Genomic DNA, 115,343 nt, shown 5'->3' with positions numbered 1-115,343 from the left:
GGTGCGCGGGCAGCAGCGAGGGGGAGCATGTCCAAGGCCGAAGTCACTGTGCCGGCTCAGCCGGAGGCGCCGGACGCAGGCGGGTCCGATGAGCTCGCACCGGATGCCTCGGTCGCGGCGCCGGCGCGGGAGCCGGGCGCCCGGCTCTACGCACTGGATGCGCTGCGCGTCGTGGCGGCGCTCTCCGTACTGCTGTTCCACTTCACCGGCGTGGACGCGGCGACGAAGGCGAACTGGGACGCCAACCCCAAGGACTTGTTCCCCTGGCTCTTTCCCGTCACCTCGTACGGCTCGTACGGTGTTCAGCTCTTCTTCATCATCAGCGGCTTCGTCATCTGTCTGTCCGCCTGGGACCGGACGCCTGGCCAGTTCGTACGGGCTCGCTTCCTGCGGCTGTTCCCCGCCTACTGGTTCTCGGTCGTCGTAGCCGTACTCGTCTGGCGAGGGCTGCCCGACGACGCACGCAAGGCCCCGAGCATCAGCGATTCGCTGACCAACCTCACGATGTTCCAGGTACCGCTCTCCGCCCGCCACCTCGTCGGCGCCTACTGGACGTTGTGGGTGGAACTCACCTTCTACCTCATCTTCCTGGTCGTGCTCTGGAAGGGGCTGGACTACACCCGGGTCTCCGTCTTCTGCTGGCTGTGGCTGCTCGCGAGCATCCTGGTGCAGCAGGACGACGTGCCACTGCTCGGGATCTTCGCCCAGCCGCTGAACACCGCGCTGTTCGTCTCCGGCATAGCCATGTATCTGATGTACCGGTTCGGCCCGGGTCTCCAGCTCTGGGGCCTGCTGGGCGCGAGCTGGCTGGTGATGCAGAGCGACCTGGTGCAGCATGCCGACCATCTGCGGCACGACAAGGGCATGGATCGTGACCCCTACATCGCGCTCGCCCTGGTCACCGTCTTCTATCTGCTGGTCCTCGCGGTCGCCCTGCACAAACTCGACCGCATCGGCTGGAAGTGGCTGGCCACGGCCGGCGCTCTGGTCTACCCGCTCTACCTCCTCCATGAGGAACTGGGCTGGGCGGTGATCCGCACGCTGTACGGGCATCTGGGTGCGTGGGCGACGCTGGGCATCACCACGGTGCTGCTGCTCGTGCTGTCGTGGCTCGTCCACCGATTCGTGGAGAAGCCGTCCCAGCGATGGCTGCGCGCCGCCCTGGAGAGGGAGTCCCTCAAGCGGGAGGCGATTGCCCGAGGCTGACGCCCGCCCGTACCGAAAGGGCCCGTCCGGTGTCGGACGGGCCCTCCTGCGCGCGGTGGTCAGCCGCCGATGACGACCCTGCGCACGCCCTTCCAGGCCTCCGGGTCCGTCGTACGGCGGCCGTCGACCAGGACCGTGACGTCCGGGAGGTCGGCCGGGGTCAGCTCGCGGTACTCGGCGTGGTCGGCCTGGAGGATCGCCGCGGTGACCGTCTCGCCGGCGTGCGGGGTGAGACCGAGCGCCGTCAGCTCCTCGGCCGTGTACATCGGGTCCGAGACGAAGGGGACGGCACCGCGCGCCTTGAGCGCCTCGACCGTCGGGAAGACACCCGAGAACGCAGTCTCCTTCACGCCGCCGCGGTAGGCCGCGCCCAGCACGAGGACGTTCACACCGGTCAGTTCGCCGTACGCGGCCGCCAGCAGGTCCACCGCGTACTGCGGCATCGCGGCGTTCGCCTCGCGGGCTGAGCGCACGACGGTGGCGGCCGGGTCGTTCCACAGGTACATCCGCGGGTAGATCGGGATGCAGTGGCCGCCGACGGCGATGCCCGGCTGGTGGATGTGGCTGTAGGGCTGCGAGTTGCAGGCCTCGATGACCTTCTTGACGTCGATGCCGTTGCTGTCGGCGAAGCGTGCGAACTGGTTGGCCAGGCCGATGTTGACGTCCCGATAGGTGGTCTCGGCGAGCTTGGCGAGCTCCGAGGCCTCGGCGGTTCCCAGGTCCCAGACGCCGTTCGCCTGTGGCAGGTCCGCGCGCTCGTCGAAGTCGAGGACCTGCTCGTAGAACTCCACACCGCGGGCCGTCGACGCCTCGTCGATGCCGCCGACCAGCTTCGGGTAGCGGCGCAGGTCGGCGAAGACACGGCCCGTGAGGACCCGCTCCGGCGAGAAGACCACGTGGAAGTCCTCACCCGGGGTCAGACCCGAGCCCTCGGCCAGCATCGGCGCCCAGCGGGTACGCGTCGTGCCGACCGGCAGCGTGGTCTCGTAGGAGACGAGCGTGCCGGGCTTGAGGCCCTGGGCGATCGCCTTCGTGGCCGCGTCCATCCAGCCGAAGTCCGGCACACCTTCGGCGTCCACGAACAACGGCACGACCACGACGACGGCCTCGGACTCGGCGACCGCGGACGCGGTGTCCGTGGTCGCGCTCAGCAGCCCGGCGTCGACCGCCTGCTTGAGCTTGACGTCCAGGTCGTGCTCACCGGGGAACGGCTCGGTGCCGGCGTTGACCAGCTCGACGACCTTCTCGTTGACGTCCGCGCCGATGACCCGGTGGCCCTTGGAGGCGAACTGCACCGCCAGCGGAAGCCCGATCTTGCCGAGCGCTACTACACAGATGTTCATGGACGGTGGCTACTTCCTTTTGGAACCGTTCGGCTGCTTCGCACCATTCGGCTTCGAGCCGACGGAGCGGGACTTCAGGCGACGGGCGAGGGCCGCCTTCGCCCGGGAGGCCAATGACTGCTTCGGCGGGAACATCCGAGCCGTGGAGATCACCACGCGCCCCTTGTCGTTCACCAGGGCCGCCGCCCGGTAGGGGTCGTCCGCGTGGCCCCACCGGCGGGACAGCGGCATGGGCTTGTCCTTGCCGCGCACGGGGATCTCGTATGTCGAACCGGCGACGTCCAGATACACGCGGACGCCCAGTTTGCCGGTGCGTCTCTCCAGCGGGAGCCGGGCGTGCAGCACGGTGGCGCCACCGTCCTCGGCCGGTTCGGTCGTGCACCGGCCCGTGGCCTCCGGCAGGCTGTGGTCGGCCGGCAGCTTCCTGGCCCCGGGCTTGTCCGCCGACTTGGGCATGGCGCCCTGGGCGAGCCGCAGGGAGGCGCCGTCGACGTCACCGAGGACGGGCACCCTGACGGAGGCCGTGTAGGTCAGTCCTTCGCCCTGCTGCTCCCATACCGAGGCGAGCAGTTCCGTGCCCTTGGCGAGCCGTCCCGGAACCGCCTCGCCCACGAGTTCGTAGACCCGGTCGGGCACGCCGATCAGCGGGTTGCGGAACCCGGGGTAGCGAGCGTATGCGCGGTCGCCCTCGACAACGAACGGAGGTGCGCCGTCCTCCTTCTCGGAGGTGATCGCCTCGCACAGCTCGTCCACCGCCCCGGCCCGGGCCAGCGCGATGCGCACGCGGCGCTTGACGTCCATGGCGTCGCGGATCCCGGCGGTGAAGTAGGTGTCGGCGAGCTTCCCGATGCCCGCGCAGATGTCCTTCTGCAGGGCGCGGTCCAGCGCCGGGAAGTCGTCCTGGACGAGCTTGGCCAGCTCCCAGGTGAAGTGCCGGCGCAGGACGGCGTCCCGTTGCGGACCTTCCTCGATCAGCCCGGCCGTGAAGTCCATGATCTCGGCGGTGCAGCGCAGCCGGGCCATGTGGTCAGCCCGGTAGGTGATGTTGCTGGCGTCGCCCCGCTTGACCGCGTAGTAGCAGGTGTAGTCGGCCACCACCGAGATCTTCCGGGCGCGCACGCACGCCTCGATGGTGAACGGCTGGTCGCTGCCCACGGGCAGGTTCTCGGGGAAGCGCAGCTTGTGCGCCTCGACCAGCTCCCGCCGGAACAGTTTGGTGTTGGCGAGGGTCCAGGGCAGCGCGGAGTCGGTGAGCCCGATGTCCGGGTTGTTCTCCTTGTAGAGCGCCTGGTGGACGTAACGCCCGTTGGTGCCCACCATCTTGCCGACCACCACGTCCGAGCCGTGCTCGTCGGCGCACGCCACCATGCGCTCCAGCGCCTCCTCGCCGAGGTGGTCGTCGGAGCCGATGAAGTAGACGTAGCGGCCCGTGGCGATGTCCAGCGCCCGGTTGCTGGGGGCCGCGGGGCCCCCGGAGTTGGCCTGGTGGAGCACCTTCACGGTGTCCGGGTACTCGGCCGCGAAGCGATCGAGTTCGGCGCCGCTGTCGTCCGTGGAGCCGTCGTCGACGGCGACGATCTCCAGCCGGTCCCGGCCGATGCTCTGCCCGATCAGGGAATTCAGGCACTCCGTCAGGTACGGCATCGTGTTGTAGACGGCGACAACGACGCTGACGTCAGGAGACACACTCATGATCTCTCCTTCGGGGTGCCCAGGACCAGACGGGTGTAGAGCGTGTCAAGGACCCCGGCCTGCGCCTCCCAGGTCCAGGTGTCGAGCAGCCCAGGCTTGTCGTAGGCAGCCTGGTACTTCTTCGGATCGGCCAGCACCGCCTTGACGGCCCGTACCAGGTCGTCTACGTCCTCGGCCCGGCAGACCTCGCCCTGGCCCGTGGAACGGGTCATCTCGGACATGGTCTTGACATCGCTGACGACCAACGGCAGTCGAGCATGCGAGTACTCGAAGAACTTCGTGATCAGCGCTATCTCGTGGTTCGGCCAGTGGTGGATCGGGATGCAACCGACATCCGCCGACGACAGGAACCGCACCACCTGCCAGTGCTGGACATAGGGAACAGCGTGCAGCCGGTCGCCGACGCCGAGCTCCTGCGCACGACGAAGCAGACCCTGGATGTAGGCGGCCGACGGGGACGGGACAACGAAAGCCATGTGGACGCCGTCCAGTTCGGGCAGTGCCTCCACCATGTCGCCGAGACCGCGCTGCGGGCCGGGCGAGCCACTGTAGACAACCAGCGGCACGTCCGAATCGATCCCGCACAGCTCACGCAGGTCCGGCTCCGGCTCGGCGTCTTCGATCGCCGGGTCCAGCTCCACGGGACGGTCGGGCGCGTTGAGGACGACAGTCGGCTGTTCCTTGAGCCCGTGCCGCTCCCGAAGCAGGTCGCCCAGCCCCTCGGAAACGGTCACTACGGCGTCGGCGTACGGGGCGTACTCGCTCTCGTGCGCAGTGTTGCCCGGGATCCAGTGCGCGTTGTCCTCCCACGGCCGTACACCGGGCAGGAACTCGTGAGCGTCCCACACCAGTTTGACCGACCGGCCCGCGGCACGCGCACGGACGGTCGCGCGGGCGCCCACCCCGAGCATCCGAAAGTCGTTGGCGTGGATGAGGTCGGGCTTGAGAGCGTCGATCTCCTTGCCGTACGTGAGCTCGTAGTCCCACAGCACGGGTTCGAGGCGGCGCCAGGCCCTCTTGCCCTTCACGCCCTTCCATACGGCGGTGAAGGCACGGTCGATCGGACCGCGCAGGGCGCGGCCGGCCTGCTGCGCCTGGCTGGTCTGGCGGGCACGGAATTCGACCCACTTCTGCATGAACCTGGAGACCGGACCGGCCACCGTCAGGCGGAGCTTCTCGGCCTTCCGGAACAGCGCAGTGCCGACCGCCGCGGGGGCGACCCTGAGTGCCGCCCGTCGCGTGGCCAGATCGGCCCGCCATGCCTTGATCCACTGTCGGCGGTAGGCGGCCATCGGACCCGGTGGATAGGCGAAGGGGCGGCGCAGCGGCGACCGGTGCCGCTCGGCGTGCCGCTTGGACAGCGGGGTCTTCAGCGGTAGCAGCCTGACCTCGGCGTCCCCGAGCTTCCACGTGCGCCCGCGGCCGGATCGGACAAGACCGAGCAGCGTTACGTCCCAGCCGGCTGCCGCCGCGGACTCGGCGGCCTTTTGCACCCGCGAGTCGCCGTCGACCTTGTTGTCGACGAGCATGACGACACGGCCCTTGGACGGGCGGGACGCGTCGGCGCTCTGCGCTTCCATAAAAAGCCTCTCTGAACCGGTCACTTCAGGAACTCGCTCAGGACCTGTACGGTCCAGCTTCCGTCGTGGTACGTGTGGGCGAACTCGACGGACCGCCGACCGATCCGTGCCGTTCCCTCCCGGTCGTCGACCAGCGATCGAATGACCTCTCGGAGGGTGTCCGGGGTGGCGTTGACGATGGGCAGGGCCCCATCAGTCACGGCCCGCACTCCTTCGCTGATGTAGCCGACGACGGGCTTGCCCGCGGCCATGGCCTCTACCGCGAACGTGCCGTAACTTCCGGTCGTGAACTGGTCGAGCACCAGGTCACAGCCCTGCACCAGCTGACGCATCTCGGCCCACGGGATTCCTTCGGCGAGCCTGAACTCGATGAGGCCCTCGTCGTGGAGTTCGGTGAGTACCGGCATGATCCGGTCCGTGCCCTTGGTCCACCGCTTCGACGGAGCGTGCAGTACCAGCGGGCGCTCGCGCTCCATGACCGGACGGTCGGTGGCCCAGCCGGCGACATCCACGACCAGCGGCGCCCAGGTGGCGGTCGGCAGGTCTTCGAGGAGGTCCGGAGTGGTGACGTACAGCGGCAGCCCCGCCTCCGTCGCGATCCGCCTGTTCAGCTCGGCCTTCACCTGGAGCTTCTCCGCGATGCCCTCGGGAGCGTCGTGGAACAGCGAGAACTCGTGGCGCTCCATGTGCCGGGCCGGGTGTCGGATGTCGCTCCCGTGGGCAAGCAGAGCCACCTTGATCCGGGCCTGTCTGAGCGCATCGAGATCGCCGCTCACCGACTTGCCGTTGAGATGGCCGAAGACAGGCATGAAGGCGTCGACCAGGAGATGGGTGTATCGGCCGACGATGCGCTCCACCTGCTGGAGCTGAACGCCCAACTCACCCAAGCGGGTGGCGTCCACGTACACGTCGGCGGGGTAGTCGAAGGACTCGGGCCGCTTGTTCATCACGACCTCGACGGACACGTCCGGGTCGAGGCGGCTGATCGCCTGGGCGTACGCGGCCCCCTGGCCCGCATAGTTCGCCGGGCCGAGACCCAGCCTGACGCGGGTGTCCCCGAGCCTTCGCCACGTCGGCTGCCCGTCGGTGCCGACAGGCTCCACGGTACGCACGGCGTCTGGTGTCTCGTGAACAGTCCAGGAGACCTCCGGGCGAGGACCCGGTGGGGTCTTCTTCGACAGCTCGCGGTACAGCTGGAGCAACCTGCCGCTCTGCGATTCCCAGGACAGCTCGGTACGGACGTCCTCCGTGATGGCCTCCGCGAGCTTGTCGCGGTTGTCCATCGCCCGTGCAGCGGCCCCGGCGAAGGTCTTCGGGTCGTCCCAGGTCCACACCTCGCCCAGACCGTGCTCCTCGACGTACGCCTTGATGACCTTCACGTCGCTCGTCACCAGCGGCAGCCCCGCCTGGAGGTACTCGGAAACCTTCGTGGGCAGCGACACCTCGCAGTTGGGAACACGCTTGAAGGGCGTGAGACCGAGGTCCGCGGACGAGAGGTAGTCGGCGACCTCGTGCTGCGGCACGTAGGGCACGAGGTGAACACGGTCGCGCACACCGAGGGCCTCGGCCTGCGTGAGCAGTTCTTCGAGAAGCGGCGTCGTCCGGCCGACGACCAGGGCGAGATGGAAGCCGGGGAGCTCGGGCAGACCGTCGATGACGGCGTCCACCCCGCGTTCACGGCCGATCCAGCCCGAGTAGACCATCAACGGCGTCTCGCGGTCGAGACCACAGGCCTCACGGACCGATGCGCTGGACCGGCCCGCACCGATCACCTCGCGGACCGGTGAGTTGCCCACGACCAGCGGCAGCTCGGTCAGCTTGTGGTCGTCCCTCAGGAGTTCCGCCATCTGTGTGGAGACGGTGACCACGGCGTCGGCGCGGCCGATGAACTCGGCCTCCAGGGCAGGCAGCGCGTGGGCCTGGCGTGCGTTGGGCCACTCAACGCCCTTGACGTACTCGTGCGCGTCGTACAGCCACGCGCACTTGTGGCCCCGGGCTCGCAGCCTGGCCACGCTCAGCGCCGCCGTGGCGATCATCGTCACGTCGTTGGCGTGGATGACGTCCGGCTCGATCTCCTCGATCACCGGGCCGAACGCGAGATCGAGATCAACCACCTGCGGCCAGTCGCGGCGCCAGTCACCCACCGGAGCCGGGTCCTTGGGCCTGCGCCGCTGCTCCCATTTGAACGCGCGGACCCGCATCCGGTGTGTGGACCGGCGGGCGCGCAGCAGCGCCTTGAGGGACATACGCCGCGGGGGACCCGCCCAGTTGCTCTCGGCGGACTTCTGGCGGACCCAGGCTCGGTAGGCCGCCGTATAGCGGTTCAGCGCCGCCTGATCCTGGAGATTGAACTGTGTTGCGGCCGCCCGCAAGGGCCTTGCCCTGCGGGCGTTCACTCCGCGCAAATAGTCCGCGCCGACCGGCACGCGGACCACGTCGATGGGGCCCATCTTCGACCGCTGGACACGCTTGGTGTCGCTGCGGCCGATCAGGGTCACGTCCCAGCCGTCTCGCGCCGCCGCGACCGCCGTCTTCTGGACACGGGAGTCGCCCGTGATGCCGTTGGCGACGATGACCGCGAGCCTCGGCCTGCGGGCAGGGGATTCCATTGCTTGCTTCCTCCGGGTGGGACAGGAATTCCGCCCCTGCACGCATAAGGGCCGGGGCCCGTCGGCGACGTACGTCGGGACGCTCAGACAGCTCCGCAACTGTCACGATCGAGAGCGATGGTGCTACCGTCCAACGCCGACTCCAGTACCGCCGCCGCCACTTCCACCGTCCGCGTCCCCTGCCGGAGCGTGCAGATGTCGGCGGGCCTGCCGAGTACGGCGTCGCGGAAGAGCTCGTGCTCGACGAGGAGCGGTTCGCGCTTCTGGATGGCGTAGCGGATCATGTCACCCTCGGAGACCCCGCGGAAGGCCTGGAGCGCCTCCCACTCGGTCGCCATCGCGGCGTTGGAGTGGAACGTCAGGTCCGCGGTCAGGGTGTCGGCGATGAAGCATCCGCGCTCGCCGGTGACCGAGGTGAAGCGCTCCTTGAGCGGGCTCAGCCAGTTGACCAGGTGGTTGACCATGGTGCCGTCGTCGAGACGGCCGACCGCGGAGACCATGTCCTCGTGCTCGCGACCGCTCTTGGAGACGGTGTGCGCGGCGATGGACACGTACTCGCGTCCCGTCACCCAGCCGGTGAGGTCGATGTCGTGCGTGGCGAGGTCCTTGACCACGCCGACGTCCGCAATGCGGTGCGGGAAGGGGCCCTGACGCCGGGTGACGACCTGGTAGACGTCGCCGAGTTCGCCGGCCTCCAGGCGGGCCCGCAGTGAGCGCAGCGCGGGGTTGAACCGCTCGATGTGTCCGACACCGGCCACCAGGCCGCGCGATTCGAAGGCCTCGACGAGGCGGCGCGCCCCCTCCACGGTGGCGGCGACCGGCTTCTCGATCAGCGCGCAGACGCCGGCCTCCGCGAGTTGCAGACCGACCTCCTCGTGCATGGCCGTGGGGCAGGCCACGACGGCGTAGTCGACGCCGAGGGCGATGAGTTCCTGGACGGTGTCGAGGATCGGCGCGCCCTGGGCGGCGCCGAACTTGTCGCCCATCGGATCGACGACGCCGACGAAGTCGACGCCCTCCAGACCTGACAGGACGCGGGCGTGATGACGCCCCATGGAACCGAGGCCGACGAGTCCGGCCCGCAGGGTTCTGGCGGCGGTCACAGCTCCTCCCCCAGGGTGTTCACCGCGGACACGATGCGCTCCAGGTCCTGCGCGGACAGGGCGGGGTGCACGGGCAGCGACACGACCTCGGCGGCGGCGCGCTCGGTCTCGGGCAGATCCCAGACGCGGCCGGCCTTCTGGTCCGGCTCCCAGTACGGCTTCAGCCGGTGGATCGGGGTGGGGTAGTACACGGCGTTGCCGACGCCGGCCTCGGCGAGGCGCTGCATGGCGGCGTCGCGGTCGCCCCGTACTCGCACGGTGTACTGGTGGTAGACGTGCCGGGCGCCCTCGGCGACCCGCGGCGTGACCACGTTCGGCGCGGTGATGTGCTCGCTCAGGTAGGCGGCGTTGGCGATGCGCTGCTCGGTCCAGCCCTCGAGCTTGGCGCGCTGGACCCGGCCGATCGCGGCCGAGACGTCCGTCATGCGCATGTTGGCGCCGACGATCTCGTTGGCGTAGCGCTGCTCCATGCCCTGGTTGCGCAGCAGGCGCAAGGTGCGGGCGATCTCCGTGTCGGCGGTGGTGACCATGCCACCCTCGAGGCTGTGCATGTTCTTCGTCGGGTAGAAGCTGAACGTTCCGGCAGTGCCGAAGGCCCCGACCGGCGTTCCGTGCAGTGCGGCGGCGTGCGCCTGGCAGGCGTCCTCGACCACGGCCAGACCGTGCTGTTCGGCGATGGCCATGATCCGGTCCATCGCCGCGGGGTGGCCGTACAGATGGACCGGCATGATCGCGGCGGTGCGCGGCGTGATGGCGGCCTCGACCGCCGCCGGGTCCAGGCAGAAGCTGTCGGGCTCGATGTCGGCGAAGACCACGTCGGCGCCGACGAGCCGCACTGCGTTGGCGGACGCGGCGAACGAGAACGACGGCACGATGACCTCGTCGCCCGGCCCGAGGCCGAGGGCGAGCAGCGTCAAGTGCAGCGCCGAGGTGCCGGAGTTGACCGCGACGCAGTGCCGCATGTCCACCAGTTCCGCGAACTCCGCCTCGAAGGCGGCCACCTCGGGGCCCTGTACCACCCTGCCGCTGCGCAGGACGCGTACCGCGGCCTCGATCTCCTCGTCGCCGATCACGGGTCTGGCGGCAGGTATCGGCTCATGAATGTCGGACACGACATCCCCCTCCTCTTCGGCGTCCTCGAGGGGCGCACCACGTTGCGCATGCGTCGGGGAGGGACGGCGTTTGTGCGCGCGTGTCCGCATCCCTGACAGTTCGCCCGTGTCTGGTGACGGCGAACGGATTTCGCGGAGGGCCTCCCCCCAAAGAAGGCCCGTGCGAGACGACAGCCGCTGTGCCGGGCGACAAGGAGCGTGCGGGCACGTCGGCTGTGGCCCGGCGTGCACATCGTCAACGCAAGGTGACGCCAAGGCCGAAGTCACATTACCAGCAAAGGAACAGAGTTTTTCCCCAGGGTTACAGGAGAGATACCTCGGTTTGACTCGCCTTCGCCGAGGCCCGTTCGCAAAGTGATCACCTTGTATGAAAAGCCAGAGCGCGGCCGCACACAAAAGAAGCGCGGAACACCGGCAATTCACCGGTGTTCCGCGCTTCTTCGCCCCTGGGGTCCCCGGGACGGGGGCCGGGTCAGTCCTCCGTGGTGGCCGAGACCGCCGGCTGCGCCTGCTGCTCGGCCGCCGCCGTCTTCTTCGCCGCCGCCTTCTTGGCCGTCGTCTTCTTCGCGGCGGTCTTCTTGGCTGCGGTCTTCTTGGCCGTCGCCTTCTTGGTGGCGGCCTTCTTCGCCGTGGCCTTCTTCGCCGTGGTACGCGCCGCCTTCTTGGCCGGCGCCGACACCTCGGCCTCGGCCGGGGCCTCGGTCTCACCGGCCGCCTCGGCCGCCTGGACGACCACAACGGCCGTCTCCTCGGACGAGGTGGGCGCGGTGGACTTGCGCACGGCACGGCGGCGCGGGCGGGCCGGAGCGGCGCTCTCTGAGGTCGCCCCGGCCGGCTCGGCCGCCTGCTCGGCGGCGGGTTCGGCCGGCGTCTCGGCCTGCGGCTCGGTCTCGGCGACCGTCACCACGCTCTCCGCGGGCGAACCGGCGGGCGCCGACACCTTGCGGGTCGCACGACGGCGCGCACGGCCCTTGGGCGCGGCCTCCTCCTCGGCCGGCGCGGGGGGCGCCTCGACGACCGGGTCCTCGACCGCCGCGGGCTCCGCCTCGGCTTCGTGCCGGGCCTTCGGCGCACGCTCGTCCGTACGGGACTTCGGCGCACGCTCCTCGGTGCGGGGAGCACCCGCGGGAGCCGACGCACGACGGGTCGCACGGCGCCGCGTACGACCGCGGGAGGCGGCCGCCTCGGCCTCGGCGACGCTGCTGTACAGCTCCTCGTCCGGGGCGAACTCGGGCTCGGGCATCGCGACCGGTGCCGCCGCCTCGGCGGCCACCTCGGCCTCGGTCTCCTCGGCCTCAGCGATCTCCTCGGTCGTGACCGCCGCCTCGTGCGTCTCGGCCTCGGCGCCGCCCCGGCCGCGCTTGCGGCGCTTGCCGGTGCCGGGCGCGGCGGGTGCGTGGTCCATGTGCACGATCACGCCACGGCCGTTGCAGTGCACGCAGGTCTCGGAGAACGACTCCAGCAGGCCCTGTCCGACGCGCTTGCGCGTCATCTGGACGAGGCCCAGCGAGGTCACCTCGGCGACCTGGTGCTTGGTGCGGTCCCGGCCCAGGCACTCCAGCAGGCGCCGCAGCACCAGGTCCCGGTTGGACTCGAGCACCATGTCGATGAAGTCGATGACGATGATGCCGCCGAGGTCGCGCAACCGCAGCTGACGGACGATCTCCTCGGCCGCCTCCAGGTTGTTCCTGGTGACGGTCTCCTCGAGGTTGCCGCCCTGACCGGTGAACTTCCCGGTGTTGACGTCGATGACGACCATCGCCTCGGTCCGGTCGATCACCAGCGAACCGCCGCTGGGCAGCCAGACCTTGCGGTCCAGCGCCTTGGCGAGCTGCTCGTCGATCCGGTAGGTGGCGAAGACGTCGACCTCGGAGGTCCACCTCTGCAGACGCTCGGCCAGGTCGGGGGCGACGTGCGAGACGTATCCGTGGATGGTCTCCCAGCCCTCGTCACCGCTGACGATGACCTTCGAGAAGTCCTCGTTGAAGATGTCGCGCACGACGCGGACGGTCATGTCCGGCTCGCCGTACAGCAGCGTCGGGGCGTTGCCGCCGTTCTTCGACTTCTTCTGGATCTCCTCCCACTGCGCCTGCAGCCGCTCGACGTCCCGGCGCAGCTCCTCCTCGCTCGCGCCCTCGGCGGCGGTGCGCACGATGACGCCCGCGTCCTCGGGAACGATCTTCTTGAGGATGGTCTTCAGCCGGGCCCGCTCGGTGTCGGGCAGCTTGCGGCTGATACCGGTCATCGAGCCCTCGGGCACGTAGACCAGGTAACGGCCGGGCAGGGACACCTGGCTGGTCAGACGGGCGCCCTTGTGGCCGATCGGGTCCTTCGTCACCTGGACGAGGACGGACTGGCCGGACTTCAGGGCGGACTCGATGCGCCGCGGGCCGTTGGCGAGCCCGAGCGCCTCGAAGTTGACCTCGCCCGCGTACAGGACGGCGTTGCGGCCCTTGCCGATGTCGATGAAGGCGGCCTCCATCGACGGCAGGACGTTCTGCACCTTGCCGAGGTACACATTGCCGACGTAGGAGGTCGACTGCTCCTTGTTGACGTAGTGCTCGACGAGCACGCCGTCCTCCAGGACGCCGATCTGTGTGCGCTCGCCGCTCTGACGGACGACCATCACACGCTCGACGGCCTCGCGCCGGGCCAGGAACTCGGCCTCGGTGATGATCGGGACACGGCGGCGGCCCTGCTCACGTCCCTCGCGGCGGCGCTGCTTCTTGGCCTCGAGCCGGGTCGAGCCCTTGATGGACTGCACCTCGTCGGTGCCGTCGCCGGACCGCTCGTCCTTCTTGCGGGGCTCGCGGACCTTGACGACCGTGCGCTCCGGGTCGTCGGACGACGGCTCGGCGTCGACACCGGAGTCACCGGCCCGCCGACGGCGCCGACGACGGCGACGGCTGCTGGAGCTGGAGCCACCCGAGGAATCCTCGTGGTGCTCGTCCTCCTCCGCGTCCTCGGCGTCCTCCTCGAGCTGCTCGGCGGTGTCCTCCGCGTCCTGCTCCGCCTGCTCGGAGTCGAAGTCCTCGGACTCGTCGCCGTGCCCGGACTCGCCCTCGGCCGACTCACCACGGCGCCGACGACGGCCACCGCGACGACGGCGACGACGGGAACCGGTCTCCTCGGTCTCCTCGCCCTCGGCGGACTCCTCCGGCTCCTCCTCGTCCTCCTCCACCTCGTCGGTGGTCTCGGGCGTCACGGCCACGGGCTCCTCGTCGCCACCCCGGCGGCGACGGCGGCGGCGCGGTGCGACGGCCTCGGTCTCGGCCTCGGCCTCGTCCTCGCTCTCCTCCAGCCCCGCGGCCTCGACGGCAGCGGCGGCAGCGGCCCGCTCGGGGGTCTGGAACATCGGCTCGGTGAAGACCGGCGCCTGGAAGACGGCGACAGTGGGCCGCGCGGGCCGCTTCACGGCCTCCGGCTCCTCGTCGTCGGCGGACTGCGCGGGCTCGGAGAATCCGGTGGCGGCCTTGCGGGCCGCACGCCGGCGGCCGCGACGCGGGGCGGCCTCCTCGGCGGACGGTTCCGTCTCCGACGCGGCGGACGCATCGGTGACGGCCGGCTCGGCCTCGGCGGTCATGGGCGTCTCGGCGGCCTCGGGCGCCTCCACCGGCGCCTCGGCCTCGGGTGCGCCGGCGGGCGCGGACACTCGCTGTGCGGCCCGGCGACGGGCGCGACGCGGGGCCGCCTCCTCGGCCGCGGAGGTCTCCTCGGCCGTCTCGTCGACCAGCGGCTCGGCGGCCGCCACGGACGTACGGGTCTCGGGGGCCTCGCCGGTCTCGGGCGACCCGGCGGGCGCGGAAGCCCGACGAGCGGCACGACGACGCGTACGAGCCGGAACAGCCACCTCGGGCTCAGCCTCAACGACCTCGGCAGCCACAGGCGCCTCGACGGCACCCTCGGCACCGGCGGGCACCACCACCTCGACCGCCTCGGCGGTCTCCGGCGACCCGGCGGGCGCCGAAGCCCGACGAGCGGCACGACGACGCGTACGAGCCGGAACAGCCACCTCGGGCTCAGCCTCAACGACCTCGGCAGCCACAGGCGCCTCGACGGCACCCTCGGCACCGGCGGGCACCACCACCTCGACCGCCTCGGCGGTCTCCGGCGACCCGGCGGGCGCCGAAGCCCGACGAGCGGCACGACGACGCGTACGAGCCGGAGCAGCCACCTCGGGCTGAGCGACAGCCGGCGCCTCGGCCACCACTTCGGTCTCTTCGATCTCTTCGACCTCAGGGGCCTCCACGGCCTCCGCGGTCTCCTCCGCAGGGACGGCCTGCGCCGTCACAGTCACGGTCTCGGCGCCTACTGCGTCGGCCGCGATCACCGGCGGTCCCGCCGGACGCGACGCGGCACGACGGCGGCGGCGCGGGGGCAGGGTGTCACTGGGCGTGTTGTTCTCGGAACCCTCGGTGGGTTCGATCGGTTCGAGCATGCGGGGGTATCTCCCGTCAGGCTCCCGGGCGCCGCGCCTGGCCCGGCATGGATGCCGGTGACGTCCGCGGCTCGCGCGATGCGCGGTGCCGCCGTCCTGGGCGCGGGCGCCGCACGGGAGCTTTCTGTGTCCTGTCTCACCGGTTCCGTACGCCTTGTCGCGCACGGCCTGGCGAAAGTCTTGTGGTCGGTGCGCTGCCCGACCCAGGTGGCTCCCGAGTACAAGGGCGGCGCTACGACGTTCGTCCCTCCGCGGAACCTTCCCTAGCTCTGCGCCGTCGCGGCGGCAGTCGCGGCGGCCGAGATCGGCTCGGTCGCTGCTGCCTCGCGGTCGGGCGCGAGCGGGTCGGTCACCGCGCCGGTCTCTTCATCGAACAGCCCCTGCGCCAGCCTGGTCACCGCTGCGGGGACCGGCGGCGCCAGGTCGGCCACGGCGCGGAGACCGGACAGGACGTCGTCGGGTCGTACGGCAGGCGTCACGTGCCGAACAACCAGCCGCAGTATCGCACAGGGCCGGCCCGTCGGCCCATCATGGTGCGCTACGGAAGCCGCTCCGTCGGAGCCGAGGCCCGTGGCGGGCTGCGTACGGTGCTTTTCGGTGCTCTGAAGGCTCGCGACGGCGGGCCGAGCATCGAAGGTCCGGACGCCGTTCTTGGTCATGCGCTGGACCTCGACGGTCTCGGCCGTGTTGAAGGCCTCGACCGCGCGCCGGGCGTCCACCGGGTCCACACCGTCCAGCCGCAACTCCCACACGGAAGCCGTCAGCCGGTCGGCGAGGCCCGAGGTCCGGGCCTCGACCGCGTCGACGACGTCGAGCCCGGTGGGCAGCGACTCGTCGAGGAGTTCGCGCAGCTTGTCCGGGTCGCGCGCCTCGGTGAGCGCGATTTCCAGATACTCCGCCTCACTGCCCGTGCCGGTGGGTGCGGCATTGGCGTACGACACCTTCGGATGCGGCGTGAACCCCGCCGAGTACGCCATCGGCACCTCGGCACGGCGCAGCGCACGCTCGAAGGCGCGCTGGAAGTCACGGTGGCTGGTGAACCGGAGGCGGCCGCGCTTGGTGTAGCGCAGTCGGATGCGCTGCACCGCGGGTGCGGGCGGCGGGCCTTCGGGCTGTCGCTTGCCCAGTGTCGTTCAGTCCTTCGTGAGAGCGGTCGTACTGCTACCAAGAGTACGTGTCTCACCGGACTTCGGTTCCCGCCGGGAGACGGCCTGTGGCTGCCCCGGGTCCCCGAAGAGCATGCGCCGGAGGTCGGCGCGGGCCTGCCGTGCGGACTCGCGCGCCGCGGCCAGCGCCTGGCGCGTGGCCCGGCCCGCACTGCGGGCCGCCTCGACGGCCGGGCGCAGGACCGTCTCGCGCAGCACGTGCCCGACCGGCGTCAGCACCGTCCGGTACAACCAGCCCACCGGCTGCACGAAGAACCATCGCAGGAGGGTGCCGAGAAATCGGCCGACGGCGAGCGAGAGATGTCCGGCGACGCGCCAGGCGTGGCCGAACGCGGCGGCGATCTCCCGCCCCACGACCGCGAGAACGCGGCCGACCGGGGTGAGGACCCGGCGCCGGACGGCGAGCGCGGGCAGCACGAGCAGTACGTACAGCACCTGGAACAGGGCGGTGCCGACGGCGTGGAGGATCACGCGGACGAGCCGCGCGACACCGTCCACGAGCCGGACGACACCGTGACCGAAGGGCGTCAGCACATACCGATACAGCCGGCCGGCCGGCACGACGACCACATGACCCACGAACCAGACCACCGCCGCGCAGACACCGGCCCCGACGGCGGTGAGGACGTACCCCACACCCTTGAGCAGCCGTGCAAGGACATGCCCCACCGGCGTCAGCGCACGGCCGTACACCCACACCGCCCCGGCGCCGATCGCGCGCGACACCCGGGCGGCACCGTGACCGAACGGAGTGAGGACGTAACGGTGGAACCACAGGGCGGGTGCGACGACGAGCACACGGACCAGCCAGGTGATGCCCCGGCCGAGCGGCACGAGGACGTATCGCCACAACGTCACCCAGGGCCACACGAGCACCGCCCATGCCACCCGCACCAGGGCGTGGCCCACCGGTCGCAGCACGGTGTCGCGCACGAACCGCCCGCCGACGACCAGGGCGTCCCACAGCATGCGCACCGGTACGACCAGGACGAACACGACGATCCGCACGGGCAGACGGATCGCGACGGTCAGGCAGCCCTCGGCTGACTGACGCTGCGGTGGCTTCTCCGGGTCCATACCGGCGTAGACGCCTCTGCCGCCCGGACGGATGCGCGCGACGGCCCCCGCCCGCCACGGAGCCGCAGGCGCCCCTCGACTACGGCAACTGCCGCGACCGGGAACCGACTTCGAACGCAGGAACGTCAACGGGCCCACCGGCCCTGTGGAATCCGCGAGTTCCAGGCAGACTTTGCCTGTAGCAGCCCCGTCGCAAAGAGGATGATCGACGCATGATTACGCTCACGAAGGAAGACGGCCCCGCTGATCTGAACGGAGTGACCCACCTGTCCATCGGAGTGTCCTGGGATCCGACCGCCGGTGCCAGCGGCGGTGTGATGGGCGTGCTCCGCCGCAAGGCCGGTACGGACCTCGATCTCATCGCGGTCGCCATGCAGGGTCAGGACCCGGTGCGTCTGGCGGGGCTCGACTCCCTCGACCCGATGGGCAACGGCTCCTTGGTGCACAGTGGCGACAACCAGACCGGGCGCGGGGACGGCGACGACGAGACCGTGACGGTCGAGTTCGCCCGTATTCCGTCCCAGATCACGTCGATCGTGTTCGTCGCCGCCGCCTTCAAGAAGGGCAGTTCCTTCCAGAAGGCGCGCAACATCAGTTTCAAGGTCTACGACGCGACCGGGGGCAGTTCCCAGCAGGTCGCCGACATCTGGCCCAGTCTGCTCACCCAGGACAACGGCTGCGCCGTGGCCAAGGCCGTGCGTGTCGGCAGCAGTTGGAAGCTCGAAGTGATCAATACGACGGGAAAGATCAAGCAGGGCGACGAGCACGCACTGATGCGCTTCGCCGTCAGCAAGTAGTTCCCGCCGGCACATCGGACGACGACCCCCGCGGCCCGGCGCTTCACGGCCCGGGCCGCGGGCGTGTCCGGCACGGGACGGGCGCCGGACCCCTCCCCTGCCTTCCCGGGTCCCGTTCAGGAGGCCAGGATGCCGATGCCGTCACCGAGCAGCTTGAGTCCGAGGACGAAGAACAGGGCGGCCATGACGGCCGCGTTGTGCCGCACGGCCCGGTCCCGCCAGGTACCGAGAACGCCCTGGGCCCGCTCCCCCATGGCGAGGAAGACGGCGGGCGGTGCGAGGACGCCGAGCGACGCGATGACGACGAAGACGACGAGCGTGCCGATCTGCTGGGGAACGGGGATCCCGGCGGAGCTGATCGAGGCTCCCGCTGCAAGGGTCAAAGGGGCGTTCTTGGCGTTGGCCGCCGACAGCAGCAGCCCAAGGCCGAGGGCCTTGAGCGGGGTGAGGCGGTCGAGCGCGGACATCCACTTCGGCAGCCGGGCCTGCGCCGCGTCGGCCGGCCGACGGCGCCACTGACGGACGGCGAACAGGGCGAGCAGCACTCCCAGTACGAGTTTCAGCACGCCCACCCAGGCCGCCGGATGCTTGTTCGCGGACGCGCCGCCCGAGCCGCCCACCGCCAGCATGCTCGCGCCGAGCAGCGCGAGACCCAGCAACCAGCCGCACGCGAAAAGACTGCCGTTGAGGCGCCCCCGTGGGGTGGCCAGCAGCAGGATGATCGCCACGATGGGGAGCGGGCTGACCGCCACACCGGCCGCCAGGCCCAGCACGTCGCCCACGGCGTGTCCCACGGTCGCCTCCTCACGGCGGGGGAGTCGGGTGGTCCGGCTCGGGTCCTCCTCAGTCCTTGATCCCGCCGATGGCGATGGGCAGATGACGGGGACCTCGCAGAACGGCGTTGGGCCGGTAGGGGGGTGGGTCCTCGACCAGACGCGGGGCGTCGAGCCGGCGGACCAGTGCGATCAGGGCCAGTTGGGCCTCGAGCCGGGCCAGGGGAGCGCCGAAGCAGGCGTGCAATCCGTGCCCGAAGCCCAGGTGCTGGTTGTCCGCGCGGTCGGGGATGAACCGGTCGGCGTCGGTGAATCGCTGGGGGTCCCGGCTGCCGGAGGCCAGCATGAGGTAGACCGACGCGCCCTTGGGGATGATGGTTCCGGCGATGTCGATGTCGGCCAGCGTGGTGCGCTGCGGCAGCATCTGCACGGGGGGCTCGAAGCGCAGGAGCTCCTCCACGAGCGGGGCGGCGAGATCGGGCTCCGCCCGCAGCCGCTGGAGCACGTCCGGGTTGCGCAGCAGGGTGAGCATGCCGTTCGTGATGAGGTTGACCGTGGTCTCATGACCGGCGACCAGCAGCAGTGCGGAGGTGGTGATGGCCTCCACCGGTGACATCCGCCCGTCCGCTCCGTGGCCTGCGGCCATGGCGGACAGCATGTCGTCGCGGGGCGAGCGGCGGCGCTCTTCGATGAGTCCGGCGAGATAGCCGGCCAGCTCCCTGCGCGCCCGCCGGACGGAGTCCAGCTTGGCCTCGCGCTCCTCGTCGGTGACGACGGGGTCGGGCCCGGCCGCGATCGTGTCGGCCCACTCGTGGAAAAGCTTCTCGTCCTCGCGCGGGACGCCCAGCAGACGGCAGATCACCGTGACGGGGAACGGATAGGAGATGTCGTCGACGAGATCGATCTGCTCCTTGCCCCGGCAGCCGTCGATGAGCCCGGCGACCACATCGGTGAGCTCTCCGTGCATGTCGTACACCCGGCGGGGGGTGTCCGGGGGGCCGAAGGGGGCCATGGCGAGCCGGCGCAGCCTGTCGTGCTCGGGAGGATCGAGCCGGAGGAAGTTCGGGGGCAGGTCCGGGTCCTGGTCCTGACCGGTGGCCCTGGCGGCCTCGGCGGTCAGGTTGCGGGCGTCCGAGCTGATGCGCGGGTCGTGCAGCAGACTTCTGATCTCCCAATAGGTGCTGACCAGGTAGGGACCGGCCTCGTCGCGGACGACCGGGGTCCTGCGGAGCTCCGCGTAGAGCGGATACGGGTCGGGGCGATTGGCGAAGTCGGTGATCCGGTGCAGGAGCGCGACCGACGTCATGGCGGGTTCCTTCCGAGTGCTGCGGCCGGGCGGCGTTCTCCTCGGCGCATGCGGTCAGGCGCGTCGCGGGGTGAAGGTGATACGCCGGTCGGTCGGCGAGTGGCCGCTGAGTGTGACGGTGGGACCGTGGCTGGGCAGGGACGGATCGGGGAATCCGGCCGGCACGGGCTGCATCCCCTCGGGCCGCCGGTCGACGGTGGGGAATTCGGGCGGGAAGGGTGCGGCCCGCTCGATCTCACCTTCGTAGAAGTCGAGCCATTTCGCCTGGTCGAAGGTGACGGCCGCGATGACGCGGCCCTGGTGGCCGTAGGCCGCCGTGAAGCGGTGTTCGGCGAGGGACCCTTGGGTGACGATGATCTGGTCGGCCATGGGCGGGACGCCGACGGACTTGATGTTGACACCGAACTGCGCGGACCAGAACGACGGCATCCACAGGTGGGGACGGCGGTCAGCGCTGGCGCTGACCATGTTGTGGGCCGCGATCTCGGCCTGCGCGACCGCGTTGCCCCAGTGCTCCAGGGACAGGAACTGGTACCCGAAGAGCGGATGCGGGGAGCGTGCGACGTCACCGGCGACGAAGACGTCGTCGGTGACGATGCCCCGTACGTCGAAGGCGCGGCATCCGGCGTCGCAGGCGATCCCCCGTGGACCGGCACCGAGCCCGGAGTCCGCCAGCCATTCCGTGTTGCGCGTGGCGCCCAGCGCGACGACGACGACCTCGGCCTCGACGGCGGCGCCGTCGGAGAAGTGCGCTGTGCGCACCCGGCCCGCGGCGTCCCCCTCCAGCCCTGTGACCTGCACGCCGCACCGCAGATCGACGCCGTGGGACCGGTGCAGCTCCGCGGCCACCTCGCCGACCACACCGCCGAGGGCACCCACCAAAGGCGCCGCGCCGCGCTCCGCCACCGTGACGGAAAGCCCTCGCTCACGACAGGCGGAGGCGATCTCGGAACCGGTGAATCCGGCCCCGATCACCAGCACCCCGCGGGGTCCGGCCTTCAGCCGGTGGTGCAGTCGTCTCGCGTCGTCCCGGGTGCGCAGCACGAACACCCCGTCCAGTTCGGCCTCCAGCTCACGCGGCCACGGCCGGGCCCGCACCCCGGTCGTGATCAGCAGCCGGTCGTACTCCACGGAGTCACCGTCGGAGAGCTGCACCCGCTTGGCCGCCAGGTCCAGTCCCGTCGCGGCCACGCCGAGCCGCCACTCGGCGTCCACCGGCCGTCTCCGGGGCAGGTCCGTGTGGTCGGGGGGTACTTTGCCCAGCAGGACCTGCTTGGACAGCGGCGGCCGGTCGTACGGCTCGTGGGGCTCGTCGCCGATCATCGTGAGCGTGCCGGTGAACCCCTCGTCACGCAGCGTCTCGGCGGCCCGAAGGCCGGCCAGCGAGGCTCCGACGACGACGATGCGCCCTTGGCGTCGGAACGCCTCCAGATATCCGTCAACCGACACGGGAGGCACCCGCCGTCCCCGCGGCCAGTGTCTCGTCCCCGTACTCCACCGTGATGGCCCTGACCGGGCAGGCCTCGGCCGCCCGCCGCACGTTCTTCCGCTGCTCGTCGTCGGGTTGCGGGTCGTACATCAGTGCCTCGTCGCCGTGCATCGTGAACACGTCGGGGGCGAGGAAGGCGCACTGCGCGTAGCCCTGACACCGGTTGAGGTCAACGACAAGTCTCATGAGCTGTCAGCTCCTTCACGACGCGCTCGTGCGGGCCGCCGTTCTTCTCGTCGGAGAAAGCACGGACGCGGGCTGCCTCCTCTCAGCGTGGAAGGGCACGGGCACCGGCGCACGTCCATCGAGCCGTCAGGGTGAGAGCGGCAGGGGCACCGCGTCCCCGACGCGCGGGTGCCGAGCCGTACGGCCGCGCACCGGACGTCCCCGAGCCCCCGCCCGACAGGGGAGGGGGCTCGGACGGGGCCATGTGCCCGGCCGGGGGTCCGCTGAGCCCACGGGCCGGCGCCTGGCCGGCTCAGTAGCGCTGGGCCTTGACGAGGCGGGGCGTCAGCTTCGGCTCGGCGGGCTGGCGGCTGAAGGCGATCGGCTGTTCCTTCTGGCCGGGGGCGAGATTCTGCGCACCGGCGTACCGGGTCTCGACGACACGGCCCTCCGCGTCCTCGAAGTCGACCTGGACGGCGTAGGAGGCCTTCTGATCGGTGTTGTTGGTGATGGTGAGCAGGACGGCGAGGACACCACCGGTCTGGGTCCTGGGCATGCCGGACATGCTGACGTCGGAGAGTGCGTTCCCCCTCCCCTGCACATGCTTGAGCTCGTTCTCGGCGGTCGTGGCGTTGCGTGCGGTGTCGGCGGACACCGAGGCCTCGAACTCGGAGGCGCGGGCCGAGAGAGAGGATTCCGCGGCCGATGCCGACGCGCGGGCGGACGCCTCGGCGGACTGGGCCAGCGATGCCAGAGCGGAGGGTGGTGTGCCCGAGAACGACGCGGTGTTCGGCGGTGTGGGGCGTGGGCTGACCGTCCGACCGCCGTTGTCGTTGTTGTTCGTGCACGAGACCAGCGACGCCGCACCGAGTGCCGCGAGGGCCACGCTCGTCGCTGCGAGCACGACCCCGGGTCGTCGTGGCTCCCTCTCGGCCCCTGGCTCGTCTGCGTTCATCACATGCGGACCTTTCCCTGTCGGCGACGTGGGGTGGTGATGTCCGGGTCGCCCGTGGCCGATCGCGGGAAGATCGGGCAGGGCTTCCTTCTCGACACACAGAATGGCTGAACAACCCCATTTGCGCCTTTTGGTGACAGCAGACGGCAGAGGGCCTCGGGCCCCGCGTTCCATGCGCGGGGCCGCGCCTGTCCTCGGTATGAACGCGGCGCACCGGGGCGGTCCGCCGACGCCGGATACCCCCCGTCAGGGGCCCGGGGCGTCGCACATCCGTCGGAGGTACCGCGCGCCGGCCGCGGACGAAGACAGCATGAATCCGGCAGGGGCGGCGGGCCCCCGCCGTTCACGCGACCCCTGCCGGTGGCGCACTCAGTGGTCCGGCCAGTGCACCAGTCCGTCGACCGACGGAGCGTAGAGCGTCGCGTCCTCCGGTGAGTCGTAGAACTCGTAGGCGTCGTGGAGGCCGCTGATCTCGAAGACCTTGCGCGACCGTCCGGACGGACACGTGATACGCAGCGAACCCCCGTGTTCGCGGACGCGCTTCGTGCTGGCCACCACCGCCCCGAGACCCACGGAGTCCAGGAACGGGACGAAGCACAGGTCCAGGACGAGGTGGCGGTGCCCCTCGTCGAGCAGCTTGATCACCGCCTCGCGGATCCTGGGCGAGGTGTGGACGTCTATCTCGCCGTCGACCTCCAGAACGGTCCAGCCGTTCACCACGTCGAAGCTGACGACCATGCGCTCGCTGCGGATGATGTTCGTTCGCATCGCCATCCCTCGTCACGTCTTGCGGACGGCATGAAGCCCCCATGCGGCGATTGGCGTGCGCATGCCCACGCATGCCTGACCGCCTTCACCTGGCCCTTTTACTCCACTACAAGTCCCTCGGGCCCAGCTCGCAAGCGGGACCACGGCCCCGAGGCAGCCCCCGTGCCCGCGCCCCGGGGCGTCGACGACCGGGCGAGGGACCTCGGCCGCCCCGACGACACCTCCAAGCCCTCCCGAACCACCCGGTTCGGCCTCGGCAGGGCCCACGTTCACCCGCGCGAGTCCCCTCGTCGCGCATATCGGAGAACGGGTATTTTTCGGCCACCGCATAAACCTTACGGTCGGGGCCGACCGTAAAATAAAAGGCCGTGGCATCTCCCCCGGGACCCGGCATGGACAGAAACGGACAGCCCGAGCTCACGGACGTCCCCTACACATCGTCGGTGGGAGCTCCGCCCGGGGTGGAGGTGCTCGACTTCCCCGGGCTGCTCGCTCGCGCGGCGGGTCACGGCGTCGACCCGTACTCCCCCATCCGGGCCGCCTTCCACGAACTGATCGCCGTACGGTCCGGCGTACTGGAGTACTCGCTGGACTTCACCGAGCACCGGCTGGACGAAGGCAGCTGGCTGTGGGCACGCCCGGGCCAGGTCCACCAGTTCCGCTCCGACCTCGCCGCCGCCGAGGGCGTCGTCATCCTGATCCGGCCCGGCTTCCTCGGCCCCGCCGCCCTGACCGCCGACATCGCCCACCGGCCGCCGCAGGGGCCACTGATTCCCGAGGGCGCGGCAGGCGACGCCCTCTCCACCCTGCTGGCACTGCTGGCCGGCGAGTACCGCAGGCCGGCGAACCTGCCGCCGGACGTCCACATCGAGGTGCTCCGCCACCTGCTCACCGCCCTCGTCCTGCGCCTCGCCCATCTGCGCGGCCCCCGAAGCGACGCCGAGACGGGCAACGAGGTGTTCCGCCGCTTCCGGCGGGCGGTCGAGGACGGTTACCCCCGCAGCCACCGCGTGGAGGACTACGCCAGGGATCTCCGCTACAGCGTGCGCACCCTCACGCGGGCCACGCGCGCCGCCACAGGGCGCGGCGCCAAGCGCTTCATCGACGACCGTGTCCTGCTGGAGGCCAAACGACTGCTGGTGCACACCGACCTGTCCGCCACGGCCGTCGGCGAGCGGCTCGGCTTTCCGGACGCCACGGTCTTCACCAAGTTCTTCCGACTGCGGGTCGGCGAGACCCCGACCGCCTTCCGCGACACCGCCCGGGGCACGCGGCCCTGACCGGTCCGTCCGGGTCGCACCGGAGGGGCTCGGACCGGCCGGAATCCCGGTTGTCCGTTTCTGTCCATGGCCTGTCTCCGGAGGAATGCCGTGGCCTGCCCGTTCCTGGCTAGCGTCGGAAACGGAAGGTGTTGCGGCGACCGAAAAAGGTCCGCCGCCTTCCATCCTGCCGAAGGTGCGAAGGGAGCTGACCGGCGTGCGGTTGATCGTGGGAATGACGGGCGCGACGGGCGCCGTGTTCGGCGTCCGCCTCCTTGAGCGGCTGGCCCTGCTGCCCGACGTCGAGACCCATCTGGTGCTCAGCCGGTGGGCACGCACCACCATCGAGCTGGAGACAGGTCGCTCCGTGCGCGAGGTCAGCGCTCTGGCCGACGAGGTGTACGCCCCCGAGGACCAGGGCGCCAGGATCTCCTCGGGGTCCTTCAGGACCGACGGCATGATCGTCGCGCCCTGCTCCATGAAGACCCTGGCGGGGATCCGCGCGGGCTACGCCGACGGGCTCCTGGGCCGCGCCGCCGACGTGGTGCTCAAGGAGGGGCGCAGGCTCGTCCTCCTGCCGCGGGAGACCCCGCTCGGTGAGATCCATCTCGAGAACATGCTGGCCCTCACCCGTATGGGCGTGCGGATGGTGACGCCCGTGCCCGCCTTCTACAACCACCCGAAGTCGGTCGACGACATCGTCGACCACATCACCGCCCGTGTCCTCGACCAGTTCGACCTGCCCGCCCCCGCCGCCAGGCGCTGGGAGGGCATGCGCGCCGCCCGCGCGATCGAACCCGCCGTCTGACCCGCCGGCGGACACCGCACCGGCAAGGAGTCCCATGCCTTACGACGACCTGCGCAGCTTCCTGGAGACCCTCGACAAAGAGGGCCAACTCCTGCGTGTCACGGACGAGGTGATGCCCGAGCCGGACATCGCCGCTGCCGCGAACGCGGCCCCCCGCCTGGGCGACGCCGCCCCGGCCCTGTACTTCGACAACGTCAAGGGCTTCACCGACGCCCGGATCGCGATGAACGTGCACGGCTCCTGGGCCAACCACGCCCTCGCGCTCGGCCTTCCCAAGGAGACCGGCACCAAGGAACAGGTGGCGGAGTTCATCCGCCGCTGGGCCGACTTCCCCGTCCGGACCGAGTGGCGGGACAACCCGCCGTGGGGCCGGAACACCATGGACGGCGACGAGGTCGACATCTTCCGGGTGCTCCCGCTGATCCGGCTCAACGACGGCGACGGCGGCTTCTACATCGACAAGGCCGCGGTCGTCTCCAGGGACCCCGGGGACCCGCAGAACTTCGGGAGCCAGAACGTCGGCATCTACCGCGTCGAGGTCAAGGGCAAGCGCAGACTGGCCCTCCAGCCGGTGCCGATGCACGACATCGCCCAGCACCTGCGCAAGGCCGAGGAGAGGGGCGAGGACCTGCCGGTCGCGCTCGCGCTCGGCAACGACCCGGTGATCTCCATCGTCGCCTCGACCCCGATGAAGTACGACGAGAACGAGTACGAGATGGCGGGCGCGCTGCGCGGTGCCCCCGCACCGATCACCAGGGCGCCGCTCACCGGGCTGCCGGTGCCCTGGGGCAGTGAAGTCGTCGTCGAGGGCGTCATCGAGGGCCGCAGGCGCGAGATCGAGGGGCCCTTCGGCGAGTTCACCGGCCACTACTCCGGCGGCCGCAAGATGACCGTCATCCGCATCGACAGGATCTCCTACCGCACCGACCCGGTCTTCGAGCACCTCTACCTCGGCATGCCGTGGACGGAGATCGACTATCTGATGGGCCCCAACACCTGCGTGCCGATCTACCAGCAGCTCAAGCAGGACTTCCCCGAAGTGCAGGCGGTCAACGCCATGTTCACCCACGGCCTCGTCGTCATCGTGTCCACGAAGAAGCGGTACGGCGGCTTCGCCAAGGCGGTCGGCATGCGGGTGCTGACGACCCCCCACGGCCTGGGTTACGCGGCCACCGTCATCGTCGTCGACGAGGACGTGGACCCCTTCAACCTGCCCCAGGTGATGTGGGCCTTGTCCACCAAGATGAACCCGGCCGGCGACCTGATCCGGATCCCCAACATGCCGGTGATGGAACTGGCCCCGCAGGCCGATGCCCCGGGCATCGTCGACAAGCTGATCATCGACGCCACCACTCCCACCGGATCCGACCGGCGGGGCAACTTCAGCAACCAGGTGAAGGACCTGCCCGAGACGGGCGAATGGCTCACCAGGCTTCACCAGCTCGCCGCCCGGCGCTGACCCCCGCCCAGTCCCAGCCCGCAAGGAAGTGCCCGCCATGGCCGCCTCTTCGATCTGCCCCCGCTGCGCCCACGAGACCGTCGAGACGGTCTTCACCTCGCCCGTACCCGGCGTGTGGGACGTGCTCCAGTGCCGGCAGTGCCTCTATATGTGGCGCACCACCGAACCGGCCCGCCGGACCCGGCGACACCTGTACCCGGAGAAGTTCAGGATGACCCCCGAGGACATCGAGGCCGCCATCGAGGTCCCCCTCGTCCCACCACTCCTCGACCCGCGCTGACCGGGCCGGGGCCGCGGGGGCCCGCCCGGTCGGACGCGGCGTACGGGCCCACGGTCGCAGGTGTCCCCCGTTCTCCGTGAACTCCCGCGGCGCTGTGGACGTCCATGAAGGCGCGGGGCCGGAGAAGCCCGGATCACGGGCGGTACGGCGCGGGATCAGCGGGACTCCACATGGCACGGCGGGGACCCGGGCGGACGAACGAGGAAGACGAACGCCACCGGCACATCCGACGCCCCGCGCTCTCCGGCGGGGTCACCGCCGCCGCCCTGGGGACCGTGGTGATCCTCATCGAGGGCTACACCGCGCATCTGACCTGGCGGCTCGTGCTCCCCGTCGCCGCGGTGTCGGGTGGCTTCGCGGCATGGTCGGGTGCGCGGTCGGGCCACGAGGACGGTGTCCGCGCGCAGGCTGTCGCGCCGGACGAGATCGTCCTCGGCACGTACACCGTGCGGCCGCCGTTGGCCCCGCAGGGGGACGCCGCCCCGCCTGAGAATCCCCCCTACCAACTGCGGTTGACCACACGCACCTCGCAGCTGTGGGAGCACGCCGACCTGTTGTGGAGCCACCCCTGGAAGGAACTGCGCGTGACGGCCGACGGCCCGCGCCTGCGCGTGTTCCACCACGGCCGGGAGAGGGGGGTACTGCTCGTGGAGCCCCCCGGATCGGCCGAAGAACTCCGCCTTGCGGCACGCAGGCTGGGGGCGTAGGCCGACCGCGACCGGGCGGTATCGGAAAGCATCGGGCGCACCCGGGACCGGTGAGCCGCGCCGCGGCAGGGGCGCCGCGCACCGCAGGAACCTCGAGGGCCTCGGGTCGGATCAACCCCGCGTCACAGGGGCGGTGTGGCCCCGCTGCCCTGGCCCGCTGCCGGCCCGGTCGAGCCTGACGGGTCCTCGCGGGGCGTACGTACCGCGATGCGGAGCAGTTCCCCGACCGCGCCGGTGGGCGGGCGGTCCTTCGGCCACACGGCACGAAGCCGCCTGCGCAGATCGGCCCCCGTCACCGGGACCTCCACGACGCGCCCTTCGGCCAGATCCTCCTGGACCGTGACCGCGCTGAGCACCGCGGGACCGGCGCCTTCGGCAACGGCCCTGCGCACCGCGGCGTTGGCGTCCAGCACCATCAGCGGCCGGACCCGCTCGACGCCGGAGCCGGCAAGTACACGCTCGAGCGTCTCGCGGGTGCCTGAACCCGCCTCGCGGACGATCAGGCGGGTACGGGCCAGCTCCGCCGGGCCCACCGGCTCCCGCCGCCGCGCCCAGGCATGCTGCGGCGCGACCACGACGACCAGCCGGTCACTGCCCACCTGGCGTGAGTCGAGCCCGGACGGCACGGTCGGCGCCTCGATGAACCCCAGGCCGATCCGGCCGCTCGCGGCGAGCGCGGCGACCTGTTCGGAATTGGTCACCTTGAGGCTGACGTAGACATCGGGCGAGTTCCGCTGCAGTGTGCCCAGCCACCCGGGTACGAAGTGTTCGGCCAGCGTCATGCTGGCTGCCAGCTGCAGGTCGACGGCGCGGTCGCCGCGCAGCGCCGCGACGCCCACCATCAGCGAATCCACTTCGGCCAGCACCCGCCCCGCCCACTGGCACACGGCCTTGCCCTCGGTGGTCAGCACCGAGCCGCGCGTGTCGCGGTTCACCAGCGTCAGCCCCAGGCGGCGCTCGAGCAGGGTCAGGCGTTTGCTCGCGGCGGGCTGGCTGATCCCCATGCGTTCGGCTGCCTGGCCCAGGCTGCCCAGCTCGGCCACCAATGTCAGCAACTGGAGACTGCCGAGGTCGGGAGGCGAGGTGCTCATAACCCCCGATTATGAGGGCATTCCCGATCGGCCGGTACCGGACCTTCGTCCGCCCGACGAGTATGGGAGCCGTCCGGAAAGAACGGCCGAAACATTGTGAATCGCGATCTCCAGGCGGGTTCGGCACCGTGATGGTCATGAATTCCCGCCGCGCGGACGACAGGAGAGCCGCCGAGCGCCGCATTCCGCCGATACGGGCGGGCACCCGACGACACCCGGCCCCAAGAGGGACTGCCCTGCCGATTCGGCCGTGGGCGGCCCGCACGAGAGCGCCCCGACCCCACGGGAGCTACGGCACGCAACCCCCTCCCGACCTCCCGAACAGGAAAAGGGCATTCCATTCGCCCCCTTCCCCCGATGCGAGACCGAGAGCAGTAAGGACCGACCATGTCCCACCATCTCGACACCCCACAGGCCGCCCAGAACGGTCAGCTGTTCATCGACGACCTCTACGTGTTCCCCGGCGAACACAGCACGGTGTTCGTCATGGACGTCAACTCCGATATCACCGGCGTGTATGCGCGGCCCGGGTTCCACCCGGAGGCTCGTTACGAATTCAAGGTTCATTTCGACGGCGCCGAATTCGAGACCCTGACCTATCGGGTCTCCTTCGGCGAGCCCGACGCGGACGGCGCGCAGGCACTGCGGTTGCACGTCCTGTCCGGCGACGAGGCGCGCGAGGACTCCGCCGACGGCGAACTCGTGCTGGAAGGCCGCACCGGTCGGACGGCCCGGACGGACGGCACCCGCCTCTGGGCCGGGCGCATCTCCGACTCGTTCTATATCGACCTGTCCCTGCTGGCCGTCGTCAACGGGGCGGTGGCGAAGGGAACGGCCGTGGACCTCTCGGGCTGGCGCCCGCAGGAGGCCCGTAACAGCTTCACCGGCACCACCGTGGAGTCGATCGTGCTCGAAGTGCCGCATGAGCACGCACAGTTGTACCCCGGAGCCAATATCGGTGTGTGGTGCGCGACCAAGCTGGCCACCGACGCAGGTGGTTGGCGGCAGATCAACCGCGGCGGGCATCCGATGATGTGGCCGATCTTCTGGCCGGGCGACACCGACTTCTCCAACCCGGCCAACACCCGGCATCCCTCGGAGGATCGCGCGGCCGCCGGGGAGGAGATCGCCGGTCAGGTCGCGGCGGTCGTCGCCGCCACCGGGACCAGCGCGGACCCGGAGGGCTACGGACGGACCGTGGCCCGGCAGCTGTTCCCCGACGTGCTCCCCTACGTCGTCGGGACCCCCGCCACCTACGGCTTCGCCGTACGCAACGGCCGCACCCTGGCCGACAACGCACCGGAGGCGATGCTCTCCCTCGTGTCCGGCACGGCCGTGCCGGCCGGGCTCAAGCCGTCCGTCGCCGAGCACCTGAGGACCTCCGGCTTCCCCTACGTCGTGCCTGTGTAACCGTCCCCACCGGTCGCCGCCATGGAGTTGCCGGGAGTTCCCGGGGGCGTCGACGCAGCGAGGGTCCGGACGGTCAGGAACTGTCGCTGGACACCGTCGAGCCCCTTCCCCGACCGGGAAGGGGCTCGGGGCGCGCACACAGTCCTCCTGGATGCCGCCGACGGGGACGACGAGCCCGCCTCCGCACCCGGTCGACACCGGTGCCGACGACCGGCCCCCGTGGGGCCCCAGGCACCGGCGGTCACAGACCCGGCGGTCCGGACCCGGCGGCTCCGCAACCGACAACTCGGATCTCCTTGACAATTTTTTTTGTCGGCTGGATGCTGGAAGTGCGCTGAACGTCGACGAGTCCGCTCCGGGCGACCGACGGCATCGCTCGGTCGCCGTATCGCACCCGAGTCCGGCGGCCTGTGCGGTCGACGTGCACGCCGAGCAACCGCAGACCGCAAACACGACTCATCAAGGGGACCCGAATGCGTACTCTCATCAGCACCGCCTTCATGTCGCTCGACGGCGTCGTGGAGGCTCCCGGCGGCGAATCCGGCTACCGGAACTCCGGATGGACCTTCAAGGACGTCGAGTTCGTGCCCGAGGCGTACGCCATCAAGGGGCAGGAACAGAAGGAATCCACCGCGATCCTGCTCGGCCGGGTCAGCTACGAGGCGTTCAGCCCGGTGTGGCCGGACATGGAGGAGTTCGCCGACTACAAGGCGATGCCGAAGTACGTCGTCTCCACCACCCTGGCCGAGGACCGACTGACCGCCAACTGGGGCGAGACCACGATTCTGCGCTCGCTCGACCAGGTCGCGGCCCTCAAGGAGACCGAGGGGGGCCCGATCATCGTCCACGGGAGCGCCTCCCTGAACCAGAGCCTCTCGGACGCGGGCCTGATCGACCGCTACCACCTGCTCGTCTTTCCGCTGCTGCTGGGAGCGGGCAAGCGCCTGTTCAGCACCACGGACAAGGACACCCAGAAGCTGAAGCTGGTCGAACACGAGGTCTACGCCAACGGGCTGCAGAAGAACGTCTTCGACGTCGTCCGCTGACGGCTCCGGCATCGCACTGCTGCCGCCGCCCCCCGCTGAAACCGTCGGCGGGCGAGCGATGAGTTCCGGCGCCGAGCGGGGTCTGCCTCTGCACAAGCGAAAGCTGCGCACGAGCTCTGTAAGGGGACCAGGGACATGACCACCCACGCACTACCACCCGTCGTCGACGCCGCAACGTGGGAGCGCCGGCTCGAGGCACTGCGTGCCCGGGAGAAGGCCGCGACGCGCGAGCTCGACGCGATCGCCGCCCAGCGACGTCGCCTGCCGATGGTCGAGATGCCCGACTACACCCTCGAGGGCGAGGACGGCCCCGTTCGGCTGGCGGACGTCTTCGAGGGCAAGCGGCAACTGATCGTCTACAACCACATGTGGTTCGCCGGGAAGGAATGGCAGTGCCCGGGCTGCACGGGGTTCACCGCGCAGTTCACCCGCCTGGAGTTCCTGGACAACTACGATGCGCGATTCGTCATCGTCACCCAGGGCCCCATCGAGGAGGCACTCGCCTACAAGCAGCGGGTCGGCAACCGGATGCCGTGGTACTCGACCGCCGACAGCGCCTTCGGCGCCGACGTCGGCGCACCGCCCGACGGAGGCTTCGCGGTCAACGTGTTCCTGCGCGACGGCGACACCGTCTACCGGACCTGGCACACCGACGGCCGGGGAACAGAGCAGCTCAGCCACACCTTCGCGCTGATCGACCTCCTGCCGTACGGGAGGCAGGAGGAGTGGCAGGACTCGCCCGAGGGCTGGCCGCAGTCGCCCACCTACAGCCGGTGGGGGACGTCCAAGGACATCGCCGCCGCCTACGGCTCGGACTCCCGCGGCGACTGAACCGATCTCGGCGGGAGCCCCCTCCCCATCGGCAAGGGGGCTCCCCGGATCGCACAACCGCCCCGAAGCAGGAACCGACCGGCAACCCTCACGCCACGTTCGACAGCGCGATCCGCCCGGCGCCGCCCCGGCGCGTGAGTCGCCCGGCAGCCCGCGCTCCATCTCCGACATGCCGATCCGCCGGGCGCAGCCCGGACCGGGCCGATCACCGTCGACCTGCCGGGCGCGCAGTGGTCCGCTCTCACGCCCGGAAAACGGTCCGCACGTTCGGACGGACGCAGAGCCACCTTCTAGGGCATCACCCTGCACAACGCGTCCAGTGCACCCGCCCACGCACTGTCCGAGGGCGCCGCGTAGTTGACCACCAGGGCGTCCCGCTCGGGCAACCGCCACCCGGAGCCGGCCGCTTCATGGCCGAACTGCCTCAACCCGCCGACTGCCAGCCCTTCTCGGGCCGCCGCCCGGACCACCGAGCTCTCGGTTCCCCGCGGCAGCTCGAGGACCGCCTGCAGCCCTGCCGCCATGCCGGTCACACGAATGCCGGGGGCTCTCCGCCGCAGGGCCGTGACCAGTTCGTCGCGGCGACGCCGGTAGCGCAGCCGCATCGAGCGCACATGACGGTCGTACCCGCCCGAGGTGATGAACTCCGCGAGCGTCAACTGCTCAAGGGCGCTCGTCATGTAGTCGCCGTGTCCTTTGGCCGCCACGATCTCCGCGACGAGTTCCTCCGGCGGCACCATCCATCCGAGCCGTAGCCCGGGGGCCAGGGACTTGCTCACGGAACCGAAGTAGACCACCCGCTCCGGATCGAGGCCCTGCAGGGCCCCTACGGGCTGACGGTCGTACCGGAACTCCCCGTCGTAGTCGTCCTCCAGGATCAGGCCATCCGTGGCCCGTGCCCAGTCGACGGCCGCCGCGCGCCGCTCCGGGCTGAGCGCGACGCCCGTCGGGTACTGGTGCGCCGGAGTCGTCAGCACCGCCCCCACTCCGCGCAGTCGGGCCAAGTCGTCGGTGCGTGCGCCGTGTTCGTCGACATGAAGGGCGGGGATGCGCAGACCGGCGTTCGTCAGCAGGTCGCGATACAGGCCGAGACCGTAGGCCTCCACGGCCACCGCTCGTACCCGTCGCGCCCTGAGTGCCTGCGCCATCAGCGCCAGACCGTGGTGGAAACCGGAACAGACGACGATCCGCTCGGGCTCGGTGTACACCCCGCGGGCCCGCGCCAGGTAGTCGGCGAGCGCGGTGCGCAGTTCCACCCGGCCGCGGGCGTCGCCGTAGCCCAAGGCGTCGTTCGGCGCGGCGGTGAGTGCCCGGCGGGCCGCGGCGAGCCACTGCGTGCGCGGAAAGTTCGCGAGGTCCGGCGAACCCGTCAGCAGGCCGTACCTGGGACGGTGCGCGTCCGTCCTCGCCCGGGGGGCTTCGGACGCGGCCCTGCGCGGCTTCGCACCGGTGGCCACCCGGGTCCCGGAGCCCTGCTGGGCGGTGAGCCAGCCCTCGGCGACCAGTTCGGCGTACGACTCGACCACGGTGTTGCGCGAGACACCGAGATCCGCGGCGAGCGAGCGGGAGGCCGGCAACCGGCTGCCGGGTGCCAGCCGCCCCGTGCGCACGGCCTCCCTCAAGGCATCCGTGAGCCCTGCACGGAGGCCGGGCCCGCGCAGGTCCAGATGGAGGTCGGCGCCGAACGCGAGAGGTGGGGCGGCCGCGGAATTGGCCCGGGGATCTCCCATATAAGTGGACCATACCCCCATACCACTGGAAACGTGGCGTCGTGGGAGTGACGACACCCCCCCGCTCCTGACGCCCCTCGGCGTACGCGACGCGTCCGCGCGTGTGCGCGTCGGGAGTCGGACCTCGCCACGCCCGAGAGCGTGCTTGAACCGTGGGAGGCGACGGCTCGCCGCCCGCGGGGCCGGTCTTGATGTTCGCCCCATGGGCGGGCGCGGTCCGCGAGGGCCGAGGCGGCACAGACCAGGACGCGTTCGCCTGTGCCCGGCCGGAAAGTCGGTCCCGTGCGGGGGTGAGGCGGGCGATGAAAACGCGGCGGCCGTCCCGGCGCCGTTCGGCCGCCGCCAGGGCCACGATCCCCCGATCGAGTGCCTCGCCGGCTCGGTGAACGCGAGCCGCTCGCGGCAGACATCGGCGGCGCGAACGTACGGGACTCGGCCCGGAAAACAGGACCTGAGTCAGGCGCCGATCGAGTCCCATTGGAAGGCGTCCCGCCAGGCGATCTCTCCTGCCGCCCAGTCCGCCAGGGCGGCGATGACCTTGTCGACCGAGAGCGTCTGTGTCCGACAGTGCCCGGCAGGGCTGCGATCGCGATATTCGAGCTGGTAGACGCCGTTGGGACGGAGCCGGACCTGGGCGTGACAGCCCGGCTCCGCGGCGCACTGCAACACGAGGTGCCCGCCCCGGGGAAGGTTCAGCACCGCGGCTTCCAGCCGGGCGCCGCGTGGGCAGTTCGGCTCGGGGCGGTGGCCCGGGTGCGCAGGGGTGTCCGAGGCAGCCGGATCGTCCGTGCCGGGCTCGGCCGGTGGCAGTCCGCAGGCATCGATCAGTTCGAAGAAGAGGTCTTCCGCGAACGGATCCGCCCTCCTGCTCAGGACACCACGCAGTGCTTCACGATCCGCGGAGAACCCGCTCTCGGCCGCCCAGAGCGCTATCCGTTCCGCCGTACCCGGCACGTCCGCGAGCAACCAGCGGACCCTCCTGTCGCTGTCGGTCTCTCCCGGTGGCGCCTCGTCCTGCGACGGCGGCGGTACCGAGACCGCGTAGTCGGCAGCCATCACCGGATCAAGAAAGGTCGACCAGGCCACCCCGGAGGGAGTGAGACCGCGGACGTAGCAGACATCGCTGTCCACGACACTGGCGATCATGACGGGCGAGCCGGTCGCGGTGACCAGCCGGGACAGCCACCGGTCGTCGTCGTTCTCCGGCAGACAGTCGTGTACTTGGAACGTCTGCCAGCCCCCGGGCCGTGGCCGGCACTCATGGAAGTGTTCGGCACGGTCCTCGACGCACCACTCCGGGTCGTCGAAAATCCGCAGGTCCGACAACGAGGAATCGCTGCGCAGCAGAACGAAATCGCCGGAGTAACCCATGTTCCCTCCCCCTGAAACTGCCGCGATGCTAACGACAGGGACCGACAACGGCGGCTTGCCCGGACAGTCGGCGGAGCGGGCCGTCCGCGACCTGTTGCGGCGCGAGTGACCATGGCTCCTCGCACCGAGGCACACCCGCCCGCGGATCGAGGTGCCGCCGCCCCTCCCTGCGCAAACCGCAGGAATGACCGCGTGTCCGTGAACGAAGAACGAATGAAGAACGGCACCTTCCCATGGCCGGCCTGTGAGCACGGCGGCCGCGGATACCGTTCGCCGCATGGGCATGTGGGGGAGACATCTTGCGGCGGCCGGACTCCTGGCGATCACCGTCACCGGCTGCGGCGACATCGGGGACCTGCCGTCGGTCGAGCCGCAGGCCCCGGCCGCAGCAACGGCGACGGTCCGGCAGTCCGACACGTCATCGGCGCCGCCGGACGGCGATCGCGGGGCGCGCTCCCCCGGTCCGCCGGCCCCCATCAGGACACCGGCCACGAGCCCGAAGACAGCGCCGGTGAACCCGCCGCCCCGCACGTCAGCCCCCGTACCCGCCTGCACGTCGAGAGCCCTCACGGCGTCGCTCGGGCACACCGGCCTGCCGGCCACCGGTCGCTCCGGTTGGTTCGCCACACAGATACTCCTGCGCAACCACTCCGGCTCGACGTGCCACCTTCGCGGCTGGCCCGGCCTCGCGTTCTTCGGCGACGGGGTCATCCAGGGCTGTAGTCAGGGCGACCCGTCGCCCCGCTGCGGCAAGCCGTTGAGCACGTCCGGGCCGCGCGCCTTCTCGGTCATCCGGGCGTCCGCGCACGACCTTCCCGACATCCTGCTCGCCCCGGCACGCACCACCTTCTTCACGATCGTCTGGCAGGGCTCCTACGCCGGCGGCTGCGTACGTTTTGTCGATCCGGCCTACGGCGTCGAGATCCGGGTTCCAGGCGATTCGCGCGCTCTGTCTCTGACTTCGGACATCCAGATCAGCCCCTGCGAGGGGGAGCTCCAGGTCGGTCCGTTCGGTGTGGTGAGCTGACGACACGTGAGGCGCGCGTCGCCACAGCGCGCGGTCTCCCTCTGCGTTCCGGCCCCGGTCCCCACGTACGCCGATGCGCACTTGACGCCCTGAACGGCGACCGCCGGATCGGCGGCAACTCGCGTGAAGAAGTACCGCGGCGGTGTCATCCGGGAGAGAACCCACGGGAGTTTGTACGGGTGGAGAGGCGCCCTCCGTCCCCCAGCCAGCCTGGACCCCCTGCGGGTCCGAGTTCTGCAAGGAGTTGCCCGTTCATGAAACGGACGCTGAGGTATTTGGCCGGCACGGCCGTCACGGCCGCTGTGGTCGGGGTGGCCACGGTGTCGTACGCCGCACCGGCGAAGGCACCGCACGACACGGTCACGAAGGCGGGAGCGGCGCGGGTCGCGGCCGCTCCGGCCTGGAAGGCCCGGGCCGCGACGACGGTGAAGCCGACGGCGAGGAAGAACGCCCCGACGCCCCGGATCGTCGCGCCCGGTGAGCATGTGACGGCCGCCCCCGGTTTCCAGCTCTGGCTCACGGCCGAGGGCAAACACTGGACGGTGCCCACCTTCCCCGAACCGCAGTTCCGCAGCGTGGTCGACGGCAACATCGACCCGAACGCCCCCGGAGTATCGCTCCAGTCCGAGACCACCGAAAACCGTGCCTATCTGTCCGGTCTGTACTACGGCGGCAAGGGCACCGCGTCCGCAGTCGAGATCCAGACGCAGGCCGGGACGGTGCACGGCAGGCTCATCGAGCTGCCCGGCCGGCCCGGATGGGGCGTCTGGTACGCCACCACCCACCTCGAGCCCGGTGGTGACCCCGTCGACTTCGTCTCCCAGGTCACCGTCCGCGACACCGAAGGCAGGATCTACGCCCGGTTGACGACTCGGTGACCCGCAGGCGGGGGCCCTTGCGGTCCCCGCCTCCGGCTCCCTCCCGCACCCGACTCAGAGGAACCGCGTCCTTGCCGCAGCACGAGACCTTCGCAGCCTCCCCGGAGAGCCCCGACTTCGCCGCCTACGCCGGTGCGGCCTGGACTCGTCTGGTGCGGACCGCCCTCCTGCTCACCGGGGACTTCCACGAGGCCGAGGATCTCGTGCAGACCACCCTGGCCAAGGTGTACGCGCGTTGGGGACGCATCCCGCCCGACGACGTCGACTTCTACGTACGACGCTCACTCGTCAACAACAACCTCAGCCGAACCCGCAGGAGACGTGTCACTCATCTGCTGATGCCCTTCCTGCCCGAGCGGGTGCACGAGCCGGACAACGGCCACGCCGAGTCCGTCGAGCGCCGTGCCGCGATCACGGAGGCGCTCGGCACGCTCTCCACCCGGCAGCGGACGGTGCTGGTGCTGCGCTACTGGGAGGACCTCGCCGAGACCGAGATCGCCGAACTTCTCAACTGCTCTCTCGGGACGGTCAAGACCCATGCGCGACGCGGTCTCGCGGCTCTGCGCTCCCATCCTGCCTTCGCCGTCCCCGACCCCGTCCACCCCGTCTCCGGAGCCCGCCGATGAACCACCCCGGAACCGAAGCAGAACCAGGCGCGGAGCATGCCGACAGCGGGCGGTTGCGTGAGGCGCTGGCCGCGGCGGCCTACGACATCACACCGTCCCATCTGCCGCTGGCAGCCGTGGAGCGCCGCGGGCGGCTAATCCGGCGCGCGCGAGGGGCGGCCGTGATCGCCGCCGGGTGCGGGTTGTTGCTGGTACCTCTGGCGCTCGTCACGCTGCGCGGCACCAGCCCCGACGCCGATCGCATCACGCCTCCGGGAGCGTCCACCCCCGCTCCCTCCGCCTCCTCGGCAGCCCCGGCCCCGAAGCCCCGCATCGTCGCGTCCGGTGAGCATGTGACGGCCGCCCCCGGTTTCCGGCTCTGGCTCACTGCCGAGGGCGAACACTGGACGACGCCTTCCTCTCCCGGACCGCAGTTCCGCAGCGTGGTCGACGGCAATGTCGACCCGAACACCCCCGGTGTCTCACTCCAGTCCGAGATCACCGACGGCCGCGCGTACCTCTGCGGTCTGTACTACGGCGGCAGGGGCACCGCGTCCGCGGTCGAGATCCAGACGCAGGCCGGGACGGTGCACGGCAAGCTCGTCGAGTTGCCCGGCCACCCGGGATGGGGCGTCTGGTACGCCACCACCCGGGTCCAGCCGGGCGGCGAGTCCGTCGACTTCGTATCGCACATCACCGTCCACGACACCGAAGGCAGGATCTACGCCCAGTTGAAGGCCCGGTGACCTCACGGGTGTTGCCGCCCTCCTGGCGCGCGGGGGCTGCCGTACGGGCCGTGCGGATCAATGACCGCAGGCGCAGCCCGAGGCCGCCGCGGTGTCCCCCGTGGCCTGCCCGGTGCAGCAGCCGTCACCCGTGGCGTCGGGGCCGGCGCTCTTGCCGAGGGTGTCGGCGTCGGCCTTGACGACGTAGACCTCCCAGGGCTCCCGGCCCGGGCCGTGCACCCACACCTTGTCCTGTCGGGCGTAGCAGCACGAGGTGTCGTTCTCCTCGAACGTGGCCAGGCCGGCGTCCTTGAGGCGGGTGGTCGCGGCGTTCACCTGCTCCGTGGACCCGACTTCGACGCCGAGGTGGTCAAGACGGGTCTCCTGGCCGGGCTCCCCCTCGATGAGGACGAGCTTCAACGGCGGTTCGGCGATGGCGAAGTTGGCGTAGCCCTCACGCCGCTTGGCCGGTTCCGTCCCGAAGAGCTTCGAGTAGAAGGCGATCGACCCTTCGAGGTCACTGACGCGCAGGGCGAGCTGAGCACGGGACATGGCAGGGCTCCCATCGGCTTGCATTGATATCCGTCGATTCAACCTTGCACCTTGGATCGAAGACTGTCAACATAGACACATGTCGAAGCAAGAGCTTCTCGTGATCGGGCAGACCGATGAGACCGCCGCGTGCTGCCCGGGACTGGTCTCCGCGCCCCTCGGCGAGGACCAGGCCATGGAGCTGGCGAAGCTGTTCAAGGCGCTGGGCGACCCGGTGCGACTGCGCCTTATGTCCATGATCGCCTCGCGGGCGGGCGGCGAGGTCTGCGTCTGCGACCTGACCCCGGCCTTCGACCTGTCCCAGCCGACGATCTCCCACCACCTCAAGCTGCTCCGGCAGGCCGGACTGATCGACTGCGAGCGTCGGGGCACATGGGTCCACTACTGGGCGCTGCCCGCCACCCTCGACCGGCTCGCGACGTTCCTGAAGACCCCCCAGACGGCTGAGACGACCGCGTGACCGCCCCGCTCGCCCGCCGGGCCCTCGCCGAGGCCGTGGGTTCGGCCGCCTTGGTCGCAGTGGTCGTCGGCTCCGGCATCCAGGCCACCGAGCTGACCCGGGACGTCGGTGTGCAGTTGCTCGCCGACTCCCTGGCCACCGTCTTAGGCCTGGGCGTACTCATCGCGCTCCTAGGCCCGGTGTCCGGTGCGCACTTCAACCCCCTCGTCACGCTCGCGGCCTGGGCGACCGGCCGCCGCGGCAAGGACGGGCCGACCGCGCGGGACGTCGCCGTCTATGTCCCGGCCCAGATCGTGGGAGCCGTCGTCGGAGCCATCGTGGCCGATGCGATGTTCGGCGAGCCGCTGGTGCAGTGGTCCACGCACAACCGCTTCGCCGGTCACCTGTGGCTGGGCGAGGTCGTCGCGACCGCCGGGCTCATCCTGCTGGTCCTCGGCCTGGCCCGCACGGGCCGCACCCACCTGGGCCCCGTGGCCGTGGCCTCCTACATCGGCGCGGCCTACTGGTTCACGTCCTCCACGTCGTTCGCGAACCCGGCGGTGACCATCGGCCGGACCTTCACGGACACCTTCGCCGGCATCGCCCCCGGCTCGCTCGGCCCGTTCATCGCGGCCCAACTGGTCGGCGCCGCGCTGGGACTGGGCCTGGTGCTCGCCGTGTTCGGACGTCCGGCACCCGCTCAGACCGGCGCCGTACCGCTCCAGGGCGGACCCGAACTCGCCGCCACCACCCTGCCCTGACCCGCCTCTCCCGGAAAGACACCTGCCATGACCACCGCTGCCGAACGGCCGTCCGTCTTGTTCGTCTGCGTCCACAACGCCGGGCGCTCCCAGATGGCCGCCGCGTTCCTCACCCACCTCGCGGGCGACCGTGTACAGGTCCGCTCCGCCGGATCGGCACCCGCCGACACGGTCAATCCGGCAGTCGTCGAAGCCATGTCGGAGGCGGGCATCAACATCTCGGCGGAAGTGCCCAAAGTGCTCACCGTCGAGGCCGTCCAGGCGTCCGACGTGGTCATCACGATGGGCTGCGGCGACACCTGCCCCGTCTTCCCCGGCAAGCGCTACCTCGACTGGGACCTCGCCGACCCGGCCGGACAGGGTGTCGACGCCGTCCGGCCCATCCGCGACGAGATCGAGAAGCGCATCCGCGGCCTGATCGACGAGATCGCCCCCGCGGAGTGAGCACGGGTACGGCGACCGGACCGCGCATCACGGCCATGGGCCCCGAACACGCCGACGAAGTCCTGACGATCTACCGGCTCGGCATCAACGAGGGCAACGCCACCTTCGAGACGACCGCGCCCACCTGGCAGCAGTTCGACGCCACCAAGCTGCCCGGACACCGGCACGTCGCCGTCGACGGGACAGGCAGGGCGCTCGGCTGGGTCGCGGCCGTGCCGGTGTCCGACCGATGCGCATACGCCGGCGTCGTCGAACACTCGGTGTACGTCCACCCCGGCAACCGCGGCCGGGGCGTCGGGTCGGCCCTCCTGCGCGCGCTGATCACCTCGACCGAGGCGGCAGGCATCTGGACGATCCAGTCAGGCATCTTCCCCGAGAACACCGGCAGCCTCGCCCTGCATCGCAAGGCGGGGTTCCGCGTCATCGGCACCCGCGAACGCATCGGGCGGCACCACGGCGTATGGCGCGACGTCGTACTGATCGAACGCCGCAGCCCTGCCGTGGCATAGCGCGCGCCCCGGGAGGCCCGGTGTCCGGCGCCGTTCCGAGGACGTTGCGGCCCACGTCAGGACGACGGCCGCAACGTCCTCGCCGGCCTCGGCCGGTACCTCCGCGACGGGCCCGTGGCACCGCCGCGCACCTCAGTGCACGTGTCCGCTGGTCGCAGCGTCCTTCTTGACCGTCAGCGGCAGCAGCTTCTTGCCCGTCGGGCCGATCTGGATGGCCGTGTCCATCTGAGGACACACCCCGCAGTCGAAGCACGGCGTCCAGCGGCAGTCCTCGACCTCCGTCTCGTCGAGGGCGTCCTGCCAGTCCTCCCAGAGCCAGTCCTTGTCGAGGCCCGAGTCGAGGTGGTCCCAGGGGAGGACCTCCTCGGCGCCGCGCTCGCGGGTCGTGTACCAGTCGACGTCGACGCCGAAGTCCGCCAGGGCCTTGTCCGCGGAATTCATCCAGCGGTCGTACGAGAAGTGCTCGCGCCAGCCGTCGAAGCGGCCGCCGTCGTCGTAGACCGCGCGGATGACGGCACCGATCCGGCGGTCGCCCCGGGAGAGCAGGCCCTCGACGATGCCGGGCTTGCCGTCGTGGTAGCGGAAGCCGATCGAACGGCCGTACTTCTTGTCGCCGCGGATCTTGTCGCGGAGCTTTTCGAGGCGCGCGTCGGTCTCCTGCGCCGACAGCTGCGGGGCCCACTGGAACGGCGTGTGCGGCTTGGGGACGAAGCCGCCGATCGAGACCGTGCAGCGGATGTCGTTCGAGCCGGAGACCTCGCGGCCCTTCTGGATCACACGCATGGCCATGTCGGCGATCTGCAGGACGTCCTCGTCCGTCTCCGTGGGCAGGCCGCACATGAAGTACAGCTTCACCTGGCGCCAGCCGTTGCCGTAGGCGGTGGCGACGGTACGGATCAGGTCCTCCTCCGAGACCATCTTGTTGATGACCTTGCGGATGCGTTCCGAGCCGCCCTCCGGGGCGAACGTCAGACCGGACCTGCGGCCGTTCCTCGTCAGCTCGTTCGCCAGGTCGATGTTGAAGGCGTCCACCCGGGTCGACGGGAGCGAGAGGCCGATCTTGTCTTCTTCGTAGCGGTCGGCGAGGCCCTTCGCGACGTCTCCGATCTCGCTGTGGTCGGCCGAGGACAGGGACAGCAGGCCCACCTCCTCGAAGCCGGTCGCTTTCAGGCCCTTGTCGACCATCTCGCCGATGCCGGTGATCGAGCGCTCCCGGACCGGGCGGGTGATCATGCCCGCCTGGCAGAAGCGGCAGCCGCGCGTGCAGCCGCGGAAGATCTCGACCGACATGCGCTCGTGGACCGTCTCCGCCAGGGGCACCAGAGGCTGCTTCGGGTAGGGCCACTCGTCCAGGTCCATCACCGTGTGCTTGGAGACACGCCACGGGACGCCCGACTTGTTCGGGACGACACGGGCGATACGGCCGTCGGGGAGGTACTCCACGTCGTAGAAGGCCGGCACGTACACGCCGCCGGTCTTCGCCAGGCGGAAGAGCAGTTCCTCCCGGCCGCCCGGGCGGCCCTCCGCCTTCCAGGCGCGGATGATCCCGGTGACCTCCAGGACCGCCTGCTCGCCGTCGCCGATCACCGCGCAGTCGATGAAGTCGGCGATCGGCTCGGGGTTGAAGGCCGCGTGGCCGCCCGCCAGGACGATGGGGTCGTCGACCGTGCGGTCCTTGGCCTCCAGGGGGATCCCGGCCAGGTCCAGGGCCGTGAGCATGTTCGTGTAGCCGAGCTCGGTGGAGAAGCTCATGCCCAGGACGTCGAAGGCCTTCACCGGGCGGTGGCTGTCCACCGTGAACTGCGGGACGCCGTGCTCCCGCATCAGGGCCTCCAGGTCCGGCCAGACGCTGTAGGTGCGCTCGGCGAGGACGCCCTCCTGCTCGTTCAGGACCTCGTAAAGAATCATGACGCCCTGGTTGGGCAGGCCGACCTCGTAGGCGTCGGGGTACATGAGGGCCCAGTGGACGTCACAGGCGTCCCACGGCTTGACGGTGGAGTTGAGCTCTCCGCCGACGTACTGGATCGGCTTCTGCACATGCGGGAGCAGAGCTTCGAGCTGCGGGAAGACCGATTCGGCAGACATCTCGCGACTTTCGTGAGCTGGACGGTACTGACGGGGGTGACCATCAAGCCTAACGCGGCCCCGACCCCTCCTCGGACGCCCGAGGGGTTCTGGGCGGCCCGGGCCTCCCCGGCGCCCGGCCAGGGTCTGTCGTTCGGATCAGGTCGGCTGGGAGTGGCGGCGCCTTTCGGGCGACGCCGACATGATCCGAACGACAGACCCTAGATCCGCACCTGCCCCTGCACCGACCGCCACAACTCGGGCAGCGCGGCCTCGGCGGCCGCCGCACGCTGCTCCTCCCGCCCGTACAGCACGCCATAGGTGAAGGAGTTCTCCTTCGCCGCGTAGGCCGTGGCCGACAGCTCCCGGAGCGTTTCCCGGGCCATCACGGTGTCCTGGTGATCGCCGAGCACGGTCTGCAGGGATTTCATCGCCTTCACCAAGGACTCGGCGGGCTTTCCCAGGGCGGGCGCGGCGGCCTCCGCGGCGTACCGGGTGCGCTTGGTCTTCTTGCGGACCTCGTGCATCGCCACGTCGCGGTCGTGGCCGGGCGGCAGGTCCAGTGCCTGTCCGACCAGGTCGGCGACTTTGCCGAAGTCCTTCCGTACGGCCTTGGCGATCACCTTGGCCGGATCCTTGGCGGCCGCCTTCAGCAGGGGCGGGTCGGCGACCAGGGCGTCCAGGGCGTTCAGCAGCCTGAGGTAGCGGTCGCCGTCCAGGACGGTGATCAGCCGGTTCCGGGCGCCGCCGCGCCGTTCGTTCGACCACGTCTTCAGCCGGCCCTGTACGGGGCCGGAGACCAGGGTCCGCGGCAGTTCGGACAGGGCGGTCGTCAGGTGCTCGGTGAGGACTTCCCGGTCGCGGTCGACGCCCAGCTCGCCGGCCAGCCATTTCAGGTCGTCGGCGATCGGGTCCGTGACATCCCGGTCCAGGACCTTGGCGAACGAGCGGAACGTGCTGCGCAGCCGGCGGGTGGCCACGCGCATGGAGTGCACGGAGTCGAAGACGTCACGGCGCACAGCGGGGTCCAGGTCGACGATCGCCTCCCGCTGGACTCGGACATAGGCGAGGACGTGGTCGCCCGCGGTGACGGGCGGCTCGTCGTCGCGCGCGGTGGTCCGAGCGGCCGGGGCGCCGGTCTCCTCCAGGGCTCTGGCCAGCTTGGACGGGGACGACGAGCGGCTCACCCCGGCCTTGCGGAGTGCCTTGTCGACCTTGTCGAGGAAGGAGGGGTCGCCGTCGTCCGCGAGTTCGACCTCGATCTCGGTCCATTCGGTGGCTCCCGCGCCGCCGCTGAGCCGTTCGGCGCGGACCCGGTCAAGGCTGACCTCGGCGAGCAGGGCGCCTTCGGCGTCGACGAGGTGGCGGATGTCGCGGGCGGAGCGCAGGCGGACGAGGGGGACGAGCTCGGCGTCGCGGACGCGGGAGCGGACGAGGCTCGACAGGTACCCGGGGACGGTGTCGGAGAGCGGGGCGTGGATCTCGTCACGCACACCCTCGGAGACCGGCAGTTTGAGGTGCCAGCCGGCGTCCGCGCCGCCGGTGCGGCGGCGCAGGGTCAGCGAGGCGCCTGCGAGCCGTTGGTCGACCGTGTCGTAGTAGGTCGCGTCGAGTTGTGCGAGACCCTTGTCGACGACGGCCGAGACTCCGCCGACGCGGGTGAGGTCGGGCAGCTCGTTCCCGGCCGCGGCCTCGTACTTTCGCTCGATTTCGCGCTTCGTGTCCGCCATGAACCGAATCTAATGGCAATCGGGCCGGGAGGGCAGGGCCGACCGGACTTCGTCCGGAACGCGCCCACCGTTCCCGGCCCGACGGCGACCGTGCCGCTACGCCGACAGCGGCCGTTGCACCCGGATCGACTGCAACAGGCCCACTGCCAGCCAGACGGCGAACATCGACGAACCGCCGTACGAGACGAACGGCAGCGGAAGGCCGGCGACCGGCATGATGCCGAGGGTCATGCCGATGTTCTCGAAGGCCTGGAAGGCGAACCAGGCGATGATGCCGGCGGCGACGATCGTGCCGTAGAGCTCGGTCGTCTCCCGGGCGATCCGGCAGGCCCGCCACAGGACGACGCCGAGCAGCACGATGATCAGTCCGGCGCCGACGAAACCCAGCTCCTCACCCGCGACCGTGAAGACGAAGTCGGTCTGCTGTTCGGGGACGAACTGCCCCGTCGTCTGGGAACCGTGGAAGAGCCCGGCACCGGTCAGCCCGCCGGAACCGATCGCGATACGCGCCTGGTTGGTGTTGTAGCCCACGCCCGCGGGGTCCAGGTCGGGGTTGGCGAAGGCGGCGAAGCGGTTGATCTGGTACTCGTCCAGGATGTGCAGCTGCCATATGGCGATCGCACCCAGCGCGCCCGCGCCGATCAGACCGAACACCCACCGGTTGGAGGCGCCGGAGGCGAGCAGCACACCGAGCACGATGATCACCATGACCATGACCGAGCCCAGGTCGGGCATCAGCATGACGATCAGCATCGGGACGGCCGCAAGACCCAGGGCCTGGGCCACGGTCCGGTGGTCGGGGTAGGCCTTGTCCCCCGCGTCGACCCGGGCGGCGAGCAGCATCGCCATGCCCAGGATGATCGTGATCTTGACGAACTCGGAGGGCTGGAGGGAGAAACCCCCACCGAACACGATCCATGCGTGCGCGCCGTTGACCGTCGCGCCGAGCGGGGTGAGCACCAGCAGGATCAGCATCACCGAGATGCCGTACAGGATGGGCACGGCCGTGCGCAGGGTGCGGTGGCCGAGCCAGATCGTGCCGACCATCAGCGCCAGCCCGATCCCGGTGTTCATCAGGTGCCGGATCAGGAAGTAGTACGGGTCGCCCTGGTTGATCTCGGTGCGGTTGCGGGTCGCCGAGTAGACGAGGGCGGTGCCGATCAGGGACAGCGCCAGGGCCGACAGCAGTATCGGCCAGTCCAGACGGCGGGCCAGGCTGTCGCGGGCGAAGATCCGCGTCCAGACGGGCCGCTCGGGACCGTATCCGGAGACGGAGAAGTTGTTCGCTCCGGTCACGTCAGGATCCTCCGCCTCTTCTTCGGGCGGGCCGTGCGCCTACGGGTGTCGCGGTTGGTCGAGTTCGGCGTGGGGACGGTGGCCGGCGGGTTGTCGGTGGGCATCCCCTGCTGGCCCTCACCCTCGGCCTGGTCCGCCTTCGGGTCGTACTTCTCGATCTTCGGGGCCGTGATCGATCCATCGGGCTGGATCTTGGGCAGGTCCTTCTGCGGGGTGTACAGCAGGGCCTTCTTCTTGTCGATCGAGCCGTCCTTCTGGACGCCGTACAGGGCGTCGTAGATGTTGTGCACGGCTTCACCGGAGGCGCCGGAACCCGTACCGGCCTGGGCGATGGTCATGATGACCGCGTAGTCCTTGGAGTAGGTGGCCAGCCACGAGGTCGTCTGCTTGCCGTAGACCTCCGCGGTACCGGTCTTGGCGTGCAGCGCGATCTTGTCCTGCGGCCAGCCGCCGAACTTCCACGCCGCGGTACCGCGGGTGACCACGCCCGCGAGCGCCTGTTCCATGACGTCCCGCGTCTTCTGGTCGATCGGCAGCTTGCCGTGCGACTTGGGCTTGATCTCGCTGACGTGCTTGCCGTCGGCGCTGATGACCGCCTTGCCGATGGTCGGGTTCCACATGGTGCCGCCGTTGGAGATCGCCGAGTAGATGACCGCCTCCTGGATCGGCGTCAGGAGCGTGTCGCCCTGGCCGATGGAGTAGTTGATCGAGTCACCCTCGCGCATCTTGTTGCCCTCGAGGCAGTTCTCGTACGCGATCTTCTGGACGTAGTCGCCGTCCTTCTTGCCGGTCCTGCACCAGCTGTCCTTGTTGGCCTCCCAGTACTTCTGCTTCCACTCGCGGTCGGGGACCCGGCCGGAGACCTCGTTGGGCAGGTCGATTCCGGTGGGCTTGCCGAGACCGAACTGGTGGGCGGCCTTGTAGAAGTAGTCCTTGGGCTGACCCTTCTTGGGGTTGATGCCGCCGTCCTTCTTCCACTCGTTGTCGGCGAGGCCGTAGAAAACGGTGTCGCAGGAGACCTCGAGAGCGCGGCCGAGCGAGATCGGGCCGAAGTTCTCACCTTCGAAGTTCTTGAAGACCTGGCCGCCGACCGAGTACGAACTCGTGCACGGGTAATTGCCGTCGAAGGAATAGCCTGCCTCGACCGCGGCGGCCGTGGAGACGACCTTGAAGGTCGAGCCGGGCGCCGACTGCCCCTGGATGGCGCGGTTGAGCAGCGGGTAGTCGGAACCCTTGCCGGTGAGCTGCTGGTAGTCCTTGGCGGAGATGCCGCCGACCCAGACGTTCGGGTCGTACGTCGGGGCGGACGCCATGGCCACGATGCGGCCGGTCTTGGCCTCCATCACGACGACGGCACCGGAGTCGGCCTTGTAGTTCTCGCCGGTGATGTCGTCGAACTGGGTGCGGGCGATCTTCATCGCGTTGTCCAGCTCGTACTCGGCGACCCGCTGCACCCGGGCGTCGATGCTGGTGACCAGGTTGGAACCGGCCTGGGCGGGGTCGCTCTTGGCCTTGCCGATGACCCGGCCGAGGTTGTCCACCTCGTAGCGGGTGACGCCGGCCTTGCCGCGCAGCGCCTTGTCGTACTGGCGTTCAAGTCCGGAGCGGCCGACCTGGTCCGAGCGCAGATAAGGCGAATCGGTGTCCTTGGCCTGCTGGATCTCGTTGTCGGTGACGGGCGAGAGATAGCCGAGGACCTGGGCGGTGTTGGCCTCACCGGGACTCGGGTAGCGGCGCACGGCCTCGGGCTCGGCGGTGATGCCGGGGAAGTCCTCGGAGCGCTCGCGGATCTGCAGGGCCTGGCGGGGCGTGGCCTCGTCGGTGATGGGGATCGGCTGGTAGGGCGAACCGTTCCAGCAGGGCTGGGGCGTCTTGGAGTCGCACAGGCGGACCTTGCCCATGACGTCCTGCGGCTTCATGCCGAGGACGCTCGCCAGCTTGGTGAGGACCCCTTTGCCGTCGTCCTTCATCTTCAGCAGGTCGGTGCGCGAGGCGGAGACCACGAGGCGGGTCTCGTTGTCGGCGATCGGGACGCCGCGCGCGTCCAGGATCTCGCCGCGCACGGCGGGCTGGACCACCTGCTGGACGTGGTTGCCCGACGCTTCCTTGGCGTACTCGGAGCCGTTGCGGATCTGCAGGTACCACAGACGGCCGCCGAGGGTGCCGAGGAGCGAGAGGACAAGGATCTGGATGACGACGAGACGGATCTGGACGCGTGGGGTCCGTCCGGTCTCGGGGATGTTGCTCACTGCTGCTGCCCCCTCTCAGTGCACATACGTGTCATACGAGTACACGACCAACCTGTGTGAGCAGTCAGCCGCCTTACGGGTCGTCACAGCCGCTTGACCCCCTTGATACGGCCCGCACGGGCCACTCTCGCCTTGGCCGCCTTGACCCGGAGACCGCGCTGGCTGCCGATCCGCAGTCCGGTACCGGAGGAGAGCCAGCCGGAGGAGACGTCGGCCGCCTTGGTGGAGCTGGCCTCGGCGAGCGGGTCGTTCTCGGCCCGGCGGGCCAGGGCCATGATCCCCGGGACCACGAACGGCGCGAGCAGCAGGTCGTACAGCGCCGCCGTGAACAGCAGGCTGCCGAGGCCCACATGACGGGCGGCGGTGTCCCCGACGAGGGCGCCCACGCTCGCGTACAGCAGGGTCGAGCCGACCGCGGCGGCGACCACCACGACCATCGGGCCGGTGGCGGATTTCAGACGGCCGTTCTCGGGCCGGGCGAGTCCGGCGAGGTAGCCGATGACGCACAGCACGAGGGCGTAGCGCCCGGCGGCGTGGTCGGCGGGCGGGGCGAGGTCGGAGAGCAGGCCGGCGCCGAAGCCGACGAGACAGCCGCCGACGTGGCCGTAGACCAGTGCGAGACCGACCACGGTCAGCAGGACCAGGTCCGGTACGGCACCGGGCAGATGGAGACGGGCGAGCACACTCACCTGGACCACCAGGGCGACGACCACCAGGGTGGTGGCGAGCAGCATCCGGTTGAAGCGCATCTGGTTCAGCTCCTAGGGCGTCTGCTGCTGGTCTTGGTATTCGCCGGAGGCCGAGGGCGTGACGGTGACGGTCACGGTCGGCGTGGGCGTCGGCTGGGGCTTGGGCGGCAGCACGGCGTCGCGCGGGTCCTTCTTGGGCGCCTGGATGACAACACCGACGACGTCGAGCTTGGTGAAGGACGCGAACGGCGTGACGTAGACGGTGCGGGTCAGATCACCGCCGGACGGGTCGACCCGGGAGACCACGCCGACCGGTACGCCGGGCACGAAGGGCTTGTCGGCCTCCGACCCGAAGGTGATGAGACGGTCGCCCTTCTTCACGTCGGCCTTGCCGTTGAGCAGTTGGACGCGCAGCGGGCGGTCGCCCTGCCCGGAGGCGAAACCGAGTTCGTCGCTGCCCTCCATGCGGGTACCGACCGTGAAGTCGGGGTCGTTCGCCAGCAGCACCGTCGAGGTGTTCGGGCCGACCGTGGTGACGCGCCCCACCAACCCGTCGCCGTTGAGAACGGTCATGTCGCGCTTGATGCCGTCATTGGCGCCCACGTCGATGGTGACGGTCCAGGAGAAGCCCTGGGCCGCTCCTATCGCGATGACCTCCGCACCCTTTATGCCGTACTGGCCCTCGCCCGCCACCCGGAGCATGTTGTCGAGTTGCTTGAGGCGGCTTCGGTTGCGGTCGTCGCTGCCCAGCTTCGCCTTCAAGGCTGCGTTCGACTGCTCGAGTCGCGCGATGCGGTCGTGCCGGCTGCCGGAGTCGCGTACGGCGTCGATCGCGTTGCCCATGGGGTCGACGACGGTCGACACCCCGTTCTCGATCGGGCCGAAGACCGTGGCAGCGGCCTGGCGGGCACCTTCGACCGGTGAGTCCTGGCCGCCGCGGATGTCCACCGTGATCAGAGCGAACGCGATGGCGATCAGCAGCACCAGGAGCAGCCGGCTCTCTCGTGTGTCCCTCACGTGCGGCGGCCGTGCCTTCCTCGTCGGAATGTGTCGGACGGGTCCCCCGGGTGCGCGGTACCCGGTGGGTGTGAACCCGGCGGGCAATACCTGGCAGGCACGACCCGGCGGGCGGAACCGAGGGGTGGTATGGGGGAGTTTAAGCCTCTATATCAACGATCCGCCGCACGAGAGGGAGTTCGTCTCGTACGGCGGAATCGGCTTGTCGCGTCATCTGCGGGGCTGGGCGTCCAGCACCTGCTGGAGCGCCTCGAACTCCTCGACGCACTTGCCGGAGCCGAGCGCCACGCTGTCCAGCGGGTCCTCGGCAATGTGGATCGGCATGCCGGTCTCCCGGCGGAGCCGCTCGTCGAGACCGCGCAGCAGGGCGCCGCCGCCGGTGAGGACGATGCCCCGGTCCATGACGTCGCCGGACAGCTCCGGCGGGCACTTGTCGAGCGTCGTCTTGACCGCGTCCACGATGGCGTTGACCGGCTCCTCGATGGCCTTGCGCACTTCGGCCGCCGAGATGACCACGGTCTTGGGCAATCCGGAGACCAGGTCCCGGCCACGGATCTCGGTGTGCTCGTCGGAGTCGAGGTCGTACGCCGAACCGATCGTGATCTTGATCTGCTCCGCCGTCCGCTCACCGAGGAGGAGCGAGTACTCCTTCTTGATGTGCTGGATGATGGCGTTGTCCAGCTCGTCACCCGCGACGCGGATGGACTGGGCGGTGACGATGCCGCCGAGCGAGATGACCGCGACCTCCGTGGTACCGCCGCCGATGTCCACCACCATGTTGCCCGTGGCCTCGTGGACCGGCAGGCCGGAGCCGATGGCGGCGGCCATGGGCTCCTCGATGATGTGCACCTGGCGCGCACCGGCCTGGGAGGACGCCTCGATGACGGCGCGGCGCTCTACACCCGTGATACCCGACGGCACACAGACGACGACGCGCGGACGAGCCAGATACCGCCGCTTGTGGATCTTCAGGATGAAGTAGCGGAGCATCCGTTCGGTGATCTCGAAGTCCGCGATCACACCGTCCTTCAGAGGACGTACCGCGACGATGTTGCCCGGGGTCCGGCCGATCATCTTCTTCGCTTCCGCGCCGACCGCCAGGATGCCACCGGTGTTGGTGTTGATCGCGACGACGGACGGTTCGTTGAGTACGATCCCGCGACCCCTGACGTACACCAGCGTGTTGGCGGTCCCGAGGTCGACAGCCATGTCACGGCCGATGAACGACATTGAGTTCCCCATGAGGATTCGTCTGGCCTTCCCAAGTTGAGCGTTTGATGGCTTTTGTTGGGGCGGCGAAGTGGGTGCTGTGACGTGAAGGCTTACATCGTAGTCTCGCCCGCACGAAACATTGCGCGAGGGTCTTCGCCATTGTCAGCAGATGACGCCTCGCCTCGCTTGTGGAGACGGACGTTCGGGGGTAGCCGTTCCCCCTAACGGCACGCATATGCCGGGGGACGGCCGGGTTTTACGGGACCCGATTTTCCAGCCACCCCCGTTACGGCATCCGGGTGACGTGACAAACCCTCAGGAATTGTTCACAAGACACGTTCAGAAGTTCATCGGTCGGATGCTCAGAAGCGACCGGGGAAGAAGATCTTCAGCTCGCGCTCGGCGGACTCCTCGGAGTCGGAGGCGTGGATCAGGTTCTCACGCACGATGACACCGTAGTCGCCGCGGATGGAGCCCGGCGCGGCGGCGATCGGGTCGGTGGGACCGGCGAGCGCCCGCAGGCCCTCGATGACCCGCTCCCCCTCGACGACGAGCGCGACGACCGGGCCGGAGGCCATGAACTCCACCAGCGGCTCGTAGAAGGGCTTGCCCTTGTGCTCGCCGTAGTGCTGCTCGAGCGTGTCGTGGTCCAGCGTGCGCAGCTCCAGCGCACTGATGGTCCAGCCCGCCTTGCGCTCGATACGGCCGATGATCTCGCCGATCAGCCCGCGACGGACGGCGTCGGGCTTGAGGAGGACGAGGGTGCGCGCGGTCACGAGGGAGCTCCTTAATCGGTGGTGCGGGAGGATGAGGCTACAGGGCGGAGCCGGGTGGTTGTCACTCAGCGTCAGACTGTGCGGTTACGGCCCCGGGACCATGTCCCGTACGGGCGTGGACGACTGCGCGGCCGGCCGCTCACGCCCTCGTACCGACGCCGGCCGAGGGGCCGCGGAACGGGCGTCCGGGAGGCCGTGCGCGGCCCGGCGGACGGTCCGTGGACGGGACCGTGTCAGGCCGGACTGCTCTCGTTTCCCTCGGCCGCCGCGAAGCGGGCCTTCGCCTCGTCGATCTTCCGTCCGTAGTGGACCGACGCCCACCACAGCGCCGCGAAGACGGCGCCCAGGAAGAACATCGAGGGGACCACGAACCCGGCGGCGATCAGCGCGATCTGCAGCGCCCAGCCCAGCTGCACACCACCGGGTCGGGTGATCACACCGCAGAGCAGGACGCTGACGGCCATGGCGATGCCGCAGACCGTCCAGACCGTGCCGGTGGACAGGTCCGGGTCCTTCATGGCGACCAGCCCGGCGAAGCCGATGACGAAGAACTCGCCGATCAGGGTCGAAGAACAGAGCGTACGCACGGAGGATCAGCCCTTCCCCATGAGCAGTCGGGCCTCGCCGACGGTGATGACGGAGCCGGTGACGAGGACGCCCGCCCCGGCATACTCCCCCTCTTCCTCGGCGAGTGTGATCGCGGCCTCCAGGGCGTCGGGCAGCCTCGGCTCGACCTGGACGCGGTCCTCGCCGAAGACCTCCACCGCGACGGCGGCCAGTTCGTCGGCGTCCATCGCCCGATGGCTGGAGTTCTGTGTGACCACGACCTCGGCGAAGATCGGTTCGAAGGCCTCCAGGAGACCCCGGACGTTCTTGTCGCCGCTCGCACCGACGACGCCGATCAGCCGGCTGAAGTCGAAGGCCTCGCTCACGGCCTCGGCGGTGGCGCGGGCCCCCGCCGGGTTGTGGGCGGCGTCCAGGACCACGGTCGGGGAGCGCCGCACGACCTCGAGACGGCCCGGGGAGGACACCGACGCGAACGCCTTGCGGACCGTGTCGCGGTCGAGCGGCTCGGGCCGCTCGGAGCCGACCCCGAAGAACGCCTCCACCGCGGCGAGGGCCACGGCGGCGTTGTGGGCCTGGTAGGCGCCGTGCAGCGGCAGGTACAGCTCTTCGTACTCACCGCCGAGGCCGCGCAGGGTGACGAGCTGGCCGCCGACCGCCACCTGCCGGGAGACGACGCCGAACTCCAGCCCTTCGCGGGCCACGGTCGCGTCCACCTCCACGGCCTTCTTCAGCAGCACCTGGGCCGCGTCGACCGGTTGCTGGGCCATGATGACGGTGGCGCCCTGCTTGATGATGCCGGACTTCTCCAGGGCGATCTCGCCGGGCGTGCCGCCGAGCCGGTCGGTGTGGTCCAGGTCGATCGGGGTGACGACGGCGACGTCCCCGTCGATCACGTTCGTGGCGTCCCAGCTTCCGCCCATGCCGACCTCGACGACCGCGACGTCGACGGGGGCGTCCGCGAAGGCCGCGTAGGCCATGCCGGTGAGCACCTCGAAGAAGGAGAGGCGGTACTCCTGCTGTCCGTCGACCATCTCGACGTAGGGCTTGATGTCGTTGTACGTCTCGATGAATCGCTCGGCGGAGACGGGGGCGCCGTCGAGGCTGATGCGCTCGGTGACGGACTGGACGTGTGGGCTCGTGTACCGCCCCGTGCGCAGCTCGAAGGCGCCGAGCAGGGCCTCGATCATGCGCGCGGTGGACGTCTTGCCGTTGGTCCCCGTGATGTGGATGGACGGATACGACCGCTGCGGCTCACCGAGCACGTCCATCAGTGCCGAGATACGGCTGACGGACGGCTCGAGCTTGGTCTCGCCCCAGCGGGTGGCCAGTTCCGCCTCGACCGCCCGCAGCGCCCGGTCGACCTCGGGGTCGGCGGGGCGGCCGGGGACGTCTGCCCGGGGCGTGCCGCCCTGCGTGCGCAGGGTGCGGCTGCCGGCCTCGATCACCGCGAGATCAGGATCGCGGTCGGTCTCGGCCGCGACGATGTCTTCGAAGGGATCGCTCTCATTGGGGTCGAACGGAGGCACGTCACTCACGGTGTCAGTCTACGGAGCACGGGTGACAGGCGCGGCCGCGGGCGGCCGTGTGCCGGGAGCGGCCCGCACGGGCGGAGCCGGCGGTGCGGGAGGATGGCCGGCGCGCGGGCCCTTCTCGGTCGTCGGGGGGCCTAGCCCGCGGCCGGCTCGTCCATGGTGAGGTGGAAGGTGACCTGCCGTTCCGTTCCACCGGCCGCGACGGTGTGCACATACCCCCGGGCCGTGCTGTAGGCGCCCGAACCGCCGGTCAGGGCGATGTCGACGGCGGGAGCGGGGGTTCCCTGTCCCTTCAGGTGCAGCAGCGCCTGCGAGGTGATCTGGCCCTCGGGCAGAGCGAAGGTCCCGACGCACTGGAGTTGGAGATCGCCCGGCTGGATCCGGATGTACGTGCAGACCACGCTGTGGTCGCCGATCTTCCTGCCACCGCGGTAGAGGTCTTCGGCGATGACGAGCTCGTCGCCCAGGCCGATCCCCTTCGCCCCCAGATCGAGCAGCCGGGACTGAACCTGTCTGGCGGTCAGCCGAATGGTCTCCGTGCGGTGGCCGTCGGCGGCGGACGCCGGTGGCACGACGGCCAGGACAACGGCGGCCAGTGCGACGGTGGTGCCCGGGCGTAGGGCGCTTCTGCGCATGGTGCGTCTCCCATCAGGCGTGGGTGTTCCCCCATGCCTCATGGTCCGGTTCGTGCGGTGTCCTGCCCTCGGTGCCCGACCGTTCGGGTGAATCCTCCCTGTCACCGCGCGCGCCCGGCAGCCGAGTGCGCGTGACGCCCGGCCGGGAGGTCCCGGCCGGGCGTCACGTGTGGACCGTGTGCGGCGCACTGCACCGCGCCGGGCCCCTACGCCTGGGGCAGGCGCTCCAGCTGGGCCTGGATCCGCGCGATGTCCTCGTCGGCCTTGGCGAGCCGTGTGCGGATCTTCTCCACGACGTTGTCCGGCGCCTTCGCCAGGAACGCCTCGTTGCCGAGCTTGGCGGTGGCCTGGGCCTTCTCCTTCTCGGCGGCGGCGAGGTCCTTCGCCAGACGCTTGCGCTCGGCCGCCACGTCGATCGTGCCGGACAGGTCGAGCGCGACCGTGGCGCCCGCGACCGGCAGGGTCGCCGTCGCCGTGAATCCCTCGCCCTCGGGCTGCAGACGCAGCAGCTGGCGGATGGCCGCCTCGTGGGCCGCGAGCGCCGTGCCGTCCAGGGTCAGCCTGGCCGGGACACGCTGGCCGGGCTGCAGGCCCTGGTCGGCGCGGAAGCGGCGGACCTCGGTGATGACCGACTGGAGGGTCGCGATCTCCCGCTCGGCGGCCGCGTCGCGGAAGCCGCTGTCGCCCGGCCAGTCCGCGACGACGACGGACTCACCGCCCGTGAGGGTGGTCCACAGCGTCTCCGTGACGAAGGGGACGATCGGGTGGAGCAGCCGGAGAGTGACGTCCAGGACCTCGCCGAGGACCCGCTGGCTCGCCTCGGCCGCCTCGCCGCCGGCCTGGAACGTCGTCTTGGACAGCTCGACGTACCAGTCGAAGACCTCGTCCCACGCGAAGTGGTACAGCGCCTCGCTGAGCTTGGCGAACTGGAAGTCCTCGTAGAGCGCGTCGACCTGCGCGACCGTCTCGTTCAGACGGGAGAGGATCCAGCGGTCGGTCGCGGACAGCTTCGACGCCTCCGGCAGCGGACCCTCGACCGTGGCGCCGTTCATGAGCGCGAAGCGCGTGGCGTTCCAGATCTTGTTGGCGAAGTTCCTGGACGCCTGGACCCAGTCCTCGCCGATCGGGACGTCCGTGCCCGGGTTGGCGCCGCGGGCGAGCGTGAAGCGCAGTGCGTCCGAGCCGTACTTGTCCATCCAGTCGAGCGGGTCGACGACGTTGCCGAACGACTTCGACATCTTCTTGCCGCGCTCGTCACGGACCAGCCCGGTCAGGGCGATGGTCTTGAAGGGGACCTCGCCGTCCATGGCGTACAGACCGAACATCATCATCCGGGCGACCCAGAAGAAGATGATGTCGTGGCCCGTGAGCAGGACGTCGGTCGGATAGAACTTCCGCAGGTCCTTGGTCCGTTCGGGCCAGCCGAGCGTGGAGAACGGCCACAGGCCGGAGGAGAACCAGGTGTCCAGGACGTCCGTGTCCTGGTGCCAGCCCTCGCCGGTCGGCGGTTCCTCGTCGGGGCCGACGCAGACGACCTCGCCGTCCGGGCCGTACCAGATCGGGATCCGGTGGCCCCACCACAGCTGGCGCGAGATGCACCAGTCGTTCATGTTGTCGACCCAGTCGAAGTAGCGCTTCGACATGTCCTCGGGGTGGATCTTGACCCGGCCGTCGCGGACCGCGTCGCCCGCGGCCTTGGCGAGCGGGCCGACCTTGACCCACCACTGCATGGACAGGCGCGGCTCGATGGTGGTCTTGCAGCGCGAGCAGTGGCCGACGGAGTGGACGTAGGGGCGCTTCTCGGCGACGATCCGGCCCTGCGAGCGCAGCGCGGCGACGATGGCGCTGCGCGCCTCGAAGCGGTCGAGCCCCTGGAAGGGACCATGGGCGGTGATGATCGCCCGCTCGTCCATGACGGTGATCGACTCGAGACCGTGGCGCTGACCGATCGCAAAGTCGTTCGGGTCGTGCGCCGGGGTGACCTTGACGGCACCGGTGCCGAACTCGGGGTCGACATGGGGGTCCGCGACGACCGGGATGCTGCGGTCGGTGAGGGGCAGCTTGATGCGCCTGCCGATCAGGTGCTTGTAGCGCTCGTCGTCGGGGTGAACGGCGACGGCCGTGTCACCGAGCATGGTCTCGGCGCGGGTGGTGGCGACGACGACCGAGTCGTCCCCCTCCCCGTACCTGATGGAGACGAGCTCGCCGTCGTCCTCCTGGTATTCGACCTCGATGTCCGAAATGGCCGTCAGACACCGCGGGCACCAGTTGATGATGCGCTCGGCGCGGTAGATCAGCTCGTCTTCGTAGAGCTTCTTGAAGATGGTGAGGACGGCCTTGGACAGGCCCTCGTCCATGGTGAACCGCTCGCGGCTCCAGTCGACTCCGTCGCCGAGACGGCGCATCTGGCCGAGGATCCTGCCGCCGTACTCCTCCTTCCACTGCCAGACGCGCTCGACGAACTCCTCACGACCCAGGTCGTGGCGGGACTTGCCCTCCTCGGCGAGCTGCTGCTCGACCTTGTTCTGGGTGGCGATGCCGGCGTGGTCCATACCGGGCAGCCACAGCGCCTCGAAGCCCTGCATCCGCTTGCGGCGGGTGAGGGCGTCCATGAGCGTGTGCTGGAAGGCATGGCCCAGGTGGAGGCTGCCGGTGACGTTCGGCGGCGGAATGACGATGGTGTACGGGGGCTTCTCGCTCTTGGCGTCGGCCTCGAAGTAACCGCGCTCCACCCAGCGCTCGTACAGCGCCCCCTCTACATCGGCCGGCGCGTACTGGGTCGGCAGTTCGGTGTCGGGCGCTGTGGGCTGCTGATGAGCGTTCTCGGTCACGGGGTCAGTTTAGGGGTGTCACCGGCCCGTCCCGAAACGCGATTCTTTCGTAACGGTGGAGCCGACCCGCGGCCCGGCCCTCGCCCGATTGCGCCAGGATGTCGGGGACACACATGAGTCTCTGGAGGGGAACCCAGAAGATGAGCTACAACCAGCCGGGCCCGTACGGCGGGCAGCCCCAGCAGCCCGGGCCGTACGGCCAGCCGGGTCCTTACGGCCAGCCGCCGCAGGCACCCCAGCCCGGCTACGGCTACCCCCAGCAGGCTCCGCCCTCTCCGGGCTACGGCTACCCGCAGCAGACTCCCCAGGGCGTCCCGCCCCAGTCGAACCCCTACGGACAGCAGCCCACAGCGCCCTATGGCCAGCAGCCCTACGGACAGCAGCCCCATGGCGCCCCGCCGCCGGCGCCCGACGGCGGCGGCAGGAAAAGGACCGGCCTGATCATCGGCGCGGTGGCGGTTGTGGCGGCGATCGCGGTGGGCGCGTACTTCGTGATCGGCGGGGGCGGCGGCTCGGTCTCGGACGACGGCCCGCACAAGCTGACGGCGCCCGCGACGGTCATCGGCGGCACCTACAAGAAGGCCGACAGCAGCAACTCGCCGGACTCGATGAGCGACGACGACCTGTCGGACTTCCAGAAGTGGGGCGTGAAGGACGCGAAGGACGTCAGCGCCGGGTACCAGAACGGCACCGGGCTGACCGCCAAGAACCTCACCTTCGGCGGTGTCTACGGCACCATCGACGACCCCGAGGCCGTGGTGGACGCCATGTTCGCCAAGATCAAGTCGGAGTCCGAGAAGGACAAGTCAGACGAGGGCCGGCTGATCGGCAGCCCGGAGACGGTCCACCCGTCCGGATTCTCCAACGGCATCATGAAGTGCCAGGTGGCCGAGTTCACGAACGACGACACCGCGAGCAAGGGCGCCGGCGCCGCGAAGTCCGTGAAGATGCCCATCTGCATCTGGGGCGACCACAGCACCGTCGCCGACGTCACGGCGTTCAGCTTCGCGGCCATGGCCGCCGGGAACGCGGGATCGATCGACGAAACGGCCGACCTCGCGGCCAAGCTCCGCAACGATGTGCGGGTCAAGGCCTGACGGCTTGTATCCCAAAGGTGAAGGGGCCCCGGTCGATTGACCGGGGCCCCTCACTCGTTCGGCTGATGGCGGTTACGCCGACTTCTGCTCTCCGGAACCACGCCCGCGCGCGTCCCGGGGGATCAGCGTCGGGTTCACGTTCGACAGGACGACGTCCGCCGTGATGACGACCCGGGCGACGTCCTTCCGGGACGGGACCTCGTACATGACCGCCTGGAGGACCTCCTCCATGATGGCGCGCAGGCCCCGGGCGCCCGTCTGGCGCAGGATCGCCTGGTCCGCGATGGCCTCCAGGGCCTCGCGCTCGAAGTCCAGCTCCACACCGTCGAGTTCGAAGAGGCGCTGGTACTGCTTGACCAGGGCGTTGCGCGGCTCAACCAGGATCTGCAGGAGGGCCTTGCGGTCGAGGTTGTGGACCGAGGTGATGACCGGGAGACGGCCGATGAACTCGGGGATCATGCCGAACTTCACCAGGTCCTCGGGCATCACGTCCTCGAACTGGTCCTTCGACTCCAGTTCGCGCTTCGAACGGATCGTCGCACCGAAGCCGATGCCCTTCGCGCCCGCCCGCGACTCGATGATCTTCTCCAGACCCGCGAACGCACCGCCCACGATGAACAGCACGTTCGTCGTGTCGATCTGGATGAACTCCTGGTGCGGGTGCTTGCGGCCGCCCTGGGGAGGCACCGACGCCGTCGTGCCCTCCAGGATCTTCAGCAGTGCCTGCTGGACGCCCTCGCCCGACACGTCGCGCGTGATGGAGGGGTTCTCGCTCTTGCGGGCCACCTTGTCGATCTCGTCGATGTAGATGATGCCCGTCTCGGCCTTCTTGACGTCGTAGTCCGCGGCCTGGATCAGCTTCAGCAGGATGTTCTCGACGTCCTCGCCCACATAGCCCGCCTCCGTCAGCGCCGTCGCGTCGGCGATGGCGAAGGGGACGTTCAGCATGCGGGCCAGCGTCTGGGCGAGAAGTGTCTTGCCCGAGCCCGTGGGGCCGAGCAGCAGGATGTTCGACTTCGCCAACTCGATGGCGTCGTCACGGCCTTGGGCGCCGCCGTTCTCACCGGCCTGGACCCGCTTGTAATGGTTGTACACCGCGACGGAGAGGGCCTTCTTGGCCGCCTCCTGGCCGACCACGTACCCCTCGAGGAACTCGTAGATCTCGCGGGGCTTGGGGAGTTCCTCCCAGCGCACCTCGCTCGTCTCCGCGAGCTCTTCCTCGATGATCTCGTTGCAGAGATCGATGCACTCGTCGCAGATGTACACACCGGGGCCTGCGATGAGCTTCTTGACCTGCTTCTGGCTCTTGCCACAGAACGAGCACTTGAGCAGATCGCCGCCGTCACCGATGCGTGCCACGGTGTGCTTCCCCTTCGCCTGGGAGACGCCTTGGATCCATTGGATCCAGCGGCTCCTGGTGCTGCCTTATGTCCGACGGTACCTTGCCGGGCCCCCCGTTCGGGCCCCCCTTGGCACGGTTCACTTTGACGTGCAGCGTGTCAAACCGGGCCAAGGGGCGGCAGACGATACAGATCCGATGACGAATCGAGCCGATTCGCGTCAGCGGACAGAACTGTTGTTCATCTTCCGGGTGGAGATGATCTGGTCGATCAGGCCGTACGACAGGGCGTCCTCGGCCGTCAGGATCTTGTCGCGCTCGATGTCCTCACGAATCTTCTCGATCGGCGTGGTCGAGTGCTTGGCCAGCATCTCCTCCAGCTGCGCACGCATCCGGAGGATCTCGTTGGCGGCGATCTCCAGGTCGGAGACCTGACCGCGGCCCGTCTCACTGTACGGCTGGTGGATCAGCACACGGGCGTTCGGGAGCGCCATGCGCTTGCCCGGAGTGCCCGCCGCCAGCAGGACCGCGGCTGCGGAGGCGGCCTGGCCCATGCAGACCGTCTGGATGTCCGGCTTCACGAACTGCATCGTGTCGTAGATGGCCGTGAGCGCGGTGAAGGAGCCGCCGGGGCTGTTGATGTAGACCGAGATGTCACGGTCGGGGTCCATCGACTCCAGGCACAGCAGCTGCGCCATGACGTCGTTGGCGGAGGCGTCGTCGATCTGGACGCCGAGGAAGATCACGCGCTCCTCGAAGAGCTTCGCATACGGGTCGTACTCGCGGATGCCCTGCGAGGTGCGCTCCACGAAGCGCGGGATGACGTAGCGGGACTCGGCCACGGGGGCGGTGTACTCGGCACGCGTGCGGTCGTAGAGGCCGCTGCCGGGGAAGTCGTTCACGGTGTCTCCTGAAAAGGGCTGAGGCGGTGGCTGGGGGGCTGGAGGGGCGCCGGGGCCTGGGCTCGGCCCGCTGCGGCCCATGCGGGGCGGACCGGGCGGCACGGCGGTCCGGGAGGCACCTGCGGGTGCCCCGCCGGTCCTGCGCGGCCCGGTGAGCCCTTACGAGCCCGCCCCGGTGCCTCCGCCGCCCGGCATGCCGGCAGCGGTGGTGATGACCTCGTCGATCAGGCCGTAGACCTTGGCCTCCTCGGCGTCGAACCAGCGGTCGCGGTCCGAGTCACGGGTGATCTGCTCGACCGATTGGCCGGTGTGGAAAGAGGTGAGCTCCGCCATGCGCTTCTTGGTGTGCAGCAGCCGCTCGGCGTGGATCTTGATGTCGGACGCGGAGCCGGCGAGGCCGGCCGAGGGCTGGTGGATCAGGATCTCGGCGTTGGGCAGAGCGAACCGCTTGCCCCGGGTGCCCGCGCTGAGCAGGAACTGCCCCATCGAGGCCGCCATGCCCATGGCGATCGTCACCACGTCGTTCTTGATGTACTGCATGGTGTCGTAGATCGCCATGCCGGCGGTGATGGAGCCACCGGGGCTGTTGATGTAGAGGTAGATGTCCTTGTCCGGGTCGGCGGCAAGGAGCAGCAGCTGTGCGGTGATCCGGTTGGCGATGTCGTCGTCCACCGGCTGGCCGAGGAAGATGATCCGCTCGTTGAGCAGCCGGCTGTAGACCTGGTCGCCGAGGCCGCCACCGATGGAAGGCTCGCCGGCGGCGGAAGGCATCAGATTCGTCACGTATCCACCTGCTCGTCTTACGACGGCGCGGAGCCGTCTCACGTGTTCTGCCGGGGGCCTGGGACCCCGTGCGCCCCTCGCCGGGGCGGCTTCGGGGACTCCCCTGCCCTCGTATTCATGGACCCTAACGCGCAGGCAGGCGGGTGCCATCCCGGTTCAGCGGGTGTTCGCTGTCAGCGCATGGCCGTTGGCGATGCGGGACCCGGCGTCCTGGGCGCCCTTCCGGGCTCCGTCCCGGGCTCCGGATCCATTGTCGCCGCGGGTGCTCCGAAGGTCGCGTTGATGCGGGCTGATCGGTGGTGGCCCGGCCGGGCGCACGGGCGCCGCGACGCCGCGGCGCCCGGCCCTGCCCGGGTATAACGGCCGGCTCCGGACGGTCGTCGGCCGTACGCATACGGCGACGGGCCCCGGAGCGCACACGCGCATCGCGGGACCCGTCGTCACGGCTGTCGAACGTGCGGAGGTCAGGCCTCGGGCTTGTCCTCGGCAGCGGCCTCGGCGGAGCCCTCCGCGGCCTCGGACGCGGCGTCCTCGTCCTCGTCGTCGAGGTCGACCAGCTCGCCGTTGGTGTCCTTGACCGTGGCGGACTCGACCACCACCGCCAGGGCCTTGCCGCGAGCAACCTCGCCGACCAGCATCGGGACCTGGCCGCCCTCGACGACCGCCTGGGCGAACTGGTCGGGGGACATGCCGGAGGAGGCGGCGCGCCGCATGAGGTGCTCGGTGAGCTCCTCCTGGTTGACGTTCAGCTTCTCCTTGTTGACCAGCTCGTCGAGGACGAACTGGGTCTTGATGCCCTTGACCGCGGCCTCACGCGTCTCGGTCTCGTACTCCTCGGCGGTCTTGCCCTGGACCTCCAGGTACTTGTCGAGGGTCAGACCCATCTGGGCGAGCTGGTGGTGCTCGACGTTGTGCTTACGGGTGTTGATCTCGTCCTCGAGCAGCTTCTCGGGGACCGGGACCTCGACCAGCTCGAGCAGCTTGTCCAGGACGCGCTCCTGGGCCTGCGTGGCCTGGTCGTACTGCTTCATGTTCTCGAGGCGCTTGCGGCTGTCCGTCCTGAGCTCGTCCAGCGTGTCGAACTCGGACGCCAGCTGCGCGAACTCGTCGTCCAGCTCGGGCAGTTCGCGGGCGGCGACCTGGGTGACCTTGACCGTCACCTCGGCCTCCTTGCCCGCCGCCGAGCCGCCCTTGAGCTCGGAGGCGAAGGTGGCCTCCTCGCCGGCCGACAGGCCCTTCACGGCGTCGTCGACGCCGTCAAGCAGCTCACCGGAGCCGATGGTGTACGACACGCCCTGGGCGACGCCGTCCTCGAGGACCTCTCCGTCGACCTTGGCCTCCAGGTCGATCGTGACGACGTCGCCGTCCTCGGCGGCGCGCTCGACCGGGGTCGTCGAGGCGAAGCGGTCACGCAGCTGCTCGACCGACTTGTCGATGTCCTCCTCCGTCACCTCGACGGCGTCGACCTCGACCTCGATGCCGGAGTAGTCCGGGATCTCGATGGTCGGGCGGACGTCGACCTCGGCGGTGAAGGACAGGACCTCGTTGTCCTTCAGCTCCTTGATGTCGACCTCCGGCTGGCCCAGCGGGTTCAGCTCGGCCTCGTTGACCGCCTCGGTGTAGAACTTCGGAAGCGCGTCGTTGACGGCCTCCTCGAGCACGGCGCCGCGACCGAACCGCTGGTCGATGACCCGGGCCGGGATCTTGCCCTTCCGGAAGCCCTTCACCGTGACCTGCTGGTTGATCTTCTTGTACGCCGCGTCGAGGCTGTCCTTGAGCTCCTCGAAGGGCACCTCGACAGTGAGCCGAACCCGGGTCGGGTTCAGGGTCTCCACGGCGCTCTTCACGGTTCGGTCTCCTTGTGGCTGACTTCTGGGGGTTCTGCGGGTTCTGCCGAGCTGCTCCGCCCGGGACGGGCGAGCCTTCGACGGAAGGAGCGGGCCCCTGCCTGAGAGACATGGCAGTGCAGACACACGGGCGCGCAGCTTGCATAGTAACCGCAGCCGGTCAGCGCCCCAAAAGGGGATCAAGCAATCCCGCGCCGGGCGGCGCCGGCGCGTGGTCGGGGTGGCGGGATTTGAACCCACGGCCTTCCGCTCCCAAAGCGGACGCGCTACCAAGCTGCGCCACACCCCGTGCTGGTGCGACACGTAGGGTACATGCCCTGGCCGGATGCGTCGGCCCGTTTGTTCACGGGCGCGCGAGCGGACCGACGCGTTGGCCTACGGGGCGGGCGACCCGCTACGATGCCTGCAGTGCCGCGGTCACTGACCTGCGGCGCCTGTTGTTGCGGGCGTAGCTCAATGGTAGAGCCCTAGTCTTCCAAACTAGCTACGCGGGTTCGATTCCCGTCGCCCGCTCTTTTGGCTCAGGGCCAGGTCGGAGGGCCGATCCTCCACCTGGCCCTGATGCGTTTCCGGCCTTCGCCCGGTCCTACGTGCCCGTTGCGCGCCCGTTCGGATTCCGATCTTGCTTGCGCACCTGTTCGACAGCGGCGCGGTTCGTAACCGTCCGCGCCCACCGGCGCCGACGCAATGGCCCCTGCCCGGGTCGATCGGCGAGAGCCCGGATGCCCGGGCCTTGATCTTCCGCGATCGGCGATCTCGTGGTCACGACCGTTGACGAGCTGCCGATGGATCGGCGCGAACGCACGGAGGAGTGCCCTCCGCGATGCTTCGGCTCCCGCGTGGACAGGACCCGGCGCCGATCATCCGTCCGCGTCACGCGATCGACGGGTCCTTCTCCTCGCGCACCGTCCAGGACAGACCGTCCGAGAGGGCTCGTGTCGCCTCTCCGACCCCACGCAACGGGAATACGACGACCGAGGCGGCGGCCAGGGCGCACAGGAGCCAATCGAGCACCCAGGGCAGGTTGCCGGGGCCGAAGCACAGGACGGGGGCGGTGAGCAGTACGGCGAGCAGGGCCCCGCCGAATATCCGGGCGTGAACAGGTGCGGAGAATTTGGCGGTGCGCGGCAGACGCCGGACAGCACGGTCGGAGAAGGGCGGGCGGGTGATGCCGTTCAGGTACGGGCGCGCCTCCTCCGGATCGGCCAGGCCCATGATCACCTCGCCGCCGTCGGCGACGAATGCCGCGGGCAGATCCTCGTCGATCAGCTTCCACCGCTCCGGCCAGCAGAGCCAGCCTTCCTGGCCGCCGAGGCGCAGGGCCGCCCGGCCCACCTCCTCGTGAGAGCCGCCCAGCCTGATCTCACGACCGCCGTCCCGGAGGACGAGCCAGTGGAACTGCGTGATGTCCAACTCACCGGGCTTGTCACCGCGCTTGAGGTAACGCATCCGGACCGGTTCCCCGACCCGGACACGTACGGCGTGGAGCTCGCCCCGGCGGGCGTCCTCGGACAGTACGTGCAACTTTCTGCGCACTTCGGCCTGGCTCGCCCGGCGGCGCGCAAAGAGGAGTGCTTTCACCGTCACCACGAAGACAAAAATGATCAGCGCTCCGGCGAGCACCCCGCCCGAACCGGCGGCCAGCCGGGTGAGCACGAACGGGGTCAGGATGAGGAGGACGGCCCCCGTCGCACGGCCCACGTCGCGGGCGGGCAGCGGGAGCCGAAGCGGCAGCGGCGGCACCGGGGACGGCTGAGTCGCTGCGTAGGACGCCGGGCCGAGCGGCGGCGCCGCGCGGCAGGCGAGCGCCCATGCTCCAGCGGCGACAGCGGCCGCACCGAGCGCCGACAGTATGTCCCCACGCGGGGAGGGGGCGTCGTAGCGTACGAAGACCAGGGCCAGAGCCGTGGCGGCGCAGGCCAGGCCAACGGCGCCGAGGGCGCGGGTGATCGGGGTGGAGCGTCGCATGGGCGTCCTTCACCGAGGAGGTGGAGCGGGGTGGGGGCACCGACTCACGAGGCTGGGTACGCACAGACCGATGGCTCCCGGGAAACGTGCGGGTAGGGATCCGGTGAGCCGGTGGCCGTGCGGCACACCAGTTTGGTCTGTGATCCAGAACAATGTAAAGGAAGTGTGAACCAACTCTGGCGCTGGCGCTCGGACTTGACCTCCGCGGAAGGTCTCGCATGCCCGCTGCTCACTCGTTCCGAGGTGGCACAGCGAGGAACAACGGGGACGACGGGCCCGCCGGCGGGGCGTGAGGGGGACCGGCTGTCGGTGCCGACTGGAAGACTGCGCGGCATGGTCGAACCGAGCCCGAAAGCGGACCTTCTCCGCTACCTGCAGGACGCCCGCGAGGCCCTGCTGTGGAAGCTGGACGGGCTTGGCGAGTACGACGTCCGCCGGCCTCTCACACCGACCGGCACCAACTTGCTGGGGCTGGTCAAACACGTCGCCGGGGTGAAGCTCGGGTATCTCGGTGACACGTTCGGACGTCCGTATTTCGACAGGGGGCCTCCGCCCTGGTGGTACACGGAGGACGCCGAACCCAACGCGGACATGTGGGCCACCGCGGACGAATCGCGCGAACAGATCGCGGGGCTGTACCAAAAGGCCTGGGAGCACTCGGACAGCACGATCAGGTCGCTGCCGCTGGACGCGATCGGACACGTCCCATGGTGGCCGGCTGAGCGGCGCGAGGTGACCCTGCACCACGTCGTCGTCCGCGTGATCGCCGACACCCATCGGCACGCCAGTCACACAGACATCGTGCGCGAACTCGTCGACGGTTCCGTCGGCCGGTCGAAGGGCACGGACACCATGCCGACCGGTGATCCGGCATGGTGGCAGGACTACCGAAGCCGACTGGAGCGGGTGGCGCGGGAAGCCGGCAGCGACTGAACTCGCCTTCGGCGTCCCCACTTCATGGGTCCCCGTGCCGGAGCACCGGCCGACTCGGCGGAGCGTACGACGAGGTGGCCGGCCGTCGCCGAGGCCGTACATCCGCCCGGGGGCGCCTCGTCGCCCGGCGGGGCGGCACGCCCGTAGGGACCGGCGCGCCGAACGCAGGCACCGCGCCGCGAGGGCGCCGCCACCCCTCCTGCCCGGTCAGAAATTGATCGAGTTGATGGTGTCCGCTATGGAGTTGAGGAACCGGTTTATGGACGGAGCCATGCCGGTCGAGGCGAGGAAGAAGCCGAAGAGGATGGCCACGATCGCCGGGCCCGCCTTGATCGAGCCTCCTCGGATCAACACCACCAGGATGATCGCCAACAGCAGCACCACAGACAGTGAAATGGCCACAACTGATCACACCCTCGGTCCGTCCGCTACCCCGGCCCGGAGGCGCCTACCCCTGCACACCCCCGCTGGAACCATCGTGCCACCAACGAGCCCCCCGTATGCGGCCCGTGAGTCATCGTCGGCCACCTCGGACGCACCCGCCGCCGGGACCGCACGGACGGGCGCATGCGAACACGGCGCTCCTGCGCGGTTTTTCAAAGGCGATCGACAGGTATTCGACAGTGATCGTTTCAGTGTGCACACATCATGTTCGCAGTTAATTCGAAAACTGTTGACCGTCCCGCCGGTTCGGACATTTCGCCAGAGTCGCCCGCGAGTGTTATGCACCTTTTAGTCGTGATGAATACGGACACAACGACCCCATGCGGTAGGTAAATCGACACGGCGGCCGATGTGTGCAAGAACACGCCACCACCACGCCGACTTTCGTGAATCCGGGGTACACGCAGGCGAAAGAAGGATTTGCATCGAGGGTTTTACGGAATCCCACGGACAACGCTAGGGTGCCTCAGATGTTCCACGCTGCCTCGTCCTCCGCAAGAGCAACAGGCCCGTCCTCGGCACCGCAGCAGGGTGCACCGACCGCCCAGGCGCAGTCGGCGGCGCAGGTCGTACCGAGACCGCGCGCGCCCCAGCCCGACAAGCCGCCGGCGAAGCAGCGTGACGCCTTCTTCGACAACGCCAAGTACCTGGCGATCGTGCTGGTGGCGATGGGCCACTCCTGGGAGCCCCTGAAGAGCGGCCACCGCACCCTCGAAGCGGCGTACATGTTCGTCTACGCCTTCCATATGCCGGCATTCATCCTGATCTCCGGCTACTTCTCCCGTAATTTCGACATGCGCCCCGACCGGCTGAGGCGTCTGCTGACCGGTGTCGTCGTGCCGTACGTCGTGTTCGAGACGGGGTACGTCCTCTTCAAGCGTGCTGTCGGCGGCGACCCCGACCTGGCGATCAGCCTGCTCGACCCCTGGTACCTGACGTGGTTTCTCATCGCGCTGTTCATCTGGCGGCTGACGACCCCGATCTGGAGGCTCGTCCGGTGGCCCGTCCCGCTGGCGATCCTGATCGCGATGCTCGCCTCCGTGTCGCCCGACATCGGTGACGACCTCGACCTCCAGCGCGTGCTGCAGTTCCTGCCGTTCTTCGTCATCGGTCTGTCGCTGAAGCCGGAGCACTTCGAGGCACTGCGGGGCCGCACGGCACGCCTTGTGTCGGTGCCGGTGCTCGTCGCCGGGCTCGCCGTGGCGTGGTGGGCCGTGCCGCGGATGAACGCGACCTGGTTCTACCACCGCGACAGCGCACAGGAACTGGGGATGCCCTGGTGGTGCGGGCCGGTGATGGTGCTCGCCCTGCTGGGCTGCTCCCTGCTGCTCACGGCCGGATTCTTCGCCTGGGTCCCGGGCCGGACGATGTGGTTCACCACGCTGGGCGCGGGCACGCTGTACGGATATCTGCTGCACGGCTTCTTCGTGAAGGCCGCGGACTACCGGGGCTGGTACGACCACGCATGGTTGCACCGGCCACTCGGTGAGGTGTCCGTGACGCTCGCGGCAGGTGTCCTGGTGACGGCGCTGTGCTCGCCGCCGGTGCGCAAGGTCTTCCGCTTCGTGATGGAGCCCGAGATGACGTGGGCGTTCAAGCGGGACGCGGCGACGCTCGCACGCGAGCGGGCCAGGGCCTGAGGCGCGGGCCCAGCGCGCCGCACGCTCGGCGTGGCGGCGCGGGGCCGGTTGTCGGCCCCGCGCACCCCGTGGAGCGACACGGCGTCAGAGCCCCGGTGTCCCTCGAGGGACACCGGGGCTTTTGCCGTCACGCACCTTTGAGGTGACGCATCAGCCGCTCGAAGTCCGTCCAGCCGGACAGGTCCCCCGGATCCCCCGGGAGCGGGTAGTAGAGCGCGGGGCGGGTCCTCGGCCCCAGCGGGACCGGGGCCTCGGCGAGGGGCGTGCGGCGGGCGCGGTCGCCCGGCATCGTCCGCACCTCCTCCGCACCCAGGACGAAGGCGAACGGGACGCCCGGCCCCTCGAAGCGCGGCGGGACGGACAGGTCACGGCGGGCCTTGCGGATCTGGACCAGCATCGACTGGAGATCGTGCCGGGTGGCGAGCACCTCGGCCGCCCTGCGTACCGCGTCCGTCGGCACCTCCTCCGCGGGCCCGTAGCCGAACGCCAGCGTGACGTCCTCCTCGACCCCGGCCTTCGTACGGGTGATCCGAACCGTCGCGAGCCCGGGACGTTCCGGGGTGCCGACCACCACCAGCCAGGTGGGGGCCGGTGACCGCTCGTGGGCCACGTCCGTCAGCTGCCGCAGCGACCAAGGAAGGTTGGCCGGTTCCTCGGTGCCCCAGCCCGCCGGTGGCTCGCCGGTGATCTCGCGCCACACGGATTCCAGCGCACCGCCGAGCACCAGGCGGTCGTCGGCGGGGTGGACGGCCCGGAAGGAGAGCGCCAACTGCCGCTCGCCCGTGTCCTCGGCGTCCTTCCTGTACGCGTCCGCGACCGGTGTCCGCGGGTCCTGAGGGGTGGCGTCCGGGGACTCCACCGTCGCGAACAGGCCGTTGTTCCACTCCAGTACGGCTCCGGACAGACCGTCGTAGTAGCCGTCCTTCTCGTCCTGCACGACCCAGCGCGAGGGCCATCCCGGAAGGCTGTTGCGGACGGCGGGCGAGAGGCGGGCGTCCGCGGGCGTGACGATCTGCAGGCCCAGTTCGGCGTCGGCCGCGGCCCTCAGGGCGTCCGAGAGCCAGGCCGTCATCGCGACGACCGGGCGGTCCTGGATCAGGACCGCGACCTTGTCGGTGAGCACGTCCACCGCGGGCTGCGCGGCGGCGGGAGTCGGTACCGCGCTGAGCCCCCCGGTATCGACCACGGCGAGGGACGTCGCGGCCTGCGGCGGCCAGGCGGTGCCCCCGACCAGCGACGCCAGACGGGCCGCGAAGGTGCCCGCCAGCCGCTCGGCCGCCTCGACCCCGGTGGTGGCGCGGGCCTCGGTCCACCAGTACGGCACCTCCGGCTCGCTCGCGCCGAGCAGACGTTGCGCCTCGCCCCTGACCTGGACGAGCAGCGGCGCCTCCACGGAGACCAGCGGGCGCCCCTGCTCGTCGCACAGCTGCACGACGGCACCGTCGCCCTCGACGCCGACCAGTGTGTCCGGGCCGCCGGAGAGCAGACCCGCGATCACGCTCAGCGGGTCGGGCATCTTCCGGGTCAGGGCGATGACGTCCTTGGTCATGAGGTCGGCCGTTCCTTCACGATGGTCGGTTCGGATGTCGTACGGGTGCGCGATCGTGGACGCCTCATGGGGCTCGTCCGGTTCACCTGTCCCCCGCGTGCACGGTCTGGATCAGCCGGTTCGGCTCCCCCCGCCGCACCAGCACCCCACGGCCCGAGGGCTGCTGAGTGGCGTACACGCCGGGGAAGAGCTGGCCCTCGCCGCGGTCGCCCGCCATCACCAGCGCCGAGGCCCCGGACTCGCGCAGGCCCTGCAGCAGCGGCTCGTACAGACCGCGGGACGCTCCCGCGACGCGGCGGGTGAGGACGAAGTGGAGGCCGATGTCCACCGCGGAGGGGATGTAGGGCAGGAAGGGGGCGAGCGGCTGCTGGCCCGCCGTGGTGAGGACGTCGTAGTCGTCGACGAGGATCACGATCCGCGGACCCGAACCCCAGCTGCCCGGCTCCAGGTCCTCCCCGTCCGCGCTCTCGTCGGGCAGCCGCTTCTCCAGCTCGCCCGCGATACCGGCCGACAGGGCGCCGGCCAGCTTGGAGTTGTACGCGTAGCCGCCGCGGTACTCCTCGGGGATCGCACCACGCAGCCCGCGTCGCGGGTCCATGATGCCGAAGACCAGTTCCTCGTCGCTGTAGCGCTCGATGAGACCGTTCGCGACGACCTTGAGCAGATTGGTCTTGCCGCACTCGCTGTCACCCATGATCAGAAGGTGCTGGTCATGCTGGAACAGATCGAGCATGACGGGCGCGAGCCGGTTCTGGTCCAGGCCGATCGGCACCCGCCGGGGCTCGGCCACGGGGCCCGGAAGCAGCCGCGGTTCCAGCATGTGCGGCAGCACGCGGACGGGCTGGGCCACGTCACCGCTCCAGGTGGCGCGGATCGAACGGGCCGTGCGTTCCAGGACCGCGCCGAGGTCGGCGGTGTCGGCGACGCCGTCCGTGCGCGGCAGCGCGACCTGGGCGAAGAGCTTTCCGTCGGTGAGGACGCGGCCCTTCTCCTCCGGTGCGAGGGTCTCGGCCAGCTTGCGGTCGACGCTGGACTCGCCGGCGTCGTTCAGGCGCAGCTCCACACGGGTGCCGAACTGGGACTGGGTGGCGATGCGCACATCGTTCCAGCGCAGCATGCCGGCGACGACGTGGATGCCGTAACCGCCGCCGCGCTTGAGGATGTCGACGACCGCGTCGTCCAGCTCCTCGAAGTCGTCCCTCAGGGCGCCGAAGCCGTCGATGAGCAGCACGATCTCGGTGGAGGCCAGCTCCGGCAGACGGCCCGCCGCGCGCAGGTCGCGCAACTGCTCCAGCGAGTCGATGTTGTGGATGCGGAACAGTTCCTCGCGCTGGTCGAGCATGCCGCGCACGGAGTCGATGGTGCGCGCGGCGCGCTCGCGGTCGGCGCGGCCCGCGACGCCGCCCACGTGCGGGAGCCCTGCGAGGGCCTGAAGCCCGCCGCCGACCAGGTCCAGGCCGTAGACGCCGACCTCCTGTGGGGTATGGGTCAGCGCAAGGGACAGCGCGAGGGTGCGCATGAGCGTCGTCTTGCCGGACTGCGGGCCGCCGATGACCGCCGCGTGACCACCCGCGACCGTGAGGTCCAGGTACCACTGGCCCTGCCACTGCTTGGTGGGATCGTCGAGGATGCCCATCGGCACCCGGAGCGGGCCGCGCCGCTTGCTGAGCTGCATTCCGCGCGCCCCGACCTCCACGGGCCCGGCGACCTTGTCGAGGGCCACGGCGTCGGGCAGCGGGGGCAGCCAGATCTGGCGTACGGAGCCGGCGCCGGCGTTCTCGATCTGCTGGACCATGACGCCCATCTCGGTCGGGCCCGTCTCGCGGCGCCGCATCTGCGGCTCCTTCGGGCCCGAACTCTCCTGCCGGCCCAGCGTGTTGTATGCCTCGTACTCCAGGGCCAGCGGACCGGTGTCCTCCTCCTCGCGCTGCACGGGCCCGCGGTAGGCGCCGGAGACATAGCTCGCCTTGAACCGCTCGTAGTGGCTGGTGTCCACCTTGAGGTAGCCGAAGCCGGGCAGCGGCGGCAGATGGAAGGCGTCCGTGGTGTCCAGGACGGTGCGGGACTCGTCGGCGGAGAAGGTGCGCAGACCCAGCCGGTACGACAGATAGGTGTCCAGACCCTTGAGCTTGCCCCCCTCGATGCGCTGGCTGGACAGCAGCAGATGGACTCCGATGGAGCGGCCGATCCTGCCGATGGACAGGAACAGGTCGATGAAGTCCGGCTTGGCGGTGAGGAGTTCACCGAACTCGTCGATCACCACGAATAGGTGCGGCAGCGGCTCCAGATCCGGGCGCTTCTCGGCGCGCAGTGCGGCGTAGTGGCCGATGTCGGCGACGTTGCCCGCATCCTTGAGGACCTGCTGGCGGCGCTTGACCTCACCCGCGAGCGAGGCGTGCACGCGCTCCACCAGGCCCGCCTGGTTCTCCAGGTTGGTGATCACCCCGGCCACGTGCGGGAGGTCGGCGAAGGGGGCGAAGGTGGCGCCGCCCTTGTAGTCGACGAGGACCAGGGAGAGGTCCTCCGGCGGGTGGGTGGCGACCAGCGCGAGCACGAGGGTGCGCAGCAGCTCGGACTTGCCGGAACCGGTGGCGCCCACACACAGGCCGTGCGGGCCCATGCCCAGTTCGGAGGACTCCTTCAGGTCGAGCAGGACCGGTTCACGGCTGTCGCTGATGCCGATGGGCACACGCAGGAACGCCCGTTCGCCGCGCGGTGCCCACAGCCGGTCGAGGTCCAGCCGGGCCACGTCCTCGATGCCGAGCAGCTCCGCGAAGTCGACCGGCCCGGTGAGGGGTGCGTCGACCATGGACTCGGCGGACAGCCGCATGGGGGCGAGCATCCGGGACAGGCCCTCCGCGAACGGGATGCCGACCTCGTCGACCGTGCCGTGCGCACTGATCGGCTCCGCCTCGCGCAGGTCCTCGATGTCGATCCGGGCGCCCTCCACGGTGATCCTGACCCCGACCTGGCCGGGCTCCTGGATCCGCTGGTCGAGCAGGTGCAGCACGGTGACGCCCATGTCCCGCAGGCCTACCGCGTCGTCGGGGCGGGGCAGGTCGACGGCGTCCTCGCCGTGCCCGTCGGTGACGACCAGCAGCCGGGAGGTCATGGCGAGCGCGTCCTTGCCGGACAGACCGCGGCGCAGCTCGGCGGCGAAGGAGGCGCGGCGGCGCAGCTCCGGCCCGATCTGGCGGGCCAGTTGGGGCAGCGAGGGGGCGATGCGGCGGGCGGCCACGGGGCCGTCGAACTGCTCGGAGTCGAGCAGGTGCGGCAGCCACTTCGCCCACTCCCACTCCTCCAGCCGGTCACCGGGCACGGCTAGGGCCATGGCGACGTCGTCGGGGGCGTGTGTGGCGGCCGCCTGGACCATCAGGGCCCGGGCCACACGCAGGGTGTCCTCACGGGCGCCGATGACGCTGATGTTGCCGACGCGGTCCAGCGGGACGGTGAGCGGGAGTTCGGTGCCGGTGCCGAACCGGGCCGTGAGCGCGGACGCCTCGTTCAGCATGAACTGGTCGGGTGGGGTGAGCACGGAGGAGCTCTGCTGACCGACCTTCAGATCCCGTACGGGCATCTCCCCGGTGCCGACACGTACCCGCAGGAAGTCGCCGTCCATGCGCCGCCGCTCCCACAGCCGGGCCGGGTCGCGGACTATGTCGTACAGCGCGTCCGGCGGCGGGTTGAGCACCTGGGCCCTCTCGCGCCGCTGCCGCTCCTCCTTCGACAGCTCCTCGCGCAGGTCCTCCAAGTAGGCCAGGTAAGCCTCGCGTTGGGTGCGGCGCGTGCGCTGGGCCTTGCCGCGCTGGGAGAACACGAGGGCCATGGATCCGGCGATGGTCACCACGAGGATGATCGCGCCGAGTCCCGCGAACTGGCTGTTGCGCACGACGGTCATCATCACGACGGACGACATGACGCCGGCGACGGGAAGCAGCGAGGTCGCGATCGAACCCGCCTTCCCCTCGGGCAGGTTGGGCGGCGCCTCGATGGTGCGTGGTTCCGGGGCCGGCGACGGCCGGGTGGTGCGGGCCGGGCGGTGGATCAGTCTGGTGCTCATCTGCCTGTTCCTCCCCCTGTTTTCAGCGGCGCTTCTGGGAGAGCTGGAAGACCTCCGCGGCCAGGCGCGTGGCCGCCCGGCGGGTGTCGTGCGCGAGGAGTTCGGTGCGGATCGTGCCGCCGGCCGCCAGATGCCGGTCGTAGGGCAGTACGTGGACCCTGGCGCCGGTGGCCTTCAGCGTCCCGGCGGCCTTGTCGACGTCGAGTCCGGCGTGCGGAACCATCTCGCTCAGCGTGACGACGGTCCCCTCGATGACGTGCCTGGGCAGACCGCGCATCCACTCCAGTACGGCGTACGTGCTCGAGACGCCCTCCAGCGTGGCGGGCGCCGTGAGCACGCGGGCCTGGGAGGCGGACAGCGCGACGCGGGCGACCTCCGCGGGCAGGGTCTCGCAGTCGACGACCGTGACACCGAAGTAGCGGCGCAGGGACACCATGACCCGCTCGTACGCCTTGGTGTCCAACATCGCCCCGATCTGCCCCTGGCTGCCGGGCAACAGCCATGCGTTGTCGGGAAGTTGGACGAGATAGCCGGTGACGTCGAACAGTGACATCTGCGGCTCCACGATGCTCGCGACATCGCCGGTGGTCCAGCGGAGCGTCTCGGCGCCGAGCCGCAGCGGCAGCGTGCCGAGGGCCGGGTCGGCCTCGATGATGAGCGTCGGATCGTGGCGGTAGTGCGCGTACGTGGTGCCGAGCAGCGCGGCGACGGTCGTCTTCCCGGCTCCGCCCCGGATGGAGGTGACGGCGATCTGACGGCCGGTGGTCACGGCCTGCTGGAGCACCTCGGCGGTGGCGGTGGCCTCGGCGACCTCACTCGCGGCGGAGGAGGAGACGGTGCGCCGCGCGGCACGCAGGGCGCGGGCGGTGAGGGGCTCGCCGTGGCGCGGCTTGAGGCCGGCGCCGGCGAGCTGCTTGTCCGTCACCGGGCGGGAATCCGGGGTGCGGACCTGCGGCCGGGGTTCCGCGGGCCGCTGGGCGGGGACCGGCTGGGGCTGCGCGGGGGCGCCCCGGTGACCGGCCTGCGCCTGTGCGGGCGCGGGCTGCTGGGGGTGACCCTGGCCCTGCGCGGGTGCGCCCTGCGGATGCGGCTGGGACTCCGGCTGCCCGGAGGCTCCCCTCAGGTCGCGCAGCACGTCGCTCTGCCAGTTCTCGCCGTTCGGCATGTCACCCTTCTCTCCTGTCCGCCCCGCCCCGGAGCGGCCGCACCATGTGTCAGAACTTGTTGAGCAGCTGCCCGTAGATACCGAAGACGCCGACGGCGAGCGGGAACAGTCCGATCACGCCGATCGACTCGATCAGATCGGCGATGCGCCGCAGTCGCACCTGCACGTGCTCCGGCGGCTGCACGGCGAGGACCAGCAGCGGCAGCACCGCCGCCGCGCACAGCACCGCGAGCGGCCCGGCGCCCGTGGCGTGGTCCATCCACAGCACGACCAGGCGCAGCACGAGCAGCGCGGCCGCGGCGAACAGCGCGACCACCTCGGCGACCAGCGGGAAGGCCCGGGCACGGGACAGCAGCACGACGGCGACCAGCGACGCCAGGGTCACGGTCCATGCGGTCGGCACGGGTGCGGTGGTCAGCAGCCAGCCTCCGGCGGCGGCCGACGCGGCGGTGGCGATGGTCGCGAGGGCGAGTCCGCGGTGGGTGGCCGCCAGCGCGTTGCCGACCTGGTGGCGGCTGACCGAGACGCCTCCCGACCGGCGGTCGTCGAGCCCGGTCAGCCCGGAGGCCATGAGTGCGAACCGGGGCAGCAGGCCGAGCAGCACGACCGAGAGCACGGCCATCACGGCGCCCAGCTTGGCCGGGTGGTCCTGCACGGCGGCGACGGCCTCCCAGACGCCGGCGATGACGGCCGTCGCACCCGCGCCGATGAGCCCTCCGCGGCCGAGCGGGGAGAGGAACGCGAGCAGCACGAGGGTCAGCACCAGCGCGGCGACGACACCGGCCAGCCGGGCGGTCCCGGGCCAGTCGTAGGCGTCGGCGGCGGTCCAGGCGGTGAGCAGCCCCAGTCCGCCGGAGGCGAGCAGCAGAGCGGTGGCCAGGCCCTGGTTGCCGTCCCCGATCTTGGCGACGACGGCTCCGGCGGCGAGGAGGACGAGCGTGGCGACCACGAGTCCCGCGGCCAGGGAGTGGAGGTCGAACTCGCGCCGGGCCAGGACGGCCGCGGCCACCGCGAAGACGAACGTGGCCACACCGGCGCTGACCCTGCGGGCGGCCGGGCGCCAGCGCCAGGCACGCAGGTCGAGGTCGTCGGCGACCTGGTCCGTCACATCGTGCACGACGGGCGCGGGCGGTGCGGCGTGTGCGCGTACGAGTTGGAGCACGGCACCGTCGGCGACCTCGGCCGAGGACAGTGTGGCGTCGTGCGGCAGCACCGAGCCGTCGGAGGTGACGAGTTGTCGCGTCATGGGACGTGCGGCGGCCCGGTCGTCGAGCAACTGCAGGATGTCCGGGAGCAGTTGGCCGATCGGGGTGTCCGACGGCAGAACGATGTCGGCTCGCCGCCGCTCACCGACCAGGGTGACCCGGCTCAGCTGGGCCCGGGACGTCGCTGCTGTGCTCACCACTTGCGGGAACCTACCATCGTGATGTTGTCCGAAACGGGGCTTCTATGAGGGGAGTCCGTGGCGTCCGAGCCCTCTGGCGTGGTGTCCGAGTTCTCTGGCGTGGTCATGCCCACTGTGGGCGCCCCCCTCACCTGTTCTCCGTGGCGTGGCTCGTGCCGCCGGGCGTCGGGCTCCCGCTCGCCCCGGACGGGTTGTACATCTGCTCCTGCTGCTGTTCCTGCTTCTTCTGCTCGGCCTTCTGTTTGGCCAGGGTGGCCTGGAGGAAGGACCAGCCGACGCATCCGGCGCACAGCACGGCGGCGATCGCGATGCCCGCGAAGAGCTTGCCGAGCCGCTCGTCCACCGTGCGCCGGCCGCGCTGGGCGCCGAAGAGCAGCGCGTCGCGCATCCGGCGGCGGCGTACCGCCACCGACTCCAGCAACTGGCTGTCGTAGTCCCGTGCCATCAGTCGTCCTGAGCCGTTCCGTGCCGTCCTGTGTGGAGTGTGGTCACTTGAGGGGCCGTCAGTCGTCGGGACCGAGGCCGAGGTACGTCCGCATGGCGCTGTACTTGCGGGTGAGCCGCTCGGCGGCGGGGGCGTCGAGGGCGGCGAGCCGCTGCGGGTCGGCGTTGTGGGCGAGGTCGGCCGCCTTGACCAGCCGGGCGCCCGGGGTGGCGAGGATGCGCCGCGCGTACGCCTCCGGCTCTTCACCGGGGCGCTTGGTCACGGCCCTCACCACGTCCTTGGTCGCCTGCGGCAACGCGGCCGCCTCCAGCCACCCGTCGTCGAGGACGCCGTCCTCGACGGAATCGTGCAGCCAGGCGGCTGCGACGAGTTCGTCACCGCCCCCTCGGGCCCGTACGCCCTCGGCGACGGCCCGCAGATGCTCCGCGTACGGCCGCCCCGCCTTGTCCTGCTGCGCGGCGTGCGCGGCGCACGCGATGGCCTCGACCTCGCCCAGGCTCATGTACGCCTCAGATGACCGCGGTTCGTGCGGCATGAGCGGCATGGCAAGCTCCCCCTCACTTTGCCCCTGCAACATAAGGCATGGACGAGCGGGGAGTACACCCCGGGTGCGGGTGCGCACGCTTGGTGTACGGAATCCCGCCGGGAGTCCTTCGGCTTGGCACCGTTGCTTGCACATCCGGCGATCGTCAAGTTCGGTCGACGGTTACTAACCGTAGCTCCGGCGGGACGGCGGGCTACAACGTAAGATCATATTGACGTCGTCGAGTCGCGGGTTGGTCGACGGTTCCTACTCGCCTTTGGCGAGAGCCTTGACTGCTGCGGCGTTCGGGGCGTCGGTGAGAGAGCCCGGCAGGGCCCACCCCTTGACGCCCGCCTCTGGGTCGCCGTACAGCTCGGCGAGCGCCTCGGACGGCCGGATGCCCCGCCCCTTTGCCTCCTCCAGGATGGCATGCCAGCTGCCGCCCTCGATGAACGCCCGCGGCCCGACCACCTCCCGCGGCTCCCATGCGGCCGCATCGTCCTCGTCAGCGGCCCACACATACCCAAGGACCACGCCGTCCTGCTTGTCGACCACCGTGAAGTACCGCACCGGCTTCCCGGTATCGGACTGGTAACGCGGCGGCCCCGGAGACACCTCGTTGAACCACATGTCGTCGTCGAAGCGGGGATTGATCGGTCGGTCACTGCTCATGAAATCCACATTCCTTTACCTCTGCCAGATCCGCAACGAGGCTACGGCCTCGGCAGAACCTCCCCGTAGACGTGCCACTTGCCCGCCTCGTCCATGAAGACGCGCGTCACCTTGTACTCCGTACCGCGGGCGAGGAGCAATTCTCGTTCGCCGGGGTACTTGGAGAGGTGATCCAGCCAGAGAGCGGGTGTGCCCTTCGGCACCCGCAAATGCATCCACACTGGTTTCGCGTCGAAAGGAGGAGGCGGCGTCTTGCCGAGTGCCGTGGAGGTGTAAGCCTTGTCGTCATACACGCCGCCCCGCATGTCCATCGGCGTGGGCAGATGAAGGTGATCGACGCCAGTACCACGGACGACCATGATGTCCTCGGGCACTGGGCGAGCCCCCATGACATTGTCCATCTCATCGATCGTGTGCAACGTCTCCGCCGACGTGTCAGTACCGAAGCGGAGGTGGCCGTTGATGTCGTCGTAAGCATTACCTGTGTAGGTGACCAACGACTCCCTCGACTCAGATGTGAGGTTGTCCAGGAAGTCGTTCCAGTACGCGTTGCCGTAATCGAAACCGGCCTTGTTACTCGCGCTGGGCACGGGGTTCGTGCCATCCGCCAGTTCGGCCGTGGCTACCGCATGCTTCTCAGCATCGGTACCCAGCCTGGCGAACTCTCTCTCCGACATCGACGGCTTGTACTCGAACGGTTCCCCGCCCCCGCTGTGACTCAGCGGGTCCGTTCCCGGGTGGCCAGGGGTGGCCGATGCGTCGGTGCCGTGGTGCGCGGCGGCGTCCACACCGTCGTGTCCCAGATCCGTGTGGTCGGCGTCGTGCCCCGAGCCGTCGTGCTCCCCGCCATGGTGGTCGTGCGCCGCACCGTCATGCTGGTCGTGCCCCGAGTCGTGGGCCCCGTCGTCTCCGTGGCCGTTTGGTGTGTCGTGGCCGGAGCCGTGGGGGAGGTCGTGGCCCGCGCCCGGGTGGGGCGTGGCGGCGGGGGCGTCGTGCGGCGTCGCGGTCGGCGTGTGCTCGAATGCCGCCGGTGCATGCCCGTGCGGCGTCGCGGTCGAGGTGTGGTCGAACGTCGACGGCGCCGGCGCGTGCCCGTGCGGTGCCGTCGGCGGCGCGTGGTCGTACGTCGCCGGTGGTCCGTCGAAGGTGCCGCTCGGTGCGTGGCCGTGGATGCCGTCGGGAACGCCGTCCCCCGCCCGTACTCCGGACAGTGCCGGTTCCTGGATGGTCCAGTCGGCCGGGAGGCCCGGTACCACCTCGTGGGGTGCCGGGGTCGTGTCGATGGTTCCGTCGTGCCCGATGAGATTGCCGTCGGTGTCCAGCAGGCGGCCGTCCGGCAGGTGCACTGAGCCGTCGGGGAGTTTGGGGATCTCGATGTTGCCGACGCCCTTCAGCGCCTTGCTGATGTCCCCGATCTTCGACAGACCCGCACCCGCACCCTTGGCGACATACGTCATCGGATCGATGACCTTGCCCGCCTTACCCGCCAACGACAACGCCTTCGCTACCGCACCCGCCTTGCCCGCACCCGACGCCGCACCACCCGCACCACCCGTGAACACCGTCGTCAACACATTGAACGTCACCGCACCCGCAGCACGAGCAGGATTCTTCCCCCACTCGTCCCACGCCACCAACGCCTTACCCGTCTCCTTCATCGCCGTACGCGAATCACGCAACCACGACGGCAACTTGTCATCCGGCAACGCCCAGAACAACGCCCCCGCACCCGGCACCGACGAAATCACCAAACCCGTCGCCAACTGCGCCAGACCCTTCCACGCCTGACCCATCGCCTCCCAACCACCAAAACCCACCAACGTACCCAGGCCCTTGATCGTCCCCCACACGCCATCCACGATCAGCCCGTCCCACACAAACGACTTCACCCAATGGCCGACCTCATACCAGTGATGCCGCTCCTCCACCGGATCACCCCAGGGAAGCTTCGCGCCCTTCATGTCCTCGGCACTGAACCCGTACTGGTCCTTACGCTCCGAACCATCCCCCGCCACCATCTGCGTCCCACCGAACAACGCAGTGATCTTGTTGTGACACGTCCGCTCCGCCGCCCAGAACGCCGCCACCGCCGCCGTCACATCATCACGAATCCGATTGTGACGATCGACCTTGTCCCCGTCGTACTCCCAATCCCCATCACCCTCGACGGAATCCACGAACGCCGACGCATCCGCCTTCAACTGCTTCAGCCTCGCCACCAGCGGACGGATCTCCACCGCATACGACGACAGAGCCGACGACACCGTCTCCAGATCACCCGCGAACCCGTCCGCCCGATCCGCCACCGGCTTCGTCGTCGCGAACAACCGCTCCGCCTCCGGCGCCCGGTAATACGCCGACAAGCCCTGGAACTGCGTATGCACATCCCGACCCGTGGAACGGATATGCGACGCATCCGACCTCAGATCCCCGTAATCCTTCTCCAACTGCGCCAGATCACCCGTGAACTGCGGAATCTGCCCAGGATCGATCACGCCCCACCCACCCCCGGCACATCCACCCGCGGCTCCGCCAACGCCCCCCGCTGCGCCCGCGCCGCCATCTCCTCATCCCCCCGCAAATACGCCGTCGTCGCATCCACCGCACCCTGCAACGACTTCCCCGCCCGCAACGCGATGTACTGCAAATCCTTCGTCGCATGCTCCGCATACTGCGACAACGCCAAAGCCACCAAACCCCCCTGCGCCTTCCCCCCACCACCCCCGCCACCCTCAGCAGACACAGTCCCCGCACTCGACGCCGCCGACGTCAGATGCTCCCCATACGCCTTCGCCTGACCCTCAAGATGCGACGCCGTCTCACCCGTCGACTTCAACACACCCTGAATACCCTGCGGCTTCAGATCCCAGCCGGTCATCCCCGTCGTCCTCCGCGTCCAGCCCAGCAACAGCCACCGTCACGTGACGACCCGAAAGCCGCCCAGGACCGCCGACGGGGCCGACCGTCGTCCACGCCCGCCGGCCCCGACCAACACCACCCACGTCAGCCGATGTTGTCCACCGCCGACTTCGCCTTCGCGATCGTCGACTGCGCCGTCGAATCGTTCTGCTCCAACGTCGACTTCAACAACCCGATAATGTTCTTGACCTCCTGCGACGCACGATTCCACCGCAACTCCTTGCCGTGGTACTCATCCGCCACACCATCAGCCGAGAAATCCGCCATCGCAGCCTTCACCTGACGATCACGCTGCGCAATAACCTCCTCCAACCGGCCGATCACCGCCTGGATATTGCCCTGCACATCCGCCGACGCACCCGTGTCATACGACCGACGATCCGCACCCGAACCCGCCATCACACACCACTCCCCGTAAAGACCCAGCCCAACAACCCCGCACCACCCAGAAGATCAGCCCAGGCAAACACACCACCGAAACCCGACGGCCCAGCGGAAACACACACCACCCAAGCCCCACGGCTCAACGGAAACGCGCACCGTCGAAGTTCGCCGCCGACATCTGACCCCGAGCGTTGTCACCCTGCTCCTGATCACCCGAGGAGAACGCCGAATCCATCCCCGACTGACCACCCAGGATCGCCGCCAACGACCCGTTCAACTCCCTGGCGATCCCATCCGCCCGCAACTTGAACTGATCGAACGCCACCCGACCCGCACCGTTGAACTTCCCCTCCAACGGCTGCGCCGCCTGCACCAACTGACGGATCAACGTCCCCAGATCATCACTCGACCCACGCGAATCCTTCATCAGCGTCGACAGGGTCTGCGCCCCCATATCGAACTTCATCTTGCCTCCCCGTTCCCGACCTGCCGGCGTGCGGCCTGCGCGCACCCATCTCTATCAACTCCGCGATTGCCCGTGCAATCGGAGCCGACGGGACTGCCACAAAGGTGTGACCAACCCGTCGTCGAGTCCGGGACATTCACCCCGAACGGCGCATGGGAGTAGCCCGTCAGGGGCAGTTGAGGCGGCCCAGGGCCGCCGTGGGGGCGGACGCGACGATCGCCGTCGCGAACGGGTGCCCGGCGCGAAGCCGCGAACCGGGTGCCCGGGGCACCGGCCTCAGCGCATCGCCTGGGCCGTGGGGCCTTCCCGGCAGATCAGCAGCAGCGCCCGGTCGTCGTTCACGTCCTTGGCCACCGCCTCGATGAGGTGCCAGGCCGCACCGTGGAAGCCGCCGGCCACATAGCGGTCGGCCTCGCCCGTGAGCCGGTCCATGCCCTCGACGATGTCCCGGTCGGACGTCTCCACCAGACCGTCGGTGAACAGCATGAGGACGTCTCCGGGGCGCAGCGTGCCCTTCACGGGGTCGAACTGGGCGCCGTCGTAGACCCCGAGGAGCGGGCCTTCCGACGCCTTCTCCTCCCAGCGGCCGGTGCCCGCGCTGAGCTGGAGGCCCGGCGGATGTCCGGCCGAGTACAGCTCGTAGTCGCCGGACTCCAGGTCGAGGACCAGGTGGATGGAGGTCGCGAAGCCCTCGTCCCAGTCCTGACGGAGGAGGTAGCCGTTGGCGGCGGGGAGGAAGGCGTGCGGGGGGAGCGATCCCAGCAGGCCGCCGAACGCCCCGGAGAGCAGCAGGGCGCGCGAGCCCGCGTCCATCCCCTTGCCCGAGACGTCCGTCAGGACGACCTCGAGGGTGCGGCCGCCGTTCGTCCGCGCCGCCACCACGAAGTCGCCGGAGAAGGACTGCCCGCCCGCCGGTCTGAGCGACATCTCCCGATGCCAGCCCGTGGGCAGCTTGGGCAGCTTGCTCTGTACCCGAATGCGTTCGCGCAGGTCGAAGAGCATGGTTCCGCCGCGGCGCCACGGCACTCCGACCCGGCTGCGGAACTGCGCGATCAGCAGACCGAAGAATCCGCAGGCGGCGACCACGAGCACGATGCCGGGGGTGACGCGCGACGGCCCTTCCGTGTACGGGCCGAGCTTGACGGACTCGATGATCAGCGCGGTGGCCGCGGCGGCGTACAGGCCGAGCAGGCTGGAGGGCCGCAGCAGCAGGCCGCCCGCCACGATCGGCAGCACGAGCACGGCGGGCGAGCACCACACGGGGTCGAACAGGGTGATCACGGCTATCAGCGGGACCGTGAGCAGCAGCCCGGCCAGCGCGACCCAGTCCGAGCCGTCCCCGCGGAAGTAGTCCACGGCGGATCTGCGCAGGCCGGTGCGGGCCCGGTGCCATTGCTTCTTCAACCGGGCCGCGAACGTCTCGGCTTCCGCGCGCCGCTCTCGTCCTGCTGCCATTGTTCGGGACCCTATCCATCCGACCAGCCGCTTGGCACGGGAGGTCCCACTTGTCCCCCGTCCGAGCGCTGAACTTCACAGGTTCCGGGCTTCGGCGACCGGGGGAAATCCCCTCGCTCGCCCCGCATTGCCCTGGTAGGTATGACCCATGACGACCGAGCTGCGGGTGCTGCGGCAGACCGAGTGGGACGACTGGTACGGCAACCTCCTCCGGGCCTTCGGCGGCATGGAGGAATCAGCCGAAGAGCGGGAACTCTGGAAGGAACTCACAGAATTCGATCGATCCATAGGTATATGGGACGAAGGTAACTGTGTGGGCACGGCAGGTGCGTTCAGTTTCCGCCTCACCGTGCCCGGCGGTGGTTCGGTCCCCGCCGCGGGTGTGACGATGGTGAGCGTCGCGGGCACGCACCGCCGACGCGGTGTGCTGACGTCGATGATGCGCAGGCAGCTGGACGACGTCCGCTCCTGGGGGGAGCCGCTCGCGGTGCTGACGGCGTCGGAGCCGGCGATCTACTCCCGGTTCGGATACGGCGCGGCCACCTTCCAGCTCGGCGCGGAGATCGACACGAGCCGTGTCGAGCTGGCCGTTCCGGACGGTACGGACGACGTACGGGTTCGGTACGCGACCCCTGCCGACGTACTCGACGTCTGCGAGGCCGTGTACGCGCGACTGGTCTCCGGCCGGCCCGGCATGCTGGCGCGGAGGCCGGGCTGGGAGCGGGTGGGGCTGCTCGATCCGGCGAGCGAGCGCAACGGCGCCTCGGCGCTGCAGTGTGTGATCGCCGAGCGCGACGGCGAGATCACGGGTTATGCGAGGTTCCGCGCCAAGCCCGGCTGGGGGGTCGGCGGGCACGACGGCACGGTGACCGTGTCGGCACTCGCAGCCCTGGATCCGGCGACGGACGCAGCTCTGTGGCGCTTCCTGTTCGGCATCGACCTGATGACCACGCTGGCCGTGCACGGGCGGCCGGTCGACGAGGGATGGCAGCATCTCGTGTCCGACATCCGGCGCTGCCGGCCCCGGCTGCGGGACGCCCTGCATGTGCGCCTCGTCGACGCCGCGGCGGCGCTGGAGGTGCGGACGTACCAGACGCCGGTGGATGTGGTGTTCGAGGTCGAGGACTCCTTCTGCCCCTGGAACGAGGGGCGTTGGCGGCTCACGGGCGACGCGAAGGGCGCGACGTGCGCGCGTACCGCGGACGCCGCCGATCTTGCGTTGTCCGTACGGGAGTTGGGGGCGGCGTACCTCGGGGGTGTGTCGCTGGCGTCGCTGGCTGCGGCCGGGCGGGTGCGCGAGCTGCGGCAGGGCGCGCTGGCGGAGGCGTCACTCGCGTTCGGTTCGGCCGTGGCGCCGTGGCTGCCGCACGGGTTCTAGGGGCCCGTTGCGAAGGTGCTGGGCGCTGTTCGCGGTGCGATCGGCCGAACGGGGCGGGCGCCCGGGCCGGTAGGCCATGAATTGCGCGGGGAGCGATCGATCGTGAAGGAGTGTCGTTGAGCAAGACAGTGCCGGTGATCTTCGGTGACGCGATGTTCTGGGCTTATGACGTGGCACTCGGGGTTCTCTTCATCGAGGCGGCGCGGGTCGGTGCAGAGACGCCGACGGACCTGCGGCCCTCGTGGTGGCCGGAGTTGGAGCAGGATCTCCGCACACACGCGCTGGTGGGCGGTAGTTTCGCCGTCCTGCTCGACGAATTCGGCGTCGAACAGCGACAGGTGCTCCTGAACTGTGTGGTGGAGGCAGCTCGCCGGATCGAGGCGCGCGGCAGCGTGGGCCGGGACGAAGTCTCGACCTGGCCCGAGTTGGAGGAGCACGCGACCGGCTTCCTGCGCGGGGAGGAGCACATCGAGGCGGCTCCGCTCGTCGAGCTGGCGGAGGCTCTGGTCGATCTGGCTGCGGGCACGCTTCCTCCGGCTCCGGCTGAGCGATATTGGTACTACGGAACTCCGGAGGGCCGGAGCGTGCAAGGCGGATGAACATGCCCGCGACCGCGCTGGTCACAGCCATTCGTTGATGGCAGCGACCGGCACGGTCGCGTGGTGGCGGACCGCCGGTTCGTCGTACCTGGTGGCAACCGCGCGGTGGCGCCTGAGCCGCGGTTGCGGATCTGGTCGGACTTCTCCGGGACGGTGCACTTCACGCCGCGTCGGCGCAGGTGTGAACGATGAGGCGCCCTCACCTGTTCGAGCACCCAGCAGGCGTGTCACCAACCTCCCGGGACGGCACACCTAGTTCCCCAGGCCCTTCTGGCAGCCCGGGCACCAGAACAGATTACGGGCGGCGAGATCGGCGGTGCGGATCTCGCCACCACAGATGTGGCAGGGTTGCGTCGCCCTGCGGTACACGTACACCTCGCCGCCGTGATCGTCGACGCGCGGCGGGCGGCCCATGGCCTCGGGGGTGTGTTCGGGGCGGACGGTGTCGATGCGGTTGTTCCGTACACCTTCGCGCATCAGGTCGACGAGGTCGGCCCAGATCGCGTCCCACTCCGCGGGGGCGACGTCCTTGCCGGCCCGGTAGGGGTCGACGCCGTGCCGGAAGAGCACCTCGGCGCGGTAGACGTTGCCGACGCCGGCGATGACCTTCTGGTCCATGAGCAGGGCCGCGATGGACGTACGGCTGCGGGAGACACGGCGGTACGCGGCGGCGGGGTCGGCGTCGTCGCGGAGCGGGTCGGGGCCGAGCCGGCGGTGCACGGCGGCCTTCTCGTCGTCGGTGATCAGCGCACAGGTGGTGGGGCCGACGAGGTCCACGTAGGAGGCCGCGTTCGTGAGGCGGAGACGGACCGTGCCACCGGGCGGGGGCGCGGGTGCGTCCCCGAACGCCACCTTCCCGAAGAGGCCGAGGTGGATGTGCACCCAGTCGCCGTCGCGGAAGCCGAGGAAGAGGTGCTTGCCGTGGGCGTCGACGGTCCGCAGTCCTGACCCGTCGAGGAGGGCGGCGGCGTCGGCGAACTTGCCCTGCGGGCTGCGCACACCGACGACACCGCCGGCGAACCGTGCGGCGTAGTCCTCGGCCAGCCGATGGATGGTGTGCCCTTCCGGCACGGTCGCCCTACCTCCGGTGGTCGTCACAGGGTCGCGGGAGCGATTGCGCCCCTCCGGCGGTCGCGGATCGAGTCCCGCCCCGCCGGTGAGGGCTCCGGGAGCCGGAGCCCCGGGCCCGCGGGCTCAGCCCTGCGGGTGGTGCGGGGGGATCGGCGGGAGCTCGCCCTTGGTCTCGTACGCCGTCAGCATGTCGATGCGCCGCGCATGGCGCTCCTCGCCCGTGAAGGGCGTGTTCAGGAAGGTCTCGACGAACTTGGTCGCATCGTCCTGCGAGTGCATGCGCGCACCGACGGAGACGACGTTCGCGTTGTTGTGCTGCCGGCCGAGCGTCGCGGTCTCCTCGCTCCATGCGAGGACCGCCCGTACGCCCTTCACCTTGTTCGCGGCGATCTGCTCACCGTTGCCGGAGCCGCCGATCACGATGCCGAGGGAGCCGGGATCGGCGACCGTCCGCTCCGCCGCGCGAAGGCAGAACGGCGGGTAGTCGTCCTGGGCGTCGTAGATGTGGGGCCCGCAGTCGACGGGCTCATGGCCGGCCGCCTTGAGCCACTCGACGAGGTGGTTCTTCAGTTCGAAACCGGCATGGTCTGAGCCGAGGTACACGCGCATGGTCCGAGTGTGTCACGGCTGTCGCCGATCGGCTGCGCGGGGTACTTGCCCCGAAAAATGTGAGCCAGGCTATAGAACCTCAAGGAAACCTCAAGTAACAATCCGGATTCAAAGGTTTCTGAATTCCTTCGCCTCGGATTCACTGGACCGACTCGTACACCGCTCGGACGAGCATCCCTTCCGCTCGTTCGGGACGTACTACGTGTGTCCCCCACATTCCCCACACCCGGCTCAAAGGAAATCCCCTACATGACCTCGAAGCCGACCCCCACAGAGGCCGGACACGTCCCCGGCGGCCCCGGAGAACCCGGCGGCGGTCTCCAGGCCGGACTCAAGAACCGTCACCTGACGATGATCGCCATCGGCGGCGTCATCGGTGCCGGGCTGTTCGTCGGTTCCAGCGCGGGCATCGCCACCGCCGGTCCCGGCATCCTTCTCTCCTACGCCCTCGTCGGCACGCTCGTGGTGCTGGTGATGCGCATGCTGGGTGAGATGTCCGCCGCGAACCCCACTTCCGGCTCCTTCTCCGCACACGCGGACCGCGCACTCGGCCGCTGGGCCGGTTTCTCCATCGGCTGGCTGTACTGGTTCTTCTGGGTGGTCGTGCTCGCGGTGGAGGCGACCGCGGGCGCCAAGATCCTCGAGGGCTGGATACCGGCCGTGCCCCAGTGGGGCTGGGCCCTGATCGTCATGATCGTGCTGACCGCCACCAACCTGGTCTCCGTCGGCTCCTACGGCGAGTTCGAGTTCTGGTTCGCCGGGATCAAGGTCGTCGCGATCGGCGCCTTCATCGTCGTCGGCGCACTCGCCGTCTTCGGGGTGCTGCCCGGCGTCCACAGCGACAAGGCCGGCCTGGACAACCTCACCGGTCACGGCGGGTTCCTGCCGCACGGACCGGGCGCCATCCTCACCGGTGTACTCCTGGTCGTCTTCTCCTTCATGGGCAGTGAGATCGCCACACTGGCGGCCGGCGAGTCCGAGGACCCGCGGCGGGCGGTGACCAAGTCCACCAACAGCATCATCTGGCGTATCGCCGTCTTCTACCTGGGCTCGATCCTCGTGGTCGTCTCCCTGCTGCCGTGGGACGACGCATCGATCGCGGAGAAGGGCTCCTACGTCGCCGCCCTGGACTCCCTCGGCATCGCGCACGCCGGTCAGATCATGAACTTCATCGTGCTGACCTCGGTGCTGTCCTGCCTGAACTCCGGGCTCTACACGGCCTCCCGTATGGCCTTCTCGCTCGGCGTGCGGGGCGACGCGCCCAGGGCCTTCGCCCGGACCACCGGTCGTGGTGTGCCGATGACGGCGATCGTCGTCTCCGTGCTCTTCGGGTTCCTCGCCGTCTTCTTCAACTACAAGTACCCGGACTCGGTCTTCCTCTTCCTGGTCAACTCCAGCGGTGCGGTCGCCCTGTTCGTGTGGCTGGTGATCTGCTTCTCTCAGCTGCGGATGCGGAAGATCATCCAGCGCGAGGCGCCGGAGAAGCTGATCGTGAAGATGTGGCTGTACCCCTATCTGACCTGGGCCACGGCCGCACTGATCGTGTTCGTCCTCGGCTACATGCTGACCGACACCGAGCATGACGGACGTGAGACGGTCCTGCTGTCGCTGCTCGTCGCCGCCGTGGTGCTCGTCATCGCCGTGGTCAGGCAGAAGATGGGCTCCCGGACCGCCGGGGCCGCCCGGGACCCGGAGACGGAACGGGCCGAGGTCGGCGTCTGACCGCCGTCCGCACATGAGCACGGGCGAGGGCCCCGCGGTGACACCGCGGGGCCCTCGCCCTGTCCGGCCGTCACGGCTCAGAGCGGTGTGAACCCCTCCTTGACCTCGTCGTAGATCCTGGTCGCGCGGTCCTCGACGTCCGGGTGGTACCAGGTGCTGACCTCGTACGACGTCCCGTGCTCGCGAAAGCCCAGCAGCCGTACGTGCCAGGGGCGGCCCTTGGCCATGACGGTGTACTCCCAGACGACCGCGGGCCCACCCCGGAAGGTGCCCCGGTCCAGGCGGATCCGCCGGTAGCCGAGACCCTTCCTGCGCTCCTGTTCCGCCTGCTCCCACTGCCCCAGAAGATCGCCCCGGGCCGGGGTCGCGTTGGCCACGATCTCCTGGGAGCGGTCGGGAGACGAGTAGTGCACCTCCGCCCCGCTCTCCGCGACCCGCTGCCAGCCCGGCGGCGGGACCCAGGCGTACAGTCCCGCCTCCGTACGGGCGCCCGGCGGCGGGCTCGCCGGACGCGAGGTGCCCGCGACGGTGGGTGTGCCGCCCGTGCCGCTCCGGCCGCCGGAGGAGACGGACGGGTGGGCGGACCCGGCCGATGTGCCCTGCGTCCGGCCGTTCGATCCGGCCTCGGCAGCGATCACCGCCCCGGCCACCCCACCGGCCACCACGACCCCCACGACGGCGGCCAGCACGGCCCGGCGTCGGCTGCGCCGAGGGGCGGAGAGGTGCGCGGGGCCCGGAAGCCCGGTGTCGGACGAGGGACCGGGGGCGGTCCGGCCGCCGCCGGATCGCGCCGTACCGGCCGACGCCGTGCTCAGCGGCAGCGTGAGAGCGCTGTGCGGGGACGCCGAGGAGACCGACGGCGGGTCTGCCCGGCCGAGCGGCGGCGTCACCGAGGCCGAGGCGCCCGGCAGGGGTGCGGCCCGGCGGGCCGAGGCCCCCGGCGCCGACGAGGTGTCTCCGGGGGCGCCCTGCGAACGGCTCCGGATGACGGGACCGGCTCCGGCCGTGGGGACGCCGGAGGGCTCCGTCGGGGTGGGGTGCACCCGGGTCGGCGCCGTGGGCCGGACCGCGGGGCCCGATTCGGCGGAGGTCTCGGTGGAGGCGTTGCCGCTCGCTTCGCCCGGCTCCGCATCCGGGCCGCCGGACCCGGCCGCGCTCTTCGCGGGGGAATCCGAAACGGACCGTGGCCGCCCGCCCGTTCGGCGGGCCCTCAGTCGCGGACCGGTCCGGCGCCGCGGGTGTACGGGGTACGGGCACGGCATCCTCGACGACGGGTTCCTCCGGCACGCCGTCCGCCGGAAAGGCCCCGTCATACGGACTCACGGCGCTCTCCTCGCCGCCCCGCGGGCGCCGCGCCGCCCGGACCAGAGCCGGGTCGAGGTAGGCGGGGGTGGCGCTCTCCCCCGCCTCCAGGACGACCGCGGTCGTCGACGCGCCTCCGGGCTCCGGTGCCTGCGCCGGCGCGACACCCTCCCCTTCCCCTCCGTGCTCCTCGCCGCCGGCCCAGGTCCCGGGCCCTCCTCCCGCCGATGCACCGGTGGCGTCCCCGACGACCCGTCCCAGTTCCTCCGCGACCTCCTCGAGCCCCGGCCGCACGGCCGGTTCCTTGTCCAGGAGGGCGGCCAGGATCCCCGTCAGCCCCGCTGCGGAGGGAGGCAGTTGCGGTTCCTCGTACAGCACGGCGTGCAGTGTCGCCAGGGTCGTCGAGCGGGAGAACGGCGAGTGCCCGCCGAGGGCCGCGCAGAGCGTCGCGCCGAGGGACCACACGTCCGACGGCGGACCCTGCGGGCGGCCCGAGATCCGCTCCGGAGCCATGTAGTCCGGCGAGCCCACCAGCATCCCGACCATGGTGAGCGCCTCGGCGTCCTGGATCGCGGCGATGCCGAAGTCCGTGAGGACCACGCGGCGCCCCCGGCGTTCCACAAGCACGTTCCCCGGTTTGATGTCCCGGTGCAGGACGCCTCCCGCGTGCACCTGCCGTAGCGCCGCCACCAGTTCGAGACCGATCCGCGCCGCCTCGCGGACGGCGAGCGGTCCCTCCTCCACCAGGATTCGTTCCAGCGAGCGGCCGTCCACGAGTTCCATGACGATCCACAACCGGTCGCCCTCGTCCACGACGTCGTAGATGCGTACGACGTTGGGGTGGTCGATCCGGGCGGTGGCCCTGGCCTCGCGAAGGGTGCGTTCGCGGCGGGTCCGGACGTCCTCCGTGTCGAGTCCGTCCATCCGTATTTCCTTGACGGCCACCTGACGGTCGAGCATTTCGTCGGCGGCGAGCCACACGCGCCCCATTCCCCCCTGACCTATGCTCTCGACCAGGCGATATCGGCCCGTCACCAATAAACCAGGAATACCGCCGCTCGCATTTCCCGGCAATCCCCTGCACCCCCTCAACACCCGCCTCAGCGGAAACACAATGGTCACACTTCGGGCCGTACCAGCATAGTGCGGAGAAATCTTGTGGTACCTCTTCAAGTACTGCGAATTCAGGCGCAGCCAAGGGGGACGGACATGAGTTCTCGGTACACGACCGCCATCACGGGATCGCTGGTCACTGCATCCTTTTCGGCGGTGATGATCTTTGCGTGCACCGCCACGGCGGATGACCAGGGAGGGATGAGCAGCAAGGGGGGAAAGGCCGTCGACAAGGCTCCGGCGGGGGTGGAGTTGACCACACTGCTGCCCGAGAAGATCTCGGTCGACAACGGATCGCACAAAACGGCGATTACCGCCGTGGTGAAGAACGGGGGAACCAAGGACAGCGGAAAGATCCGGCTTTTGGTCGCGGGATTCGACGGTCTCGTGGTCACCAACGTCAAGGGCTGTTCGGAAATCGCCGAAAAGGATCTCCCGCCCGGTTCGAACAGTGCCTTCGGCTGTGCCGTCGACAATCTGGCGGCGGGCTCCTCGAAGACCTACGCCGTCGACGCCACCTTCGACACGGGCAGGACGGGCAGGATCTGCCTGCCGGTCGGGACGAGCGACGGGAAGATGACGTACTGGCAGCAGGGTCCGGTCCCGTTCGGCGCGTCGAAGCCGACGCCGAACGCCCCGGCGACCCCACTGCTGCTCGGCACCGACAACACACCGGTGGGTCCGGGCGGTGATGAGTTGCCCAGGACCGGTGCGGACGAGCGGGTCCTTCCGCTCGGCGCCGTTGGCGCGACGCTGATCGCCGCGGGTGCGGCGGGCCTGTGGGTCACACGCCGCAGGCCACGGCCACAGCGCTGAGGTACCGGCCGGGGGGACGGGCGCGGGGCCCGTCCCCCCGGGACCGCCGTCCTGAATCGGGGCCGGGACGGGACGGAGGGCGGCACGGCGTCAGAACGTGGAAGGGGCTCGCCGGTTCGGTACCGAACCGGCGAGCCCCTTTCAGACGACCAGCTACGGCGTCACTTCCTGACGAGCTTCCACGCGGCGGGCAGCAGCCCCATCGCCAGGGCCGCCTTCAGGGCGTCGCCGACGAGGAAGGGGGTGAGCCCGGCGGCGATCGCCGCGTTCGCGGACATGCCGGTGGCCAGGGCCAGGTACGGAACGCCGACCGCGTATACGAGCGCCTCACCCAGCAGCATCGCGGCCGCCGTGCGCAGCACCGAGCGGTCGGCGCCGCGGCGGGCGAGGGCACCCACGACGGTGGAGGCGAGCAGCATGCCGAGGATGTAGCCGAAGGACGGGGCGGCGGCACCCGAGGCACCACCGGCGAACCACGGGACACCGGCGACACCGGCGAGCGCGTACAGGGCGAGCGACAGGAAACCGCGGCGCGCCCCGAGGGCCGTGCCGACCAGCAGCGCGGCGAAGGTCTGCCCGGTCACCGGCACCGGGGAACCCGGCACGGGCACCGCGATCTGCGCGGCGAGACCGGTGAGCACGGCGCCGCCGGCCACGAGGGCGATGTCACGGACGCGGGACGCGGGCAGCAGGTCGGCGAGGACCTCGCCGGGGCGTGTGATGGCGGTGGCGGTGCTCATGAGGACTCACTCCGGCGCTGAGGACGGTTCGGGACACGGTGACGCTATCCCAGGGGCCATGAGCCGATCACCGTCACCGCTCGACAAAGCGGGGTTCCGGGGCTTGGTGGGCTGTCGACAAAAGCTGCGAGTTACACCTGATGCGGCGTGATACGGGTCACTGAGGTGGGGCCGTCGGCGTCGCGGGGCCGATTCCGGCGGCGCCTGTAGGGTTTCGCCAACCCCTCTCCCTCCCCCGGCGACCTCCGCACCTGCGGGCCGACAGGCTGCCGCGCCGACGGGCCGACGACCGTGAAGGGGCGGCACGACGGGCCCCGCCGGCCTCGACGAGGGGTGGGCGGCCGACGTCGTGGTGCTGGTGGCGCTGCTGAGCGCGATGAACGCCAATGTCTACGGCGCCTCGTGCATCGCGTACTCGCTGGTGCAGCGCGGTCAGGGACCCCGGGCGCTGGCCCGTGTCTCCGGCGGGGTCCCGCGTGCCGCCGTGCTCGTCTCCTGCGTGTTCGGGTTCGCCTGCGTGGTGCTCAGCTACCGGCGACCGAACGACGTCTTCCCGTGGCTGCTGAACATGATCGGCGCGGTCATCCCGGTCGTCTGGTTCTTCGTCGCGATCTCGCAGCTGCGTCCGCGCCGCCGGCTGGAGCGCGAGGCGCCCGAGAAGCTGGTGGTGCGGATGTGGGCGTTCCCGGCGCTGACCTGGGTGGCGCTGGCCGGTATGGCGGGGATCTTCGTCCTCATGGCAAGGCAGCCGGACACCCTTGTGCAGCTGTACTCGACCGGCGCGATGACGTTGGTCCTGGCGGCCGCGGGCCACACCTGGCAGCGGGTCCGCACACGTCGTCAGCCGCTTTTGCCGCTGCCCGCCGAGGGGCGCGAGGTCGGCGAGCGGCCTCGCCTTCGAGTACCGGTTCTCCCGGGGAGCGGACCGCAACGCCGACGGGCTCCCGCGGCCGAGGGCCGGCGGGAGCCCGTTAAAGGGTTCAGGTCAGAGGTTGCTGAAGTCCGGGCCCTTGGTCCGGGTGCGCTTGATCTCGTAGAAGCCCGGCACGGAGGCGACCGCCAGCGTGCCGTCCCACAGCTTCGCGGCGTCCTCGCCCTTGGGAGCGGGGGTGACCACCGGTCCGAAGAAGGCGATCTGCTCGCCGTCGGAGCCCGGCACCGCTATCACCGGCGTGCCCACTTCCTGGCCGACCTTCTCGATGCCCTCCTTGTGCGAGGAGCGCAGCTCGGCGTCGAACTCGAAGTCCTCCTGCTCCGCGTAGTCGATCAGGTCCGCGGGCAGGCCCACGTCCGCGAGCGCACCGGCGATCGCCTCGAGCGTCGGGCCCTCGCCCTGGTTGTGGATACGCGTGCCGAGCGCCGTGTAGAGCGGGCCGAGGACGTCGTCGCCGTGCTTCTGCCAGGCCGCGGTGACCACGCGCACCGGCTTCCAAGCCTTGGTCGCCAGCATCTCCCGGTACTCGTCGGGCAGCTGGTCCAGCTTGTCCTCGTTGAGGACGGCAAGGCTCATGATGTGCCAGCGGACCTCGATGTCCCGCACCTTCTCCACTTCCAGGACCCAGCGGGAGGTCATCCAGGCCCAGGGGCACAGCGGGTCGAACCAGAAGTCGACGGGGGTCTTGCCGGAAGCGGTCACGGTCTCGGACATGACTCTCCTAAGGAAGCGGTCGTTCATCGTGCAACATCCGAGGTCGCACCGGACATTCCCGCGTTTCTCACGAGGTGGTGCGCCCCTCTGCCCGGCGTCAGGTGCACATGGGAGGATCGGTCCTGTTCGCCCCACCCAGCCGATCCTGAGGGAGTGCCGCCCGTGCCCGGTGAGAACCTGTCCCGCGACGAGGCCCGCGAGCGGGCCGCCCTGCTGTCCGTCGACGGGTACGACGTGTCGCTCGACCTCCGCTCCGCCGTGGGCGAGGCACCCGGCGACGCGGACGCCGGGCCGCGCACGTTCCGCTCCGTCACCACGATCCGCTTCCGCTGCGCCGAGCCGGGCGCCGCGAGCTTCGCCGACCTGATCGCCCCGAGCGTCACCGCGGTCTCGCTGAACGGCAAGGACCTCGATCCGGGCGAGGTCTTCGACGGCACCCGCATCCAGCTGGAGGACCTGGCCGCGGAGAACGAGCTGGTCGTCGACGCCCAGTGCGCCTTCTCCCGCACCGGCGAGGGCATGCACCGCTTCGTCGATCCGGAGGACGGCGAGGTGTATCTGTACACCCAGTACGAGCCCGCCGACGCGCGCCGCGTCTTCGCCGGCTTCGAGCAGCCCGACCTCAAGGCGCCCTTCCGCTTCGAGGTGCGCGCCCCCGAGGGCTGGAGGGTGTGGAGCAACGGGGCGGGCGAACCGCATGACGGGGTCTGGCGGTTCGCCGAGACGAAGCCGATCTCGACGTACATCACCGCGGTGCTGGCGGGTCCGTACCACTACGTCACGGACACCTACTCCCGCACCTTCGAGGACGGAACGACGCTGGAGATCCCGCTCGGCGCGATGTGCCGCAGGGGCCTGGCGAAGCACTTCGACGCGGACGACGTCTTCCTGGTCACCAAGCAGGGCCTGGACTTCTTCCACGACCACTTCGACTACCCGTACCCGTTCGGGAAGTACGACCAGGCGTTCGTGCCCGAGTACAACCTCGGCGCGATGGAGAACCCCGGCCTGGTCACCTTCCGCGAGGAGTACATCTTCCGCGGCAAGGTCACTCAGGCGTCGTACGAGCGCCGGGCCAATGTGATCCTGCACGAGATGGCGCACATGTGGTTCGGCGACCTGGTGACCATGGCGTGGTGGGACGACCTGTGGCTGAAGGAGTCCTTCGCCGACTTCATGGGCTCGTTCTCGCTGGTGGAGGCGACCCGCTTCACCGACGGCTGGATCACGTTCGCCAACAACCGCAAGGCGTGGGCGTACCGCGCCGACCAGCTGCCCTCCACGCACCCCGTCACCGCGGACATCCGCGACCTGGAGGACGCGAAGCTCAACTTCGACGGCATCACCTACGCCAAGGGCGCCTCGGTGCTGAAGCAGCTGGTGGCGTACGTGGGCCGGGACGCCTTCCTGGAGGGCGCGCGGCGCTACTTCAAGCGGAACGCCTACGGCAACACGCGCCTCGGCGACCTGCTGTCGGTCCTCGAGGAGACGAGCGGCCGGGACATGGCGGCGTGGTCGCGGTCCTGGCTGCAGACCGCGGGGGTCAACTCGCTGACCCCGCAGGTGCTGCTCGCAGCGGACGGCCGGATCGCGGAGCTGAGCGTGCTCCAGGAGGCCGCCGAGTCGCATCCCACGCTGCGGCCGCACCGGGTGGCGGTGGGCCTGTACCGCAGCGAGGGGGGCGCGCTCGTCCGGTACGCGCGCGCCGAGCTGGACGTCCACGGTCCGCGCACGGTGGTCGACGAACTGTCGGGGATGGATGCGCCGGACCTGGTCCTGGTCAACGACGACGACCTCACGTACTGCAAGATCCGCTTCGACGACACGTCCCTCGCGACCCTGAAGGACCGGCTCGGCGAGATCACCGACCCGCTCGCCCGCGCCCTGTGCTGGTCCGCACTGTGGAACCTGACCCGCGACGCACTGCTGCCGGCGCGGGACTTCATCGCACTGGTGCTCCGCTTCGCCGGTCGCGAGTCCGACATCGGCGTTCTGCAGATGCTGCACGCCTGGGCGGACTCGGCGCTGACCCACTACGCCGCGCCCGGGTGGCGGGAGACCGGCGGGCGGCTGCTCGCGGAGGGTGCGCAAGGCGAGCTCCGGCAGGCGGAGCCGGGCAGCCAGCACCAGTTGACGTGGGCGCGGTTCTTCGCGGCGGTGGCGTCCGACGAGGCCGATCTGCAACAGCTGCGGGGCCTGCTGGAGGGCACTGAGAAGATCGACGGCCTGGACGTGGACCAGGAGCTGCGCTGGGCGTTCCTGGAGCCGCTCGCCGCGCACGGAGCCGCGGACGAGTCGGTGCTCGCCGCGGAACTCGCGCGCGACGACACGGCCTCCGGCAAGCGCCACCAGGTCCGCTGTCTGGCAGCGCGTCCCTCGGCCGCGGTCAAGGCGCAGGCCTGGGCCCAGGTCGTGGAGTCGGACGCCCTGTCGAACGCGCTGGTCGAGGCGACCATCGCGGGATTCGTGCAGCCGTCACAGCGGGAACTGCTCGCGCCGTACGCCGAGAAGTACTTCGCGGCCATCGACCGTGTCTGGGCCGGGCGTTCCATCCAGATCGGAATGGACGTGGTGAGGGGCCTGTTCCCCTCGCTCCAGGACTTCCCCGGGACGTTGGACGCCACCGACGCCTGGCTCACCACCCATGAGGGCGCGCCGCCGGCGCTGCGCAGGCTGGTGCTCGAGGCACGCGACGACCTGGCACGCACCCTGCGCGGCCAGGTGTGCGACGCGCAGGCGACCCGCTAGACGACCTCGGGCCACGGGTTCCTTCGGGGGGCGAGTTCCCGCCGAAGGAACCCGGTCGGTGGATACGCAGGGACGACAGTTACGAAATACGAGAATCTGAACCCGTAACCCGCCCCTTCCCCCACTCGGACCAGCCTCTTTCGGCAGTCGAACGTGCGTACTTTAGTGCCGTGTTGTCCGCATTTGCCGACAGCCGTGTAACAGCGGTTAGGAGACGGACCGGGCGCGGGAACTCCGGGGTCATGACCTACAACACCCCGCTCTCCCCCCGCCCCCTCCGTCACCTGACGGAGGTTCAGCGCCGGGTGCTGACCACGGCACAACTGCGCGCCCACGGTGTGAGCGCCGCCGAGACCACCGGGCACTGCCGACCCGGCGGCCCCTGGCAGCAGTTCCTGCCGGGCGTGTACCTGCTGCACCCCGGCCCGCCGACCTCGGAGGAGCGCCTGCACGCGGCGCTCCTGTACGCGACGCGCTCGTCGCTCGAGGATCCGGCGCCCGGGGTCCCGCCCCAGCCCGGTTCCGCCGGCGCACACCCCACGGTGCACCGGACGGACGCGATGATCACGGGCTTGGCCGCCCTGGCGCTGTACGGCTTCGGCTGCACGCCCCCGCTGACGTCGCTGGAGAAGATCGACCTCCTGGTCCCCCGTGTGCGGCGGCTGCGCAGCGCCGGCTGCGCCCGGGTGGTGCGCACAGCGGCGCTGCCGGCCGCCCGGTTGGTGACCGGACTGCCCGTTGCGCCGGTGCCACGCGCCGTGGCCGACGCGGTGGCGCAGTTGCCCGACGCGGCCGCCGTACGCCGGTTACTGGCCGAGGCGGTGCACGCCGGCCACTGCGAACCGACAGCGATCGTGCGGGAGTTGAACCAGGCGAAACTGCTGAGCCGCCCGCACGTGGTGGACGCCGTGGAGTCCCTCCTGGCGGAGGGCCGGGCAAGGGCGGAGGACCGCCTGTACCGCATGGTGCGTGAGTACGGGCTCCCGGACCCGGTGTGGAACGTGGACCTGAGGCTTCCGGGCGGCCCCTACCTCGGCGGCCTGGACGCGTACTGGCCCGAGCAGGCGGTGGCCCTGGAACTCGACGCCCGAACCCCGCGCCAGGACGTCCGCCAGGAGAACGACACGGTCTGGTCGGAGTACACCCGCAAGCGCGAACACCTGGAGCGGCTCGGCATCACGGTCGTCCACATCACGCCGAAGAAGCTGCGCGAGGGGCCGGAGCAGCAGGCGACCGTGGTCCGTACGGCCTTGATGGCGTCGGCTGACCGGGAGCCGGCCGCCTATGTCGTGGTACTGCCCCGTTAGGCGTCATCCGCCGGTCAGGGGGGAGAGGAGGGGCCGCCGAGCCATCGGCGGCCCCTCCTCGACGGCCGGGCGCACACCGTCCGGCCCCACGCCCCGGGACCCACGACGGCGGACGCCGTCCCGTTCAGAGCGGTTCGGACAGGGGCGGCTCGGGCAGCGACGGCCTGATCGGCTCCGTATGAACCCGGTCGAGGAGCGCGCCGTACGACGCGATCATGCGCGTACGGCTGAAGCGCTCGCGACTGCGGGCGAGAACGGGCTCGAGGCCGGGCCGGGCGGCGACCGCGTCGCTCCAGGCCCGCGCGATCGCGACGGGGTCCGGCGGGGTGACAAAACCGTGCCCGGCCACGATCGCCGCGCTGTCGCCCACATCGGTGGACACCGGGACGGCACCGCACATCATGCCCTCGATCAGGCACAGCGGGGCCGCCTCGCCCCAGGCGGAGGTCAGCGCCACCACGTCGGCGGCCGCGTAGAGGCTCTCCATGTCGCGCCGCACCCCGAGCCGGTGCAGCCGCCCGGTGAGCCGCAGGTCGTCCCCGAACGCGGTGCCGATGTCGGCGCACAGCCCGGGCTGGTCCTCGGTCATGCCGGCGCCGCACATCAGCACGTGCCCGTCGGGCTCGTGCCGCAGCCACTCCCGGGCGGCGCGCAGGAACAGCGGGACGTTCTTCATCGCGTCGTACCGGGCCGCGAACACGACGACCGGAGCGGTGTCCGGGATGCCGAGCGCGGCCCGCAGCTGGACCCGGCGGGCCGGGTCGGGCCGGAAGCGGAGCAGGTCGACGCCGTTGGGGATGACGTGCAGCAGCTCGGCCGGGACACCGGCGGCCTCGTAGGCGGCCCGGGTCGACTCGGCGCAGCAGACGCAGGCCGCCACGGTTCCGTCGGCGATGGCCGCCTTCAGTTCGCCGAGCGCGGCGCCCTGGTTCTCCGGATCCGAGCGGTGCAGCCCGACCACCACCGGCCGGCGCGGCAGACCCGCCTGGTTGAGCAGACCGAGCGGCTGCTCCTTGAGCGACAGGATGACATCGGCGCCGGCCATCGCCCTCGCCGTCGTCGCCAGCTCCGGACCGGTGAACCGGGTGGGATCGGACGCGAGGGCGCCGGGCAGACCGAACGTGCGGCCGAGGGTGCCGACCTCCACGCCGGCCGCGGTGAGCGACCGGTAGGAGGCGTCGTCCTCCATCCGCTGCCGGGTGGCCTCACGGAGCACTTCCCCGTGGACGCTCAGCACACTGTGATGCTGACCGCCTTCCTGCAGACCCAGGACGACATCGGTGTGGAGGATCCGGGCGCCACCGGAGAAGAAGCCCTCGTAGACCGAGAGCACGCGCAGACCGTGCCTCGTCAGCACACGACCACCCGCCTTGCACAACTATCGAACCATCCCCGTGAACAGCGGGTTGTCCGATATGAGGCGGCATAGATGTTTCAGACAAATGAACGGCGCGTCTCATGTCCGGGTCGGATCGATTTACACCGGAATCCCGGGGTCGGGGAATGCGCTGGTCCCGCCGGTATTCCCGGTGTGACCGTGATCGGGAATCGAGCGCTCGGCCCCGCCGGCCGCTCGACAGGCGCCGGTGCCCTGCCGTGGGGCAGGCGGGGCCGGTCCCGACCCGGGAGGACCGGCCCCGGGGTGCCTCAGCCCCTGCAGTACTCCGCCTCGAGCACCGCGTCGCCGTCCCCCGACCAGTCCCCGTTGAAGTTGAAGGCGAGGGAGTGGCGGCCGTCCTGCGTGGTGCCCGCCGAGGACGACGAGCCCTGGATGCCTCCGTCGTGGCCCCAGACGTGCACTCCGCAGCTCAGTCTCCGTTCGATCAGGCCGAGCCCGTAGCCCGCGTCCGGGATGCCCTCGGCCTTGATCGTCGTCTTCATCTCCTTCAGCTGCCGGGGCGGCAGCAGCCCGCCCCTGAGCAGGGCCGAGTAGAAACGGATCAGATCGGCGGAGTCGGAGATCATCTCGCCCGCCGAGGAGGCGAGGGAGGGGTTGAGGGTGGTGACGTCGTACGTCGGGCCGGTCGCCGTCTCGGCCGGCTTGCCGTAGGCACGGCTGCTCGGCCGCGGGACCGTGGCCCTCGTACCGGGGAGCGACGTGGCGTGCAGACCCAGAGGTTCGACGATGCGGGTGCGGATCTCGCGTGCGTAGGAGTGGCCCGTGACCCTCTCGATCACCATCCCGGCCAGCACGTAGTTGGTGTTCGAGTAGTTCCAGCCGGCGCCCGGGGCGAAGTCCGGCTCGTGGGACGTCGCAATGCATACCAGAGCCTCCGGCCGCAGCGTGTCGTAGCGGTGCCGCAGGAAGCCGTCCTTGAGGAAGTACGTACGGCCGAAGGTGTCGTCGGCCGTGTAGTTGTAGATGCCGCTCGTATGGTTCAGAAGCTGCCGGACCGTGATCCGGCGCCCGTCGTGGCCGTGGCCGTGGACCAGACCGCGCAGCCACTTCTCCACGGTGTCGTCGAGCGACAGCCGACCCTCGGCCTCCAGTTGGAGGAGCACCGTCGACACGAACGTCTTGGTGATGCTGCCTACTCGGTAGCGGTCCCGCGCCGAACGCTGCGCCCCCGTGCGCAGGTCGCCGATCCCCGAGACCGCGCTCCACGTGCCGTGTACGTCCCTGGCCGTGGCGGTCGCGCCCGGGACCCCGTCCTTGACGACCGCGTCGATCGCCTGCCGGGTCGCGGTGCGGTCCACCGCTCCCGGAGCGGCGATGGCCGGCGCGGTGAGAGCCACCACCGTCACGGCCGCCGTCACCCCGGCTCCCAGCAGTCCCCTGCGTACGGACATGTCATCCCCCTCGTCACCGACGGGCATCGGTCGGCGGGAGGGACCGCGCCCGGGGGCGGCGAGGTTGCCCGTGGTGCGCGAGTTGAGCGGGTTTCAGCCCTTCTTCAGCACCAGCTCCGTGTTGCGGTCCACCGCGTTGCCCGCCAGGGTCATGTTGGCTCCGGGGGCGTTGTAGGCCAGCTCACGGTAGAGGGCGGCCAGACCCGTCTGGCTGAGGTCCGCGAAATCCGTGCGGTGCGGGGCGGCGGACTCAATGAGCGTCGTGAAGATCGAGAGTGTGCCGTCCTTGTTGTCCACCAGCTCGATGACGCGGGCGAGTTGGGGGTGGTCCACGTGCGAGGCGGTCGAGATCTCCCAGAAGGAGTTGCCGTCGGGCCCGGAGTGCGGCGTGATCACGTTCTTGTGGATATGGCCGTTGACCCAGGCCAGGACATTGGAGTGCCGGCCCAGCAGGGCGACGACCTCCGCGCCGCTGTGCCGCCCCTCGTACGGGCGGGCCGGGTCGGGGTGGGTGTTGTCCATCGACTGGCTGGTGTGGTGGCTGAAGACGACGGCGTGTGCGTCCTTGTTGTCCTGGAGCGTCTTGTCCAGCCACTTCAACTGGGCGGTGCCGATGGAGCCTTCGTAGTGACCGCCCGCGTCCGTGGTGTCGAGGCTGATCCCGATGACGTCGTCGGCGATGCGGAAGGAGTAGTACTGCGTGCCGGCGTCCACGTTCGCCGACGAGTACCCGTGCCCCACCGGGCCGCGACCCGTGTACTGGGGGTCGAGATGGGTCTTGAGGTACTCGGCGGGGGTGTAGGGGGCCCGCTTCTCGTCCGGGGTGACCGAGCGGAGGTCGCGGGCGTGCGCCTTGAGCAGATCGCGGAACCGCAGTCCCATGGGGTCCGTGGCGTTCTTGATCGCCTCCTGGAGCTTCTTCGCCTCGTCGGCGGACAGGCTCATCAGCTTGCTTCCGCCGATCGCGTACTCGGCGAAGTAGGGGTCGCCGTGCGCGTAGCAGCCGAGCGGCAGAGCGTCGTGGTTGCCGACCGTGGAGTACCAGGGCAGGTTCAGGCCGGGGCTGCGCACCTCGCGGATCGCGGCGTCCAGGAACCCCTGGATCTGCGGGAATCCGAGCTGCTTGTCGGCGTCACGCACGGTCGATTCAGGCTGCCAGTACAGCGCGAGCCCGCTGTTCTGCACACCCTCGTAATGGCGGGGGTCGCCGGAGTTGGGAGTGATCCGGCCACCGCTCATGATCTTCATGAACCACTCGAGCTCGGACTTCGCGTTGTTGTCCGTGTTGTCGCCCGTGGTCATCACGAAGTGCAGCGGCGTACCGGTGACGGGTGCCCCGCGCAGCGAGTTGACGCGCTCGACCAGCGAGACGGCACCGGGCACGGTCAGCGCCTCGTGGGGCCGCCAGGCGTGCCTGTCGTTGGAACGCAGGAACTCCAGGCGCAGCGGGTGCTGGCTGTCCATCAGATGCAGATCGGTGAACTGCACGAACGCGGCCAGCGCGGTGCGCCGCTCGGCGCGGCCCGACCGGGGTGCCGCCAGCTCGCCGCGCACGACGCGGCTCCAGCCGGGACCGTCACCGAGGCGGCGGTATCCCGAAGAGGTACGGGGAGCCGCGACACCGGCGAGTGTGGTGCCCGTCGTGTAGGGGGCGAGGGCCGCGGACACCGCCTGCCGGGTGACGGCGGCGGGGCTTTCGCCGGCGGCGGGATGGGCCGAATCGCCGGAGGCCCGGCGAGCCGAGGCTCCGGCGGCGAGGCTGTCCCCGGGGCGCAGCGCGAGTCCGAGGCCCGCCGTGAGGGACACCGCCCCGGCGGCGGCGAGCAGGTTGCGACGATTCAGAGCAGCCGCTGTGGCGACAGAGCGTATGCGCGACATGGCGCGTCTCCCCGAGTGCGAACGCGTCGGCAGTGGTCGCGGGTCGGTCGCAATCGCGAACTTCCCGCTCACTCTGGATCGTTCGCACCGGGGATGACCTGGACGTTAACGAGGCGGCAACGCACAGCGCCGATCGCCGTACGTGGATCTTGGACCGACCGGCGCGTCGGCGACACCTCCCCGACCGGCCGGAAGACCGTCACTCAGCGTTCATCTTCCGGGGTATCCGAAGCTATTCCCCGGGGAATGCGGGCCGGCCCGCGGCGGGGCGCTGCCGCCACAGTGCGAGCCCGGCGTCGACGAGCCCGATGCGTCGCAGCCCGGACACGGCGGTGAGGTCGTGCCAGGCGGCCATGTCCGTGGAGCCTCCGACCTCGTGGCGCAGCTCGCCCGCGATGACGCGGCCCTCGTAGACGAGGCGTACACCGTGGTGGTCGACGGTGCGGCCGAAGTGGCCCCTGAGGCTGCGGCGGATCGAGTCCACCCCGAGCAGTCCGACGAGCTCGACGCGGTAGCCGGTCTCCTCCTCCACTTCCCGCAGGGCCGTGTCGTAGGGGTCCTCGCCGTGCTCCATGCCACCGCCGGGCAGGGTCCACTCGGATGTGCCGTCGGCTCCGGTCATGCGGGCCAGCAGCAAACGGCCGTCACGCACACAGACGGCGTAGGCCGCCACCCTCAAGTTCTTGCGCACCCGGGGACGTTAACCCGCCGGGCCGGAATCGGCAGGCGGGTATTCGGCCGGGGACCGCGCGCCACCTCGGCAACCGCCGCCCCCTCTCCGGCCCGCCCCGGAACGGCGCCGTCCGGCCGCCCGCGGTCACCCGCCGCGGTCGTGTGAAGCCATCCGTCACCATCCGCTCACACACAGCGGCAGAACCCGCGCACTACACGCGTAACAGGGACAGCCGGCTCACAGGAATGTCATGGCCTGCACCGCTAAGTCCCCGATGACGTATGGCGGAATCACGCCATGACTCCATCCCGTCTTGGTCAACTCTCCACAAACATCCATCCCTTGGGTAAACCAGAGCGATCGTCCGGACCCGAAATCCGGACGGCCGCGGTCAGGGCCTGATCACCTTCGGGCTCCGACCGCGCCGTTCTCGTTCCTTTACCTACAAGGGATGCTGATGACCACCGATCCTCACCGCGCCCCGATATCGGGCGCGAGACGCGTGGCCCGCATAGCCGTCGCCACGGGTCTCGTGGCCGCGCTCTCGGCGGCCGGGCCGATACCCCTGGCCTTCTCCGCCGACCATCTGCCCGCCTCCACCGACCCGGCCGCCAAGTCCGCCAGCGCGAAGCTCGGCTCGGACGACGCGGACCTTCTCGCCGAGGCGAAGGCCGACGGCGCCAAGAACGTCACGATGATGATCGCGACCACGCCCGGGCAGACCGAGCAGGTCACCGAGAAGCTGGACGCGGTGAGCGGCGCCTCCGTGGGCCGCACGTACGACAAGCTCGGCTACGTCCGCGCCACCGTGCCGACGGGCCGGGCCGACTCGGCCATCGCCACCGCCGAGAAGCTGTCCTCCGTGCACGCCATCGACCTGCGGCAGGAGATCGCGCTCGACGACCCGACGCCGAGCGCGGACATGGCCGAGGGGGCGGCCGTCAGCGGCACGGGCGGGGCCGGCCACTCCGGTCCCGACCGGCACACCCCCGCCAGGAACCCCTACAACCCGTCGTTCGAGACCGGTGCCGTCGACTTCGTCCGGGACCACCCGAAGGCGGACGGCCGGGGCATCACCATCGGCGTCCTCGACTCGGGCGTGGACCTCGGACATCCGGCACTGCAGAAGACCACCACCGGCGAGCGGAAGATCGTCGACTGGGTGACCGCGACCGACCCCATCGTCGACAACGACGCGACCTGGCGTCCGATGGTCACCGCGGTCTCCGGTCCCACCTTCACCTACAACGGCCAGACCTGGACGGCGCCGTCGGGCTCGTACGGGATCAGCACCTTCAAGGAGTCGTACACCACCGGCGGCGACGCGGCGGGCGACGCGAACCGCGACGGCGACACCACCGACTCCTGGGGTGTCCTCTACGACGCCGCGGCCGGCACGGTCCGCGTCGACCTCAACAACAACGGCGACTTCACCGACGACCAGCCGATGAAGCCGTACAAGGACGGCTACCAGATCGGCTACTTCGGCACCGACGACCCGAAGACCGACGTCGTCGAGCGCCAGCCGTTCGTCGTGCAGATCCGCAAGGACGTGCCGATGGACCCCTACGGCGGGACGTGGGTCGGCAAGAAGGCCGACTTCGTCAACATCGGCGTCATCCAGTCCGAGCACGGCACGCACGTCGCCGGCATCACCGCGGCGAACGGCCTGTTCGGCGGCAGGATGAACGGCGCTGCCCCGGGCGCGAAGATCGTCTCCTCCCGCGCCTGCACCTGGACCGGTGGCTGCACCAACGTCGCGCTCACCGAGGGCATGATGGACCTCGTCGTCAACCGCGGCGTCGACATCGTCAACATGTCGATCGGCGGCCTCCCGGCGCTGAACGACGGCAACAACGCGCGCGCCCTGCTGTACACCCGGCTCATCGACACCTACGGCGTCCAGCTGGTGATCTCCGCGGGCAACGAGGGCCCCGGCGCCAACACCATCGGCGACCCCGGCCTCGCGGACAAGGTGATCTCGGTCGGCGCGGCCATCTCCAAGGAGACCTGGGCCGCCGACTACGGCTCGCGGGTGGAGAAGGACTACGCGCTGATGCCCTTCTCCTCGCGCGGTCCGCGCGAGGACGGCGGCTTCACGCCGGCACTCGTCGCGCCCGGTGCCGCGATCAACAGCACCCAGACCTGGCTGCCGGGCGCCCCGGTCCCCGAGGCGGGTTACTCGCTGCCGGCCGGCTACTCGATGCTCCAGGGCACCTCGATGGCGTCCCCGCAGGCCGCGGGCGCCTCGGCGCTGCTGCTGTCGGCCGCCGAGCAGAAGGGCATCGACCTGACGCCCGCGAAGCTGCGCACGGCCCTCACCTCGACCGCCCACCACATCAAGGGTGTGCAGGCCTACGAGGAGGGCGCGGGCCGTATCGACATCGAGGACGCCTGGGACGCCGTCGAGGACGGCGCCACCGCCCACGACTACACGGTCAAGGCCCCGGTCGACACCGCGATCGACTTCGCCCTGAAGACCCCGGGCTTCGGCACCGGCCTGTACGACCGCGAGGGCGGACTCAAGGCCGGCGAGCGGAAGACGTACGAGATCACCGTCACCCGTACGTCCGGCCCGGACCGCGCGGTGCGCCACGAGCTGCACTTCGCCAACAACTACGACGACACCTTCAGGATCCTCGGCTCCGACGAGGTGAACCTGCCGCTCGGCCGGCCGGTGACCGTCAAGGTCCAGGCCTCGCCGCGGTCGGCCGGCATCAACAGCGCGATCCTGGAGGTCGACGACCCGAGGACCGAGGGGCTCGACGAGCAGATCCTGACGACGGTCGTGGTGTCGACCCCGGTCAAGTACACGTACTCGGCCTCGGGTTCGGTGCAGCGCAACAGCACCCGCTCGTACTTCCTGACCGTGCCGGAGGGCGCGAAGTCGCTGGAGGTCGCGATCGGCGGGCTGAAGGACAAGAGCCAGACCCGGTTCATCGCGATCCACCCGTACGGCGTTCCGGTCGACGACACGTCCACCCCGGTCTGCTACAACAACTACCTCGACGGCAACGGCTGCAAGCCCGACGTCCGCTCGTACGCCGCCCCGCAGGCCGGTGTCTGGGAGATCGAGGTCGAGTCGCGCCGTACGTCGCCGCTGCTCGACAACCCCTACAAGCTGGACGTCACCGTGCTCGGCGCGGCCTTCGACCCGGAGACCGTGACCGTGCCCGAGGCCAAGGTCGGCTCCCCGGCCGCCGTCTCCTGGAAGGTGACCAACAAGTACGCGGCCCTCTCCGGTGGTCTCAAGGGCGGCCCGCTCGGCTCCTCGAAGTCGGAGCGGCCGACCATCAAGGGCGGCGAGACGCAGACCGGTACGGTCGAGGTGCCCGCGGGCGCCACATCGCTGGACGTCGCCATCGGCAACGTCTCCGACACCGCCGCCGACCTGGACCTGACGGTCTACGACGCGAGCGGCAATCAGGTCGCGCAGTCCGCGGACGGCGACTCCGAGGAGTCGGTGCACATCCCCTCGCCGGCCGCCGGCACGTACACCGTCGAGATCGTGGGCTACTCGGTCCCGTCCGGCTCGACGGCGTACGACTACCGTGATGTGTTCTTCTCCCCCGCTCTCGGCCAGGTGACGGTCGACGAGTCCGCCCCGGTCAAGCTCGGCACGGGTGGCTCCGCGACGGTGTCCGGCACGGTCACGGCGACCGCGGCGGCTCCCGAGGGCCGGGAGTTCTTCGGCCAGGTCCGTCTCGTCAACGCGCGCGGGACCACCGCGGGCCTGGGCAGTGTGAAGATCGAGAAGGTCACTCCGTAGCGATCGCGGCCATGGGGGCGGGCGTCCGTGACGGGCGCCCGCCCTTCGCCGTCCCGGGTGGTTGTCCGGCCCCGCGCGGTCGGCACCGCCCGTCCGGCTCAGGTCGACCCGTCCGAGGGACATGCGGTGTGACGGGAGCCGGGCAGGGCCTTGAGGATCCACGCCCGGTTCGCGGCCACGCGGTCCTCGCCCACGGCCCACCGGCTCGCGTCGTCGGTGCCCCGCCCCACCTCGACCAGCACATGCTGACCCCGGCGCGGCCCCGGATGCGCATCCTCGGCGAGGAGGAAGGCGACCTGTGCCGGGCCCCGGTCGGGCTTGTACCGGCGGGTGACGGTCAGCACGATCCGGCTGCCCTGCCCGTCCTTCGGCTCCACCCGGGCCACGGTCCCCTCGACGACGAGCCGGTCGCAGGCCAGGGCCAGTTCCGGATCGGACGGCGGGGGCCCGTCGCCCGACCGCCGGTCCGCCTCACCGGGGCCGCCCTTGGCGTCCGCCGCGCCGGCACTCTTGGCGGCCTGGGAGTCGCTGCCGCTGTTCTCCGTGACGAGCCGGGCCAGCCCGGCGATGGCCGACAGGGCCACCACGGCCGCCAGGGACCCGAGGGCGATGCGCAGGGCCCGACCGCGGCGCACGGGCCTCGCGGGCCGCGGGGCGCGCGGACGGCTCCGGGCCGTCACCGGGGCCGTCACCGGGGACGGAGCCCCGGCCGGCGGAGCCGCCAGCACGTCCCCGATGGCCGACAGTTGCTCGCGCAGCAGCGCCACGTCGGCCGCCGCCGCCCGGTGCCCGGCCATGAACTCGGCGTCGGCCCGTGCGGCCTCCGGCAGCGGCTCGCCGGTGATCGCGGCCATCAGCGCATCGGCGCCGTCGTACTCGGCGGCCACGTCACACCACCTCGTCCTCGTGCAGACGGTCGCGCAGCGCGCGCACCGCCGAGTGGAGCCTGCTCTTGACCGTGCCCTCGGGGATGCCGAGTTCATCGGCGATCCCCCGGACGGGCAGGTCGGCGTAGAAGCGCAGGACGAGGACCTGGCGGTGGGCGTCCGGCAACTCGTCCAGGCCCTGGGCCACGGCGAGCTGGAGGAGGCGGGAGTCCTCGCCCGAAGCGTGCTCCGGCTCCCGGAGGGAGGCCAGCCGTTCGCCCAGGCGTTCCTGGCGGCGCTTGGCACGGTGCCAGTCCATCGCCAGGTTCGAGGCGACGACGGCGACCCACGCGGACACGTCCCGCGGCGCCTCGCGCCCGCTCGCGGCCCGTTCCAGCAGCCGCAGGCGGACCTGCTGCACCCCGTCCGGCAGGTCCGCCTGCGGCACCCCGCCGAGTGCGAGCACCGCCCTCACCCGACGTTCCTGGGCCGCGTCCAGGGGGTCGTCCACCGCGTGGTCGGCCCCCCGCCCGCGGCGGGCGTTTCTGCGCAGCACAGCCACCCCTCCCCTTGCGCGTTTCCTCTACGACGCCGCGGCGGCGGGAAACGTTCGGCTCTGTCGTGCGAGTCGTCGCAGAGGCGTACGTCACACCTTGTGTGCGCCCGGGGCCCGCGGGCAGGCACGGGACAGCAGAGCTTGCGGCGGATGGTGCCCGCCGGACGAATTTCTCCAGCTCAGTGCGGGTGGACACCGAATGTCCGCAACCGCCGTCCGGGCTGTCGCGTCCCACACCGCGGGCGTACGGCGCAAAGAATTGGACAGGCGGCCCGGGGTCGGCCGCATGATGGAAAAGCCTCGGCCGAGCAACACACACGTAAAGACACGCAGAGGGAGTCACCGTGAGGGTCGGAATCGTCGGAGCCACCGGGCAGGTCGGCACGGTCATGCGCAGGATCCTCACCGAGCGGAACTTCCCGGTCACGGAGCTGCGCCTGTTCGCCTCGGCGCGTTCGGCAGGGACGATTCTCGACGGGGTGACGGTGGAGGACGCGGCGACCGCCGACTACACCGGTCTGGACATCGTGCTGTTCTCCGCGGGTGGTGCGACCTCCAGGGCGCTGGCCGAGAAGGTCGCCTCGCAGGGCGCCGTGGTGATCGACAACTCCTCCGCGTGGCGCCGGGACCCGGACGTGCCCCTGGTGGTCTCCGAGGTGAACCCGCACGCGGTCGTGAACCGCCCGAAGGGCATCATCGCCAACCCGAACTGCACCACGATGGCCGCGATGCCGGTGCTGAAGCCGCTGCACGACGAGGCGGGCCTCGAGGCACTGGTCGCCACCACCTATCAGGCGGTGTCCGGTTCAGGCCTCGCGGGCGTCGCGGAGCTGCACAACCAGGCCCAGAAGGTGGTCGCGGACGCCGACAGGCTGACGCACGACGGCGCGGCGGTCGACTTCCCCGAGCCGCAGGTCTACAAGCGCCCGATCGCCTTCAACGTGGTCCCCTTCGCGGGCAATCTCGTGGACGACGGGCTGAACGAGACGGACGAGGAGCAGAAGCTCCGCAACGAGTCCCGCAAGATCCTCGAGATCCCCGGTCTGAAGGTCTCCGGCACCTGCGTGCGCGTCCCGGTCTTCTCCGGCCACTCCCTCCAGGTCAACGCCCGCTTCACGCGTCCGCTGTCCGTGGAGCGTGCGACTGAGCTGCTGGCCGGCGCCCCCGGTGTCGTCCTCTCCGACATCCCGACCCCGCTCGAGGCAGCCGGACAGGACCCGTCGTACGTGGGCCGCGTCCGCACGGACGAGACCGTGGAGAACGGCCTCGCCCTGTTCGTCTCCAGCGACAACCTGCGCAAGGGCGCGGCCCTGAACGCCGTGCAGATCGCGGAGCTGGTGGCGGCCGAGCTCAACCGGTAGGAGACGCCGCGCTGGGGCGCCCACCACTTCGGTGGGCGCCCCCGCGCCGTGCTCACCTGCCCCTGCGGACCTCGTACAGGAAGCACCCGTACTCCACCGCCCGTACATGGACGAGCGCCACGTCCGGATCCGCGAACGCCTCCTCGATCGCCGGCCCGACGCCGTCCTCGACCAGGCGGCCGCCGAGGATACGGCCGTCCCGCCCATAGCGGCGGACCGTGCGGTGGGCGCCCCTGAACGGATACCCGTCGAGGTCGGGGCCTTCGCACGGGTCCGCGTGGAGGAACACCGGTCCCTGTTCGTCGTAGGCCCCGGGATCCACGCCCGTCTCCCCCGCCCAGCGCCGCAGGGGTGCGTACGAGACCAGAGCGATCCGCTCGCCCGGCGTGCTGCGGCGCAGACAGCAGCGCAGCGGGGCGCCGCCCTCCTCGTCCACGAAGGGGTCCATGGGGCGGCCCGCGTCGTCCGAGGTGCGCAGTTCCTTCAGGGTCACCGGGCCGATCGGCCGTGCCGTGTACGTCGTCATGGCTCCAGGCTCCCGTCCGTCCGGCCCGTCCACCGGCGGCAAACGGACATCGCGTTCCCCGGCCGGGCCCTGCCGGGGGCCGAGCGGGCCCCGGTCATCGCCCGAGACGCAGGTGACATGGAAGGATGGCGCAACCCACACATAACGAGGAGATGACCGCGTGCCTGGCACAAACCTGACTCGCGAAGAGGCGCGGCAGCGGGCGAAGCTGCTCACCGTTGACTCGTACGAGATCGATCTCGACCTCTCCGGCGCGCAGGAGGGCGGCACCTACCGGTCCGTGACCACGGTGCGCTTCGACTCCACCGAGAACGGCGCGGAGTCCTTCATCGACCTGGTGGCACCGAGCGTCCACGAGGTCACTCTGAACGGCGACGCCCTCGACCCCGCCGAGGTCTTCAAGGACTCCAGGATCGCGCTGCCCGGCCTTCTGGAGGGCCGCAACGTGCTCCGCGTGGTCGCCGACTGCGCGTACACCAACACCGGTGAGGGTCTGCACCGCTTCGTCGACCCGGTGGACGACCAGGCCTATCTGTACACCCAGTTCGAGGTGCCGGACGCCCGCCGCGTCTTCGCGTCCTTCGAGCAGCCGGACCTCAAGGCGACCTTCCAGTTCACGGTGAAGGCGCCCGGCGGCTGGACCGTCATCTCCAACTCGCCCACGCCCGAGCCCAAGGACGACGTCTGGGCCTTCGAGCCGACGCCGCGCATCTCGAGCTACATCACCGCGCTGATCGTGGGCCCGTACCACTCCGTGCACAGCGTGTACGAGAAGGACGGCCGGAGTGTCCCGCTCGGCGTGTACTGCCGGCCCTCCCTCGCCGAGTTCCTCGACTCGGACGCGATCTTCGACGTGACCCGCCAGGGCTTCGACTGGTTCCAGGAGAAGTTCGACTACGCGTACCCCTTCAAGAAGTACGACCAGCTCTTCGTGCCGGAGTTCAACGCGGGCGCGATGGAGAACGCCGGTGCGGTCACGATCCGCGACCAGTACGTCTTCCGGTCCAAGGTGACGGACGCCGCGTACGAGGTGCGGGCGGAGACCATCCTGCACGAGCTGGCCCACATGTGGTTCGGCGACCTCGTGACCATGGAGTGGTGGAACGACCTGTGGCTGAACGAGTCGTTCGCCACCTACACGTCCATCGCCTGCCAGGCGCACCACCCCGGGTCCCGCTGGCCGCACTCCTGGACCACGTTCGCCAACTCCATGAAGACGTGGGCGTACCGGCAGGACCAGCTGCCGTCGACGCACCCGATCATGGCCGAGATCAACGACCTGGACGATGTGCTCGTCAACTTCGACGGCATCACGTACGCCAAGGGCGCCTCGGTCCTCAAGCAGCTCGTCGCCTATGTCGGCATGGACGAGTTCTTCCGTGGCGTGCAGGCGTACTTCAAGCAGCACGCCTACGGCAACACGCGCCTGTCCGACCTGCTGGGCGCCCTGGAGGAGACCTCCGGCCGCGACCTGAAGACCTGGTCGGGGAAGTGGCTGGAGACCGCGGGCATCAACGTCCTCCGCCCGGAGATCGAGACCGACGGGAACGGCGTCATCACCTCCTTCGCCATCCGCCAGGAGGCCCCGGCCCTCCCGGCCGGCGCGAAGGGCGAGCCCACCCTGCGTCCGCACCGCATCGCCGTCGGCCTGTACGACCTGGACGCCGACAGCGGCAAGCTGCTGCGCGCCGAGGACGGCCGGATCGAGCTGGACGTCGACGGCGAGCTCACCGCCGTGCCGCAGCTGACCGGCCGGCGCCGTCCGGACGTCATCCTGCTCAACGACGACGATCTGTCGTACGCCAAGGTCCGTCTGGACGAGCAGTCCCTCGCCTTCGTCACCGAGCACCTGGGCGACTTCGACTCGTCGCTGCCGCGCGCCCTGTGCTGGGCCTCGGCCTGGGACATGACACGGGACGCGGAGCTGGCGACCCGCGACTACCTGTCCCTGGTCCTGTCCGGCATCGGCAAGGAGTCCGACATCGGTGTCGTGCAGTCGCTGCACCGCCAGGTGAAGCTGGCCGTCGACCTGTACGCGGACCCGTCCACGCGGGAGGCGCTGCTGACCCGCTGGACGGACGCGACCCTGGCCCATCTGCGCTCGGCCGAGCCGGGCAGCGACCATCAGCTGGCGTGGGCCCGCGCCTTCGCGGCCACGGCCCGCACGCCGGAGCAGCTGGACCTGCTGGAGGCGCTGCTCGACGGCTCGCAGACCGTGGAGGGCCTTGTCGTCGACACCGAGCTGCGCTGGGCGTTCGTGCAACGGCTCGCGGCCGTCGGCCGCTTCGACGAGACCGAGATCGCGGGAGAGCTGGAGCGGGACAGGACCGCCGCCGGTGAGCGGCACGCGGCGATCGCGCGGGCGGCGCGCCCCACGCCGGAGGCCAAGGCGGAGGCCTGGGCTTCGGTCGTCGAGTCCGACAAGCTGCCCAACGCCGTGCAGGAGGCGGTGATCACGGGCTTCGTCCAGACCGACCAGCGCGAACTGCTCGCCCCCTACACGGAGAAGTACTTCGAGGTGGTCAAGGACATCTGGGACTCCCGCTCCCACGAGATGGCCCAGCAGATCGTGGTCGGGCTCTACCCGTCGATCCAGGTTTCCGCCGAGACGTCGGCGAAGGCGGACTCCTGGCTGGCCACGGCCGAGCCGTCCCCGGCGCTGCGTCGCCTGATCATGGAATCGAGCGCCGGCGTCGAACGCGCGCTGAAGGCACAGGCCGCGGACGCGGCCGCCGCCTAGTCGTACCCCGAACGCGAAGGGCGCCCGGCCGTGTGCCGGGCGCCCTTCGCGCGCTACGGTGTCGCCCCCGGCCCGCGCTTTGTTCGGCCGTGCACCGGAGCGAAGAGCAGCAGCCGGCTTGACTCCAAGCTGCTTACCGCCAAATCGCTTTCTCCCCTGCGACCTGAACGGAGCGGATACTGGCCCCATGGCCAGGGACAACAACGACGAAGGACACCGGGCGCCCGGGGATCCCGTCGACGCGATCATCGAGCAGTGGGCCACCGAGCGGCCCGACCTCGACACGGCCGCGATGGAGGTCTTCGGGCGCGTCTTCCGGCTCTCACGGGAGATGGGCGACCGGATGGAGAAGGCCTACGGACGGTTCGGGCTCGGGCGCGGCGACTTCGACGTACTGGCGGCCCTGCGCCGTTCCGGTGCGCCGTACACACTCTCCCCGCGCCGGCTCTCGTCGACCCTGATGCTCACCACGGGCGGGATGACCGGCCGCCTCGACAAGCTGGAGCGGGCGGGGCTGGTGCGTCGCTCGCCCGACCCGCACGACCGGCGCGGACTCCAGGTGACCCTCACGGACGAGGGCCTCCGGCTGATCGACGAGGCGGTGGGCGCCGGTCTGGCCGTCCAGACCGAGGCGCTCGGCGCACTGGACCCGCAGCAGGCCGGGCACCTCGCCGACCTCCTGCGCCGATTGCTCGCCGGTACGGTCGGCGCCGGCCCGTCCGACTGACCGCCGCCCGTTCGGCATGTGCGCGGGTCTCCCGTCGAGGAGAACGCGGCCCGGACGGGGGCGTACGGAACGACGGGCGAGCGCACGCCGGAAACCCACGCGGGTTACGTCCGTACGGGTGAAAGACATCGAGGGAGTCCGCGCCCCGTACAGGTGCTCGGACTCCCTCGCGGAAGGGGAGGAGGCGGCTGCCCCGCGGGCCCGACCCGGGCACACGGCGCGGCGGGGCGTCAGCCCTGCTTCGCCTGCTTGCGGGTCTTGTCGGTGACCATGACGAGACCGGCGATGATCGCGAACAG

94 protein-coding genes, 2 tRNA genes and 1 pseudogene (1 of these 97 cut by a window edge) are annotated in these 115,343 nt (G+C 70.2%); 32 read left to right on the top strand and 65 right to left on the bottom strand.

The features are described 5' to 3' along the window. Nucleotides 1-27: 27 nt before the first annotated feature. Nucleotides 28-1,206: an acyltransferase gene (locus RCR19_RS24540; protein ID WP_331267085.1), complete on the top strand. Its 1,179-nt coding sequence runs from the start codon at nucleotides 28-30 to the stop codon at nucleotides 1,204-1,206. A gap of 59 nt (nucleotides 1,207-1,265) precedes the next feature. Here RCR19_RS24540 and RCR19_RS24535 read toward each other — a convergent pair whose 3' ends face one another. The 9 genes from RCR19_RS24535 to RCR19_RS24495 form a co-directional block, all read right to left on the bottom strand. Beyond that, nucleotides 1,266-2,549, bottom strand: a complete 1,284-nt coding sequence (locus tag RCR19_RS24535; protein ID WP_331267084.1) for a nucleotide sugar dehydrogenase — start codon at nucleotides 2,547-2,549, stop codon at nucleotides 1,266-1,268. A 9-nt stretch (nucleotides 2,550-2,558) separates the two neighbouring features. Further along, the gene (locus RCR19_RS24530; RefSeq protein ID WP_331267083.1) at nucleotides 2,559-4,241 is read right to left on the bottom strand and encodes a glycosyltransferase family 2 protein; all 1,683 of its coding nucleotides are present in this window, start codon (nucleotides 4,239-4,241) and stop codon (nucleotides 2,559-2,561) included. Continuing rightward, nucleotides 4,238-5,821 carry a glycosyltransferase family 4 protein gene (locus RCR19_RS24525; protein WP_331267082.1) on the bottom strand — a complete coding sequence of 528 codons (1,584 nt, stop codon included), beginning with the start codon at nucleotides 5,819-5,821 and terminating at the stop codon, nucleotides 4,238-4,240. Before RCR19_RS24525 ends, RCR19_RS24530 begins: the two co-directional genes overlap by 4 nt. 20 nt (nucleotides 5,822-5,841) lie before the next feature. Continuing rightward, nucleotides 5,842-8,430 carry a glycosyltransferase gene (locus RCR19_RS24520; RefSeq protein WP_331267081.1) on the bottom strand — a complete coding sequence of 863 codons (2,589 nt, stop codon included), beginning with the start codon at nucleotides 8,428-8,430 and terminating at the stop codon, nucleotides 5,842-5,844. Between the two features lie 83 nt (nucleotides 8,431-8,513). Next, nucleotides 8,514-9,533, bottom strand: coding sequence for a Gfo/Idh/MocA family oxidoreductase (locus RCR19_RS24515; RefSeq protein WP_331267080.1), 1,020 nt, complete (start codon nucleotides 9,531-9,533; stop codon nucleotides 8,514-8,516). Further along, nucleotides 9,530-10,645 carry a DegT/DnrJ/EryC1/StrS family aminotransferase gene (locus RCR19_RS24510; protein WP_331267079.1) on the bottom strand — a complete coding sequence of 372 codons (1,116 nt, stop codon included), beginning with the start codon at nucleotides 10,643-10,645 and terminating at the stop codon, nucleotides 9,530-9,532. The genes RCR19_RS24515 and RCR19_RS24510 overlap by 4 nt, the downstream gene beginning before the upstream one ends. A 472-nt stretch (nucleotides 10,646-11,117) precedes the next feature. After that, nucleotides 11,118-15,083, bottom strand: coding sequence for an Rne/Rng family ribonuclease (locus RCR19_RS24505; RefSeq protein WP_331267078.1), 3,966 nt, complete (start codon nucleotides 15,081-15,083; stop codon nucleotides 11,118-11,120). A 263-nt stretch (nucleotides 15,084-15,346) separates the two neighbouring features. Further along, entirely contained in the window at nucleotides 15,347-16,168 is an 822-nt protein-coding gene (locus RCR19_RS24500; protein ID WP_331267077.1) for a TIGR03936 family radical SAM-associated protein, read from the bottom strand. A gap of 48 nt (nucleotides 16,169-16,216) precedes the next feature. After that, entirely contained in the window at nucleotides 16,217-17,326 is a 1,110-nt protein-coding gene (locus RCR19_RS24495) for a hypothetical protein (protein WP_331267076.1), read from the bottom strand. A gap of 212 nt (nucleotides 17,327-17,538) precedes the next feature. On the opposite strand from RCR19_RS24495, the gene RCR19_RS24490 reads away from it, so the two are divergent. Further along, nucleotides 17,539-18,123 carry a TerD family protein gene (locus RCR19_RS24490; RefSeq protein ID WP_331267075.1) on the top strand — a complete coding sequence of 195 codons (585 nt, stop codon included), beginning with the start codon at nucleotides 17,539-17,541 and terminating at the stop codon, nucleotides 18,121-18,123. Nucleotides 18,124-18,239: 116 nt separating this feature from the next. On the opposite strand, the gene RCR19_RS24485 is transcribed toward RCR19_RS24490, so the two are convergent. The 6 genes from RCR19_RS24485 to RCR19_RS24460 all read right to left on the bottom strand — a co-directional run bounded on the left by RCR19_RS24485 (nucleotide 18,240) and on the right by RCR19_RS24460 (nucleotide 23,549). Continuing rightward, nucleotides 18,240-18,917 carry a GAP family protein gene (locus RCR19_RS24485; RefSeq protein WP_331267074.1) on the bottom strand — a complete coding sequence of 226 codons (678 nt, stop codon included), beginning with the start codon at nucleotides 18,915-18,917 and terminating at the stop codon, nucleotides 18,240-18,242. A gap of 49 nt (nucleotides 18,918-18,966) precedes the next feature. After that, nucleotides 18,967-20,202 carry a cytochrome P450 gene (locus tag RCR19_RS24480; protein WP_331267073.1) on the bottom strand — a complete coding sequence of 412 codons (1,236 nt, stop codon included), beginning with the start codon at nucleotides 20,200-20,202 and terminating at the stop codon, nucleotides 18,967-18,969. 54 nt (nucleotides 20,203-20,256) lie between these two features. Continuing rightward, a complete protein-coding gene (locus RCR19_RS24475; RefSeq protein ID WP_331267072.1) occupies nucleotides 20,257-21,651 on the bottom strand; it encodes an FAD-dependent oxidoreductase in 1,395 nt (464 codons plus the stop codon). Continuing rightward, the gene (locus RCR19_RS24470; protein WP_331267071.1) at nucleotides 21,641-21,877 is read right to left on the bottom strand and encodes a ferredoxin; all 237 of its coding nucleotides are present in this window, start codon (nucleotides 21,875-21,877) and stop codon (nucleotides 21,641-21,643) included. Before RCR19_RS24470 ends, RCR19_RS24475 begins: the two co-directional genes overlap by 11 nt. A 292-nt stretch (nucleotides 21,878-22,169) precedes the next feature. Beyond that, on the bottom strand, nucleotides 22,170-22,811 hold the full coding sequence (locus tag RCR19_RS24465; RefSeq protein ID WP_331267070.1) for an FxLYD domain-containing protein: 642 nt from the start codon (nucleotides 22,809-22,811) through the stop codon (nucleotides 22,170-22,172). Between the two features lie 369 nt (nucleotides 22,812-23,180). Then, the gene (locus RCR19_RS24460; RefSeq protein ID WP_331269544.1) at nucleotides 23,181-23,549 is read right to left on the bottom strand and encodes an STAS domain-containing protein; all 369 of its coding nucleotides are present in this window, start codon (nucleotides 23,547-23,549) and stop codon (nucleotides 23,181-23,183) included. A gap of 422 nt (nucleotides 23,550-23,971) precedes the next feature. On the opposite strand from RCR19_RS24460, the gene RCR19_RS24455 reads away from it, so the two are divergent. The 5 genes from RCR19_RS24455 (at nucleotide 23,972) to RCR19_RS24435 (ending at nucleotide 28,092) form a co-directional block, all read left to right on the top strand. Further along, nucleotides 23,972-24,859: a helix-turn-helix transcriptional regulator gene (locus RCR19_RS24455; protein ID WP_331267069.1), complete on the top strand. Its 888-nt coding sequence runs from the start codon at nucleotides 23,972-23,974 to the stop codon at nucleotides 24,857-24,859. 196 nt (nucleotides 24,860-25,055) lie between these two features. Further along, nucleotides 25,056-25,646: a non-oxidative hydroxyarylic acid decarboxylases subunit B gene (locus RCR19_RS24450; protein ID WP_331269543.1), complete on the top strand. Its 591-nt coding sequence runs from the start codon at nucleotides 25,056-25,058 to the stop codon at nucleotides 25,644-25,646. Between the two features lie 34 nt (nucleotides 25,647-25,680). Then, nucleotides 25,681-27,105, top strand: a complete 1,425-nt coding sequence (locus tag RCR19_RS24445; RefSeq protein WP_331267068.1) for a non-oxidative hydroxyarylic acid decarboxylases subunit C — start codon at nucleotides 25,681-25,683, stop codon at nucleotides 27,103-27,105. Nucleotides 27,106-27,142: 37 nt separating this feature from the next. Continuing rightward, nucleotides 27,143-27,385, top strand: a complete 243-nt coding sequence (locus RCR19_RS24440; protein WP_331267067.1) for a non-oxidative hydroxyarylic acid decarboxylases subunit D — start codon at nucleotides 27,143-27,145, stop codon at nucleotides 27,383-27,385. 170 nt (nucleotides 27,386-27,555) lie between these two features. Continuing rightward, the gene (locus tag RCR19_RS24435) at nucleotides 27,556-28,092 is read left to right on the top strand and encodes a hypothetical protein (RefSeq protein ID WP_331267066.1); all 537 of its coding nucleotides are present in this window, start codon (nucleotides 27,556-27,558) and stop codon (nucleotides 28,090-28,092) included. Between the two features lie 122 nt (nucleotides 28,093-28,214). On the opposite strand, the gene RCR19_RS24430 is transcribed toward RCR19_RS24435, so the two are convergent. Further along, nucleotides 28,215-29,183, bottom strand: coding sequence for a LysR family transcriptional regulator (locus RCR19_RS24430; RefSeq protein ID WP_331267065.1), 969 nt, complete (start codon nucleotides 29,181-29,183; stop codon nucleotides 28,215-28,217). Nucleotides 29,184-29,570: 387 nt separating this feature from the next. Here RCR19_RS24430 and RCR19_RS24425 point away from each other — a divergent pair, with 387 nt between their 5' ends. The 3 genes from RCR19_RS24425 (at nucleotide 29,571) to RCR19_RS24415 (ending at nucleotide 32,470) form a co-directional block, all read left to right on the top strand. Next, the gene (locus RCR19_RS24425; RefSeq protein ID WP_331267064.1) at nucleotides 29,571-30,593 is read left to right on the top strand and encodes a DUF4331 family protein; all 1,023 of its coding nucleotides are present in this window, start codon (nucleotides 29,571-29,573) and stop codon (nucleotides 30,591-30,593) included. Nucleotides 30,594-31,066: 473 nt separating this feature from the next. Further along, nucleotides 31,067-31,639 carry a dihydrofolate reductase family protein gene (locus RCR19_RS24420; protein ID WP_331267063.1) on the top strand — a complete coding sequence of 191 codons (573 nt, stop codon included), beginning with the start codon at nucleotides 31,067-31,069 and terminating at the stop codon, nucleotides 31,637-31,639. Nucleotides 31,640-31,774: 135 nt separating this feature from the next. Further along, nucleotides 31,775-32,470: a DUF899 family protein gene (locus RCR19_RS24415; RefSeq protein WP_331267062.1), complete on the top strand. Its 696-nt coding sequence runs from the start codon at nucleotides 31,775-31,777 to the stop codon at nucleotides 32,468-32,470. A 290-nt stretch (nucleotides 32,471-32,760) separates the two neighbouring features. Here RCR19_RS24415 and RCR19_RS24410 read toward each other — a convergent pair whose 3' ends face one another. After that, the gene (locus RCR19_RS24410) at nucleotides 32,761-34,200 is read right to left on the bottom strand and encodes a PLP-dependent aminotransferase family protein (RefSeq protein ID WP_331267061.1); all 1,440 of its coding nucleotides are present in this window, start codon (nucleotides 34,198-34,200) and stop codon (nucleotides 32,761-32,763) included. A 456-nt stretch (nucleotides 34,201-34,656) separates the two neighbouring features. Next, nucleotides 34,657-35,571 carry a hypothetical protein gene (locus tag RCR19_RS24405; RefSeq protein ID WP_331267060.1) on the bottom strand — a complete coding sequence of 305 codons (915 nt, stop codon included), beginning with the start codon at nucleotides 35,569-35,571 and terminating at the stop codon, nucleotides 34,657-34,659. Between the two features lie 277 nt (nucleotides 35,572-35,848). On the opposite strand from RCR19_RS24405, the gene RCR19_RS24400 reads away from it, so the two are divergent. The 4 genes from RCR19_RS24400 (at nucleotide 35,849) to RCR19_RS24385 (ending at nucleotide 38,827) form a co-directional block, all read left to right on the top strand. Continuing rightward, nucleotides 35,849-36,598, top strand: coding sequence for a DUF4232 domain-containing protein (locus RCR19_RS24400; RefSeq protein WP_331267059.1), 750 nt, complete (start codon nucleotides 35,849-35,851; stop codon nucleotides 36,596-36,598). 254 nt (nucleotides 36,599-36,852) lie between these two features. Then, nucleotides 36,853-37,476 carry a hypothetical protein gene (locus RCR19_RS24395; protein ID WP_331267058.1) on the top strand — a complete coding sequence of 208 codons (624 nt, stop codon included), beginning with the start codon at nucleotides 36,853-36,855 and terminating at the stop codon, nucleotides 37,474-37,476. 71 nt (nucleotides 37,477-37,547) lie between these two features. Continuing rightward, entirely contained in the window at nucleotides 37,548-38,102 is a 555-nt protein-coding gene (locus RCR19_RS24390; RefSeq protein WP_331267057.1) for a SigE family RNA polymerase sigma factor, read from the top strand. Then, nucleotides 38,099-38,827, top strand: coding sequence for a hypothetical protein (locus RCR19_RS24385; RefSeq protein WP_331267056.1), 729 nt, complete (start codon nucleotides 38,099-38,101; stop codon nucleotides 38,825-38,827). The genes RCR19_RS24390 and RCR19_RS24385 overlap by 4 nt, the downstream gene beginning before the upstream one ends. Nucleotides 38,828-38,884: 57 nt before the next feature. On the opposite strand, the gene RCR19_RS24380 is transcribed toward RCR19_RS24385, so the two are convergent. Continuing rightward, nucleotides 38,885-39,358 (bottom strand): ArsI/CadI family heavy metal resistance metalloenzyme, encoded by a 474-nt coding sequence (locus RCR19_RS24380; RefSeq protein WP_331267055.1) that lies wholly within the window; start codon nucleotides 39,356-39,358, stop codon nucleotides 38,885-38,887. 79 nt (nucleotides 39,359-39,437) lie between these two features. On the opposite strand from RCR19_RS24380, the gene RCR19_RS24375 reads away from it, so the two are divergent. From RCR19_RS24375 to RCR19_RS24360, 4 genes are read left to right on the top strand one after another with little or no spacing between them, the layout of a single operon-like run. Continuing rightward, the gene (locus RCR19_RS24375) at nucleotides 39,438-39,818 is read left to right on the top strand and encodes a metalloregulator ArsR/SmtB family transcription factor (RefSeq protein WP_331267054.1); all 381 of its coding nucleotides are present in this window, start codon (nucleotides 39,438-39,440) and stop codon (nucleotides 39,816-39,818) included. After that, nucleotides 39,815-40,558 carry an MIP/aquaporin family protein gene (locus tag RCR19_RS24370; RefSeq protein ID WP_331267053.1) on the top strand — a complete coding sequence of 248 codons (744 nt, stop codon included), beginning with the start codon at nucleotides 39,815-39,817 and terminating at the stop codon, nucleotides 40,556-40,558. The genes RCR19_RS24375 and RCR19_RS24370 overlap by 4 nt, the downstream gene beginning before the upstream one ends. Nucleotides 40,559-40,585: 27 nt before the next feature. After that, nucleotides 40,586-41,002 carry an arsenate reductase ArsC gene (locus RCR19_RS24365; protein WP_331267052.1) on the top strand — a complete coding sequence of 139 codons (417 nt, stop codon included), beginning with the start codon at nucleotides 40,586-40,588 and terminating at the stop codon, nucleotides 41,000-41,002. 35 nt (nucleotides 41,003-41,037) lie between these two features. Then, entirely contained in the window at nucleotides 41,038-41,511 is a 474-nt protein-coding gene (locus RCR19_RS24360; protein WP_331269542.1) for an N-acetyltransferase family protein, read from the top strand. 132 nt (nucleotides 41,512-41,643) lie between these two features. Here the strand turns inward: RCR19_RS24360 and RCR19_RS24355 are convergent, their stop codons facing one another. From RCR19_RS24355 to RCR19_RS24300, 12 genes are all read right to left on the bottom strand, one after another. Next, nucleotides 41,644-43,596 carry a TIGR03960 family B12-binding radical SAM protein gene (locus RCR19_RS24355; protein ID WP_331267051.1) on the bottom strand — a complete coding sequence of 651 codons (1,953 nt, stop codon included), beginning with the start codon at nucleotides 43,594-43,596 and terminating at the stop codon, nucleotides 41,644-41,646. Between the two features lie 200 nt (nucleotides 43,597-43,796). Beyond that, the gene (locus RCR19_RS24350; protein ID WP_331267050.1) at nucleotides 43,797-45,305 is read right to left on the bottom strand and encodes a CYTH and CHAD domain-containing protein; all 1,509 of its coding nucleotides are present in this window, start codon (nucleotides 45,303-45,305) and stop codon (nucleotides 43,797-43,799) included. Nucleotides 45,306-45,401: 96 nt separating this feature from the next. Then, nucleotides 45,402-46,601, bottom strand: coding sequence for a rod shape-determining protein RodA (gene rodA, locus RCR19_RS24345; RefSeq protein ID WP_059131606.1), 1,200 nt, complete (start codon nucleotides 46,599-46,601; stop codon nucleotides 45,402-45,404). Beyond that, the gene (gene mrdA, locus RCR19_RS24340) at nucleotides 46,598-48,850 is read right to left on the bottom strand and encodes a penicillin-binding protein 2 (RefSeq protein ID WP_331267049.1); all 2,253 of its coding nucleotides are present in this window, start codon (nucleotides 48,848-48,850) and stop codon (nucleotides 46,598-46,600) included. Before mrdA ends, rodA begins: the two co-directional genes overlap by 4 nt. A gap of 83 nt (nucleotides 48,851-48,933) precedes the next feature. Further along, on the bottom strand, nucleotides 48,934-49,599 hold the full coding sequence (gene mreD, locus RCR19_RS24335; protein ID WP_331267048.1) for a rod shape-determining protein MreD: 666 nt from the start codon (nucleotides 49,597-49,599) through the stop codon (nucleotides 48,934-48,936). 12 nt (nucleotides 49,600-49,611) lie between these two features. Beyond that, complete coding sequence (gene mreC / locus RCR19_RS24330) at nucleotides 49,612-50,556, bottom strand: rod shape-determining protein MreC (RefSeq protein WP_331267047.1); 945 nt, start codon at nucleotides 50,554-50,556, stop codon at nucleotides 49,612-49,614. A 210-nt stretch (nucleotides 50,557-50,766) separates the two neighbouring features. Then, a complete protein-coding gene (locus RCR19_RS24325) occupies nucleotides 50,767-51,786 on the bottom strand; it encodes a rod shape-determining protein (RefSeq protein ID WP_059131610.1) in 1,020 nt (339 codons plus the stop codon). A 344-nt stretch (nucleotides 51,787-52,130) separates the two neighbouring features. Next, a complete protein-coding gene (gene ndk / locus RCR19_RS24320) occupies nucleotides 52,131-52,544 on the bottom strand; it encodes a nucleoside-diphosphate kinase (protein ID WP_059131611.1) in 414 nt (137 codons plus the stop codon). Nucleotides 52,545-52,777: 233 nt separating this feature from the next. Continuing rightward, the gene (locus RCR19_RS24315) at nucleotides 52,778-53,131 is read right to left on the bottom strand and encodes a DUF4233 domain-containing protein (RefSeq protein ID WP_059131612.1); all 354 of its coding nucleotides are present in this window, start codon (nucleotides 53,129-53,131) and stop codon (nucleotides 52,778-52,780) included. A 6-nt stretch (nucleotides 53,132-53,137) separates the two neighbouring features. Beyond that, complete coding sequence (locus tag RCR19_RS24310; protein WP_331267046.1) at nucleotides 53,138-54,646, bottom strand: folylpolyglutamate synthase/dihydrofolate synthase family protein; 1,509 nt, start codon at nucleotides 54,644-54,646, stop codon at nucleotides 53,138-53,140. Between the two features lie 131 nt (nucleotides 54,647-54,777). After that, nucleotides 54,778-55,278, bottom strand: coding sequence for a hypothetical protein (locus RCR19_RS24305; protein WP_331267045.1), 501 nt, complete (start codon nucleotides 55,276-55,278; stop codon nucleotides 54,778-54,780). Nucleotides 55,279-55,484: 206 nt separating this feature from the next. Next, nucleotides 55,485-58,109 carry a valine--tRNA ligase gene (locus RCR19_RS24300; RefSeq protein WP_331267044.1) on the bottom strand — a complete coding sequence of 875 codons (2,625 nt, stop codon included), beginning with the start codon at nucleotides 58,107-58,109 and terminating at the stop codon, nucleotides 55,485-55,487. 140 nt (nucleotides 58,110-58,249) lie between these two features. Here RCR19_RS24300 and RCR19_RS24295 point away from each other — a divergent pair, with 140 nt between their 5' ends. Then, the gene (locus RCR19_RS24295; RefSeq protein ID WP_331267043.1) at nucleotides 58,250-59,206 is read left to right on the top strand and encodes a hypothetical protein; all 957 of its coding nucleotides are present in this window, start codon (nucleotides 58,250-58,252) and stop codon (nucleotides 59,204-59,206) included. A 72-nt stretch (nucleotides 59,207-59,278) separates the two neighbouring features. Here RCR19_RS24295 and clpX read toward each other — a convergent pair whose 3' ends face one another. The 5 genes from clpX to RCR19_RS24270 all read right to left on the bottom strand — a co-directional run bounded on the left by clpX (nucleotide 59,279) and on the right by RCR19_RS24270 (nucleotide 64,366). Continuing rightward, a complete protein-coding gene (clpX, locus tag RCR19_RS24290; RefSeq protein WP_059131615.1) occupies nucleotides 59,279-60,565 on the bottom strand; it encodes an ATP-dependent Clp protease ATP-binding subunit ClpX in 1,287 nt (428 codons plus the stop codon). A gap of 201 nt (nucleotides 60,566-60,766) precedes the next feature. Further along, a complete protein-coding gene (locus RCR19_RS24285; protein ID WP_331267042.1) occupies nucleotides 60,767-61,447 on the bottom strand; it encodes an ATP-dependent Clp protease proteolytic subunit in 681 nt (226 codons plus the stop codon). A 159-nt stretch (nucleotides 61,448-61,606) separates the two neighbouring features. Then, complete coding sequence (locus tag RCR19_RS24280) at nucleotides 61,607-62,218, bottom strand: ATP-dependent Clp protease proteolytic subunit (RefSeq protein WP_059131659.1); 612 nt, start codon at nucleotides 62,216-62,218, stop codon at nucleotides 61,607-61,609. Between the two features lie 476 nt (nucleotides 62,219-62,694). After that, a complete protein-coding gene (tig, locus tag RCR19_RS24275) occupies nucleotides 62,695-64,077 on the bottom strand; it encodes a trigger factor (protein WP_331267041.1) in 1,383 nt (460 codons plus the stop codon). Nucleotides 64,078-64,289: 212 nt separating this feature from the next. Continuing rightward, nucleotides 64,290-64,366, bottom strand: a tRNA-Pro gene (locus RCR19_RS24270). 153 nt (nucleotides 64,367-64,519) lie between these two features. Between RCR19_RS24270 and RCR19_RS24265 the strand changes: the two genes are divergently transcribed. Beyond that, nucleotides 64,520-64,590: transfer RNA gene (locus RCR19_RS24265), tRNA-Gly, on the top strand. A 360-nt stretch (nucleotides 64,591-64,950) separates the two neighbouring features. Here RCR19_RS24265 and RCR19_RS24260 read toward each other — a convergent pair. After that, nucleotides 64,951-66,045, bottom strand: coding sequence for a hypothetical protein (locus RCR19_RS24260; protein ID WP_331267040.1), 1,095 nt, complete (start codon nucleotides 66,043-66,045; stop codon nucleotides 64,951-64,953). 333 nt (nucleotides 66,046-66,378) lie between these two features. On the opposite strand from RCR19_RS24260, the gene RCR19_RS24255 reads away from it, so the two are divergent. Next, nucleotides 66,379-66,978: a DinB family protein gene (locus RCR19_RS24255; protein ID WP_331267039.1), complete on the top strand. Its 600-nt coding sequence runs from the start codon at nucleotides 66,379-66,381 to the stop codon at nucleotides 66,976-66,978. Nucleotides 66,979-67,185: 207 nt separating this feature from the next. On the opposite strand, the gene RCR19_RS24250 is transcribed toward RCR19_RS24255, so the two are convergent. Then, nucleotides 67,186-67,380 (bottom strand): hypothetical protein, encoded by a 195-nt coding sequence (locus RCR19_RS24250; RefSeq protein WP_059131620.1) that lies wholly within the window; start codon nucleotides 67,378-67,380, stop codon nucleotides 67,186-67,188. Nucleotides 67,381-67,892: 512 nt separating this feature from the next. On the opposite strand from RCR19_RS24250, the gene RCR19_RS24245 reads away from it, so the two are divergent. Further along, entirely contained in the window at nucleotides 67,893-69,062 is a 1,170-nt protein-coding gene (locus RCR19_RS24245) for an acyltransferase family protein (protein ID WP_331267038.1), read from the top strand. A 127-nt stretch (nucleotides 69,063-69,189) separates the two neighbouring features. Here RCR19_RS24245 and RCR19_RS24240 read toward each other — a convergent pair whose 3' ends face one another. The 12 genes from RCR19_RS24240 to RCR19_RS24185 form a co-directional block, all read right to left on the bottom strand. Continuing rightward, complete coding sequence (locus RCR19_RS24240; protein ID WP_331267037.1) at nucleotides 69,190-70,611, bottom strand: DUF6177 family protein; 1,422 nt, start codon at nucleotides 70,609-70,611, stop codon at nucleotides 69,190-69,192. An 82-nt stretch (nucleotides 70,612-70,693) separates the two neighbouring features. Then, nucleotides 70,694-74,671: a type VII secretion protein EccCa gene (gene eccCa, locus RCR19_RS24235; protein ID WP_331267036.1), complete on the bottom strand. Its 3,978-nt coding sequence runs from the start codon at nucleotides 74,669-74,671 to the stop codon at nucleotides 70,694-70,696. Nucleotides 74,672-74,693: 22 nt separating this feature from the next. Next, nucleotides 74,694-75,836: a MinD/ParA family protein gene (locus RCR19_RS24230; protein WP_331267035.1), complete on the bottom strand. Its 1,143-nt coding sequence runs from the start codon at nucleotides 75,834-75,836 to the stop codon at nucleotides 74,694-74,696. Between the two features lie 49 nt (nucleotides 75,837-75,885). Further along, nucleotides 75,886-77,241, bottom strand: coding sequence for a type VII secretion integral membrane protein EccD (eccD, locus tag RCR19_RS24225; RefSeq protein ID WP_331267034.1), 1,356 nt, complete (start codon nucleotides 77,239-77,241; stop codon nucleotides 75,886-75,888). Between the two features lie 127 nt (nucleotides 77,242-77,368). Continuing rightward, nucleotides 77,369-77,686, bottom strand: coding sequence for a hypothetical protein (locus RCR19_RS24220; protein WP_331267033.1), 318 nt, complete (start codon nucleotides 77,684-77,686; stop codon nucleotides 77,369-77,371). Between the two features lie 58 nt (nucleotides 77,687-77,744). After that, nucleotides 77,745-78,221 (bottom strand): phosphohydrolase, encoded by a 477-nt coding sequence (locus RCR19_RS24215; RefSeq protein WP_331267032.1) that lies wholly within the window; start codon nucleotides 78,219-78,221, stop codon nucleotides 77,745-77,747. A 255-nt stretch (nucleotides 78,222-78,476) separates the two neighbouring features. Continuing rightward, nucleotides 78,477-78,881, bottom strand: coding sequence for a hypothetical protein (locus RCR19_RS24210; protein WP_331267031.1), 405 nt, complete (start codon nucleotides 78,879-78,881; stop codon nucleotides 78,477-78,479). A gap of 41 nt (nucleotides 78,882-78,922) precedes the next feature. After that, on the bottom strand, nucleotides 78,923-81,376 hold the full coding sequence (locus RCR19_RS24205) for an ADP-ribosyltransferase (protein ID WP_331267030.1): 2,454 nt from the start codon (nucleotides 81,374-81,376) through the stop codon (nucleotides 78,923-78,925). Then, nucleotides 81,373-81,759: a DUF6507 family protein gene (locus RCR19_RS24200; RefSeq protein WP_331267029.1), complete on the bottom strand. Its 387-nt coding sequence runs from the start codon at nucleotides 81,757-81,759 to the stop codon at nucleotides 81,373-81,375. The genes RCR19_RS24205 and RCR19_RS24200 overlap by 4 nt, the downstream gene beginning before the upstream one ends. A 125-nt stretch (nucleotides 81,760-81,884) precedes the next feature. Beyond that, nucleotides 81,885-82,199, bottom strand: coding sequence for a pore-forming ESAT-6 family protein (locus RCR19_RS24195; protein ID WP_331266926.1), 315 nt, complete (start codon nucleotides 82,197-82,199; stop codon nucleotides 81,885-81,887). 124 nt (nucleotides 82,200-82,323) lie between these two features. Beyond that, nucleotides 82,324-82,650 (bottom strand): hypothetical protein, encoded by a 327-nt coding sequence (locus RCR19_RS24190; RefSeq protein WP_331266925.1) that lies wholly within the window; start codon nucleotides 82,648-82,650, stop codon nucleotides 82,324-82,326. A 276-nt stretch (nucleotides 82,651-82,926) separates the two neighbouring features. Further along, the gene (locus RCR19_RS24185; RefSeq protein ID WP_331267028.1) at nucleotides 82,927-84,105 is read right to left on the bottom strand and encodes a PP2C family protein-serine/threonine phosphatase; all 1,179 of its coding nucleotides are present in this window, start codon (nucleotides 84,103-84,105) and stop codon (nucleotides 82,927-82,929) included. A gap of 148 nt (nucleotides 84,106-84,253) precedes the next feature. On the opposite strand from RCR19_RS24185, the gene RCR19_RS24180 reads away from it, so the two are divergent. Together RCR19_RS24180 and RCR19_RS24175 are read left to right on the top strand one after the other, a co-directional pair. Further along, on the top strand, nucleotides 84,254-85,483 hold the full coding sequence (locus RCR19_RS24180) for a GNAT family N-acetyltransferase (protein WP_331267027.1): 1,230 nt from the start codon (nucleotides 84,254-84,256) through the stop codon (nucleotides 85,481-85,483). Nucleotides 85,484-85,599: 116 nt separating this feature from the next. Continuing rightward, nucleotides 85,600-86,082 (top strand): hypothetical protein, encoded by a 483-nt coding sequence (locus tag RCR19_RS24175; RefSeq protein ID WP_331267026.1) that lies wholly within the window; start codon nucleotides 85,600-85,602, stop codon nucleotides 86,080-86,082. 252 nt (nucleotides 86,083-86,334) lie between these two features. On the opposite strand, the gene RCR19_RS24170 is transcribed toward RCR19_RS24175, so the two are convergent. Continuing rightward, nucleotides 86,335-87,153 carry a DNA-formamidopyrimidine glycosylase family protein gene (locus RCR19_RS24170; protein WP_331267025.1) on the bottom strand — a complete coding sequence of 273 codons (819 nt, stop codon included), beginning with the start codon at nucleotides 87,151-87,153 and terminating at the stop codon, nucleotides 86,335-86,337. Between the two features lie 123 nt (nucleotides 87,154-87,276). Continuing rightward, nucleotides 87,277-87,762, bottom strand: coding sequence for a ribose-5-phosphate isomerase (locus RCR19_RS24165; protein WP_331267024.1), 486 nt, complete (start codon nucleotides 87,760-87,762; stop codon nucleotides 87,277-87,279). A gap of 249 nt (nucleotides 87,763-88,011) precedes the next feature. Between RCR19_RS24165 and RCR19_RS24160 the strand changes: the two genes are divergently transcribed. Beyond that, nucleotides 88,012-89,484 (top strand): amino acid permease, encoded by a 1,473-nt coding sequence (locus RCR19_RS24160; RefSeq protein WP_059130903.1) that lies wholly within the window; start codon nucleotides 88,012-88,014, stop codon nucleotides 89,482-89,484. Nucleotides 89,485-89,561: 77 nt separating this feature from the next. Here RCR19_RS24160 and RCR19_RS24155 read toward each other — a convergent pair whose 3' ends face one another. Next, nucleotides 89,562-90,527 carry a hypothetical protein gene (locus RCR19_RS24155; protein ID WP_331267023.1) on the bottom strand — a complete coding sequence of 322 codons (966 nt, stop codon included), beginning with the start codon at nucleotides 90,525-90,527 and terminating at the stop codon, nucleotides 89,562-89,564. 577 nt (nucleotides 90,528-91,104) lie between these two features. After that, nucleotides 91,105-91,776: pseudogene (locus tag RCR19_RS24150) on the bottom strand (serine/threonine-protein kinase); the annotation flags it as partial. Between the two features lie 219 nt (nucleotides 91,777-91,995). Here RCR19_RS24150 and RCR19_RS24145 point away from each other — a divergent pair. Continuing rightward, on the top strand, nucleotides 91,996-92,715 hold the full coding sequence (locus RCR19_RS24145; protein ID WP_331267022.1) for an LPXTG cell wall anchor domain-containing protein: 720 nt from the start codon (nucleotides 91,996-91,998) through the stop codon (nucleotides 92,713-92,715). Between the two features lie 161 nt (nucleotides 92,716-92,876). Here the strand turns inward: RCR19_RS24145 and RCR19_RS24140 are convergent, their stop codons facing one another. The 3 genes from RCR19_RS24140 to RCR19_RS24130 form a co-directional block, all read right to left on the bottom strand. Further along, entirely contained in the window at nucleotides 92,877-93,455 is a 579-nt protein-coding gene (locus RCR19_RS24140; RefSeq protein WP_331267021.1) for a biotin transporter BioY, read from the bottom strand. A gap of 528 nt (nucleotides 93,456-93,983) precedes the next feature. Further along, complete coding sequence (locus RCR19_RS24135; protein WP_331267020.1) at nucleotides 93,984-94,193, bottom strand: hypothetical protein; 210 nt, start codon at nucleotides 94,191-94,193, stop codon at nucleotides 93,984-93,986. Nucleotides 94,194-94,440: 247 nt separating this feature from the next. Further along, nucleotides 94,441-95,103: a DsbA family protein gene (locus RCR19_RS24130; RefSeq protein WP_059130907.1), complete on the bottom strand. Its 663-nt coding sequence runs from the start codon at nucleotides 95,101-95,103 to the stop codon at nucleotides 94,441-94,443. Nucleotides 95,104-95,265: 162 nt separating this feature from the next. On the opposite strand from RCR19_RS24130, the gene pepN (RCR19_RS24125) reads away from it, so the two are divergent. Both pepN (RCR19_RS24125) and RCR19_RS24120 read left to right on the top strand, forming a co-directional pair. Beyond that, complete coding sequence (gene pepN, locus RCR19_RS24125) at nucleotides 95,266-97,851, top strand: aminopeptidase N (protein WP_331267019.1); 2,586 nt, start codon at nucleotides 95,266-95,268, stop codon at nucleotides 97,849-97,851. Nucleotides 97,852-98,093: 242 nt separating this feature from the next. Continuing rightward, the gene (locus RCR19_RS24120) at nucleotides 98,094-99,158 is read left to right on the top strand and encodes a hypothetical protein (protein WP_331267018.1); all 1,065 of its coding nucleotides are present in this window, start codon (nucleotides 98,094-98,096) and stop codon (nucleotides 99,156-99,158) included. Nucleotides 99,159-99,282: 124 nt separating this feature from the next. On the opposite strand, the gene RCR19_RS24115 is transcribed toward RCR19_RS24120, so the two are convergent. The 4 genes from RCR19_RS24115 to RCR19_RS24100 form a co-directional block, all read right to left on the bottom strand. Next, a complete protein-coding gene (locus RCR19_RS24115; protein ID WP_331269541.1) occupies nucleotides 99,283-100,491 on the bottom strand; it encodes a glycosyltransferase in 1,209 nt (402 codons plus the stop codon). A 314-nt stretch (nucleotides 100,492-100,805) separates the two neighbouring features. Beyond that, nucleotides 100,806-101,948, bottom strand: coding sequence for a serine hydrolase domain-containing protein (locus tag RCR19_RS24110; protein ID WP_331267017.1), 1,143 nt, complete (start codon nucleotides 101,946-101,948; stop codon nucleotides 100,806-100,808). 93 nt (nucleotides 101,949-102,041) lie between these two features. Continuing rightward, the gene (locus RCR19_RS24105) at nucleotides 102,042-103,826 is read right to left on the bottom strand and encodes a TIGR03767 family metallophosphoesterase (RefSeq protein WP_331267016.1); all 1,785 of its coding nucleotides are present in this window, start codon (nucleotides 103,824-103,826) and stop codon (nucleotides 102,042-102,044) included. Between the two features lie 232 nt (nucleotides 103,827-104,058). Beyond that, entirely contained in the window at nucleotides 104,059-104,517 is a 459-nt protein-coding gene (locus tag RCR19_RS24100; protein WP_331267015.1) for an NUDIX hydrolase, read from the bottom strand. A gap of 439 nt (nucleotides 104,518-104,956) precedes the next feature. On the opposite strand from RCR19_RS24100, the gene RCR19_RS24095 reads away from it, so the two are divergent. After that, nucleotides 104,957-108,268, top strand: a complete 3,312-nt coding sequence (locus tag RCR19_RS24095; RefSeq protein WP_331267014.1) for a S8 family serine peptidase — start codon at nucleotides 104,957-104,959, stop codon at nucleotides 108,266-108,268. A gap of 98 nt (nucleotides 108,269-108,366) precedes the next feature. Here RCR19_RS24095 and RCR19_RS24090 read toward each other — a convergent pair whose 3' ends face one another. Next, nucleotides 108,367-109,155 (bottom strand): hypothetical protein, encoded by a 789-nt coding sequence (locus RCR19_RS24090; protein ID WP_331267013.1) that lies wholly within the window; start codon nucleotides 109,153-109,155, stop codon nucleotides 108,367-108,369. 1 nt (nucleotide 109,156) lies between these two features. Then, nucleotides 109,157-109,696, bottom strand: coding sequence for a sigma-70 family RNA polymerase sigma factor (locus RCR19_RS24085; RefSeq protein WP_331267012.1), 540 nt, complete (start codon nucleotides 109,694-109,696; stop codon nucleotides 109,157-109,159). A 338-nt stretch (nucleotides 109,697-110,034) separates the two neighbouring features. Here RCR19_RS24085 and RCR19_RS24080 point away from each other — a divergent pair, with 338 nt between their 5' ends. After that, a complete protein-coding gene (locus RCR19_RS24080; protein ID WP_331267011.1) occupies nucleotides 110,035-111,051 on the top strand; it encodes an aspartate-semialdehyde dehydrogenase in 1,017 nt (338 codons plus the stop codon). A 52-nt stretch (nucleotides 111,052-111,103) separates the two neighbouring features. Here RCR19_RS24080 and RCR19_RS24075 read toward each other — a convergent pair whose 3' ends face one another. Further along, nucleotides 111,104-111,577 (bottom strand): DUF1203 domain-containing protein, encoded by a 474-nt coding sequence (locus RCR19_RS24075; RefSeq protein ID WP_331267010.1) that lies wholly within the window; start codon nucleotides 111,575-111,577, stop codon nucleotides 111,104-111,106. Nucleotides 111,578-111,737: 160 nt separating this feature from the next. Here RCR19_RS24075 and pepN (RCR19_RS24070) point away from each other — a divergent pair, with 160 nt between their 5' ends. Both pepN (RCR19_RS24070) and RCR19_RS24065 read left to right on the top strand, forming a co-directional pair. Continuing rightward, nucleotides 111,738-114,317 carry an aminopeptidase N gene (gene pepN, locus RCR19_RS24070; RefSeq protein ID WP_331267009.1) on the top strand — a complete coding sequence of 860 codons (2,580 nt, stop codon included), beginning with the start codon at nucleotides 111,738-111,740 and terminating at the stop codon, nucleotides 114,315-114,317. 187 nt (nucleotides 114,318-114,504) lie between these two features. After that, nucleotides 114,505-115,044: a MarR family transcriptional regulator gene (locus RCR19_RS24065; RefSeq protein WP_331267008.1), complete on the top strand. Its 540-nt coding sequence runs from the start codon at nucleotides 114,505-114,507 to the stop codon at nucleotides 115,042-115,044. Nucleotides 115,045-115,274: 230 nt separating this feature from the next. Here the strand turns inward: RCR19_RS24065 and RCR19_RS24060 are convergent, their stop codons facing one another. Beyond that, on the bottom strand, nucleotides 115,275-115,343 hold the final stretch of the coding sequence (locus RCR19_RS24060; protein WP_059130919.1) for a hypothetical protein. Its footprint extends 171 nt past the window's final position; the window shows 69 of its 240 coding nt (coding positions 172-240); its start codon lies off the right edge, out of view; its stop codon occupies nucleotides 115,275-115,277.

The organism is Streptomyces sp. WAC07094 (assembly GCF_036320405.1).
Classification (GTDB): Bacteria; Actinomycetota; Actinomycetes; order Streptomycetales; family Streptomycetaceae; genus Streptomyces; species Streptomyces lannensis.
This window is presented reverse-complemented; position numbering and strand designations above follow the sequence as displayed.

Excerpts from the sequence above, each read along its gene's own strand:
- RCR19_RS24540 (WP_331267085.1), top strand. The coding sequence starts at position 28 with ATGTCCAAGGCCGAAGTCACTGTGCCGGCTCAGCCGGAGGCGCCGGAC.
- RCR19_RS24535 (WP_331267084.1), bottom strand. The coding sequence starts at position 2,549 with ATGAACATCTGTGTAGTAGCGCTCGGCAAGATCGGGCTTCCGCTGGCG.
- RCR19_RS24530 (WP_331267083.1), bottom strand. The coding sequence starts at position 4,241 with ATGAGTGTGTCTCCTGACGTCAGCGTCGTTGTCGCCGTCTACAACACG.
- RCR19_RS24525 (WP_331267082.1), bottom strand. The coding sequence starts at position 5,821 with ATGGAAGCGCAGAGCGCCGACGCGTCCCGCCCGTCCAAGGGCCGTGTC.
- RCR19_RS24520 (WP_331267081.1), bottom strand. The coding sequence starts at position 8,430 with ATGGAATCCCCTGCCCGCAGGCCGAGGCTCGCGGTCATCGTCGCCAAC.
- RCR19_RS24505 (WP_331267078.1), bottom strand. The coding sequence starts at position 15,083 with ATGCTCGAACCGATCGAACCCACCGAGGGTTCCGAGAACAACACGCCC.
- RCR19_RS24495 (WP_331267076.1), bottom strand. The coding sequence starts at position 17,326 with ATGGACCCGGAGAAGCCACCGCAGCGTCAGTCAGCCGAGGGCTGCCTG.
- RCR19_RS24490 (WP_331267075.1), top strand. The coding sequence starts at position 17,539 with ATGATTACGCTCACGAAGGAAGACGGCCCCGCTGATCTGAACGGAGTG.
- RCR19_RS24480 (WP_331267073.1), bottom strand. The coding sequence starts at position 20,202 with ATGACGTCGGTCGCGCTCCTGCACCGGATCACCGACTTCGCCAATCGC.
- RCR19_RS24470 (WP_331267071.1), bottom strand. The coding sequence starts at position 21,877 with ATGAGACTTGTCGTTGACCTCAACCGGTGTCAGGGCTACGCGCAGTGC.
- RCR19_RS24465 (WP_331267070.1), bottom strand. The coding sequence starts at position 22,811 with ATGAACGCAGACGAGCCAGGGGCCGAGAGGGAGCCACGACGACCCGGG.
- RCR19_RS24460 (WP_331269544.1), bottom strand. The coding sequence starts at position 23,549 with ATGGTCGTCAGCTTCGACGTGGTGAACGGCTGGACCGTTCTGGAGGTC.
- RCR19_RS24455 (WP_331267069.1), top strand. The coding sequence starts at position 23,972 with ATGGACAGAAACGGACAGCCCGAGCTCACGGACGTCCCCTACACATCG.
- RCR19_RS24445 (WP_331267068.1), top strand. The coding sequence starts at position 25,681 with ATGCCTTACGACGACCTGCGCAGCTTCCTGGAGACCCTCGACAAAGAG.
- RCR19_RS24440 (WP_331267067.1), top strand. The coding sequence starts at position 27,143 with ATGGCCGCCTCTTCGATCTGCCCCCGCTGCGCCCACGAGACCGTCGAG.
- RCR19_RS24435 (WP_331267066.1), top strand. The coding sequence starts at position 27,556 with ATGGCACGGCGGGGACCCGGGCGGACGAACGAGGAAGACGAACGCCAC.
- RCR19_RS24430 (WP_331267065.1), bottom strand. The coding sequence starts at position 29,183 with ATGAGCACCTCGCCTCCCGACCTCGGCAGTCTCCAGTTGCTGACATTG.
- RCR19_RS24425 (WP_331267064.1), top strand. The coding sequence starts at position 29,571 with ATGTCCCACCATCTCGACACCCCACAGGCCGCCCAGAACGGTCAGCTG.
- RCR19_RS24420 (WP_331267063.1), top strand. The coding sequence starts at position 31,067 with ATGCGTACTCTCATCAGCACCGCCTTCATGTCGCTCGACGGCGTCGTG.
- RCR19_RS24415 (WP_331267062.1), top strand. The coding sequence starts at position 31,775 with ATGACCACCCACGCACTACCACCCGTCGTCGACGCCGCAACGTGGGAG.
- RCR19_RS24410 (WP_331267061.1), bottom strand. The coding sequence starts at position 34,200 with ATGGGAGATCCCCGGGCCAATTCCGCGGCCGCCCCACCTCTCGCGTTC.
- RCR19_RS24405 (WP_331267060.1), bottom strand. The coding sequence starts at position 35,571 with ATGGGTTACTCCGGCGATTTCGTTCTGCTGCGCAGCGATTCCTCGTTG.
- RCR19_RS24400 (WP_331267059.1), top strand. The coding sequence starts at position 35,849 with ATGGGCATGTGGGGGAGACATCTTGCGGCGGCCGGACTCCTGGCGATC.
- RCR19_RS24395 (WP_331267058.1), top strand. The coding sequence starts at position 36,853 with ATGAAACGGACGCTGAGGTATTTGGCCGGCACGGCCGTCACGGCCGCT.
- RCR19_RS24385 (WP_331267056.1), top strand. The coding sequence starts at position 38,099 with ATGAACCACCCCGGAACCGAAGCAGAACCAGGCGCGGAGCATGCCGAC.
- RCR19_RS24380 (WP_331267055.1), bottom strand. The coding sequence starts at position 39,358 with ATGTCCCGTGCTCAGCTCGCCCTGCGCGTCAGTGACCTCGAAGGGTCG.
- RCR19_RS24375 (WP_331267054.1), top strand. The coding sequence starts at position 39,438 with ATGTCGAAGCAAGAGCTTCTCGTGATCGGGCAGACCGATGAGACCGCC.
- RCR19_RS24365 (WP_331267052.1), top strand. The coding sequence starts at position 40,586 with ATGACCACCGCTGCCGAACGGCCGTCCGTCTTGTTCGTCTGCGTCCAC.
- RCR19_RS24360 (WP_331269542.1), top strand. The coding sequence starts at position 41,038 with ATGGGCCCCGAACACGCCGACGAAGTCCTGACGATCTACCGGCTCGGC.
- RCR19_RS24355 (WP_331267051.1), bottom strand. The coding sequence starts at position 43,596 with ATGTCTGCCGAATCGGTCTTCCCGCAGCTCGAAGCTCTGCTCCCGCAT.
- RCR19_RS24350 (WP_331267050.1), bottom strand. The coding sequence starts at position 45,305 with ATGGCGGACACGAAGCGCGAAATCGAGCGAAAGTACGAGGCCGCGGCC.
- mreD (WP_331267048.1), bottom strand. The coding sequence starts at position 49,599 with ATGCGCTTCAACCGGATGCTGCTCGCCACCACCCTGGTGGTCGTCGCC.
- RCR19_RS24325 (WP_059131610.1), bottom strand. The coding sequence starts at position 51,786 with ATGTCGTTCATCGGCCGTGACATGGCTGTCGACCTCGGGACCGCCAAC.
- RCR19_RS24305 (WP_331267045.1), bottom strand. The coding sequence starts at position 55,278 with ATGCGCAGAAGCGCCCTACGCCCGGGCACCACCGTCGCACTGGCCGCC.
- RCR19_RS24295 (WP_331267043.1), top strand. The coding sequence starts at position 58,250 with ATGAGCTACAACCAGCCGGGCCCGTACGGCGGGCAGCCCCAGCAGCCC.
- RCR19_RS24280 (WP_059131659.1), bottom strand. The coding sequence starts at position 62,218 with ATGCCTTCCGCCGCCGGCGAGCCTTCCATCGGTGGCGGCCTCGGCGAC.
- RCR19_RS24260 (WP_331267040.1), bottom strand. The coding sequence starts at position 66,045 with ATGCGACGCTCCACCCCGATCACCCGCGCCCTCGGCGCCGTTGGCCTG.
- RCR19_RS24255 (WP_331267039.1), top strand. The coding sequence starts at position 66,379 with ATGGTCGAACCGAGCCCGAAAGCGGACCTTCTCCGCTACCTGCAGGAC.
- RCR19_RS24245 (WP_331267038.1), top strand. The coding sequence starts at position 67,893 with ATGTTCCACGCTGCCTCGTCCTCCGCAAGAGCAACAGGCCCGTCCTCG.
- RCR19_RS24240 (WP_331267037.1), bottom strand. The coding sequence starts at position 70,611 with ATGACCAAGGACGTCATCGCCCTGACCCGGAAGATGCCCGACCCGCTG.
- eccCa (WP_331267036.1), bottom strand. The coding sequence starts at position 74,671 with ATGAGCACCAGACTGATCCACCGCCCGGCCCGCACCACCCGGCCGTCG.
- RCR19_RS24230 (WP_331267035.1), bottom strand. The coding sequence starts at position 75,836 with ATGCCGAACGGCGAGAACTGGCAGAGCGACGTGCTGCGCGACCTGAGG.
- RCR19_RS24220 (WP_331267033.1), bottom strand. The coding sequence starts at position 77,686 with ATGGCACGGGACTACGACAGCCAGTTGCTGGAGTCGGTGGCGGTACGC.
- RCR19_RS24215 (WP_331267032.1), bottom strand. The coding sequence starts at position 78,221 with ATGCCGCACGAACCGCGGTCATCTGAGGCGTACATGAGCCTGGGCGAG.
- RCR19_RS24210 (WP_331267031.1), bottom strand. The coding sequence starts at position 78,881 with ATGAGCAGTGACCGACCGATCAATCCCCGCTTCGACGACGACATGTGG.
- RCR19_RS24200 (WP_331267029.1), bottom strand. The coding sequence starts at position 81,759 with ATGACCGGCTGGGATCTGAAGCCGCAGGGTATTCAGGGTGTGTTGAAG.
- RCR19_RS24195 (WP_331266926.1), bottom strand. The coding sequence starts at position 82,199 with ATGGCGGGTTCGGGTGCGGATCGTCGGTCGTATGACACGGGTGCGTCG.
- RCR19_RS24190 (WP_331266925.1), bottom strand. The coding sequence starts at position 82,650 with ATGAAGTTCGATATGGGGGCGCAGACCCTGTCGACGCTGATGAAGGAT.
- RCR19_RS24185 (WP_331267028.1), bottom strand. The coding sequence starts at position 84,105 with ATGGCAGCAGGACGAGAGCGGCGCGCGGAAGCCGAGACGTTCGCGGCC.
- RCR19_RS24180 (WP_331267027.1), top strand. The coding sequence starts at position 84,254 with ATGACGACCGAGCTGCGGGTGCTGCGGCAGACCGAGTGGGACGACTGG.
- RCR19_RS24165 (WP_331267024.1), bottom strand. The coding sequence starts at position 87,762 with ATGCGCGTGTACCTCGGCTCAGACCATGCCGGTTTCGAACTGAAGAAC.
- RCR19_RS24160 (WP_059130903.1), top strand. The coding sequence starts at position 88,012 with ATGACCTCGAAGCCGACCCCCACAGAGGCCGGACACGTCCCCGGCGGC.
- RCR19_RS24145 (WP_331267022.1), top strand. The coding sequence starts at position 91,996 with ATGAGTTCTCGGTACACGACCGCCATCACGGGATCGCTGGTCACTGCA.
- RCR19_RS24140 (WP_331267021.1), bottom strand. The coding sequence starts at position 93,455 with ATGAGCACCGCCACCGCCATCACACGCCCCGGCGAGGTCCTCGCCGAC.
- RCR19_RS24135 (WP_331267020.1), bottom strand. The coding sequence starts at position 94,193 with ATGAGGACGAAGATCCCCGCCATACCGGCCAGCGCCACCCAGGTCAGC.
- RCR19_RS24130 (WP_059130907.1), bottom strand. The coding sequence starts at position 95,103 with ATGTCCGAGACCGTGACCGCTTCCGGCAAGACCCCCGTCGACTTCTGG.
- RCR19_RS24120 (WP_331267018.1), top strand. The coding sequence starts at position 98,094 with ATGACCTACAACACCCCGCTCTCCCCCCGCCCCCTCCGTCACCTGACG.
- RCR19_RS24110 (WP_331267017.1), bottom strand. The coding sequence starts at position 101,948 with ATGTCCGTACGCAGGGGACTGCTGGGAGCCGGGGTGACGGCGGCCGTG.
- RCR19_RS24105 (WP_331267016.1), bottom strand. The coding sequence starts at position 103,826 with ATGTCGCGCATACGCTCTGTCGCCACAGCGGCTGCTCTGAATCGTCGC.
- RCR19_RS24095 (WP_331267014.1), top strand. The coding sequence starts at position 104,957 with ATGACCACCGATCCTCACCGCGCCCCGATATCGGGCGCGAGACGCGTG.
- RCR19_RS24075 (WP_331267010.1), bottom strand. The coding sequence starts at position 111,577 with ATGACGACGTACACGGCACGGCCGATCGGCCCGGTGACCCTGAAGGAA.
- RCR19_RS24065 (WP_331267008.1), top strand. The coding sequence starts at position 114,505 with ATGGCCAGGGACAACAACGACGAAGGACACCGGGCGCCCGGGGATCCC.